This window comes from Streptomyces sp. A1136 (assembly GCF_004795055.1).
In the GTDB taxonomy this organism is placed as follows: Bacteria; Actinomycetota; Actinomycetes; order Streptomycetales; family Streptomycetaceae; genus Streptomyces.
Genome location: NZ_SSBJ01000018.1, coordinates 57,672 through 165,297, shown reverse-complemented (window position 1 = coordinate 165,297; position 107,626 = coordinate 57,672). Strand labels below are relative to the sequence as shown.

Here is a 107,626-nt window from a genome sequence, read left to right as displayed (position 1 = left end):
GAACTGATGACACATCAGAGAATTAGAGAGGGGAATTCAGCCCGCCTGGGAAACGAATACGAAGCCACCCCGGAAAAGAGAAAGAGGCCCTTCCGGGCCTCCCCCACACAACCAACACACCGTCAAAACACACCCACCACCGGCCACTTCCGGGCCGCCGGCTGGCCGGCTACCCCCAGTAGACCGGCAGCCCCTGGGCCCGCGCCTCCTCGGCCAGGGCGCGCAGCTCTTCCAGCCGCTCCTGGATGTACCCCGCCCTGCGCCCGCAGTCGACGAAGCGGCCTTCGGCCGTCGCCGGGCGCCCGGCATCCACCGGCACCAACGCCAGCGCCACCAGCACCCTCCCCAAGAAGTCGTCCGCCTCAGCATCACCCGCCAGCTCTTCGTACCCGAGCACGCCCAGCACACGGGCGGCGTTGGAGTTGGCCATGTTGACTTCCACGCCTACAGAGTCAGCAAAGAAGGTGACAGACATTCGGGGCTCCGTCTCTCGCAGATGCGGTTATCGGCGGGTGGTGCAGCCTGGGGGAACAGCGCTCCGACTGCTCCCCCAGGCGTTCCGTCAGAAGTCAGCGAGACTCGCCAACAGCGCAAGTACCTGGTCCTTGGTGAGCGGCAGGGTGTCCCCCTCACTGTTGGCTCCGCCGGTCAGCAGAACGGGACCGTGGTAGCTCTGGTAGGTCCGGCCGAAGCGCCCCGCGAAGAGCGTGGCCAACGGGTTGACCCGCTGGGTGTAAAGACCCTCGTCGTCCAGCCACATGTCAAGCTGGTCGGTCAGCGCCACCACGTCCACGTTGTCGCAGTGGATCAGGGAGTACATGGCGGTAAGTCGCTCTCCGGTGTCGGCGGGCAGGTCGACCGGGATGACCTCGGCCTCGGGGGTGACGAGCAGGGCGAACGTCGCGATCGTCATGACGACTCCATCTGTCGCAGTGTGAGTTTCCGGTGTCGGCCGGTTGCCACCCCGACCAACAAGACAACTATACCACAGACACATCACTTACGGCGATCCGGGGTGCTTCAGTTCCCGTCGCCTGCCCTCGGCACCCGTGACGGCCGGGCCTTGAACGGCCCGGCCGCCGTGCCGTGATCAGCTCTTGGCAGCCAGGCGGGCAGCCATGTCCTCGGCGCTCATGCGTCCCTTGATGTCGTCGTACGGAATGCGGTCGTCCCAGGAGTACGCCCGGGTGTTCCGGTCGATGACGGGCTGGATGTCCGGGCCGCCGGGAACGGTGAGCGAGGAGCCATTGACCCGGAGCACCTCGTACCAGCGGCCGCGCGAGCGGGCGTAGTCGCCCTTGACGAAGTCGGCGCGGGACCAGAGCTTGACCCCGTCGGCCTCCGCCTTCGCGATGATCTCCCGCCAGTGGGCCATCTCGTCAGCGGTCTCGGCGTGGCGGCGGGTGAGTTCCGCGACGTTCTCCGGCTTGCTGATGTCCCACGAGGAACCGAATGCGGGCTCCCCAGCCAGCAGCTTTTCCAGGCCCCGGAGGGTGGCCTCAAGCTCCTTGAGACGGCGCAGGGTGCGGCCCGGGTCCTTGCGGTGCTGCTCGTAGTGAGCAGCGGCGTCGGCCCGGCCCGCCCAGTGGTCCGCTCGGTTTCCCTCGTCAATGCCCTTGCGCATGTTGCTGTCGATCCGATCAAGGTCTCGCCGGTGCCGCTTCTCGGAGTGGTGGCCGACCAGGATCGGCTGTCCGAACGGGATGGCGGAGCCGATACGCCGGGCCTCGGCAAGCGCGGCCTTGGAGGCGTCGGCCGCCCGGTCGGCTCGGTCGCTGAACCGTGCGGCTCGGTCGGCCGCGCGCTCCTCCCGCTCGGCCTCGGCCTCACCGAAGGTGCGGGCGATGTCCTCGCGCACGGTGACGTGCACGGCGTGCCCCGCCTCGCGGAGTGCCTCGGCAAGCGCGTTGAGGGTGAAGCGGTCGGCGGCCTTGTCGCGGGAGTGCGGGAGGTACCAGCAGCCGAGGTTGCGGGACCAACGGAAGCGGCGGCCCCTGAGGATCTCGGCGGAACCGTCGCCGCGGGCGGTGCCTTCGGCGAGGCTGCCGCCCGCGCGGGTGTGGCGCAGGACGATCCCGGCGAAGTCCTCCGGGACGTCGTCGTCTTCCTCGACGTCCTCGGCCGGGGCCGGGGCGGCGGGGAGAACGGTGTCGGCGGGGAGTTCGGGCAGTTCGGCCGTGACCGTGATTCCTGCGGTGCGCAGGGCCTGGGCGGCGGTGTGCGCGGCGATCAGCGCGGCGCTGGACTGGTCGCCCCGGGTGCCCTTGACGTACCAGTGCGCGGCCTTGCGGCTCCAGTCGAAGCCGTGGGTACGGAGAACCGGGGCGGCGCCGTCGCCGAACGTCGTACCGGTCACGGTGACGCCCGCTTCGGCGGTGTAGCTGACAGTGATCCCGGCGGCGGGGTCGGCCTTGGCGGCGGCCTTTCGGCGAGGCTTGGCGGTCGTCTTGGCCGAGTCCTTCGCGGCGGCCTGGGCGGCCTTCCAGCGCTTGGGGGCCACGATCTCCCGTGCGATGAACTGGACCTGCTGCGGGGCCCAGGTGTCGGGGAGGTACTTTCCGCAGACGTAGGCCGTGTCGCGGATCGCGCCGGGTGCGTCCGGGTCGGCTCCGTCGAAGGCGGCGGACCAGAGGGCCTTCGCCTCGGTGAGGACGTCGTCAGAGAAGTCGCGGTGCGTGTTAATGCCGTCCACGATCGGCTTGCCCGTGACCTTCTTGCCGTCCACGGTGACGGTGACCTCGTTGTTCGTCTGGACGTAGCTGTCGGTGGACCCGTCCCAGTGAGCGCCGTGGAGGGGGGCCGCGATCCGGTCGACGGCCTCCGTGTCCGGGCCGTCGGTCCAGCTGACGGAGATCCAGGCGGACCCGGTGCCGGTGCCGGTGCGGACGGAGAACTTGGCCCCCGGGAACTCGGCCTTCAGCCGGCTGCGGAGCTCGGCGGACACGTACTTGGTCGCGACGTACTGGGTCATGGGGGCGTCTCCTTGAGAGCTGAGAATGTGGATCCGGTTTGTGGCCGACTGCCACCGTCGACCACGAGATAACTATAACTGCAACACCTCACTTTGTCTACTGCGCCACCTCTCGGGGCACCGCCCACAACGGCCGGCCGAGCGAGGCAAACGCCGGCCTCCTCCCTGTGTGCAGACGGCGCGGAGGCGGCCGGACAGGGCGGGGCGGACAGGGTTAGGCCGGAGAGGACCCGGGGCCGGGCAAAGCGCCCGCGCCCCGGGGCCCCCGATTCAGACCGTCAGACGGGGTGCGGCCACGTACTCCACACCCCACTCCGGCGGGATCAGCTCACCGGTTGCCGCATCCGTGCAGTAGGCGTTGAAGATCTCCGAGGCGCTGAGCGGCTTGGCGTAGAACTCCACCAGCTTCCAGCCCCTGACTTCGGAGGTCTGGTCGGCGAAGTTCGTGCGCATCACCGCGCCACCGCCCACCATGGCGGCGAGGGTGAGGATTTCCATCGCCTCAAGGGCGTCGTCCGGGTCCAAGTCGCTCGCCTCCCCGTCCTTGTGGAACGGCACGGAGACCGAGAGGGTGGCGCCGTTCGCGGATGCCGCGACAACGAGATGGTGACAGCCGTCCCCCACCGCGTTGACGAAGCCCATCAACAGCGCAGAGGCACGCCCGGCCTCATAGGGGGTCAGGGTCTGGGAGATTGCCATGCCGATTCCTCTCGGTCTGCTTCCGGTTTTCCGGTCGGCTGCCACCACCGACCAACGAGATAACTATACCTCATATTCATCATTCCCGGGAGGCTTCGTGGATCTTTCCCAGGGAAATTTCCGCACGCGGATAGCGCCGCATCCGCCGGTCAGTCCTCACCGGGCAGGGAGATCGTGATCACGGGCTCCCATTCGTCGCCGGGCCCGCACGTGGCGAGCAGCCAGGCCTGCTTGCTCTCGTGGCTCTCTCCGTCGCGCGGGACGCGGTAGAGCTCAACGGTGCAGGATCGCCCGCCGTCGGAGCGTCGGATGGCGTAGTGGGTCATCCGGAGGACGTCCCAGAGGCGTCCCGACTCGTCCTGGTGGGTTTGCCGGTTGTCCTCGTCCGTCCAGGCGACGCAGTCGGCCCACGCGGCCGCAGTGAGGGCCACGGGGACCCGGAACCCGGCCTCGCAGGCGATGTCGTCGCCGACGGCGACCAGGGCCCCGTCGGCGAGGGCGCTGGCGCGGCTGTACGCGTGGATGACCTCTCCGAAGAGGTCGGCCACGGAAACGGCCGGCTGCTCCGCCTCGGGGGTCCAGCGCATCGCGTCGGGGCCCAGGTTGTCCGGGTTGGCGGTGCCGTCGATGAGGGTCTTGTCGGTCATGGGCTGCCCTTTCATGAGCGGTGTTCTCGGCGGCGGCGGGGTGCCACTCCTCGCCGCCCTGGGTGGGGCGCAGCCGGGTGGCTGCGCCCCGAGGGGGGGGTCAGGTGTTGGCGGCGGACCGGGTGATGGACGCTCGGCGCACGTGGTGCACCACGCAGGCGTCCGGGTCCTCGGCGAAGGGGTCGGTGAGGTGGTAGCGGGTGTCGGCGCTCCCGAGGTGGTCCGCACGTCCGCAGTAGAAGCAGTCGCACGGCCGGGCCAGGTAGAAGCCGTGATGCTCGGGCTTGCTGCCGTGGTAGAGGACCAGGTCGCCGGGCTCGATGAGGTCGAGGGTGCGGAGCAGGGTGTCGGACATGGGTGTCTCCTCACGGCTGTGCGTGGATTCGGTTTGTGGTCGACTGCCACCGCCGACCAGCAAGACAACTATAACACACTTGGATCACTTTAGGGTCCTCATCAGCCCGCCCACCTGGGTGAATTGGCGGATGCCCGTCTTCCGCCGGCGGCGTGGGAGCCGCCGGCGCTTCTCCCTGTTGCCGGCGTGGCTGGAGCATGCCGCGGCCGGCGCGAAGGGTGCGGGAGGGAGTCCGCCACGGGCTGCCCGGTGCGCCTGCCGACCGGAACACGAGTGCGCCCCCACCGTGTGGCAGGGGCAAGGTGGGGGCGCAGGGTGGGAGGGCGTCTAGCCGGTCGTGACGCTGGCGCGTACGGCCGCGACGGCGTCGGCGGTGTCGGCGGCCAGGTCGGGGGTGTGGGAGTCGTACAGGACGGTGAACTCGGCGCCGTCCTCGTCGTAGCCGCAGGCGAGCCAACCGGCGTGATCGGTCAGCGGGTAGTCCACCTCGGCCTCGTGCCGGTCCTGGCCGGTGAGCAGGACCTCGCCGCCGTCGGGGGTGGGGACGGCGACCCAGGAGCAGCCGGAGCCCGGGTGGGCGCCCCTGGTGGCTTCGATACCCGCCTCGGCCAGGACCCGCTGGAGGTACTCCCCTGCGGTGTCCTCCTCGGCGTAACCGAAGTCACGGCAGAACGCATGGGCCAGGTCCGCGGCGGTGTCCGGGTCGGGGGCGTTGAACTCCTCGGCCCACCGGGTGAAGTCCTCCTCGCTGGTGGCCAGCAGCTCGATCTGGTCGGCGACGGTGCCCGCGACCACGGCCGCGATGAGCAGCTCCGTGCGGTCGACGTCGAGGGTCAGGCCGATGACGGTGTACGTCTGCGTCTCGGTGGCGGTCATGCGATCAGCCGGAAGTTCGCAGCGTCGACCGCCTGGGCGCCGAGGTCTCCGAGGAAGGCGGCGACGACGTAGGCGCCGTTGTCGCCTCCCCAGAGGGTCTCGGGGGTCTCGCCGTCCTCCTCGGCGCGCCACGGGAAGGTCTCCAGCACCGCGGCGGCCGCGTTCGTCTTGGCCTCCTCGAAATCCGCTCCCTCGGCGACGACCGCGAACGAATCGGCGAGATCCCAGACTTCGTACCAGTCTCCGATGATGGTGTAGGTGTATTTCACGGGTTTTCCTTTCGTCGAATTCGAGGGCCCCGGAATTCGGTTCCGGGGCCCGGGGTGACCTGCGTTTAGCGGCGCGGCCGGGGGACGTCCCGGTGACGGCTGAAGTAGCGGTCGACGAGCATGAGCGCCTGGTCCTCGGTGAGGCCGAGCAGGGCTCCGCCGCGCGTGGATCCGGTGAAGACGGCCACGCCGCAGACGGGGGTGGGGTTGGCCTGGTAGGCGTGGAGGAGCTGGCGCGCGGGGGCGTTGGCGGGGAGGCCGAGCGGGACGGCCAGCTCGTCGGTCCACATGATCAGCTGGGTGGTCAGGTCGATGGAACGGACCTGGTCGGTGCCGAGCGCGTCCTGCGGGTAGGTGTCGGCGTCCCAGTCGAGCAGGCGGAAGCCGCCGGTGGGCTCGACCCGCAGGGCGTAGCCGTTCTGGAGGAGGGTGGGCATAGGGGTCCCCTTTCCTGGGAGTTGGTTTTCGGTGCGGGTCGGCTGCCACCGCCAATCCACGACATAACTATACCTGGTACTCATCACTTTCGGAACGGTGCAGGCCACTATTTCCCCTGTTCAGCGGCATGCCCGAGGGGTGCCGGCGGAGCCCGCGGCCGTGCCGTCGGCCCGTCCTCTGCTCCAGGGCGCCGGCGTTCAAGCGCCGGCCGCGCGGGCCGGCGGCGGCCGCGGTGGAGGCTCCGCGGCCGGCCGAGGGCGCGCCGGCAGCGTCCACGGGCCTGGAGGGAACGCCCGGCCGCCGCCCACGGCCGGCGGGATACACCTGGGCGGCCGGGCACGGCTGCGCCCCGGCGCGGCTGGTGGGCCGCGCCGGGGCGCGAGGAGGTACGGGGGCTATGCGGTCAGAGTCCAGGGGCCGCTCAGTCGCGGCGGGCCCGGCTGGTCGGGGTTGAGGTCGACGACCACGTCACCGTCGTCTGTGTGGACGGTGAAGACCGTGGCCCAGGACGTGTGGTCGCGGTGGAGAGCCAGCGCCGCGAAGGCGGCGTGTACGGGCGTGTCGGCGTCGATCTCGATGTTCCAGCTGATGCTGTACTCCGGCATGCGCTTCGTGCCTTCCTGGGCGCCCTCAGCGCCCGTATGCGGTCGTGGGAGGTCTAGGCGGCGAGGGTGAGTTCGACGTCGTCCAGGCTGCGCTCGTTGATGGTGACGCCGCTGACGGGGTCAAGGTCGTCGAGCCAGAGCTCCTCGTTCTCGGAGAGGTAGCCGTGGAGGGCGCTCGGGTTGTTGGCGATGTACGCGGGGAGACGGACCTCGGAGGTGAACTCGTAGGTGACCTCCTCGGTCACGGTCAGGGCGAGGCACACGGTCACTTCCAGGTCGTGGCCCTCGGGCTCGGGCGCGTCGGCGTTGACCACGAGGCACAGCAGGGCCGACGTGTCCTCGTACGGGTCGGCCTGCGCCTGGGCAGCGTCGGGGAGCCGGCCGAACGATGCGCCGAGGCGGTCGAGGTGGCGGAGGACCTGGAGCAGGGCCTGAGGGTCGCGCGGGTCGGTCCGGCCCCAGGCCGCGCGCAGTTCGGGGTCGGTGAGCTCGGGGAGGGTGTCCACGTCGTCGAAGTCGAAGACGCACTGCGTGCCGCCGCCGGCGGTGCGAAGGCTGTCGAGGTGGAGTTCGCCGGAGCTGGGGTCGCGGCACAGCACCAGGTAGGCGGCGTGCGGGTCCATGTCGGCGAGGGTGGCGGTGAGGGTTCGGGTCAGGCCCTGGGCCTGGTCCTGGGCGGCTTCGAGGGCGTCCTGGCAGTCCTGAAGGGTGGTGTGCATCGTTCCTCCTAGGGGTGTGCGGGGGCCGGCGGTGCGGACCGTCCGTCGGCTGGGGAGCCCCTCCCCCGGCGCCGGGCCGGGGGAGGGGGCGGGTCAGGCGCGGAGAAGTTGGTTGCCGGTGCGCTGCCAGTACCCGGCGGGGGCGCGGTCCGCGCGGCACTCGTAGGTGCCGTAAGCGGTCACCTCGAACTCGTCGTCGCAGACCAGGACGCGGGCGTCCGGGATGAACTCCAGCGTCTTGCTGTCGGCGGGGAAATCCCTGAAGCCCTGGAAGCGGTGGGGGGTGTTCAGGAACCAGTAGACGTCGCCACGTTCCAGGTCGGTGTAGCGGACGCTGACGGTGTCGCCGGGGTGGAGCTTGCACCAGGTGCGGACGCCGAGGTCGGCGCAGATGTCCTTGACCCGGCCGTAGAGGACGTCGAAGGCGTCCGGGGCGATGCCCAGGGCGTGGTCGGTCTCGCCGCTCGGGCCGGTGAAGTGGACGGGGCCCCGGACGTCGAGGCCGTCGAAGCCGTAGCGGGCGGCGAGGTGCTGCGCCACGGTGTTGGGGGCGCCCTGGTCGCCGGGGTGGTAGTGCATGTCCGTTTCGGCGTCGAGCGGGACGGTGGTGTAGGCGCCGGGGCCGGAGAAGAGGCCGGTGAGCTCCCACTCGACGTGGGGGTCTCCGAAGGACCACGCAACGAGGTGGTCGGGGTGGAGCGTGCCGAAGCAGCTGAATTCGTGCGGGTGGGTGAAGTCCAGGGGCATGCGGTTCTCCAGGGTGTGTGGGTTTCCGGTCGTGGTCGACTGCCACCGTCGACCACAAGACAACTATAGCATTCACTCATCACGTCCGGGAGGTTCCCGGACCTGTTTTCACTGCTCAGAGCCCCCGCCTTCGCCGCTCCCGCTACGCAGAACTGGCCCCGCCCGTAAACGGGCGGGGCCAGTCGGTTGTCGGCTTTCAGGCCGTCGGCGCGGCCGCGGTGGTCAGCTGGCGGAGTACTTCGAGCGGCTGCTCGGCCCGCGCCAGCCGGGCAAGGCGGGCGCGCTGCTCCCCGATGCCTCGGCAGCCGGCGAGCGGCTGCAGGGTGTCCGGGCGCAGCTGCGTGACGGCCTGGACGTAGGCGCGGCCGCCGAGGGCGACGACCGGCCGCGGGCCGGGCAGGATGCCGAGCTGGGCTGCCTGGCCGGCGAGCAGCTCGGCGGTGACGGAGCCGGGCTGGCCCATGCGCAGGTCGTACGGGAAGAGCGGCTCGTCGAGGGTGACGAAGCCGTGCTGCGCGGATAGGACGACGACGTCGCCGGTGGCGCCGGCGAGGCGCTCGGCCGCCTGCCGGCACAGGAGGTGATAGCTGCCCCGGTAGAGGTCGCGGGCCGGCAGGGCTGTCCTGGTGGGCGCCTTGATGCCGCTGCACGGTACGACAATGACGGGCCCGAGCGGGGCTGGGGCGGTCGACCGGGGGGTCTCGCGTACGTCGAGGGCGGCGCCGGCGCTGCGGCTGCTGTTCACGGGAACGAGACCTTCGTGTTCGGCCGGCTGCCAGGGGTAGGGGTCGCCGACGCGGCGGCGGGCCCAGGCCATCGCGCGGCCGGTGGCGGGGTCGACGACGTCCCATCCCGCGGCGGCGTACGCGCGCAGGTTGTCGTCCGTGTGGTCGGGCGCCTGGACAGCCCGGAGGTCGATCCGGGCGACCGCCTGGGCCACGGCGTCGGCGAGGGTGGTGGCGCAGCGCACGACGGCTTCGCGGGGCACCGGGGCGGTGCGGGGCATCAGTTGGTCGACGTGCCACCGCCGGCCGGTGCGGAAGGCCTCCAGGTGCGCGGCGGCGTGGCGGAAGCGGTGGACCGTGCTGTAGGCGCCGGCCCGGTAGACGACACGGCGGCGGGGGCGGGGCAGCTGCTCGGAGGGGAGGGCGGTGGTTGACATGCGGGCACTCCTGGGGACGGGCGCGCGGTGGCGCTTCGAGGCCGGTGCGGCAGGCGGCGCCGGGGCGGGGCGGCGGCCGGTTTCGGGCCGCCGCCCTACCGGTGGGGTGGTTCAGCTGTTGGGCGGCAGGAACTGCCGGTCCGGCTCGACGCGCCAGGTCAGGGCCGGGAAGAGGCGGCGGACCTGCCGTTCAGCCCAGGGCCGGACGGTGTCCCAGGCCTGCTGTGTCGGCTCGTTGGCCCAGGTGTGCCAGCCCTCCGCGCAGTTGGCGATCTGCTCGCCGAGCGCGGCCATGAGGGTCTCGGTGGTGATCTCGTCGGGCAGTTCGGTGTTGTTCTCGGTGGTCATGGCGTAGGCCTCGTAGAGGCGCTCGGCGAGGGTCTCGCCGTCGAGGTTGTGCACGGAGGTGACCTGGAGGACGGTGCCACGGCCGTCCGGGTCGAGGACCAGGCAGGTGGAGGGCTGAGGTGCGTGTTGATGGCCATGGCTCAGGCCGCCAGCTCGAAGCGGCTGGGGCGTTCGCCGCCGCAGTTCGGGCAGGGGTCGGTCTCGTGGTAGTACCAGCTGCTGCACGCGCAGTCCCAGGTGGAGATGGACCACGTCCACTCCCAGCCGCCGATGCCGTAGAGGCCGTCCTCCTTCCGGGGGTTGATGACGGAGGTGACCTGGGCCGGACCCTCGTCTTCGAGGTACATCCAGCGGATATGGAGGACGACTGCTCGCGGGGCGCCGTTGCTGTCCGTGCCGCCGTCGATGACGTGGATGGTGTCGGAGCAGTCGTAGCCGTACTTGGCGGCGTCCTTGAGGGTCTCGGCGGAGAGCAGGCGGACGGTGTCGAGGGTGAAGAAGGGGGAGACGAAGCCGTTCCAGCGGTCGGCCGGGTTGACGACGGCGGGGTAGTCGGGGATTCCGTCGATCGTGACGCGGGTGGGGACGGAGCCGGTCTTCGGGGAGGACGGTCGGGTCATGACTCTCCTGGGTGTGAGTTCGGTTGGGTTGGTCGGCTGCCACCGCCGACCATGAGACAACTATACCAGATATTCATCACTTCCATGGCGGGTGCGGGCTCCCCATTGCCGAATTCCCGCAGCTCAGCGGCTCCCGGTGCGGCCGCCCGGAACGTCCGGGACGGCCTTGTCCGGCGGGGTGGTCCCGCCGCCGGCGGCGCAACCCTGTGGCGGCGCCACCCCGCGCGGGCTGACCTATGCGGCCAGCGCCAGCCGGTCCGCCGGGGCGCGCATGCTGCGCTGCTGCGGCACTTCCACCGGCATCGTGGTCTTGGCTCCCCGGTAGACCCGGCCGAGGTAGTCCTCGACCGGTCGGCGCCACGGGCGGCCGGTCAGGGCGCCCAGGACGACCGCGCCGACGGGCGGGCACACCACGTCCCCGATCCGCTGGAAGGCGCTCGTGCGCGAGTCCTTGCGGGCCGTCGACTCCGAGGCGCGCCAGGGGTAGGACGGCAGGAATCCGACCAGCTGTCCGGCCTCGGCCTCGGTCAGCCGGTAGCCGTCCGACTCGCGGTACCAGGTCCTGGCCTTGCCGGTGAGGCACCAGCCGGTCTTGTCCGCGGAGAAGGTGTTCCCGCCCTTGGGGCGGCCGTTCGTGTCCAGACCCCGCGTGCCGCGGGTGTTGACCCGCTCGCCGGGCGCCCAGCCGAGGGCTGCGGCCAGGGTCTGCTCGGCGAACGGCAGGCCGGACCGCACGGAGCCGGGGATGCGGCCGTAGCGCACCGCCATGAAGAAGACCCGGCGCCGGTGGGTGGCCACTCCGTAGTCGGCCGCGTCCAGCTCGGCCCACTGCTGCTGGGACCAGCCGGCCAGGGCCAGCTCGAAGCTGACCGCTTCCCGTACTTCTTCGGGGAGGTTCGCGGACTGCTCCATGGCGACCCAGCGCAGGGTCTCGCCGTGGAGCTGGAGGCCGAGCGCCCAGATGAGCACCTCGGCGACGAGTCCGGCTTCCGGGTCGGGCATGGCGGCCGCCATGGCGCGCACCTCGGCCCACGTCATCCCGGAGCGGTCGCGGTACCCGCCGTGTCCGGCTGCTTCCCCGGCGGCGCGCAGCATGGCGGCGAGGACCTGGAGGGACTGCGCGGTGAGTCCGGCGCGCTTGCCCGCGGTGGACCAGGCGGGGCAGGGCGGGGAGATGATGACGCCGACGGTCCAGCGCAGGGCGGGGTGTTCGGGGTCGAGCAGGGTGATGTCGATGACGATGCGGCGATGCCCGGCGCGCTCGGCGGTGGCGCAGGCGTCACCGGAGAGGTCGAGGCCGACGGCGTCGTAGCGGGCCCCGAGGGCTTCGAGCCCCTCGTCCCAGCCCCCGGGGCCGGCGCAGACGCCGACGACGCGCTCGCGGTCGCCCTCGCGGGGGCGCAGGAGCCAGCGGCCCGGCCAGGGCGCGGCCATCTCGTCGAGCTCGGCGAGGACGTCCGCGGGGATTTCGGCGCCGAGGTCGAGCGCGAGGTCGGCGAGGCAGACGGGGCAGGTGCGCTCCTCGAACCAGTCGATGCAGATGATGTGACTGTGCCAGTCGGTGAAGCCGCAGCGCGCGGTGGTGTCGTCGTGGTCGGGCAGGAGGTGCACGAGGCCTTCGGCCGCGGTACCGAGGGCGGTGACGCGGATGGGTTCGGCGACGCGCTCGGCGGTCTGAGCTTCCGTCATGAGCTGCTCCCCTCGGGTCGGCCGGTCCAGCGGCCGCGCGGTGTGCTGTCGGTCGCCGGTCGGGTGCCACTCCCGACCAGCGACACAACTATACTCACAACGCATCACTGTATGCCAGGAGGGGCGCGCACTCTTCTCTCGGGATCCGTCTCGGCGGTCAGGCGGCCAGGGCCAGGGCCAACCGGCGGAGGTAGTCGGCCGCGGCCTCCTCGCCGAGGTGGCGCCGCAGCGCGTCCCCGCGCGCCCACACCAGGGGGCCTTCCTCTGCCTCGACGCGGGCGGCCTCGGCGACGATCTCGGCGACGCTGAGCTTCTCCCGGAACTTGTGGCCGATGTGTTCCTCCAGGGCGACGTACCGGGTGGGCAGGTCCAGGCCCAGGGCCCAGCACAGCCGTACGGCGCGCACCAGGACGTCCCGGCCGGCGAGCACGCAGAAGACGCAGCTCAGGCGGGGGATGACCGCGTCGTAGACGGGGTGGTACTCCAGGGCGGCGTCGGCGATCTGCTGCCAGACGTCGGCCTCGGAGAGCTCCAGGATCGGGTGCCAGGTCAGGACCATGCGCTGGCCGGTGCTCGCGCGCATGTCGATGGCGAGCGGCAGCTTGCGGGCCCGGGCGGGGGATTCGGCGGCCCGGATGCCGAGGGCGGAGAGGATCAGAGCCTGTCCGTCCAGGCCGAGGGCGTCGGTGATCTGCTTGAACAGCGGGGCGATCTTGTCCCGCTTCAGGGTCGAGGTGCACAGCCGGCGGGCCGCGTCCGGCCACATCTTGCGCTTCTCGACGAGGCCGAGCAGGCCGCGGTCGGCCTGGACGACGATGAACTCGACGCCCCAGCGCTCGGCCTGGCGCTGGGCAAGCTCGCGGACGCCCGGCCATTCGGACTCCTCCCCCAGGTCCGCGTGAACCAGGACCACTTTGTCCAGGCAGCCGGACTCGGCGGCCAGGGTGACCACGCGCTGCCCGCAGACGAGCGAGTCCTTGCCGGCACTGGTCGAGACGACGATTTTGTCCGCGGCCAGGATGAGCTCGCGGGGCGTTTCGGCGAGCTCGCCCAGGAGGCTGGCCGCGACGCCGGACCGGCGCCGGCCACCGGTTCCCCGGCCGGGGGCGTGCGGGGCGTAGAGCGCTGCGAGGGCGCGGTTGGCCGCGCGGGCCGCGGTGAAGGTCCGGCGGACCTTGGCGCGGGCCGCCTGCTCGCGGCGGACGAGGCCGGCCTGCGAGGCCGCCAGCTCGTCGGCGCCGGCCTGCAGCTGCGGGTCGTTGGCCATGCGGGCGTGCGCGGCAGCAGCGGCCTTGGTCGCCCGGGTGCGGGCGCGGCCGGCGGCGGTGTACGCGGCGTCGGCCTGGTGGGCGCGCCGGATTGCCTCCAGCAGCCGGCGGCGGGTGCTCATGTCCATGGGTCTCCTCGCGGTTCGGGGTGGTGAGTTCGGCGCCGGGCGGCTGCCACTGCCGCCCGGCAGGGGTCGATTGGTCGGATCAAAAGCGCTTACGCATCTCCTCGGGCCCGCGCTCCTGCCAGTGGGCCAGCGTCGCCCGCTCACCAGACGGCTCAGCGTCATGCGAGCCGGTGATCGCTTCGTCTGCTGCATCACCTCGGTCGAGGTGGATGTAGGGCGCGCAGCCGTCAGCAACGTCGGAGGCGTTGGTCTCTTCAATGAAGAAGTGGCACTTGGCGCACTTCTCGTAGACGACCTCGTTCATCTCAATCTCCTTGCGGTGGTGATCAAACCCGTGGCCATCAGCGAGGCGGTACAGTCCGGGCGCTTGCAGGCGTGGACGGGGCGGCCTGGCGGCGACTCCGGCCGCGCCGAAGTGGCCCAGGGTCCGGCGTCCGGCCCGGAACGGGGCTGGACGCCGGGGGGGCGGGGCGGCGTGCGCTCCGCGAGGAACTACCGGGCTACGGTCGGCCGGTTGCAGGGCCGGGCGTTGTCCACGGCGACGGCAGCGGCGAGGCGGCCCCAGTTCAGGTGGAGCTTGAATGCGGCTTCCAGGTAGAGCGCCGCCGCCTCCGGCCGCTCACCGGCTCCCCTCAGGTGGCGCTCGTGAAGCAGCTGGAGAGCAGCGCGCAGGCTGCTCTCCTGGGCAGCGAGCTGGGCGCTGACGGGGTGCAGGAGCCGGGGCAGTTCGAGGGTGCCGAACACGGCGCTGGTGACGTACTGGCTGAGGGAGACGGGGAGCCCGGTCGCCTTGTTCTGGGCGATGACGTCTTCGGCGATGAAGAGGAGCAGGGAGGCGTCGAAGGGAATCGTGTTGGTGATGACGACACCGTCCAGGATCGGGGGGAGGTTCGTCTCGAAGACCAGCGCGACGTCGTCGAGGAGTTCAGCGACCGTGGTCAGCGCTTCCTCGGCCGGGTGGTTGAGCACGCTCCTCCGTCGGGCGATACCGGCGATGGCGCGGGCACGGGCAGCTGCGTGCAGGGCGTTGGGGAGCGGCGTGCGGATGATCATGTCTCTCCGAAGGGTCCGAGGATGTGTATCCGGTGCGGCCGACTGCCACCGTCAACCACAAGACAACTATACTCGCTGCTCATCACTTCGCAAGGGTTCACCGTTGCTTCCGGGCAGAAATCCGCAGACGACACCGGGGGTGCCGTGGGCGGCCCCCGGCAGCGCGCCGCCTGGGCGCGGCCCCCCGAACGCGTGGGCGGCGAGGGGAGGGAGAGCCGCCCGGCCCCTGTGGGGCCGGGCGGATGCCGTCAGCAGGCAACCTCGGGGTCCTCGGCCGCCGGCAGGGGCTCCCACTCCAGGGAGCGCGCGGTCTTGCGGGACCGGCCGTCAACGGCGACGGTCACGCCGTCCCGGTACGCCCGGGCGCCGGCCATCCGGACGTCCACCGCCTCGACGGTGCCGGTCTGACCGCTGGCCACGTGCCGGACCCGCTCGCCGACGGTGCGGAGCAGGTCCGCTTCCCGCAGGCGCCGCGCGCCGAGCCGGTGTCCCGCCTGCTGGACCAGGCAGCCGCCGCGGGTGGCCAGGGCGGCCGCGAAGGCCCCGTCGGAGTCGGGAGCCTCGACCCTCAGGAAGGAACGGCCCTCGGGCAGGCCGGTGTGGGTGATGGTCCAGGTGTCGGTGATCGAGCCCCGGGCCTGCTCGGCGGCGGCGCCCTGCGTGGCTGCTGTCTCCAGGGTGGGCACGTGCCAGACGAGCAGGGACGGGTGGTCGCCGGGTTCGACGAGCCAGCATTCGGTGCGCTCGAACAGCTCCTTCGCGACGCGCAGCGCGGCCAGGGGCGGCCGCCCGTCGGTGCCGGTGGTCAGCTTGCCGTCCTCGACCCAGCCGACGGTCAGGCGGCCGCTGGTGCCGTCCGGCCGGACCCAGTAGCCGGCGACCTCGCCGAGGTCGTCGGGGTTGGTGACGTCGGCGAGCGGCTGTCCGGACAGGGCGGTCACCGCGGCGGCGGCGGCTGGGTGTTCGGCGTCCTCGGGCATTACGCCCGTACCGGCGGCCGGGGCGGCCTCGGCCGGGCCGGCGGCGGGCGAGGGAACGTGTACGGCGTTCCAGGAGCCGGGGCCGTACTCGGTGAGCTTGACGAGGCCTGCGGCGTGCAGGCTCCGGACGGCGGTGAGGTTGTGCCCGTATCCGGCGCCGATCGCTCCGTCGCGCTTGACGACGGCGTACACCCGCCGCTGCGGTTCGGTCAGCGCGTCCTCGGCGCGCTTGCGGTTCTCCTGGGCGTTCAGGAACTCGGCGCGCCCCTGGGCGCCGGCCTCGGTCTGCCAGTCGCCCGAGACGACCAGGCCGGAGTTGTTGACGACGTCGAAGCCCCCGCCCGAGGCCGGGCGTACGGAGTACAGGGCGAGCGGCGCGCGCCCCTCGGCCGGGGCCGGCCGCGCGTCGGCGGGCGTCCGGGCGGGGGTCGTCTTGCGGGTGCGGACCGGCTTGGCCTGGACGGCGACTTCCTCGACCGCGACGTTCTTCCAGCCCGCGCGCTCGGCGGTCCGGGCCGCCTTGGCGACGTTGGCCGCGGACATCGACCAGGTGTGCACGATGCGGCCCTCGCCCTCACGGCGGTCGACGGTGACCGCGTGGGTGTAGTGGCGGGTCTCGCTGGTGCGGGTGCAGCCGGTGGAGGCGACGAAGGTGATTCGGGCCATGACGGGACTCCTTGGGTGTGGGGTGTGTTGTCGGTGCCGGTCGGCTGCCACGGCCGACCAGCGGGCTGGGCCGGGGGCGGTGGCGCCGCCCCCGGCATCGGGCCTACTGGCCCAGGCGGATCGCGCGGAGCCGCGAACCCGCCTTCCGGATCCGGTGCTCGACGGCGCCGTACCCAGCGAGGCTCCGGAGGTTGTAGTCCCGGAGCTGGACGTAGAGCCGGAGCAGGGTGCGCTCCGACATCTCCTCGACCGTGCTCACCACGATGGGCTCGTTGGCGAAGGCCATGCCGAGGGTCCTCGGCGCAAAGGAAGGCGCTCCGAGCGTGTAGAACCACACCTTGTACCCGCCCTTCGGCTCCTCCTCGTTCCAGAGGCCGAGGACGATGGCCCGGCGGACGCCGGTGTTCTTGCCCTCGTCGTAGCGGGGGGTGCGCACGACCGTGCCCGGCTCCAGAACGGTCTGGGTGGCGGAGGCGATGGCGACGGTCATGTGGACTCCTTTGGAGAGGGGTGGGGGAGGCGGGGGAATCCCCGCCGACAAGAAAACTATACCTATCACTCATCACCTTCGCAAGGGTGCCCGGCCCACGCCGCGCGGCTCGCCGTCAGAAGAGGACGTACTGCGCTCCGTCGTCAGCCGCACGACGGCCCCCACCCCGGCGGCCCCCCGGCGCGGCTTCACGTGGCGGTGCGGCAGCCTCCCCCGGTGCGCACCCGCCCTCGGCCACAACCGGGAGCTCCGCCGGGGGCGTGTCGCTTTTCGGGCACGCGCACCGGCACCACCAGACGCACGGCTCGCCGCCGGGCCGCAGGATCAGCTTGGCGACGCACCGGCCGCGCCCGTCTCGCACCCAGTCGGTGTTGTCGTCCACGTGCGGGCCACCTTCCTGCCGGTGGACGCACAGGTCGCAGCGGCCGGCCCAGCAGTTCCAGCAGGTGCCCCGCTCGCACGTGGCCCATCGGGCGAAACCGAAGGGGTACTTGCGCTCGATCTCCTGGAGGTAGGCGGGCCACACCTGCTCGCGCACCCAGGCGCCCTCGGTCTCGTCCATCGGCGACGGGTTGGGGACCGGGTCCACGATGCCCATGATCAGGGCGCCCTGGAAGTTCAGGTTGGAGATCCCCCGTACGATCTCGCGCTCCTCCGACGTGAGGATGCGCTGCGGACGGCGGATGACCGTGATGTGCCGCTCGGCCGCCCGCTGGCCGGCCGCGCTACGGGTCTCGTTCATGCGGATCCCTTCGATGCTGAGAGTTCGGCAGGTCCGCGCACGGCAGGGGACGGGTACCCGCCCCTGCCGTGCGCGCCGTAGGTCAGCGCTCGGTCCGGGCGTAGTTGTGGCGGTCGTCGGTGGCGGGGAAATCGACCACTTCGCGGACGCGCGCACAGATCCAGGTGTGGACCGGGCCAGGGGTCTCCTGCTCGCCAGCGAGCCAGAGGTGGATGTCCGGCTGGACCTCGAAGAGGCTGCCATCCTCGTCCTCGGCGTAGAACTCGGAGTTGCCGCCGAACCCGTACTCGTCGGCGATGTCCCACACGCAGACCAGGTACGGTCCGCCGGCGTCGTAGATCCGCCCGAAGACGTTGCGGATGTCGTCGGCGCCGTAGCCGTGCTCGAACGCCCCGTGCAACTCGGCGATCTCGGCCAGCGGGTCCTGCGTGGCCTGCTCGGCGGCGTCGGCCTCGGTGCGCGGCGCGGGGTCCTGGCCGTCCTGGTCCTCGTGCTCGCCGCCGTGCTGGGCGATCAGGTCGCGGAGCGCGTCGGTGGGCACGTCCAGGAACATGCCGCTTTCGTTGCCGAGGGTGCCGCCGGTCAGCCAGTCCTCCCAGGAGTCCTCGTTCTCCCAGGCCTCGGTGTCGGGAGCGGTGAGACCGGGGGAGAGAAGGACCTCCTCCGCGGCGGGGGCGCCGGGCTGCACCTTGAGGGTGATCGCGTGGCCGTCGGCGAGGCGGATTCGAGCGAAGCCGTGTCCGGTCCCCTCGGTCATGACGGCGTCGAGTCGGGAGGTGCTGAGGGTCTGCGTGCTCATGAAGTGCCTCCGAGTTGCGTGGTTCCGGGAGGTCGGCTGCCACCGCCGACCCGCGAGACAACTATACACACGATTTGTCACTTCGCAAGGAGTGTGGTCACGCGGTCAGGGCCACGTTCCCGGCGGCCTTCGCCCGGTGCAGCGGCGCCGGGCCGCCGGCCGACCGCCGACGCGGCGCCGGTTTGGGCAGATCGCGCAGCGGCCGGAAGACCGGCCTGGCGCCGGTGTGCTCCGTCCAGCGCTCCTCGAACCCCGGGCGCTGCTTGTCGGCGACGCCCGCGGGGGCCGCCACGATGAACGCTTCGGCGTGCGGCAGGCCTTCGGATTCGGGCAGGTAGTGGGCGCGCCGGATCCCGGAGGTCTCCCCGGCGACCAAGCGGGCGCGCTCGGGGTATCGCTCGGCGAACCGGGTGACGAATCCCTCGGCCCGCTCCCGGGGTGCCTCGTACACGGTGCGCACCGATCGCCAGGTCGGCCCTTTCTGCTGCGCGCCGCGGCACCGCTTGTCGTCGCCGAGGCAGTGCGGTTCGGCGTCCACCGGCGCCCCGTCCTGGTCGACAATCACGTGGACGCGACGGCAGCGAGGCTTGCGCTGCTGGGTGCACCACCACTTCGGCTCCGTGCAGTCCTTGCCATGCCAGCGCCGACAGTCCTTCGTGCGGCCCAGGCCGGTGATGCGGCGCACCTCGTACACCGCGTACGGGGTCTGCTCCAGGTCGGCCTGGAAGGCGTCCAGGACGGGCCGGTTGCGGCCGTCCTCGGCCAGGCGCTGATGGAGGGATCCGGAGGGTCCGTAGAGGGACATGCGCTCGTTCAGGGCGAGCGAGATGTACTCCATGCGCAGGACCCGCGCGGCTTCGGCCGGGTGGGCGCGCAGCCGCTCCTCGTAGAGGTCGCGGGAGGAGCAGACCCCGGTGAAGGGACACATGGTGCAGTGGCTCTTCAAGATCATTTCGCCGAGGTTGTCGAGGACGTACCGCTCGACGGCGGCCCTGGCCATGCCCGCGCGGATCAGGGGGTAGTCCGGCTCGCAGATGATCCGGCCGGCCGCGGTGTTGAGCTCGTCCTGGATGGCGGAGTCCTTCAGCGCGCGGCCGGTCTCGTCGGCGTGGTAGCCGATCACTCGGCGGAAGGTCTCGGTGCCGAACTCGTGGGCGGCCCAGGTATCCAGTACCCAGCCCTTAAAACGAATGCTGCAGCGTCGCTGGCCGGAGGCGAGCATCGGGACGGTGCCGGCGGTGCGCAGCTCGTCGGACAGGCGCCAGGGGCCGGCCGCGTGGATGCGGCGGGGCGCGCGGGAGTCGTCGAGGACCAGGACGCCGTCGGCGTCGCGCGGGCCGCCGCGGCAGACCTGGACCAGGCGGACCCGCCATGCGCGCAGGAGCGGCAGGACCAGGCGGTCGGCGAAGGACAGGGAATCGCTGAACTCGTCGCCCGTCACGGCGTGCACGATCACGAGGTCGGACATGTCCGGCTCCAGGCCGTGGGCGACGGGGTCGTTGAGGAACATGAGGATCTCGGCCGTCGAATCCGCACCTAGACCCCAGGTGAGGACGGTCGGGCGCTTACGTCGGACGGCGGGGCGTGCCAGCCGGGCGGCGTGGACGGCCGTCCGGGTACGGGCAGGCAGGGGCATGGGTCTCCTCGGGCGGGGTGCGTGTTCGGGGTGCGCGGCTGCCACTGCCGCGGGGGCGTCTCTGATGTGTCTCGTCGGCCGCGCGGCGCTCGTCGGCGCGGCGCTCCCGACGGTTCGCCGTAGTCAGGCTGGTCCCGCCCCGCGTCACCGGGGCGGGACACGGCCGGGGGTCAGTCCCCCAGGCCCATCCGCCAGGAGGCGCCGCAGACCGGGGCCCCTGGAAGGGCCTGACCGCAGGGAGGAGCCCGGGCCCGCGTGGGGCCCGGGCCGGAGGTGTCACCTACCGGGTGACGGCGCCAGCCGCGACCCACGCGGCGACGGGGCTCACGGGGTTGTGCTTGACGATGGAGCGGGCAAGGGCGAAGAAGTGGGGGTAGCCCTTCGGGGCGCGGGTGGCCAGCTCCAGGTTCCTGACCGCCGTGTCGTACTGAAACTGCAGGACCATGCGCAGGGTCTCGGAGCGGCTCATGTCTCGCCGGTAGGCGAGTACGTAGTGAGCCGCCTGGATGGCCTGTTCGCCGATGCCGGTCCAGACGCGGCCATTGAAGACGTGGTCCCCGGCGGTCCGGTCAGCGTCGGCGACGTCGAGGGGCCCGGTGTGGGTGATGGTGAAGTGCTTGGGCCAGGTGGAGCGGGGGCCGAAGGCCAGGGCCGCGTAGGTTCCGGCGGCGGCGTCCAGGGCCGCACAGACGGAGCGGACGGTGAAGCCCGGGAGCGTCCGGTCCTGCTCGGTGTCGGCCTTGAACACGTCCAGGCGCGTGGTCCCGCCGTAGTTGTAGACGTCCACGGTCGTGGCCTCGGGGTACAGGCGGCGGGCGATGTCGAGGACGGCGTACGCGGCGCGGGAGGTGTTCACGGACTCTCCTTGGGTGGTGCGGATTTCGGTGTGCGGCTGCCACTGTCGCCCCGGGACTCTCCGTCCCGACGAGAAAACAATAACCGCTTCTCATCACTTCCGCAACCCCCACCCCTTCCCCACTCTGACTGTTCGTCAGATTCCTGGGTCGAGGAGGACTGCGGCCGCCGGCACCGAGCCCGGCCGGAACCGGCGGCGGCGCCGCCGCCGGCCGGGAGGGTCAGCGGGGCGCCTTCTCCGCTTCCCGCTCAGTCGCTGCGCGACGAGCCTGGGCCGGAGAGACGGGCGACCAACCGGCGGACGTCGCGCGGCCCGGTGGCACGCTCCCCGGGCGCACTGCGCCCGTGCGGGTAGATGGTGGCGCGCAGGATCTTCCCGGAGCGAGTGCCCACCTCCATCCACCCCCAGGCGCCCTCGGGGCCGGGCGCGGCCAGGGTCACGTGATGGCGCCGGGTGGAGGGTCGCCACACGGGGAGGAGCCCGTGTTCCGTGGCCAGCGCCACGACCGTGCGCGTGTACGCGGTGAGGCCGCGCGGCGCGGCGGGGATGCCGATGCGCAGCGCTCCGCCGCGCATGGCGAGCACGACCCCGAACGGAAGGTGCGCGCGGATGTCGGCAGGGTCGCGGTACGGGAGGCGGTCGTGCATGGGGCAGCGGGTGCACAGCAGGATGTCGGCGCGGTCGCTGTCACCGGGCACGAGGAGGGCGACGGGATCCGCGCACTCAGGGCAAGGGGCGGTTCGCCAGTCGTAGGAGTCGGCATCGGGCACGTGGCCTCCAGGGTCGGGAGAGGGTGGATCGCCCCGGGCAGGGCGGGGCGGGCGTGGCATGTGGCGCAGCGGGAGAGCTGCCGGTGTCGGGGCCGGGCGGGCGGGGCGGTTCCGTCCGCCCGGCGCAGCCAGGGGCTAGAGGGGGATCCGGGGGGATTGCGCGTTCAGGCGCGCGGTGAAGCAGTCGGGGCAGAGATCGGCGCTTCCGGCGGTCTCGTTGCCGCACGGCTCGCCCCATCCGGGGCAGTCGGTCGTCTCAGGCTGTGCGTTGCTCATCCTCGGTTCCTTCAGCGAGCGGGTGGCCGGGGGCGGGTGCGGCCCCCGGCGGTGGGTGCGGTGACTGGGGCCCGCCCGGCGGGGCGGGCCCGCTCGCCTATGCGGCGAGCTTGAGCTTGGGCGCCGGGTAGTCGCGCTCCAGCTCCAGGTCGACCATCTGCTGCGCGGTGAAGACGAAGTGGGCGAGGGGGGTCACGTCCGCCGCGTTCTCCTCCGGGACGGCGAGGACGAAGCGGATGCGGTGGACGGTGTACGCCTTGATCTGCTCCAGGGTGAAGGTGCGCATCTCGCCCCGGGTGCGGCACATCGCGCGGACGATGATGCCGCCCTTGCTGGTGGTGAGGATGTTGTGGATCTCGATGGTGCGCACCGACTCGTCGCCCTTGCTGTCGACGTAGGTGATGGTCGTGGCGCGCTGGCCGTCCATGGCGCGGATCAGGTCGGTCAGGGTGCGGGTGGTGGTCTGACCGGCGGTGATCTTCATGGAGTTCGACACGGGTTTCTCCCTGGAGCTTGTGAGTTCGGGGGGTGTTGGCCGGGTGCCACTCCCGACCAACAAGACAACTATAACTCACACTCATCACTTCGGGGAAGCCGGAACGGCCTTTTTTTCGACCCGATTTCGCATTCACCCGTCCGGCCGCCACATCGCGACGCGCGGCAACTCAGCGCACGCTCCCGCTTGACGGAAGTGATGAGTAGGGATTATGGTTGTCTCAGTTGATCGGCGGTGGCAGCCGGTCAGCGACCGCGAAACACGCACCGCTACAAATCCACAGCGAGGAGCCCCGAGATGGCCCGTACCTTCCACGACCGCCCCGCGCACCTGCAGCTCCAGGAGCGGCCCTGGATCTCCCACCTGAAGGACGGGAGCAGGAAGCCTCACCAGCAGGCGGCACACAAGCGGGACCGCGCGGCGGTCCGGCTGGCGCTGCGCCTCGGCGTCGAGCCGCCGCTCCCCCAGCGCCGCTGCGTCGACTGGGAGATGCACTGAATCAGCTCCACGCCAAGCGGCCTCGCCTTCCCGGCGGGGCCGCTTCGGCATGTCCGGGCGCAGCCTTCGAGCGCGGGCGCACGCGGTGTCCGGGCCGGGGCCGCGCAGCGGGCGCCGCCGGATCCGGCGCGGGGAGCAGGGAGCGGGGCCGAGGTGCGGACCGGGCCGTGGGGACCGGTCCGAGCTGGCCTGGGCTGAGCTGGGCTGGACTGGGCTGGTGAAGGCCGGCCCGGCCCTGAGAAGAAGCAGGCCTCTTCCTCCGGCTATCGCGGAGAAAGAGGTGTCGTCGTGGCGAGGGGGCTTGCCCACGGGGCCTGACCAGGCACGATGCTCAAGATCGAAAAAGTGGGGGTCCCACTCCCGGTCACACCTCCGGTGCAACTCCTAGTGCACCTCTGCAAGCAACCCTCCAGCCCCCTTCCGGTGCAACTGTCGCGGGGCCGCGCCGGCATGGGCTTGCCCACCTCCGCAGAGCGCCGGAGAGGCCGTCTCCTGGCTACCGCTGACGGTGGTAGCGAAGGTCGTGGCGGCCGGGCTCGCCGGACATCACGTCGTAGCAGTCCGGACAGGAGAGGCCGAGCGAGGCGATCATCCAGCCCCCGATTGGGACAGGTTGCGGGGAGCGGCGCGGAGGTCCTGCTGCTGGGGTAGGTCGGGAGGTCCGCGGTCCAAGTGTGTCGCGACGGTCGTCCCGCAGTTCCCGCAGTGGTCGACGTCGGGCGGGCCACCAGCTTCGCGCCCGTCCAGGAGGGCGTGGCGGAGCCGGACATGCCGGTGTGGGTCGGCGACGTGCTCGCGGGACGGTACAAGATGGCGCTGAGGGATATGCGTGTGTCCACCGGGTTCCTCGGCAACCTCGATATGGGGTTCGGGGTACCGCAGGACGTGGCCGGCTGGGCGACGATCCTGCACGATCCGCACAGCGCCTGACCGTTCGCCGCCCCCGGGGGTTCCGCCGGATCAGGGCCCGGCTCATGTGTCCGCCGGATCCCTTCTCTTGGCTGTGGGCAAGCCTCTTGAGCTGGTGTTTTACAGACTGGGCAAGCCTGGCTGCCTCTTGGGCAAGCCTTGGGCGCACCGGCCTGGGCAAGCCTGTGGGTGCTGTGGGCGAGCCCGGTTCGGTGGGCTGGGCAAGCCGGTCGGCCCTGGGGGCGGGGCCTGCTGGGAGGGAGCGGGGGCCGGTGGGCATGCCGGCTCCGTGGCCTGGGCTGTCCTCGGCGGGGGCCGGTGGGCGCGACGGTGGGCTCAGGGGTCGGTGATGCCGAGCTCTTGGGCGGCGGGGCAGATCGAGCAGGTTTCGACCTGGGGCTGGCGGAGGGCGTCGAGTGCCTGCTCGCGGGTGGTGGGCCGCGTCCGGCCCGAGGCGAGGCGGCAGTCGGCGGTGTGGATGAGCATGCGCCCTCCCCTGCCGATGGGGTGCTCCAGCTTCCATTCGTTCAACGGGGTGACGGCCGGCCCGTTGCGGGCCGCTTCGGTGACGCGGTCCCGGCGTTCGATCTCGGCGATGCGGCCGCGTATCAGCTCCAGCAGCACCAGGCACCAGCGCTCCAGCGTCCGCAGTCGCTCGACGTCGGGCGGCAGGAGCCAGTCGAGGTCGCGTCCGGCGGGCATCGCCTACGCCTCCTTGTGGGGCTGGAGGTCTTCCGCGGGAATGCCAGCCCTCCGGGCCGCCGGCTCTGTGCGGCCCTGGGTGCGTCCGGGGCGCAGGCAGGGCAGGGTTCTGTAGATCACCTCAGTATCGTATCTCTGTTCGAATCCCCCATTCCGCTTTCCGGCGTGCTTGTTCGAATAAGTTTTCGATACGGTAGCTGTGGGAGGTGTCGCCGTGGACGACGAGCAGAGGGAACCGGCGGGCGCCGGCTCCCCCATCCTGCATCTGCGCTGCCCCATGGACGTGGACCCGGTGATCTACCGGCTGCTCCTCGGCCTGGTGGCGGACGTGACCCCCGTGGTCCAGGCGGTGCCGCCATCGGTGCTCGTGGCGGACGTGTCGGGGAGCATCCGCTTCTTCGACCGGGACCCGGCCGAACTCGGGCTGATGATCAGGACCCGGGCCATGGCGCTGTACGGGCTGCCGGTGGTAATCGGCGTCGGCCCGACCTGGTCGGTGGCCGCGATGGCCTCCCGGGACGCTCTGCGCTGCGGCCTGGTCGCCGTCGGGGCCGCGCCGGAGCAGGTGGCCGCATTCCTGCACCACCGGCCGGTCGGGGAGCTCTACGGCATCGGGCGTACCCAGGAGCAGCGCCTGGTCCAGTTCGGGGTGCACACGATCGGTCTGCTGGCGCAGCTGCCGGAGGCGACCGTGCAGCGGGTCCTCGGCGGGCGGGCGGGCCGGCAGCTGCGCGAGGTGGCCCGCGGCATCGACCGCCGGGTGGTGGTGCCGACGGAGCTTCCGCACAGCACGGCCGCGCAGCGGCGGTTCGCCCTCGACACCCTCTCCCCCGAGGCGGTCCGTGCCGCGCTGCTGTCGCTGGCGGTCGAGCTCGGCGACCGGCTGCGGACCCGGCGCCAGGCGGCGAGGACGATCACGATGACCATCACCCTGGCCGACCGGTCCCAGGTCCACCGCAGCCGCCAGCTGCCCGGCGGCCCGAGCGCGCACACCGAGGATCTCCGCGACATCGCGTACGAGATGTTCCGGGCACTGGGCTTCCAGCGGGCGCGGGTGCGCGGCATCGCGCTGCGCTGCGAGCAGCTGATCGACGCGGCCGCTGTCGCCGAGCAGCTGTCCTTCGACCAGGGCCGCGAGCGCAGACTGCGGGCGGAGAAGGCGATCGACTTGCTCAACGCCCGGTTCGGGTCCGGCACGGTGGGGCCGGCGGCCAGCTACCGGCAGGCTGGCTGACGCCTTCGGGGCGGGCGGCCGGAGGTCCGGCCGGGCTCCGCCCCGAGCAGTCGGTCAGCACCGGAAGTCGTCGAGGACCTTGCGCGTCGCGGTGTCCACCGGGCGGAGGGGGTGGGTGCTGCCGTCCTCGGCAGGCCCCAGACGCAGGGTCGTTCCGCGGCTGGTGGGGGTGACGAAGAGGACGCCGTCCTCGACGCGGGTCTGTACCGCGCCGCTGCGGTAGGAGCTGGCGGACAGGCATCCGTCGCCGAGCTCGCGCTCGAAGCGCTCGTACGGGTCGGCGAAGAAGTGCTCGGCCACCGGGCCTTGGCCCTGCCACACCACGATCGCGAGGAGTCCGGCGGCGATACCGGGTGCCGCGGCCTTGAAGCCGGGGGCCTGGATGAGCCGGGGCCCGGTCCGGTGGACGATCACGGTCCCCACGAGCACGATGGCCCCGGATGCCGCGAACAGCAGGGTGTAGTGGGAGAGGAGATCGGCCCGGTTGCCGACAGTCAGCGGAAGGGCCGCGCAGGCCAGCACCAGCAGGCCCAGACCGGTCAGGGTCACCGCCTGGAAGCCGCCCAGCTTGGCCGGCCACTCCGTGCGGGCCGGGACCAGATCGTCCTCGCGGCCGACCCACTGTCCCGCGCCGCGCAGTCGTCCGGCCAGCGGGCGGGCGCCGTCGAGGCGGGCCTCGACAAGCAGGTCCAGGACCGCGTCGCCGAAGGCGAGGGCGCGGCGGTGCACCGCGAACTCGTCGTCCTTCAGCCGGCTGGCCTCCTCGGCGCGGGCCGGCTGGATGCGCAGCCCGGTTCCGCTGGCGAAGTTGAGGTTCACCGGATGTCCGGGGTCGGGGAAGCCGGGCACGGTGGGGGCCGGGCGGCCGCGCCCGTCCAGGCGCACGCCGCCGTCGCGCTCGGGGAAGTACTTCTCGTACATCCTGGGGTGCCGGCGGTGACCGTGGAGGCTGGCCTGGAGCGCTTCGGCCTGCTCGATCACCGCGTCCAGCAACGGCGAGGCCGGGGCGCTGCGCATCTGGTCGACCACCGCGGCTCCCGGAATCGTCTGCCACAGGCCGCCGGTCCGCTCCAGGACCCGTTCCTTCCACAGGTCGCGGACGGACCGCGGCCATACCCGGGCAGCGGGCAGGCCCCGCGGGGGACGTCCGTCGGCGAGGTGTGCGCGCAGCAGTGCGAGGGCGCTGCGCACGTAGTCGGTCTCGGCGGCGTAGTGGACCGCGACCGCAGTGGTCCGCTTCCGTACGTCGGCCCCGGTCTCCTGCACCCGGTCGGCCGAGGCCTGGGCCGCGAGGCCCTGTGCGAGCAGCTCGGCGATTGCTCGTTCCCAGCTCCGGCTCATCTGCCATCCCCCTCCAGGTCGGCGTTCGTCGTTGAGGGTATCCGCCCCCGTGCCGGCCTCCCCGCGTACGGAGGATTCAAGGCCCGGGTGCTCTTCGCTGTGAGGTCGCGCGGGCACGGCTGCCACAGTCCTGCCCTGCGTCCGCCGGTTCTTCAGCTGGCGCCGAGCGGCTGACGCAGCACGACGTCGACCGCGGGCCCGCGGTTCTCCACGATCTGCAGGAGCTGGAGGAGGGCCGGGCTGTCGGTGTGCCGGCGGCGCAGCAGCTGCGGGACGGCGTAGAGCACGTACTGAGCGCGGGCGACCAGTTCGGGGGCCTGCTCGCGCGTCTCGATCTCCCGCAGGGCGCGGTGCAGCTGGCCCATCCACTCGGCGGTGCCGGCGTTGTCCGGGAGCGGGTTCTTGCCCATGGAGGGGCGGCCCGCGATGAGGTTCGTCAACGTGTCCATGTCTGCGTTCTCTCCTTCTGTCTCGGTTGTGCGGGGTCGGGCGCGGAGGGTGCGGTAGTGCGCCTGTCGGGGACTCCGATCAGTCGTCGTAGCCCGGTTCGACTTCGCCGTCGGGGCAGCACTCGTCAGCCTCGTCGACTTCGTCCCCGCACGAGTTGCAGAACCAGTAGACGGGTTCGGGTTCTTCTTCGTGTGGCGTGGCCATTCCTCAGCCCTCGCTGTTGGGCTCGTTCGTGCCGGCCTTGGGGCGCTTGGTGCCCTTGCGGCCGTCGCGCAGGGCGGCGAGGAGCTCCTCGGGCTCGGGCCTCAGGCCGCTGCCCAGGTAGCGGATCCCCTCGCCTTCGGGCGCGCTGTTGGTGTCCTTGCCGATGGGGTGCCGGCGGCTGGTCGAGGTGCGCCATCCGTAGCGGGAGTCCCATACCGCGGCGGCGGCCGGCTGGCCGGTGTCGAGCAGCACGGCGGCGGCCACGGCGCCTCCGTCGAGCTGGCGCATCTCCACCTGGGCCTGCTGGGCGATGCCGGCGGCGGCCAGGACGTCGGCGGTGTGCTGCAGGTAGGGCTGGGCGCCGCGGGCGCGGAGCTCCCGCTCGGCGAACGCGACGGCGGCGCGGTGGGTGATGGCGGGGTAGCCCAGCTGGAGAGCGGCGTCCTTCAGGTCGAGGCCGGGCTGCTGCTCGACGAGGTCGGCGATCCTGCGCCCGCGCAGGGTGGCCAGGCCGGACTGCGCGGTGGGGAACTTGGTGATGCCGAGGGTGTCGGAGACGGTCTCGACGGTCACGGCGGGATCGGCGTCCAGGAGCTCGGCGATCCGCGGCAGGATCTCGTCGCGGGGGATCATGTCGCCGCTGCCCTCGCGGCGGCCGCCGCCGGCGCCGCGGCCGGGCCGGCTGTCCTTGTACGCGAGGACCAGGCGGCGGGGCCAGTGCTCGGTGCCCTTGGGGCCGGCGGGCACGAGGACCATGCCGGCGGCCAGGGCCGGGTCCTTCTTGTACGTGTTCCAGGTGACGGGTTCGATGCCGAGCACCTGGGCGGCCTCGTGGCGGTCGAGGAGGTCCTCGTCGTCGTCGACCTGGGGCAGCTCGGGGATGGGCTCGCCGGCGTAGAAGGCATTGGTCTGCTCGGAGTCCCAGAGCTGGTTGCGGGCGTCGGGCGAGCTGATCGGCGCCGGGTGGCCTTCCGCGGCGTAGGGCTTCTGGTTTCGGAGCGTGGTGAGCTTCTTGCCGAGGGCGTCGGCAAGGTCGGACATGGTCTGGACGTACGGCAGGCGGCCGGCGCGGATCACGTGCTTCTCCTTCATCACGGGGCGGGGCGCTCGTCGCGCCCCGCCGGAGGGGGGTGTCAGTCGGTCGTGGGATCGGGCAGGCAGCCCGGGTTGCACGGCTTGCCGGCCTCGGCGCCGCATCCGTCGCAGGGGCGGGCGGCCGCTTCGATGAGCGGGCGGAGGTGAGCGAAGGCGCTGCCGGCGGTGGTGTGCGGGGTGAGGCGGCCGGCGGCGATGAGGTACAGGGCGTGGGGCGGGTTGCTGGTGGTGCGCACCCGGATGCCGGCGGTGTCGCCCGGGCCGGCGGCGAGGCCGGGGGCCGCGAGGACGCCCGCGGCGGAGACGGCGGTGACGCCGGCGTCGGCCAGGAGCTCGGCGAGGTGGGCGAGTTCGGCGTCGGCGGCCGCGGCGGTGGCCGGCCACGCGGATACGGCGGCCGCGGTCTGCGTCGCGCTGCCGGCGGGGTGGGTGATGGTGAGGGGCATGGGGCCTCCTGGGTGGGGTGTGTGTTCGGTGCCGCGGGCTGCCACCACCCGCGAACAAGACAACATTACCTAGCTTACATCATCGTTGGCAAGTGGACTGGATCCGCAACGCCGCCTCGTACGGATACACTCGGAAGCGAGATACGCCTCTCGGGTCTCCCGGAGTGTGTGTTTTCGGTTGGCCGGCGCCCTTGCCACCCGCCTCGGCGGAAGTGGGCGCCGGCCGCTTTCGTCTCCGCCGGCCGCAGAAAGCCCCGCGCGGCAGCCGGTCTCCGCACCTCTTCGCCTTCCGGGTTCCCATGGTGCGCGCCTGCGCTAGCCTCGTTGCAGCATCTACGACTTGGAGGCCGCGATGCGGATCGTCTTCGACCCGGCCGAGCAGGAGGCCCTACGGGCCGACGCGCGGGAGATGGCTGACGGCGACCCGCGGATCGCCTACGTCCTGGAGCGCCTGGCCGGTGAGGGTGTCGACCTGGACGCCGTCACCTCCTGGGAGGAACTGCGCGAAAAGCTCGGACAGACCCCGCTCGACGACTCCGCCCCCACCTCGCACGTCGCCTGATGGGCCGACACGCGCCCAGGCGCGCGCGGATCGTCTTCTACGACGTGGCGCAGGAGCAGATCGAGAAGATGACGGAGGCCGAGCGGCTCCGCCTCGACCCGGTACTGGTGGCCGTCTCGAAGGATCCGGAGATCGGCGTGCTGTCGAAGCACGGTGCGATCCGTGAGCACCGCGAAGGCGGCGTCCGGATCCTGTACGTGCCGACGGTCCTGGGCACGCTCGTCCTGGTCGCCTACGTCGAGACCGACTGACTCCGGGACTTCACCAGCTCGCCGGTCACGTCCACGCCGCGCAGGCCGACGTCGACGTGGTGGCCCTTCCACTTCGTGGCCTCGGCGATGACGTCCGCGCCGTACAAGGTGTCGGCGGAAAGGCCGGCGGCCGCGGCGAGCCGTTCGGCGTCGGCGACGGGGAGAAGGTGGCCTTCGCCGTCGCGGTGGATGCCGCGCTCGGCGCGGGCGAAGCGGGCGGCCAGCCTGTCGTTGCCGAGGTACTCGGCGGCCGTCATGCCATCGGCTGCGGCGCTCTCGCGAATGGCGTCGACGACGACGCGGGCGACGACCTTGCCGCGCGGGTCGAGGACCTTCTTGCGGCTGACGAGCTGCTCGTTGGTGCGGGGATCGCGGCCGTCCATCAGCGCCCGGGCGGCGTCCGGGTCGACGACCGCTCCGGCCACCAGGCCGAACTCCGCCAGGCCGCTGCCGATCCACCGCAGGTCGTTCGCGGCGGCGAGTCGGTACTCGACCTGGGAATCGACGCTCTGGTCGCAGCCGCAGTTCTCGGCGAGCCGGTACTCGACCTGCTCAGGCGCGCGGATCGGCGTCGCGTACCCCACCCCGGCCCGCCCCCTTTGCTGTAGTTCGTCCGCCGAGCGGACCATGATCACGTATCGGAGATACCTGGAGTGCTATTCAGTGATCCTTTCCCGTAGGGGACCAGAACCGTACCTCTGGATCACCGGTTGACCAAATGTCGTGCGCAGGGTGGATGTTGTCGGACGACAGCTGGATGTCAGTGGCTGGCGACATGAGGTGTCAGCGGTTCGCGACATGATCGGAGGCCCGAGACCGTGCCCCAGATCAGATCAAGATCGTTCACTCGGCATGAAGACCACCAGGCGCGCAGTCGCCGTTCTCGCCCTCGCCGCTCCGATCCTGGCCTTTGCCGGGGTCTCACACGCCGCCCCAGCTGACACGCCGCCGGTCAGCTTCAACCAGCTCCCGGGCAGCGATCTCCTAGGCGGCCTGCCGGTCGTGGGCGACATCGCCAAGGGTGGCCTGCCGACCGACGTCGTCACCGGTGCTGTACCCGGTGGACTGCCCGGTGGACTGCCCGGCATCGGCTGAGAGAGCTGCCGCTGCCACCAGACACGTCGCGGTCACTGACACTCTCGTGTCGTCCGACACCGAGGCGTGCACACGCTGTGCCCGGCCTCGGGACGGAATGGCCAATCAGACTGCAGGCCCTTGTCGCGTTGGGTACACGTACGCTTCACTGACCGTGAACGTGATCACGGGGGCGCGGGTGGTCGAGTGTGATGCCGCGCTGCTGTTGTCACCTAATAAGGAGGCACTGCATGGCGGTTTCGGTAAGCATCCCGACGATTCTCCGGACCTGCACGGGTGGGGAAAAGACGGTCACCGGGGAGGGTGCGACGCTGGGCGAATTGATCGACGACCTTGAGCGGCAGTACCCGGGGCTCAAGCAGCGGCTGGTGAAGGAGGGAGATCTTCATCGGTTCGTCGACGTGTACATCAATGATGAGCACGCCAAACGCGACCTGAACGGTCTGCAGACCGCCCTTAAGGACGGTGACGATGTGGCGCTCTTCCCTGCGGTCGCTGGCGGCTGACCGGCCCTCGGTTCAACAGACACGGCCCGGGCCCTGAGGCGGACAGGGTCTGTCTCCGGTGAGTGCGTGCAGGGTTGGCTCGCCGGAGGCCAAGCGTTTGGTGGGGTCTCCGCTTGCGTGGCCCGCCGCCTCTTGTTGCGACCACTGTGTATGGAGTTGCCTCCTGTGACGGGATCCACGACGCCGCACCCCCGCTCGTTCACTGCCCTGGGGCATGAGCTCGTCGCCGCCGCTCTTCTCGATGCCGCCTGGCAGGACGCTTTCGACGCGCTGCCCCGGCACCGGTTTCTCCCCGACCTTGTGTGGGCGCAGGAGCTGACGCTGGGTACGTCTGTGCCGATCGACCGTACCGAGGACCCTGAGAAGTGGATGGGGGCCTCGGAATGGGAGGTACAGCTCGTTACCCAGTGGGACGATGGCCGGCACACCGGTACCGCGCCCGGCACCCGGTGGACCAGCTCCATGTCCTCGCCCCTCGCTGTCGCGTCCATGCTCAGCCACCTGAAAATCGGTCCGGGCATGCGCGTGCTGGAGATCGGCACGGGTACGGGCTGGAGCAGTGCCCTGCTGGCGCACCGGCTGGGGGATGCGAACGTCACGACGATCGAGGTCGACCAGGCCGTGGCCGCTGCTGCCCGCGCCACGCTCGAAGCGGCCGGGCACTGGCCCCAGGTGATCTGCGCTGACGGCGCGCTCGGCCACCAGGCAGGCGCCCCCTATGACAGGGTTATCGCGACATGTGGGGTGCGCAGCCTTCCGTCGGCCTGGGTCGCGCAGACCCGGCCGGGCGGCTTCGTACTGGCCCCCTGGGGCACCCATTACACCGACGCCGACAACCTTCTTCGCCTGCAGGTGCAGCCGGACGGCACCGCACGCGGAACCTTCCTCGGACCGGTTCGCTTCATGAAGCTGCGCTCCCAGCGCCTGCACAGTCGCGGCCGCCCCCCGGTATCCGACCCGGGCGTCAGCTGTGGCACCACGGACCTGCCGCTTCCCGACCACGGGATCTGCGACCCCTTCACCTTCACCGCGAGCCTTCGGCTGTCGCACGTCACCTGCGATACACGAACGCAGGGCGACGTCACCACCTTGGACATCGCCAGCCTCAACGACAGCTCCTGGGCGCGTGCGGTGTACCGCGGAACCAGCAACATCGCAGTTCACCAGCATGGCCCGCGCCGTTTGTGGGACGAACTCGAAGCAGTCCACCACTGGTGGACTGCCCAGGGCGAGCCTTCCTGGGACCGCTATGGACTCACTTACACCCCTCAGGCACAGACCGTCTGGCTCGACCACCCCGACAACGCCTGGCCACTCCCCCGGTAAAGGGGATCTTTCATACACAGGCGAGCCGCAGATGGCGCCGCAGGAACCAGTCGATGCTTCCTGCGGTCAGGCGACTTGCGTGAGCGGGTGAGTTTGCGTCGACCTGGTGCGGGGCGAGGACGTCAAGGCGCGGAGTGGCGGTGTACGCCTCGGGTGGGAGGTGCCGCAGGACGAGCGCGCCGCCGGTGTCCGGGTGGGCGCGGGATTGGTCGAGGGCGGCGTCGAGCCGGTGGCGGGTCCAGGACAGGGCGGCGGCGAGGCCGTCGGCGGTGAGGGGGCCGTCCGCGTGCGCGAGGGCGGGGACGACGGTGAGCGCGTCGTGGTCGGGCCGGCCGGGCGTCGGTCGAGGACCTGACGGTGGCGGGGCAGGTCGAAGAGGTCGTCGGGCACCGGCCCCGTCCTGCCCATGCAGGACTTCCCCGTCTTCCTCACCCACTGCCGCGCGAAGCTGCCCGGCAACACCTTCACCGCCCTGAACACGGTTTGCGCGTGGTGGTTGGTCGGGGTCACCTGGTGCACAGGGAATGCCGTCAGCGAGGGCGCGGAGTCGTTCACGGCAAGCCGGCGACGGGCTATCTGGCAAGACTGACTGGCAGTGGGTAGGCGTCTCGGCCGGGACCGGCGACGATCCGGAGTACGGGCTGCGGCGCCTCCGCTGCCGTACGGGCGCGGTGTACTGGAGGGGACGTACCCGCTGGAGATTCCGGTGGCTCCCGGGCGAGCGGTACCGTCCCGGTAGACGAAGGGGACGCCATGAAGTGGAACGAGCACACCACCGGTCAGCGAATCAAGCTGCTGCGCGGAGCCGTCACTCAGGAAGAACTCGCCGAGAACGCGGGTCTGTCCATCGCCACGATCCGAAAAGCCGAGCAGGACCGGGGCCACGTCTCGCTGCCCACCCTCCTGCGGCTCGCGCACGCCCTGGGCGCCGACGTCTCCGTGATCGTGGGTCAGCAGGCCCCCCGCAGGGCGATGCTCGCGGACGACCGGACCACCTTGCGCGAGCTGTCGCGCACGGTCCACGACACCGCAGCGGGTATTGGCACCGACAGGGAACCCGTCGACTTCGCCGACGATCTTGCGGTGGGATGGGACGCCTACCGGGCCGGGCGTATCGGGGTGGCCGGGCAGTTCGCCGCATCCTGTGTCAGGGACGGGTCCCGAGCACCTGATCGCAGCAGAGCCCCGGACTTCATGTCCGGGGCTCTGCGCGTCGGGCCGGGACCGGTCCGAAGCTCTCTCGGACTCGGGTTACCGGTTGAGGTGGTCGAGGGCGCGCTGCAGAAGCGGCCGGTGCGCGGCGTAGAGGGTGCGGCCGGCTGCCGTAATCTCCCGTTCGAGCTGGTCGAGAGAGCCGAAGGGCCACCAGTTGGCGTCGAGGGCGTCATCGGCGGCGATGGCCGTCACGGTGGCGGGCAGCAGGTAGATCGCGCTGGTGGAGGCGACCCAGGCGTGGTCAGATGCTCGCCAGTCGTCGACCAGGTTCCGGCCGAGGATGACCGGCTGATGGCCGGCCAGGTCGACACCGGTCTCCTCGCGCAGCTCACGGACCAGGGCGGCCGGGGCGGTTTCGCCCGGGTCGACCATGCCTCCCGGGATGGCCTCCACCTGGATGTCGTCCCGCGTGATCAGGAGGACCCGGCGGTCTGTGCCGTTCCCCGCGACCACGATGGGGTCCGCGGCCGCGTTCTCGCCCCACCGGCCCAGGTTCCGGCCGGTACGGCCGGTGCGGCCCGCCGGGTGCAGGGGCCAGCCTCGCGCGTCCCGTTCGAAGGGCACCAGCGCGGCGGCCTGTCGGACGTCCCAGTCGGTCACGTCAGCCGGCGTCGGGGCTCCTTCGGCCCAGCCGGGTACGTGCTGGGCCAGGGCCTCGGGCAGCAGCTCGGCTGGCGTGACGTCCGTGGGCGTGTACTCCGGCCAGGGCACGTCCCAGCTGCGGAGTCCGGCGGGGACGGTTTCGGTGGTGGTGCGCTCAGGTGCGCCGTGGCCGAAGCGCCGGTGTGCGGCGTCCAGGATCTCGGCCAGCTGGCGCAGGGCGGGGGTCGTCGACTCACCGAGTTCGGCGAGCAGTTCGGCGATCTCCGGCTCGTCGATCTCGACGTGGATGCGGCGCTCACCGCTGCGCTGGTTGAGGTAGACGCGTTCCATCAGGGGTTCCTTCCGTGGTGACTGGTCGGTGCGGTGGGATCAGTTGTTGCCGGGGATGAGCGCGAGGGCGGCGGCGGCCGTGGCGGTCAGGGTGGTGCACACCGGCACGCCGTGGCGGCGGGCCACGTAGATCAGGTACCTGTTCCTCTCGGGGTTGGGGCAGTCGGGCGGGCAGCCCAGCACCGCCCGGCCCGTCGACACGTCCAGACCGAACTCCACGTTGGTGGTCATGGCCGGCATGGTCTTGAGGTCGCGGGGGATCCAGAAGAGGATCGCCGTCGCCGCGGCTCGGGCGTCGGTCTCCCAGTCGACTTGAGTCTCGTAGCGGTCGGCGCGCTGACCGTGCCGGGACTCGGGGCTCAGGACGGTCAGCGGCTGGGCGCCGGTCCACTGGGCGGCCAGGGCTTCGGCGGCGTCGGGCCGCCAGGACGGGACGGGTGCGCTCTTGTCCGGGGTGGGGCCGGCGAGGAAGACGGACGGGCCGGCGGGGATGGGCTCGCGGGCCATGACGAGGTTGATGCCGGTCACGAGGAGGCTCCGTTCTGCGCGGCGGCGCGGGCGGCGTGCTGCGGGGTCCAGGGCAGGGGCAGGTTGTCGCCGTCCTGGCGCGGCACGACGTGGACGTGCAGGTGGAAGACGGACTGGGTCGCTTCGGTGCCCTTCGAGGTGATGAGGTTGGCGGCGGAAAGCTCGGCCATCAGCTCGGCGGCCCGGCGGTACACCACGGCGGTGACCTCCGGGTCGGTGCCGGCGTCGGCGACGTGGACGCGCGGCAGGACCATGACGTGGCCGTCGGTCACTCCGCCGGTGCGGGGGCGGATGGCGAGGGCGTCGGGCCATTCCCGGACGATGACGGCCGGCGCCTGGCCGGCGGCGATGGAGCAGAAGACGCAGGTCTTCACGGTGGGCCTCTCCTGGTAGGTGGCGCTGGGGGTGACCTGGGCTCGTGCGGGGTGCTGGGTCAGATCCAGCGGAAGATGTCGCGGACCTGGCTGGCGGCGGCGCTGAGGTTGTCGGCGGGGAGGCTGTAGTCGATGTCGTACGGGTCGTCGGTCTCGTCCATCACGGCGTTGGAGGCGGCCGCCAGGACGTCGGCGAAGGCCTCGTGAACCTTGGCGTCCTGGAGGGCCTGGACGATGTCGTCCTGGTGGGCGCTGCCGCGGATGATGGCGTCGGCGAGCAGCCGGAGCGCGGCGGCTGCGGCCGGGGCGAGGTCGGCGAGGTCTCCCCCGTCGCTGGTAAGGCTGGTTCGGGCCGGGGTCTCGATGCCGGTGATCGTGGCGAGGTGCTTCGGGGCCTTGGTCACTTCGGTCACTTCGACTCCTCGGTGTGGTGGGCGGTGCTGAGCTGCGGGGTGCCGGGCGCGGCGGACGGAGCGTCGGGGTGGAAGGCCGGGGTGCCGCCCAGGAAGACGACGGCGCGGGCCTGTCCGAGCAGGGCGTGGAAGCGGTTGAGCAGCAGGCGGCCTTCGCGGGCGGTCTCGGCACTTCCCTGGTGGGTGTCGATGTCGCGGATCGCGTAGCTCAGCCAGTTGAAGTCGTTCTTCTGGATGGGGATCCGGACGCGGGCGGGGTCGGGCTGGGTGATGGAGGCGACGCTGGCGCTCTCGTACAGGCGGCCGATCAGCTCGGTGGTGTGGGTGCCGTTGCCGGAGTACGGGCGGGCGCGGCGGTTGCACTCGTCGGCGTGTAACAGGACGCGCTCGAAGGTCTTCATCTCGTCGAGGCTGATCCCGATGCACTGGACGGTCGGGGTCTTGGCCGGCTGCGGGGCGGCCGGGCGGTAGACGGTGCCGGACGGCTCGGGACGGTTCCGGCGGGCGAGCGTGGCTCCGGCCAGAGCGCCGATCAGCACGGCGATGGAGATGAGGGCCCACTGGTCCATGCGTTCTTCCTTCCTGACGTACGGGCCGGGGTGGCCCGACACCCCAAGAATGCCAACTCAAAGTTGGCGTGTCAACTCAGAGTTGGCCAACTCATTATTTGCATTACTGGTTGTGGCATGCCGACGCCCCCGGACCTGCGGCGATGCGGTCGGGGGCGTCGGGGGTTCAACTGGGGTGGCCACGGCGGTGATGCGCGTCCGGCCCGGCGTGCCGTACCTGGGCGACGGCCTGCCTCAGGAGTTCGGCGTCACGGCCGCGCCGATGATGTCGGCGTGGTCGAAGGCCATGTTCTCCGGCAGGTTCTTCACCGGCCACCAGCGGGCGGTGCGAGCGTCGCCCCCGGCAACGGGCATGGTGCCGTCGGGGACGATGACCATGTACGCGAAGGTCACGTACGCGCCGCGCGGGTCGCGGCCGGCCCGGTCCCAGACGCCGATCTGGTGGAAGCGGCCGACGGAGACCTGGACACCGGTCTCCTCGGCCAGTTCGCGGGCGGCGGTCACGAACGGCGCTTCCTTGCCGTCGACATGACCCCCCGGGAGGGCCCAGGCCCCTTCGAAGGGCGGCCGGCTGCGCTCGACGAGCAGAACATCTCCTTCGCGGGTCAGGGCCACCACGTCGGCGGTGTAGATGGGTTCGGTCTCGGTGTCGGTCATGTTGGCCTTTCCGTTGAGGTGGGCGGGCGCCTCCCGGCCGGGGCCGAGGGCGGCGCCCGGCCTGGAGGCGGCTTGCCTCCGGGCCGGGCGGCCGCCTGCGGCGGCATCTGGCGCTCGGGGTGCTGGAACTACCGGGCGCGGCCGAGGCCGGCCAGGATCCGGGCCAGGAGTCGGCGCAGCAGGGTGCGCCAGGTGTCCGGCCCGGGCGGAGTTACGGGCGCGGGGGCCAGCGGCTCCGAGGCAGGGTCGGGGGCGGGCAGGTCGTGGTGACGGATCTGCCGCATCGCGGCGGGCCAAGTCTCCGGCGGGAAGCCGACGGCGGTCAGTGTCTCGGTGAGGAACGCCCAGCCGGCGGCACGGTCTTCGGTCTCGGTGCTGGTGTAGGTGACGCCGGGCTGGAGGCCGATGGCCAGGTGCCAGCGCCCGGCGGTCAAGTCGCGTTCGGCGGCCCAGGTGCCGCCGTCCCAGCTCTGCAAGGTGCCGCCGCCGTGGGAGGATCCCGCCTCGTCGCGCAGCCAGTACGCGGCAAGCTGGTGGGTCCAGCTGCGGGCGGCGGCCGCGGAGGGGTGCTGGACCCAGGTGGAGGCGGCCGGGCTGAACCACTCCTCCCAGAGCACCGCGTACGCGGCGCCGTCGATGGTGTGGACGCTCAGGTGCTCGCCGCGGAAGCGGATGTCGTCCTCTGCCGGGGCGGCCTTGATGCGGGCGGTGAGTTCGGGCGCCTGGTGGAAGTGACCGTGTCGCAGGCCAGCCAGGTGGGGCCGGTCCCAGTCCTCGCACGCGGCGGGCAGGCTGTCTTCGTGGCCGGCCACGCTCACGACGCCCCCAGCGCGATGAGGGCCGCGCGGGCGCGCTCCAGGCGCAGGCCGGCGGAGTCCTGGACGTACGCGGCCGCTTCGTCGATGACCTCGGTGATGTCCTCTCCACCCTGGTCGTCGATCCGGACGCCGATGTCGGTCAGCAGGTCGGAGATCATCCCCAGCACGCTGCCGGACTGGTCACGGTCGTCGTAGAGGGCCTGGAGGACGGCGGCCTGGTCCTCGTGGTCGGCGGTGTCGCCGAGCGCGTTCTCGCGCAGCGCGTGCAGGCCGAGGCGGATGGCGGCGACGGCGGTGGCGATGTCGGCGCTCACCGGCGGGACGCCTTCACCGTGACGAGCAGAGCGGCCAGCGTCTCCCAGGAGTGGTGCCAGCTCTGATCGAGGCAGTACCGGCCGTTCATGCCGAAGTCGGCCAGGTTGAAGAAGTTCTTCTTGCCGGTGGCCTCGGCGAGCCGCTGGAGCAGGCCCTGGGGCACCCGGCGGTCGGCGGCGAAGTGTGTGGCGCCGGAGACCGCGAGGGCGGCGGCCAGGGCGGCCGGGTGCAGGCGGATCCCGAGGGCGCGGGTGCCGGCGACGAGGACCAGGCCCTGGGTGGCGGTGTACTGCAGGACGTGGTGGAGGCAGGCCCGGCGGCCGCCGTCCGTGCCGACGACGGTGACCGTGCCGTCCTCGTGCTCGTACTTCACCGGTGCGGCGTCGGTGGCGCCCTTGGCCTGGGAGTCGAAATCGGACTGGCCCCAGTGGTCGGCGTGATCTGCCGCGGCGCGCAGTAAGGCGTAGGCGGCGGCGAAGGTCGAGGCGCGGTGGTTCATGATGAGTGTTCTCCTCGGTTCTGCTCTGGACGGGGAGCCCCGGGGCGGCCGTACCTCTTGGCCGATGCTGCGGCCGTCCCCGGGACCTACGGCGCCGGCCTACTGGTCGGCGGTGTAGCGGTTGACCTGGTTGCGGACGTGCTCGCGGCTGAAGTCCAGGTGGTCGGCAACGGCTTTCTGGGTCAGGGTCTTGGCGTCCATCTCGGCCTTGACCGCGGCCCAGTAGGCGCGGTGGGCGGTCTCGATGGCCTTGTCGCGGGCCTCGGCGGCCTTGTCGAGGCGGGCCTTGGCTGCGGTGGACTCGGGGGTGTCGGGTCTGGTGGGGGTCATGGTGGTCAGCTCCGTGACGGTTGAGGGACGATGTAGCTGCCCCCTGCTCCGGTTGAGAGCGGGTTGGGCTGGCCCGGGGCGGGCGGTCTGGTTGGTAGCCGGGTGCCGCCCGCCCCGGGGGTCAGAGCGCCTTGGGCCGGGGCTTGCAGGCGTGCGCGAGGGCGACGTCGAGGAGGGGTCCGATACGGTCGGGGTAGTCGGTGATCTTCATCGAGAGCCCGCACTTGTGGCACTTGAACGTCGCGGTCTTCATCGGGGTGGTCAGGCGGGTGAGAGCCTGGCGGATCAGTTCGAGCATGGACGTCTCCTTCGGTCAGGCGGCGAGGGCGATGATCCCGGCGAGGACCAGCAGGGCGACGGCACCGGCGGTGATGTCGATGGCGAGCCGGAGCGCGCGGAACTTCCTGGCGGCGATCTTGGAGAGGACCACGATCCGCTCGGCGCTGCGGTCGGAGGCGATGTCGGCGGCGGCCTCCTGGGGCGTGCAGGTCGCCCAGTGGAGGTAGGAGCCGCTGACGTCGCCGCCGAGGCGGGGGCGGACGATCAGCAGGACCAGAAGCATCGCGGCGGCCAGGGCGGCCGAGCCGATCCCGGCGGCGACGGTGGCGGCGACCGGGAGGTGGTGGCCGGGGACCGTGGCGATCAGGACGGCGAGGGGGAGGCTGAGGACGGTCAGGAGCGCGGACGCCTTGGCGTCGGTCCTGCCCATCTCGGCGATCACCTCGGTGCGGGCCTGGGCCAGGCGCGCCTCGGTGGGGGCGGCCTGCGGTAACTGCTGGGTCAGCTCCATGGTTCGATGCCTCCGCTCGTCGGTGCGGGCCCTTGCCCACACCCCAAGAATGCCAAGTCCGAGTTGGCATGTCAACCCATACTTGGCCAACTGAAAGTTGCCGCATGTGGGCGCCGCCTGCCCGACAGGAGGGCAGGCGGCGCGAGGGCCTACGCGTCGGTGGGGTCGGCGTGCAGGTGGTCGTACGCCGAGCAGGCCCTCCTCCAGAGGTCGCTCGCGTACTCGGGCGGCTCCTGGGCGCACAGGCGGGCGTAGAGGTCGGGGAAGTTGCGGCCGGTGCCGTCGCCGGCGGGGTCGTTGTCCATGGCGTCGGCCAGCGCGTACGGGTCCCTCGGGACCTGCGGGTCGAGGTGGTCGAGGTCGGGGCGGAAGGTGCCGACGGTGATGACGGTGCCCTCCACGTGCGAGGTGTGGTGCAGCTGCCTGCGCAGGCCCGCAGCGATCTCCTCGGCGCGGCTCTCGTGTTCGTACGGGCCGATCCGTACCGGGTCCAGGCCGGGCCGGTCGAGGATGACGGCGTGGCCGACCGGCTCGGTGTAGCGGACAGGGCGGCCGATCAGGTGCGCGTAGGTCACCTCGGCGCGGGTGGAATCGCCGATGTAGCCACCGACGTTGACGACCAGGACTTCGTCGCAGGCCCGGATCTTCCAGCGGTGCAGCGCGTCGAGCGCGGTCTTGAGCTCTTCAGCGGCCGCGGGCTCCTCCCACAGCGGATGGGCCTTCTTCATGTCGCAGCCAGGGGCCAGGACGGCGTGGCCGGCGATCGTCTCGCGGAAGTTGGCCTCGGCGAGCTCGCGCCAGAAGCGGGTGGAGCCGCAGAGGGTGACGACCTTGGGGCGGCCGGTGGAGGTGTCGGACGGGTTGAGCAGCTGTTCGGTGGTGGAGGGGGCGGCGGCCGCGATGAGGGCGGCGGCCTGGAGGTCGCGGTTGTGGTGCTCGGTCATCGACAGGTCCTTCGTTCTCTCGGGATGGGCGGGTGTGGCCGGTGCCAAGCGAGCTCGGCACCGGGGGACGTGCCGGTGCTGTCGGTAAGCGCCTGGGCGTGACGCCAGGCCTTGGCCAGGCGCAGCACGGCCTGTTCGTACGTCGGGGAGTCGGTGGTCTCAGCGGCGTCGTTGGCCTCGGCGAGCGCCTGGATGAGGGCAACGGCCTCGGGGACCGCGAGGTTGTCGAGAACGGCGAGCTCGGCGCTGCGGAAGGGGTCGATGCAGAGCTGCCCGTACTCGTCCTTGATGCGGTCGTGGTCCCGTTGGATCGCCTGCCAGCGCACGGCGCTGGGTCTGGAATCCCGGGCCGGGCGGATCGGTCGGGGGCGGAGGAGGTCGGTGAGAATCGCCGTGAAGTGGGGCGCCTTGTAGGTGAAGACGATGCAAGCAACGACGCTTCCGACCCAGCGCAGGTTCAGCAGCAGCGTGTGCATCCACTGCTGACCGGCGTCCACCATCGTCATCGGCCGGTCGCGCGCAGCTCGTGCGCGTGGCACAGGACCGGAGCGGTGAAGATGCCGATCTTGTTCACCGTCCAGCGTCCGCCCGTGAGCTCGCCGGGTGGGACCTCGTCGACGATCCTCCCCTTCTTGCCCGCGGCCCTGGGGTTGTCCGCACAGGTGATGATCTCCACCTCGGCGCCGGCCTTGAACATCTGCTGCTCCTCGTGTGCTCGGAATAACGGGTGGTGTGTATGCACGTGGCGGGGTGTCGGTGCCGCGGGCCGGGGCGGCCACCCTCGTGGTGGCCGCCCCGGAGGGCGGATCAGCCGGACTGGCGAATCGGCATGATCAGGTAGCGCAGCGCGTTGGGGTCCGGGTTGGTGGGGGTGAGAAGAGCCGGCTTGACCGGGTTGACGATCTGGAGGCGGATGCGGTCCGTCTTGAGCGCCGTGACGCCGTCGAGGAGGTAGCCGGGGTTGAAGGCGATGGTGACGGGGGCGCCGGTGAGCAGGTCGGTGGTGGCGGTGACCTGGTCGCGGGCGGAGGCGTCGTCTGCGGTGCCGGCGCTCAGGGCCAGGGCTCCGGCGGTGAGGTGGAGCTTGACGGGGTGGCCGCGTTCTGCGACGAGTGCCATGCGCTTGACGGCGTTGGCGAGTTCGGTGGCGTCGAGGTCGGCGGTGGCGGTGAAGTCGGTGGGCCACAGACCCTTGTGGTCGGGGAGCTGGCCGTCCATGGCGCGCAGGGTGAGGGTGCGCGTGCGGCCGGCCAGGCCGAGGACGCCGTGGGAGGAGGGGAGGGTGAGGTGGACCTGGTCGTCGGTGGCGAGGATCTTGGCGGCTTCGGCGAGGGACTTGGCGGGGATGGTGGTCTGGGTGGTGGCGCCGGTGGCCGCGGCGGGGGTCCAGGGGATGGGGCGGAGCGCGAAGCGGTAGCGGTCGGTGGCGGCGAAGGTGATCGTGTCGTCGGTGATCTCGGCCTGGATGCCGGTCAGGATCGGGAGGGCGTCGTCGCGGCCGGCGGCGGCGGCGACCTGGTGGACGGCCTCGGCGAGCTCGGGCCCGGCCGCGGTGCCGCTGGCGGCCGCGGGCCGGGGCAGGGTGGGGTACTCCTCCAGCGGGAGGGTGTGCAGGGTGTAGCGGGTGGGGCCGGAGGTGAGCACCAGGCGGGCGCCGTCGAGTTCGATGTCGACCGGTTGGGTGCCCTTGACCGTGCGGGTGATGTCGGCGAGGAGCCGGCCGGAGACCAGGACGGTGCCGGGGTTGGTGACCTCGGCGTCCACGGTCGCCTGGGCGCTGGTCTCGTAGTCGAATGCGGCGACGGCCAGGGCGTTGGCAGTGGCCTCCAGCCGGATCGCGGCGAGGACGGGGACGGGGGGCCGGGCGGGCAGGGCCCGGGCGGCGTCGGTGACGGCGGCCGCGAGCGGGGCGAGGTCCGTACGGAGTTTCATCGTTGCTCCCTTCCGAGCGTGCGGACGCCTTCCGGCCGGGGCCGGGGGGCGCCCGGGTGTGCGGGTGAGGTCAGGGCCGTCCGTCCGGTACGGGGGGAGCCGTACTGGACGGACGGGTGAGCGGGGTGGTGGCCGTCAGGCCGTGGCGGCGTCGCGGCGCTCCCTGCGCAGGCGGCGGCGGTCGTTGAGGGTGGTGCCGGCCCAGATCGCGGATCCGGCGCGGGTCGGGTGGTCCAGGGCCCAGGCCAGGCACTGCTCGCGGACGGCCTCGGGGCACTTGCTGAGGCAGGCCAGTTGGCCGTTCACGCGCTGCTTCGGGGTCCCGGTCCAGTCCTCGGGGTCGGCCCCGGGTGCCCGGCACGGTTCGTCGCCGGTCAGCTGCGGCCAGGGGGCGAGGTCGGTGGTGGTCACTCTCCCACCCCCGTGATGCCGGCGGCCGGGATGGTGGCGGTGGGCAGCAGGTGTTCGAAGGGGGCCCAGTCCGCGAGCTCGAAGGACATCTCCAGGAGGTCGAAGGGGTATTCGACGCCCTGGGAGTGGTCGTTCTGGTTCGCCTTCTCCGGCGGGAGGTTGGAGTGGTCTCCGCCGTCGGTGTCGTCGGCGGCCTGGTCGAGGTCGATGTACGCGACGACGACGTGGGTGGCGGTGCGCTCCAGGATGTACAGGCTGCGGACCGGCATCTCGTCGGGGTCGATGTCGTGCCGGCGGATCCAGGTCTGGCGGGTGGCGGCGATGGCCCAGGCCTCGCTGGCATCGGCGGCGTCGGTGACCTTGGCGCAGGCCGTGGCGTACTCGGTGCCGGCTTCGACGAGTTCGTTGACGCGAGCCAGGATGTGGTCGCTGAGGGCCTGGGTGCCGATCAGCCAGGTCAGGGAGGCGAGGCCGGTCATGACGCCGCTCCTGTCGGGAGGAGGGTGCGCGCGATCTTGGTGGGGGCGAGGAGGTGGTGGAGCGCGGAGCCGTGGTGGTGGGAGGAGAAGCTGGCGGGGAGGCCGCAGCTCCAGCAGTCGGCCTCGTCGCCCTGCCAGGCGACGGCGCAGCGGCTGCACACGAAGGCGCGGTCGGCGAGCAGGGGGTTGGCCTTGGCGAGGGACTTCAGGAACCGGCCGGCGGTGCTCAGCGGGCGGGTGGTGGAGGTGTGGTGCTGCTTGCGGCGGACGGCGTGCATGATGGTGGTCTCTCTCTCGTCTTGGCGGGTGAGGGGCCCGGGGCGGCCGACGGTTTCTGAGGCCTTGACGGCCGTCCCGGGGCGGAGCTATCGGTCGATGCCCTTGTGTTCGGCCTGGTCCCAGCGGAGGTTCCAGCCGGGGCGCAGTCCGCGGGCGGACCAGTCGGTGCGGTGGGTGGCGGCGGGGACGTCCCGGCCGGCCAGGGCGTGGAGGAGGGCCGTCTCCCAGGCGCGCTGCGCGGCCTGGCGGGCCTCGCGGCCGCTCTCGGCGAGGCCGGTGAAGACGTGCACGCCGCGCTCGCTGGTGCCGACGCGCTCTATCGGGACGTCGACCTCCCACATGACCTGTTCCATCGTCAGCCCTCCACTGCCGGGTCGTAGTCGACGAGGACGGGCTGCACGGTGATCCGGATGCTGGTGAGGGACTCGTCGTCCGGGCCGGGGCCGAACGTCATCAGGTCTTCGGGGGCGTGCTCGTCGCCGTTGTCCGGCGCCCAAGAGGTGGTGACGCCCTCCGGGAGGGGGCAACGCTTCAGGCAGGCTTCGCCCTTGGCGCGGGCCGCCTCCCGGGTGGCGTAGGTGCCGAGGGAGGAGCCGTGGCGCGTGACGGTGTAGACGGCGAGAGTGGCCGGCCTCTCGTCGGTGATGCGGGTGATGCCGGGGAAGACGGCCTCGGCGGCGGCCAGGCGGGCCTCGATCTCCATGGAGGCGCCGAGCAGCTGGAGGATCTGGACGGTGAGCGGCAGCGTGCCGGCGGCGGCCCGGCGCCGGATGTCGGCGATCACGGTGGTGGGGTCGGGGTGCGGGATGGTGGTGGAGGTCATCAGGTTCTCCGTGTCGTGGTGGGCCGGGCTGTCCGGTCCTCGGCGGTGCCCGGGCCGGACCTGACCGGGCCGGGCACCGCGGGGGGCTGTCAGCTGCTGGCCGTGCTCGTCAGGCGCAGGGCCTCGTCCAGTACGGCCCAGAGGTTGGTGCTGGGCTCGAACGCGCGGGCCGCGATGGTGAGCTGGGCGGCGCGGGCGACCTCCTCGAAGGCGGCCTGGCTGATGAGGCTGCTGGGCCAGGCGCCGCGGAGTTCGAAGGGGGCCCAGGTTCGGCCGTAGCGGGTGTAGTCCATGCCGTTGACGCGGGTGACGACCAGGCCGCGCTGCTGGTAGTCGCCCGGGAACTGGACGAGCAGGAGGAGGCCGGCCCTCTCGGCGGATTCGGCGAGGCGGGTAAGGAGCTCGGGGTCGGCGACGAAGCCGGTGACCGCCGCGCGCTGCTCCCACAGGTTGCCGTTGTAGTCGGCGGCGTCGTGTCCGGGCTGGAAGGAGTCGGTGAGGAATCCGGCCCGGTTCGCGGTGGCCATCAGCGGGATGAGGGGTTGTGCCTCGTCGTCGGGGCCATAGTTCGGCTTGACGCCGGGGTGGGTGCGGATGTCACCTTCGAGCCAGCAGGCGGTCAGCTCGGCGAGTTCGGAGAAGGTGGTGGCGGCGCGCCAGCGGCGGCGGTCCGCGCGGTTCGTCCAGGGGAGTCGGATCGGCATGAGGGTTCTCCTGTCGGGTTCAGAGCTGGGCGGCCAGGTCCTCGGCGCCGTAGGCCTCGACCTCGCGCTGCTCGATCAGCAACTCGTAGGCGCTGAGGGTGTTGGGCTTCATGGCCTGCTGGCCCCAGACGTGCCGGAGGTACTTGAGGTGGAGCTCGCGGGCGGAGCGGTCGCCGAGCTGGTGGGCGTGGACGAGCTCGTGCACGAGGGTCTCGGCGACGTCGCGCTCGTGCCGCATGTTGGGGACCTGGAGGACGATCAGCACTCCGCTGCGGTCGATGGAGGTCTGGCCGTAGGCCCGGCGGGAGTGGCGGTCGGAGCGGCTGACGGCGTTGACCTGCGAGGGGTTGATGCCGGACAGAAGCTGGGCCTCCGCGGTGTTCACCAGGTGGTCCATCTGGCTGGTGTCGCCGTTGAGGACCAGGTGGACGGCCGGCAGGGAGCCGAACTTGTCGCGGACGAGTTTCTCTGCGTCGGGGGCGATGGCCTTGGCGTACTTGCTGATGCGGCCGCCTCCGAAGAGGAAGCGGACGGTGGAGATGCGCATGCGGGGCGCCTTCCAATTTGATTCGGGCAGGTCGGATGAAGGGGCCGGGGACGGAGGGACGGTGCCGGGCCGGACTCGGCGGGCCGTCCCTCTGCGCCGGGTGTTCAGTCGGGGAGGACCGGACCCTGCCAGTTGTTGTCCCAGGTGGGGTTGGTCCGTTCGGTGCCCTGGGCCACGGCCGCCTGCTGCGCGTGGACGGCGGCCATCTGTACCCACAGGGCGGCATCGGCCGACTGCCCGGGCTGGCGAGCGAGCAGGTCGCGGGCCGTCTGGAGGGCGTTCTCGGCCTCGCGGAAGTGGTGCTGGCTGTCCACGGCGGTTCCCCTATGGGTCGTTGAGAGGTGGAGGAATGGATGGCCCGGGAGATTCGGAGATGGATCCGCCCCCCGACAAGAAAACTATAACTAATATACATCACTACGTCTAGAGGGCGGGCTTCCTCTGCCACCGCCGTCAGTCCCCGGCGCGCTCGGCGAGGTCGGCGGCTCGCTGCAGGAGGTCGAGGACTGCGCCGACGGTCGGGACCGCGATGTTGTTGTGCACGGCGATGTCGAACTGGCGGCTCAGGGCCTGCGGGTCGCGGCTGGTGGCGGCGGGTGATCCGGTCGAACAGAGAGGGGCGAGCGGCGGCCTGGGCGACGGCGGTGGCCCGTTCGCTGCGCTCGACCTCGGCGAGGCCGGCGGCCACCAGGGCAGGGACGTCGAACCAGGCCGCGGGCACGGGCGGTGCGGCCTCGGGCGCGGGGGCCCGGGGTGATCCTCTTGAGCCAGGCTTCGACCTCGTCGGCCAGGAGGCGCGTGCTCTCGTCGGGAGCCTGGGTGCCGAAGGCGGCGGATGCTGCGGATGCGGGCTTGGCGAAGCCTTCCTGCCTGCTGCGGGACGGTGGGTTAGGAGCTCCGGGGGCGGCCGGCTGAGTGGTGGCGACCTGGCGGCCGGCCCCGGAGGCGGTGGATCAGGCGGTGTACTTCCGCACGTTCTTGTAGACGTAGTCGCGCTTGCGGCCCATGGCGTTGGCGACGTCCTGCTGGGCGCCGTGGTAGCTCTTGCTGAGCTCGCCCATCCGCTGCCAGAACTCCTTCTCGGCGGCGAGTACGGCGTGGTCGCGTGCGGTCTGGGCGATCTGGACGGCGGCCTTGATGTCTTCTGCGGTGCTGGGGTCGGTGTCGGGGCGGGGGGTCATTTGGACTCCTGCGGTCGTGAGGGACGATGGTTCCGGCCCTCCTGCTCCAGTTGGAGCGAGTTGGGAGACCCGGGGACGGCGGGCCGAGTTTGGCGACCTGGCCGCCGCCCCCGGGGCGCCTCTACCGAAGATCCGGGGCGGTTGAGGGTCCCAAGGCGGGCTATGAGCTTGCTGCCCGGAACCGCGACGCCAGTATGCATCCTCACCAAATGCGTTTCAATCGAATGCGTCTGGAATCCATGGGGCTCTACGTACCTATGCGTCGGCGCTGGTCAGGACCCCTTCGGGGCGAGAGTTGGCCAATGCCGGCGGTGGGCGGGCAAGTGGCCAGCTGCCACAGGGATCGCCTTGGGACGCACGCAGCGCGGCCGTCTGCCGGCGGTGACCGCAGACATGTCTGCGCTCGCGGCGGCCCGGGGCGCGCGGCCAGATCCCGGCAATGCTGCGGCAGGCCGTACCTGGCGAAGGAGGGAAGCCGAGGGGCCGCCTCAGACCGCAAACCCGGCTCCGATTTCCTGCACGCGGCCCGAGGTCGGTGGGCCGGGCAGTGACGCAATGTGCGGGCTGGCCACACCTTTGGTTCAGGAGGCCTGGCCGCCGGTCGTCTCCGGCCGGGGGCCCAGGGCTACCTTGGATGCCTTGCCTTCCTTGATGCGGTGGATTTGGCCCTTCTTCTCCAGCTTGTTGAGGACGTTCGCGAAGGTCGACTCCGCGACTCCGCAGGCGGCCTGCAGCTGGCCCCGCTCCACGTAGTCGATGTCCTCGGGGTCGATCTCGTCGCCCTCGTCGAGCATGTCGACGTACATGGGGTCGGACTCGTCACGGAGGGCGGCCAGCACCTTCTCCTCCGACGTCAGTTCCTTGGCCTTGGGGAGGTCGACGCCGGCGAACGACGTCCCGGCCTCGCCGGTGCCGCCTTCGCCGTCCTTCTCCTCGAAGCCGGGGATGGGGGTCATGGCGAGCTCCTCCATGCGCGCCTGGTCGCCCCACCAGGGCACGTCCACCGGGGCCATGATGTTCTCCGGGCGGATGTGGTCGGTGGCGTCCTCCAGGGTGTCGATCCGCATCATGCCCGCGCGCCCGCCCGGCGCGGCGACGTAGCCCAGGCCGAAGGTGCGGCGCGGGTCCGACTCCGCCAGCGTGGGGTCGTAGACCAGCGCGTCGTCCTCCTCCACCCACACCGGCGGGATCAGCGAGGGGTCGATCCCCTCGAAGCCGGGGGGAAGGTCGCCCAGGTTCACCTGGTCGCTGTCGGTGCGCAGGATGATCCAGGTTCCGCCGGCGATGAGGTTGGCGCGGATGGCCTGTTCGCCGCCCAGCTGGTCGAGGTTGACGGTCTGGTTGATCAGGACCCAGGGCATGCCCATGGAGCGGGTCAGGGAGGCGCCATCCTTGACGATCTTGATGGCCTCCTTGCGGTTCTCTGCTCCCGGGGCCAGCATCTGGGCGGCCTCGTCCAGGATCGTGGCGCAGTACGGCCTCATGTCGGAGGGCTCGAAGTTCTTCAGGTCCAAGCGGGCGGCCTCGTCGATCCGGTGCTGGAGGACCCACCAGGACAACCGCATGGCGCCCAGGGCGCCGTACTTTGTCAGGCCGCTGTAGGCGGCCATCTTCGGGATCGCGGGGTTGCTGGCGCCCTTGGGGTCGCCGTAGATCTGGGCCATCTTGTTGGCGTGGTAGGCCAGGCTGATCATCTGGCCCGTGCCTCCCTTGCCGGAGCCGGTGGTACCGGCGATCACGACGTGGAGGGCGCCCAGTTTCGGGTCGAACAGCTGGAGTTTCGCGGGGAAGCCGGAGACGATCTTCCCGATGTTGACCCAGCCGCCCGGGGTGGCCTTTAGGGAGTCCAGGCCCTGGAATTCGTGGCCGGCCTCTAGCGGGTTGTGGTCCATGACGCGGATGATCGCGCGCCTCGGGTCGCGCCGTCCCGGCTCGTAGGAGACGAGGTCGATGGAGCGGCGCAGCGCTCCGGCCAGCTCCCCGAGGTTGACGACCCGGGGGAGCGCGTCCAGGTCGTCGTCGGCCACGACGCGCGCGACCTGGCCGCCGGTGTTCTCGTCCTTGCCGACCTCTTCCAGGTGGGTCTTGGGCAGGATCCGCGCCCGGACTCGCTTCCAGGCGCCCTGGAGCGTGGAGGGGTCCAGCTCCGCGCGCTGGGTGTACCAGACGGTGATGAATGCCTCGCCGGAGTGCGCGCCGTACTTCATGGCGATGTCGTCGACCGAGCGGCCGAAGAGGCTGCTCACGGCCTCCCTCGACACGTTCACGGAGTCGCCCAGCGCGGCGGTGATCCGTCCCTCCCAGCGGTCCGCATAGATCACCACGTCGGAGAGGACCTGGTTCTTGTGCCGGCCGTTCTTCGGGTCGCTGATCACGCGCCCCCAGGCCGCGATCATCTTGTCGGCCAGGGACACCGGTGCCCCGGGACCGGTGTTGGCCGAGGCGGCCTGCCCGGTCGGCTGCGCATGCTCCACCACGATCTTCTGCCTGCCGAAGACGCGGCGCAGGCGCCAACCGGTGAAGACGACCGCGGCCCACCAGCCCAGCGACAGGATCCCGGGCACGGTGGTCGGCTCGAAAAGGCCGGCCATCAGCGCCTCGGACGCCTCGGCTCCGCCCAACTGGCCCAGGGCCAAGCCCATGCCGGTGGTGATCGTGGAGATCCCCATGGTGTCGCGGTGCGCTCGCGCGATGTCGATCCCGGGAAGCCGGTTCGCCCAGCGGCCCAGGCGGTTCATGTAGTTGGCACCGGCGAACGTCGCACCGGCCAGGAAGCCGGCCCCGACGTAGGCCGCCGCGTTCGGGTCCAGGAAGGGGGCCAGGATGCCCACCCCGACTGGGAGGACGATCTGGAGCGCCGCGGCGGCGCGCTCCGCAGGCTCCGCGTTCGGCACGGTCTTGGTGAGGGTGGACATCGGGGGCTACTCCTGTCTGGGTACTGGGGGCCGCAAAGGCGCGGCCGGCCCGAAGAAATGCAATCCCCGGGCCGGCCGCGCCGATGGTGGGTGGTGCTGGGTGCTGCTATTCCTGCTCGAACCAGTCGCGCGAGACCTTCTCCAGGCCGTCGACGTCGGAGCGGTCGAAGGCTTCCTGGAACCCAGCGTGGGTGGTGCGGGCCTGGTCGCCTGCCGCCTTCGCGGCCTTCGCGGTGTCGGCGGTCTTCGACGCGTAGGAAAGCGCGCCCTCCGACACCCCCCGGATGGTCTTCGACAGCTCCTGGCACTCCGCCAGTGAGTCGCGGTCCACGCTCTTGGCGCCCAGCGCGTCCGCGTCGGAGGCGGTGTCGTCGGCCAGTTCCTTGATGTCGTCCGCAGCCTTCTTGACGCCCTCCGCGTTGCGGGCCAGGGCCTTTTCCTTGTCCTGGGTCCTCTTGACGAGGGCCTTGTACGTCAGCTCCGCCATGATCTTCTGTCCCTCCTGGTGCTACGCGGCGGGCGCGTAGGAGCCCTTGTCGTTGTAGAAGCGGAGTTCGGCCGGCTTCGTCTCGTCGCTGTCGACCACGGCCTTGTACAGCGGCGCGTACCTCATCCCGATGTTGGTCAGGACGACCTTGCACATCTCCGCCGCCCGCTTCGCGCGCTTGTGGAGTTCGGCGGCCTCCGTCGCCTGGGCCTTCGCGGCGTCGGCCAGCTTCGTCAGCTTCGCGGCTAGCTTCTCCCCGCCTTCGACGGCCTTGGCCTGGTCGGCCAGGTCCTGGCAGTCCCTCGCCTCATCCTCCGCCGCGGCTTCGAGCGACTTGCACGCGTCGGCCACCTTGATCAGGTGGTTCTCCTTGGCCTCCAGCTTGCGTTCGTACTGCTTGAAGTTGCGGAGCTCCTTGCGGCTGATCGACCCGCGGGCACCGTCCGTGCCCAGGGTCAGCGTGTTCGCGTCGATCTCCTTGACCAGGAGGGGCTTCACATCGGTACTCACTCCGTCGTCTCCTTCGTCCGGCGGGGCGATGACGATCGTCTGGCCGCTGGGCCCGGTCACCGCCGTCCCCTGCTGCTTCGAGTCGTCCTGCTTCGGGTCCTGCTGCTTCGCCTTGTGGTCGGTGTGCGCCTTGTTCAGCCGCGCGTGCTCCTTGGCGTTCTCCTCCTTCTTGTCCTGGTAGCCGTCCTTGGCGCCCTGTGTGTACGCCTTCACGTGGTCGACCGCGTTGCGGACCGCGGAGCCGTCGCCGTGGCCGACCTCCCGCGAACGCTGGAGCGGGGTCCGGTTGTCGGTCCCGTTCGAGCTATGCCCGGCCGCACCGTTCTTGCCGGAGCCGCCGCTGCTCCCGGAGGAACCGGCCGAGCCGGAGCCGCCGCCGCTCCCGGATCCGCCGTTCTTGCCGGATCCGCCGCTGCTCCCGGAGGAGCCTCCCGAGCCCTGGCCGCCACCCTTCTTCAGGTCGACCTTCTCGCCCTTGCCCTTGTCGGCCTTGTCCTTCGAGCTGCCGGAATTACCGCCGGACGAGCCGCCCGACGTCGATCCGCCGCCGTTTCGGGAGGCACCGGCTTTTCCGTCGTTGCCAGCCTTTCCGCCGGATCCGGCGTTTCCCGAGGAGCCGTCCTTCCCTTTGCCCCCGGAGTCCTTCGGTCCCTTGGGGCTCGTGTCCTTCGACGAACCGCCGCCACCGTTTCCGCTGGTGCCGCGCCCGCCGCCGGATCCGCCGCTCCCATTCGAGCCGGACGAGCCGCGCCCACCGCCACCGGTGGCACCGCTTCCACGACCACCGGTGGCACCGCTTCCGCCGCCTCCGGTACCCGTGGGGCCGTTCCCGGTGGAATTACGGCCCGAATTGCCGCCACTACTTCCGCGGGAATTACGACCCCCTTCACCGGCCCCTCCGGAGCCGTTTCGGGTGGGAAGTCCCGGTGATTTCATGACCGTGGTGGTCCGGGCTTCTTTTACCTGGTGCGCGCTGGCCCTGGCTTTCTCCAGGTCCAGGCGCTTGTTCGCTGTCCCGCCGCCCTTTGCCCAGCGGGTCGCGCCCGCCCGGATCAGGGTTTTGAAAACGCCTTCCTTGTGCTGGGCTCCGGCCGCGTCGGATCCGGCCCCGGTCAGGTCCTGCGGGGCCTTGAACTGCTCGCTGGTGACGCCCGGGGAGGAGCGGTCCACCACTCCGTCGGGGTCCGCCTTCGTGGCCGGGTCGTCACCGTCCGGCCTGGCCCCGGCGCCGGTCGCGGTGACCGGTCGGGCGGGCTCCACCGCGGCCATCAGGGCGGCCATGATGCCGGTGTCCGCGGCGGGGGCCGGCGCGGCGGGGGCGGCCGGCGCAGCGGGCGGAGCGGGGGGTCCCTCGGGGACCGGGGGCGCCGTATCGGTCGCCATGATTTCCTCACTCTCCGTGATCGCGGTGGTTCCTTACTCCTTACCTCCCAGCGGAGAGCGGCCGATCAGCCGGGCCATGGGGGTCCGATTGCGGCGCTCTCCGCCAGGGGGGAGGGAGTAATTAATCACCGTGTGTGACTATGCGTCGGCCTTCTTGCCCTTGCGTGCGAACACCGCGACGGCCAGGCCGCCGCCGGCGACGAGACCCAGCAGGGCGGGGGAGTTGATCCCGCCGCCCCCCGCGTTGCTGGTGTCCTGGGTGCTGCTGGCTGCCTGCATGCCGGACCCGTCGGTGGTCTCGTACTGCTGCTTGCAGTCCGCCACGACGGCACTTCTCGGGGGCACGTACCCCTGGCCGGTCAGGGCGGAGGAGTCCTTCACGCACTTGTCGACGGCCGCCTGGATCTTCTCGGCGGAGGCGGTGGCCGCCTTCTTGTCGCTGGTCGCCTGCTCGTTGCGGATCCTCATTTCCTCCAGCTCCAGCTTCTTCATCTGGATCTGGAGGGCGGCGGCCTCCTTCTCGTCCTTCGCAACGGCCGCCGAATGGGCCTGGAACCAGATGGTTCCGCCGCCGACGATCGCCACCCCGGCCACCGCGATGGCGACCTTTCCCCGGCGGGTCAGACCGGCCTTCTTGTGCACAACCGGGGTCCCGTACGGCCCTTCGCCGGCGTACGGGGAAGCGTCCGGCACGCTGTTCCCGAAGGTCATTCCGGCCGCCATTCCGGCCTGAATTCCTTCGAATACCCTCTCTTCGTCCGGTGTCATTTCAATCTCCGTTCTTACGCGCCAGGTCAGAGGCCGCTGAGATCATGGCCTCCACACCCCGGAAAGTGTTGGTGGAAAGGTCGTTCCACTCCCAGAACCGCATGTTCACGCCCTGCCGGGCCAGCTGGGATTGGAGGTAATTCACGGCCTTTCCCCGGTCGATCGCGGTCACGTGCCCGGTGGATTCCAGAAAGGTCTGGGCACCCCTGATGCACATCCGTCCGGTGGGGGAGAAATCGAAGGACTGGCACCAGCCGTAGCGGGTGAGGACTTCGATTACCTGGGCCAGGTGGGACGAGGGTTTCAAGGGGCGCGGCTCCTGCCAGAGCCCCAGGTCAGCCATCGCGGACCGGATCCCCTTGGGGATCAGTCGCTGGCCCCAGGTCGGGGGGTCGGGCGCCCAGATCTCCAGGGCCGGCGGGATCACCGCGGGGGGTGCCAGCGCGGGCGCCGGCGGGGTCGTCGTACGGGGGAAGCGCCCGGTCGTCGTGGGCATGCTGTGCTCCTTTCTTGCGTGAGTCGACAAGGCGAGGCCCCCCGCTGATCACGCTCCAGCGGGGGGCCTTCGTGCGCCTGAACCGCGTCGCGGATCTCCAGCCGCTCGGGCGGCGCCCGACTCGGTGCAGAGGAGAGGGATGCGGTCGTGGCGCGGGACGGGTGGTGCTCGGTTGTGCCTGGCCCGCTGTATCCACGCACGGGGCGCTGTGCGGGCGAGCGGCCTGCCGGCCGTGGCCGCCCCCGGTCCGCTCACGCTCCGGGGAGCGTGAGCGGACCGGGGGCGACATGAGCGGCAGGGACGGTAAGCGCCAGTAGGCGCTCAGGCAGGACGGTGAGCGCCGGTGGGCGCTCAGGCGTTGACCGGGACGCTCGCCCCGGCGCTCACGCTCGCGCTCGCCGGGGCGCTCGGGGTGCCCTCTTCGACCTGCTCACGCAGGCGCTGGGCGGTAGGGCGGGAGACGGGCTCGTCGGACAGACCGGCCTGGGTGAGCGCGTCGCGGATCTCCGTCCACTGCGGACGGCGCCCGAGCTCGGTGTAGAGGAGCCGGATCCTTTCGTGGCGGCGCTCGGTAAGCGCGCCCTGCTCGCTGCGCGTACGGGCGCTCTCCGCTCGGTGAGCGTCGTCGGCCTCCCCCGGGCGCTCACCGGGGTGAGCGCCCGCAGTGAGCGCCGGGCGCTCGCGCTCGCCCTCCCCGTTTCCGGAGGTGAGCGTGCTCACCTCCGGGTGAGCGCCGCTCGGTTCCGGGTGAGCGTCGGCGCTCACGTCCGCGCGCTCAACGGTGTGAGCGTCCTCAGGGATGAGCGTGTCGGCGAGCGCGGCGGGCGCCGATCCGAGCTTGAGCGCCATCCGCTGCTCCAGTGGAGCCTTCCACCGCCACAGCAGACCGAACTCCTCCCGTAGCCGCGCTCGCAGCCAGGTCTCCTGCTGGAGGCGGGTGAGCGCCTCGTCGTAGGAGTGGATCTCCCACAGGATCATCCGGCGGCGAAGCCGGGCAGTGGGGATCGGGGCGAGCAGCCAGCGCGAGCGCCGGACCGTGTCCATGCGGACCGTGCCGGTGACCACGCCGATCTTCGTGGCGTAGACGTGGGAGGCGATCTCGGAGAACACCACCCAGAGCAGGGTGAGGGCTGCGTGCCCGATGCGGCCCGACGCGGAGTCCGAGGCGTTCCAGTTCAGGTACACGGTGACCGCCGTGAGCACCCTGGGCACCCAGCGGATCCAGCGCAGTTCCATCCCCATCCGGATCAGAATCAGGTTGGCGCCGGTGAACGCGGGGATCGCGACGTCGATGCCGACCGGGAGCAGCCACGGCCACTCCCAGCCCCACGCGGCGGCCTTGGCCTCCAGGGCGGTGTAAGAGGAGAGCAGGCCGAGGGTGGAGACGACCGCGGCCGCCAGGACGATCCCGACGACCAGGAGCAGCTCCTGCCCGGACAGCGGCGGGACACCGCCGGTGGGCCGGGCCTCGTCGCGGATCCTGCGCCGGGTGGCGCGGGACTCGGCCCGGATCTCCCGGCGGCGGGCCCGCCGCACGGTGCGCTGCGTGGCCGCTTCGAGGCTCCGCCCGGCCTCGGCCAGGGTCTGCTCGGCAGCAGCCTGGACTGCCGTGGCCTTCGCCGCCGCTTCCCGGGCCGTCTTCGCGTTCGTCTCAGCCTGCTCCCGCAGCCGGGCGACGTCCGTATCGGTGGCGGCCCGCAGTTCCTCAGCGGAGGAACGGGCGTCGGCCAGGGCGCGTTCGGCGTCGGCGCGAAGGCCGGCCGCCGCCCTCTCGGCTCCGGCTCGCACCTGCGCGGCCAGTTCGTCCGCGCTCGTACGCGTCCGCTCCGCGTCGGCGCGGGCACGCTCCAGGAGCTCCTCGGCGTCCTTGGCCGCCCGCGTACGGGTGTCGGCGGCCGTGCGCTCGGCTGCGGCGAGGAGCTCGGCGCGCCGGTCCTTCGCGTCGGCGAGGACCTGCGCGGCCTCCCGGCCAGCCTCCGTACGGACCCGCTCACCGTCGGCAGCCGCCTTGGTGAGAGTGTCCTGGGCCTGGCGGCGCGCATCGGCCAGCACCTCCTCCGCCTTCCTGGCCGCCGCCGTGGTGAGAGTCTCGGCCTCGCCGCGCGCGTCGGCCAGCAGCAGCACGGCCGCCGACTCGGCGTCGGTACGGACCTGGTCGGCGTCGGTCTCGGCGTCCCGGCGGATCCGGTCAGCGGCCGTCGCTGCGGCGGCCAGGACCTCGTCAGTCTTGCCGCTGGCCTCGTTGGTGAGAACCTCGGCCTCCTCCCGGGCGTCGGCGAGCAGCTGCTCCGCCGCGGTCTCGGCGTCCGTGCGGGCCCGGTCGGCGGCCGTGATGGCGTCGGCCAGGATGCGGGACTGCTCGGCGGTGGCCTCCTCGGTGAGGGTGGCCGCCTCCGCGCGGGCGCCCTTCAGGAGTTCGGCGGCGCTGGCCTCGCCCACGGCGACGATCCGGGCGGCGTCAGCAGTGGCCTGGTCGCGGATGTCGGCGACGCTGTCGGCGGCGTCGGCCAGGACCGGGTCGGCTTCCTCTAACACCACAGGCACGTTCTCCTCAGCGGCCTGGGCGGGGATGGAAGCTGCAGCGGCGGGCGTCTTAGGGGCGCGTCCGGCGCCACGGGGCTTGGCAGCGGCGGGGTTACGCCTGCGCCGGGCGGTGGTGTTGGCCACGGGGTGTCCTCTCTTACTCCGGCGCCTTCGTGAGGAAGGGCACCGCGGGGCAGCGTCGGTCGGTAGGGTCAGGACCAGGTCCTCCGAGGCCCCGGCTCTAATGCCGAGGACTCGGAGGACCGCCTTGCTGCGGCGCTGGGGGGTCAGTCGACGGCGGGCAGCTCCGGGCGGCGGCTGGCCGTGTGGTGCTGCTGGGTGAGCCAGGCAATCGCGTCGGCCGGCGGCAGCAGCCGCATGTACTCGCCCTGCGCGTCGTTGATCACGCCGCCCTTCACGGGCAGCAGGGTGTAACGGATTCCGCCGAAGATGTAGGTGTTGGTCCGGCTGACTTGGGCGGTCGGTATGTGCACGTGGCCCTACCCCTTCTCGGGCTGCGGAGCCGGTTGCGGCGGAGGTTGCGTTCCGCAGGTACAGGGCTCGTGCCTGACTGACTGGTACGGCTTGCCGTCAGCGCCGATGCAGTTGACTGTCACGAGCCTCGGCGGGTGGCCGCAGCCGCTCACCGGACCGTGCCCGCCGTGCTCGGTGGCGGGGCCGGGACGGCGGCGGCCGGGCAGCGGCAGGTCCAGAAGCCGCAGAGGCCGCAGGCGTCGTCGGCCGCGCGGACCGGCAGGTTGAAGAACAGCAGCGGGGGCCGGACGTAGTTGGGGGCCATCTCGGCGAGGGTGCGCCGGGCCCGGCGCCCTGCGGGGATCCGGGCGTCGTCCCGTTCGGCCATCGTGAGCAGCAGGGTGCCGAGCTGGTGGAGGGAGTCGGTCTCGTCCCGTTCGTATCCGCGGGAGTCGTCCTCGCGGCGGATGTCGTCGATCTTTCCGGCGCGGGGGGTCAGGGTGGCGGTCATGCCGCGACCTCCCATCCGGTACGGGCGCGACGGGCGGTGCGCACCACAGCCAGCTTGGCGGCGAGCTCGGCGATCCGCTCGTTCTGCTGACTCAGGAGCTCGGCTTGGTGCGGCATGCCGCCGCTCCTGGTCGGCATCCTGCGGGCCTCGCTGCCCAGTTCTACGGCGAGGGTCGCGAGCTCGCTCCACTCCTGGTCGCTGGCCTCGTCGGCGGTGATTGCCGCCTTGAGGCGCTGGGCCTGGAGGACGCGGAGGGTGGCGAGCTCGCTGCCGCTGCGGCCGCCGCGGACCAGGTCGTCGATGCGGTCGTTGCCGTCGCCGTCGCGCAGGGCCAGCTCCTCGCACGCCGAACGGACAGGGCAGCCGTGGCAGAAGCGGATCGCCTCGGCGCGCTGCGCCTGCCAGGTGGATGCCGGCTCGCCGTCGGCCCGGAAGAAGAGGTCGGGGTCGGCCTGTACGCACTTGGCGCCGGCGTCGATCGCGGCCTGGAGTACCGGACGCCGCATCCGGCGGGCCTGAGTGGATGTCATCCTGTGCATGTGCGTTTCCCTTTCCGGAGGGGATTGCAAAGACGAACCCCCGGGCTTAGGCCCCCGGGGGTTCGTCGCTGTGTGACTGCTGTACGAGCAGCCACGGCCCCGGCCGCCCCGTCGTGCGGGGCGGCCGGGGCCGTGATTGATCGTGCGGAGGTTCAGCAGGCGGGGCGCTCGGGGTGGAGCGTGGCCATCGGGGCCGTCCGGCCGTCCAGCGGGGCATCACCGGCGGGCCGCCGCCCGCGGGCCTTGTCGATGGCGGCGACCCGGGGCAGTACCGCGTTCCAGTCGGCTACGCGTCCGGCCGGCGTGCGCTCAGCACGAGCCCGGAGGGTCTGGTCTGTCTGGGGGCTGAATGCCTTCGGCAGCACGGTGGTTGGGCGCCGGGCGGCGGTCTCGGCGCCGCCATCCTGGAGGCGCTGCTGCCATTTCTCGTACGTGACGTCGACGGTGACCAGGCGGTTGCTGCCCTGGCAGCGGACGGCCGTGTCCTTGCCCGCACGGCCGGTATCGTGCGGGACCAGTTTCTGCCGGCGGCCCTGGATGCCGTTGATCGGCACCCAGGTCTTGCAGTCGGGGCAGATCAGCGACGCACAGGCAGGGTGCAGGTCGTACTGGTGGGGGCGGAGGGTGGAAATGGCGAGAGCCGGGCGGCCGTTGATGTTCCGGGAGCGGATCCGGCTCTTCCGGGGGCGGGCCGTGTGCCCGATGGTGGCAGCAGACATCTTGACTCCTCGTGGGTGGAGGGGCAGAGGGAGCGTGTTGCGGTGCTCTCTCCGCCCTCCAGGCCGCTCGGCAGAAGGCCGGCTTCCCGGAGGACGGACAGCGCATCAGCGCTTTGTTACGTGCGCAGTCGTCGTGCTTTCGGCCCGGGGGAGTTTGATGAAGCTCTCGACCCCGACCGTCCAAACTGGTCGGACGACGTACTGCGGTCCTGCAAAAGGTCGGCGTTGAGGGGATCTACGCGCTGGTGCCCGCGAGGGGCGCAACGCCTGCCGCGGGGGTGTCAATGCGCCACATCGTCACCCGGGCCTGGACCTTCAAGGGCAGGCCGCGCGGGGTGCTGGTGCTCAAGCGGCCTGCACATCCCCGCGCCGTCAAGACGGCCGCGGGCACCGACTTGCCCGTCCGGACGGAGGACACGAGCGCGACGGGGACCGGGAAAGGGATGGAGCCGTAGCGGTGCGGGCGGGAGTCGGCGGGGACCGGGCCGAAGACGCGGTCGGTCTCCTTCGCCTCAGGCTCGCCCGCCAGCCGGCGGATCAGCTCGGCGACGTGGGCGGCGGTCTTCGGGGCGTGCTCGGCGATGCCGAGGATCACGTCGGCCTGGAACTCCAGGCGCTTCGCCTGCTGTTCGGCCGGCTCGTTCAGCGGGGCCAGCCAGTCAACCGGCCTCACGCCGGTCAGCAGCTGCAGCTGGCGCAGGACCTCGACCTGTTCCAGCCCCTGCGGGTGGGTCGTGCGGCTGCGGGCTGCGAAGATGGTGTTCACGGGTCGTTCTCCTCAGATGTGGACGGCCTGTGCGCGGCTCTCCGGGTCTCTGCCAAGACCACCCGGAGGGCCGTTTTTGGCATGGCGGTGCCGTCGTTGAATGCACGGGTAGCCAAACCATGGGTAGCCCTTCCGGTACCCCGGGTTAGAGCTATCGGTAATGATGAGACCACCCCGACATGCCGCGCGTCAAGACTGACGCGCCATTAGAGATAGCTATATAGTGATGGCGTTGGATGCTTAGAAAGGCGGCCTGAATGCCCGTTTCGTACCGCGAGATCGCTGCTGCGCTCCGGCAGCAGATCTCTGATGGGCGGTATCAGCCGGGAGACAAGCTGCCCATGCTGACCGAGCTTCAGGAGCAGTACGGGGCTGGCTACCAGACCGTCCGCAGCGCGATCCAGCTGCTGGAGCAGGAAGGGCTGGTCGTCGCTGTCCGGCGGAGAGGGACGATCGTGCGTGAGCGTCCGGAGAAACGTCGAATCACGAGGTCACGGCAGGTGTACCGGGACGAGATCGGGTACTACTTCGATCCCGCCGCCCAGAACTGGGTCGCGCTGGAAACGCCCACTGTGAGGTGGGGAGTGGTCCCCGTGGACCTCGCCGCCACCATGGGGCTCAGTGTCGGCTCGGAGGTCCTCATCCGAGACCGGATCATGGGCGACCCTGACACCCGGGCCGCGATGCAGCTCGCGACCAGCTACCTGCCAGCCGACCTCGCCCGAGGTACGCAGCTCGCCGAGAGCGACACGGGCCCGGGCGGCATCTACGACCGGCTCGAAGAGATGGGGCACGCCCCGCTCGCCTGGAAGGAAGCGGTGTCCGCCCGGATGCCGTCCCCGGAGGAGGCAGAGTCGCTTGGCCTCCCGGCCGACGTCGGCGTTCCGCTGCTGCGCGTCATCCGCGTCACCCGGTCCTCGACCGGCCAGGTGGTAGAGATCAACGACACCCGGATGTCGGCCGAGCTCTTCGAGATCGGCTACGACATCGAACGCGACGGCAGCGCCCAGGCCGGCGCAGAGTCCGCACCGGTCTAGACCCTAAGGAGAGCCAAGATGAGCCGTTCACCGTAGAAAAAAAGAGGACGGCCGCCCTGGTTGCACAGGACGGCCGTCAAGCGACTCCCCAGCCGGCAAGCATCCGGAGTCGTGGTTCAGCGCGGTGACCGCGCTGGGTGCCTGGACCATCAGGCCCATCGGTCACCTACCCAACAGCATAGACAACGACTCCCGGGCAAGCCCAGACAGGCTTGCCCAGTGGCCTGAGTCACACAGTTGATCAGCTGATCCACGGCTCCCTGAAACAAGGGACCGTATGTGTCACACCTGAACAAGGCCGCCGCGGCGGCTGCACCCCGCCCAACCCACCGGCCTCCCAGCCCGCCCGCGCCCGCTGCGGCGCGCTCTGGCTTGCCCGGTGCCGGCCTGCCCACGCGGCGCGGGAATGGGCAAGCCCGTGACCTGGGCCTTCCGAGCAGCGGGCAAGCCTTCGGGCAAGCCCACATGTGGAGAGTTCACGGCACAACATCCACTAGGAGGTGTGCCGTGCACGTACCTGTGCACCCCGGATCCGGAGCGATCCGTCCCACCGCCCTCATCCCGGGAGGAGCGGTATGCGCCACGATCTGATCCCCCGGGTCGTCAGCGCGGCCGCCATCGACTGGATCAAGTTCGACGCCCTGCTCGCACGCGACGGCAGTGTCGAGCCTGTCGACAAGGCGCTCTACGCGGCCATCGCCTCCTTCGCCGACCAGGGCACCCGCGAGACCGACGACGCCCCGGACGCCGACGACATCCCCACCCGCAAGGTGCTCGCCCGGTGCATCGGGCGGTCGGTCGACACCGTGGACCGGTCGACGAAGCGCCTGGAGGACAAGGGGCTGCTTGAGGTCGAGCGGCGCCCGGACCCCAACAACCCGCGGGTGAACATCCCCAGCCTGTACCGGCTGCTCGACCACGAGCGGTGGGACGAGCGCGCCGCCGCCCGGGCCCAGAAGCGGCAGGCCGAGCGGGAGGCGAAGGCTGCCCGAAGGGCGAAGCAGCAGGCCAGCAGCCCTAAGGAGGGTGGCCGCATGGATGCGGCTACCCCTGACGAGGGGGTGGCCGCACTGGTGCGGCCAGGGGGGCCGCATGGACGCGGCCAGGGTGGCCGCACCAGTGCGGCGGTTCCTTCTTCTCTTAAAGAATCTCTCTCTCAAGAGGGGGGTGCGCTTGTTGCGGCACCCGTTGAGGGTGGTGCTGCCGTGACGGAGAGAGAGACCTCGGCTGCGCCGGAAAACCGCGGGGCGGTTCCCGCTCAGCGGACGGCGGACGACGAGGCAGACCAGGTCGTCGCCGCCTACCGGAAGGTGCTCCGCCGGCCGATCACCAGCAAGGCCCTCGGTACGATCCGCTCCGCGGCCGCCGACCTGCTGGCTGACGGCTTCCCCGCCTGGTGGCTGTGCGACCGGGTGCGGGAGATGGCTCCGCGCGGATGGACCGACCTGCACAAGCACGCCGATCGCTCCACCGCTCCGACCGAGCAGAGCGCCGCTGCTGCCGAGTGGTGCGGCGACTGCGGCCAGCACGACCGCAAGCGCTTCAACGACCAGTACGAATACGTGGACTGCTGGACTTGCAGCCCGATCGCCCTCGCCGGAGTAGCCCAGTGAAGGAACTCGAACTCCCCGAGCAGCGGGGCGGCCTCGATGGCGCCGCCCCGCCGCACGACCTCAACGCCGAGATGGCGGTCCTCGGCGCGATGCTGATGTCCAAGGAGGCCATTGCCGAGGCCGTCGAAGTCCTGAAGCCGGAACACTTCTACAAGCCGGCGCATGCGACGATCTTCGAGGCCACGGTCGGGATGTACCTTCGAGGCGAGACTGCCGACCCAATCACGCTCTCTGCCCTGCTCACGCAGCGGGGCGAGAGCGCCCGGGTCGGAGGCAGTGCCTACCTCTTCACCCTGACCGGCTTCATGTTCGGAGTCGGCTCCGTCAGGTTCTATGCAGAGATCGTCCGCGAGACGTGGTCGGTGCGGCAGGTCATCATCGCCACCCGCACCACATTGAACACAGCACTGCGCGGCGAAGGCACGGCCAGTGAGCTAGTAGCCGCGCAGCAGCAGGCTCTGCTCGCCGCAATCGACGAAGATGAAGACGACAGCCTGGGCCTGCTAGGCCCGGCGCTGGAGGACTTTCACGACGACTACGAGGAGCGGGCCGCCAACGCCGGCAAGCTCAGCGGAGTCAGCACCGGGTTCGCTGACCTCGATTCCCTCACGGGTGGCTTTCAGCCTGGACAGCTCATCGTCGTTGCGGGCCGCCCGGCGATGGGCAAGTCGACGTTGGCCATGGACTTCGTGCGGGCCTGCTCCTTGCGGGACAGACAGCCTGCAGTGTTCTTTTCCCTGGAGATGGGCCGCCGGGAGATCACCCGGCGCGTGATCTCGGCCCAGGCTCGGGTTCCGCTGCACCACATTAACCACGCGATCCTGCCGGACGAGCTGCGGGCCAAGGTCGACCGGACGACAGCGGAGCTGATGGACGCTCCGATGTGGATCGACGACTCAGCCGGGCTGAACCTGGTCACCATCACAGCCAAGGCCCGAAAGCTCCACGAGCGCCACGGGCTGAAACTCGGGGTCATCGACTACCTGCAGTTGATGCAGTCCGGCGCCGGGCGGCGACCGGAAAGTCGGCAGCAGGAAGTCGCCGACATCTCCCGGGGCCTCAAACTGCTCGGCAAGGAACTGGGGATTCCCATCATCGCCCTCTCCCAGCTCAACCGAGGCCCCGAGAACCGTACGGACAAGAAGCCGGTCGTCTCCGACTTGCGGGAGTCCGGTGCCATCGAACAGGACGCGGACATGGTGATCCTGCTGCACCGCGAGGACGCCTACGAGAAGGAATCGCCACGCGCGGGCGAAGCCGACCTCATCGTTGCCAAACACCGCAACGGCCCAACCGCCACCATCACGACCGCGTTCCAGGGCCACTATTCGCGCTTCGTTGACATGGCCAGCACCTGAGGAGGTCCAGATGGACAACAAGGAATACTCGACCGGCCTCAGCGAGCTGCGGGCCGTACGCGACGAACTCAAGCCCCTGGAGCGCGAGCTGTCCCAGCTCCAAGCCAAGGTCGGCAAGCTACGCGACCGCCGGGCCGAGAAGATCCGCGAGCTCGGCGGGTACGCGAAGGCCACCTCGGACCGGATCGCGACGGCCGCCGGCCTCGGTGTGATCGACATCGTGGCCCTGGTGCCCTCTCTGGCCCCTCAGGGCGCCCCTGGGGCGTCCGGAGAGCCTCCCGCAACCGAAACCGTCGCCGGTGATCAGCTGGCCGCTCAGGCGCCCGCAGAGCCGATCAAGGAAACGACCGCGGCGCCGAGGCCGGACGAGCCCCAGACCATCGAGCCGTCCGGAACCGTCGCTCGTCTCGGCCCCGCGCCCGCCGTCGGCATCTCCGTGCCAGAGGTGCTCGCCGAACCCGAGCAGGCCGAGGCCGCTCCGGCTCCCGCTGCTGCAGGGGTTGGAGAGGCCGAGCGCGTCCTTCCCTCGATTCCCGAAGGCGCCGAGGGCGACCGGTGGTTCCACGCAGAGCCCGGCCTCGCGTCGAAGCGGCCGAACTTCCGGCAGGCAGTGCGGCAGATGGCCTTTCTCGACACCGGCACTGGCGTGCTGGTGTGGCAGGGCGGCACGGTCCGCCTCGACCTCGGCCAGGCGACGGTGTCGGAGATCCTGACCGCCGTCTACGCCGTCCCCAGCACTGACTCCATCGAGCGGATCTACGTCACCGCGGGCGACCCGTGGCACCAGGGCGCCGAGCGGCACGAGTTCCTGAAGGACGCCGTCGCCGCCTGGCTGAACGGCCCGCTCCCGGAGGGCTGGACGGTGGAGTCCTCGCGCGGCAAGGACCGGCAGGCCGGCCACCTGGTCCACCCCCGCAACCCGGTGGGCCGCTGGCAGCACGGTGACCAGCACACCGAGATCCGCAGCGTGGGTGAGTGGTTCGACCCCGAGGGCGCCGACCCGGCGACCGTCCGCGCGGCGTTCGTCGAGTTGTGGAAGGCACTGCGGCCGCACTTCGAGGACGTGGTCCTCATGGGCTCGCCGTCGCAGACCGGTCGGGACCTGTGGTCGCGGACCATTCCGACGAAGGCCGGCGCGAAGTGGGCGGACGGCTTTCCCGTGATGTCCCAGGAGATCCGTGGCCTGCTCCACGCCACCGCCGGCCAGGGCCGTACTGAGCTGATCACGCCGCCGCGTGTGCCGGAGCGGGTGCCCGGCTGGTACGAGGTCGACCGCACCTTCGCGTACGCCAAGCACACCTGGGCGTCCGGTGTCGGCGTGCCGCAGCGGATCACTGCCGCCCGCTTCGCGGCCATGAGCGAGAAGGAGCAGAGCAACGCCCTGTTCGCGCCGTCGCACTGGCAGGTGCGGGTCACGGTCCCGAAGGACTGGACCCACGTCGGCCTGCTCCCGGCCCCGGCGCCCGGGGAGCGGGCCTGGCACTACCCGTACGAGGGCGGCCGGACCTTCACCACCTGGGCGGGCGGCGCCGAGGTCAACCTGGCGCTGCGCAACCCGGTCGCGCCGTGGCGGATCGAGATTCTCGACGGCCTGCTGTGGGAGTCCGGCGACCCGCTCAAGAGCTGGAGCACCAAGCTGCGCGAGGCCTGGCAGGCTCTGCGCGCGACCGCCGAGATCCACGGCGACGAGCAGCAGAGGCAGGCATGCCGCCTGGCCTCCCGTGCGGTGCGCAGCATCCTGCTGTACGGGATCGGTACGTTCGCACAGCGCCCCCGGATCACGACCGGCTCCCTGGAGCTGGGCGTCGGCGGCGCGGTACCCGACCTGCCGGACGGTGCTCGGCTGACGGGCATCACGGACACGCACGTAACCTGGGAGCGCAACCAGGGGTTCGCGCGGGACCAGTACGCCCACCCGGAGTGGGCGGCCGGGGTGTGGTCGGCGGCCCGGGCCGCGCTGCTGTCGGTGAGCACCAGCTCGAAGGACCCCGCGACCGGGAAGCCGTTGAAGGCCGGTGCGCTGCACCTCCCACCCGGGAGCATCCTGGCGTTCCGCACCGACGCCATCTACACCTCGGCCTCGGTCGCGGCGGATTGGCCGTACGGCGGTGAGCCGGGCGACTACCTGCTCAAGGGCCGCATGCCCTGGGAGCAGACCACCCCGCGCACCGACGAGGAGTTCTACTACCTGCAAGGGCTGGGCCGTCAGGCCTACGAATCGGAGGGCATGTGAGCAGCGCCGACGTGGTCTGGGGCGGGCAGTGGGAGCACCCGGCCTGTGGAGCCTCGGGAGAGGCCATGTGGGAGGACGAGACGACCGTCGACTCCGGGCACGACTGCGGCCGGGAGGGAGCGGTGGTGTGGAGCGCGGAGTGGCGCTGCCACGGCTGCAGCGACGAGGGCGACGACCAGTTCGAGGACGACAGCCCGGCGTACGCCGACCACGAGTGTGCCGCCGAGGCCGAGGAGGCGGCCGCGTGACGCCGCGCAGGAGGAGGCCGGCAGGCGGCCGGGGCGCGCAGCGCAACGAGGCCGCCCGGCTCACGTCGGAGCTGGAGCGGGCCGGGTTCAGCCGGAAGCAGGTCGGCGAGATCCTTGGCCGCAACCCGTCGCTCGTCAGCCAGTTCTTCACAAAGAACAAGGGCGCTTCGATGGTCGAGGCCCTGCGGGCCGTGGTCCAGGAGGTGCAAGCCGGCGGCCCGCGGGACATCGCGAGCCTGAAAGCTTTGGCCGCCGGACACGTTCAACCGCGGCTCAACAGGGAGGGCTACAAGGCCCGGGTACGCGGCAAGACCCGGGTGCGGGCCGAGCGAACGGTCAAGGACACCAAGGGCAAGCCGGTCATTGGTCCCGACGGCAAGCCGGTCAAGGCCTGGTCCTCGTCCCTGGCCAAGGCAGGCAAGCAGCACATCGCCTCCGGCGCGAGCCGGCTGCGGCCGGTGGTGGACGACGCCGCCGCCAACGGCGGGAAGATCGCCTTCACCGTCCGCGCCCGCAAGGGCGCCTTCAAGCACGACGCTGGCCGCCGGGCCGACTCCCCCGGTGTCCGCCGCTACGTGGTCCAACGGCGCGACGGAACCGAGGAGCGCGCCTACGCCGACAACCGCGGCGGCCCGGGATCTGGTGAGGAGGGTTTCGACGGCGCCGAGTTCAAGGCCCTCGTCGACGCGGCCGGTGGCGACGTCGCGGCCGCCGTGCAGAAGTGGCTCGTCGACACGGACAAGATCGAGCCTGGTACACCGATCGTCGGGCTGGAAATCCGTGGCTGGAAGCCGCAGGACTAGACGGGCTTCTCGCCCCCGGAGCGTCTGCTCCGGGGGCGAGGCCTTTAGCCGGCCGGATCGTTTTTCAGCTGGAACAACTTCTGGGCGTATTTCTGCGGGTCGGCGACCGCCGGCTGGAACGTCGCCAGCTCCCCGTCCCAGAAGTCCAGGTGCTCCTGCGGAAGAGCCAGCCGGTGCAGCTCGCCCTCGACCTTGCGGATCCAGCCAAGTTCCTCCAGGAGCATGAGTGCGACGTCCACGGCGTAGACATCCATGCCAGCCGCGTCTGCGATGGCCCAGTCGTCCACCTCGACGTACAGGTCCTCGTGGCGGCATTGCGAGGTGACGAGCAGCTCGTAGAGGCAGGCTCGTGCCAGTTCGGGGAGATCCGATCGCCGGAGCGCAGCGAGGCACTCGGCGTACCTCTCGGATTCCTCGGGCCGAACGGTCCGCCGAGCGATGGGACCCGCAGACTGCGCGCGCAGCAGTTGCGTGTACTTCACGCCTGTGGCCTTCTGGGTTGCGCGGGCGCGCCGTGCGGCTGTGCTCTGGTGCTTGGGCATCGTTTCTCCCGGCGCCGGCCTTCCCACGCTGAACGCCGACTTGAGAACGCCAGGTCGGATCGCGGGCCTCGGAAGACCTTGGCCGTTCACCGACCGGCGGCGTGGTCACCAGGTCTGTGGCGGTGGGCGGTGCGCGTCCAGCCGCGAGGACTGTACCGCGGTGGCGTGTTCGTGCTGGGTATGGCACGCACCAAGGGGGGCCACCACCCCAACCCATCCAAATGCATTCACTTGAAATGCATTCAAGGAGGATGCATACTCGTGTGGCGGGGCAACGGCACCTCACAGACCACGGGGTCGGCGTATGACCTGACCGGAGGTCCAACTCCGCATCCTCGTACCAGGCGTGCTTGGACCGCTCGCCGTGTGGGTCGGCATCCTCCCCTGCACCTGCGACGTCGTCCGGCTCTCCCGGAACACCCGCACCTGACCCACCGCGCCCGCGAGCCGCGACGAACGGAGCAGTAAATGACCGACTTCCCGCCCTCCGCCGACACCGCCTACATCAACGCCCCCCATGTCCAGGAGGAGACCGAGGAGCTCCTGCGCCTGCGACGTGCGGGCCGGATCAGCGACCGGGACTGGCTGCTGCGCCACGCGGCCCTAACCGACCGGCAGGCCCGGGGCGCCGATCCCGCAGACAGCAAGGTGCAGACCGCACTCCAGCGGAGCGTCGACAAGCTCATCGCCTTCGACACCGCGAACGCCACGACGGCCGGCCCCCTCGCCGCCGACGACCCCGCCTGGGCGGCCGACCCCCGCGGCTACATCCGCCAGGAGTACGCGCTCTGGGCCGCCAGGAATACGCGGCCGTGACCGCCGGAAGCATCCCGACCATCCGGTGCGACTACACCGGCGAGACCGGGGCCGGCGACGGCGATGCCGAATGCGACCGCGAATGGTTCGCACCGGTCCCGATGCCCCACCACCGGGCCCTCCGCGCCTGGCTGCGCGCACGCGGATGGCGCAGGCTGCGCGACGGCCGCGACCTCTGCCCCGACCACGCCCACCGCTCCTCCCACCCGACCGCCTCCCGGCCCCAGGGCCCGGAACCCGAGAGCAAGGCGAGCCCATGACCGAGACCCGCACCGCTCCCCCACCGCTGCGACCCCACCAGAGCGAGGCCCTGGCCCGCACGATCGAGGAACTCACCCCCCGCTCCCCCGCCGAGCCCCCGGCCACCGGCCTGCGCACTCAGGTCATCATGGCCACGGGCAGCGGCAAGACCCTCGTCGCCGTACGCGCCGCCGAGCAGGTCGGCGGGGACCGCGTCCTGGTCCTGGTCCCCTCCCTGGACCTCCTCGACCAGACGGCCCGTGCCTGGCGGGACGGCGGCCGCACCGGCGCCTTCGTCGGCGTCTCCTCCCTCGACGACCACGAAACCGGGTTCCCGCACACCACCGACCCGCACGCCCTCGTACAGCTCACCGCCCACGACCGCCGTGTCACCGTCTTCGCGACGTACGCCTCCCTCGGCAACGGAATCCTGGAGGCCGCGCACGAATCGGGCCTGCCCTCCTGGGGGTTGATCGTGGTGGACGAGGCGCACCGCACCAGCGGACGAGCGGGCAAGCCCTGGGCCGTGGTCCACGACAACACCCGGATCCCGGCCGCCGCGCGCCTCTACATGACCGCCACCCCCCGCATCTGGGCCGCCGGCGACGGTGACGAAGAGGACGGCGAGCTCGTCGCGTCCATGACTGACGACCCCGACGGCCTCTTCGGCCGCGTCGCCTACCACCTGCCGCTGGAGACCGCGATCGAACGGGGCATCGTCGCGCCGTACCAGGTCGTGGTCGTGGATGTGCAGGACCACCAGCTCAACGCCGCGATGCTGGCCGCCGACGAAAGCTCCGACGCGGTGCGCGGCCTGCGGCTCGGCGCGCTCCAGGCGGCCACCCTCAAAGCCGCCGAGGAAGAGGGCCTGCGCCGCGTGCTCTCCTTCCACCAGCGGGTCTCCGAGGCGGAGGCCTTCGCCGCCGGCCTACCCGACAAGGCCCGCGAACTCCACCGCCAGGGAGGCGGAACGGCCCTCTCCGAGGACGCTGCCGTGTGGGCGCAGTGGCTGCACGGCGAGCACAAGCCGGCCCACCGGCGCCGTGTCCTGACCCAGTTCGCAGCCGGCCTGACCAACAGCGGGCAGGACGCGCGGCTCTCGCTCATCGCCAGCGTGAAGGTCCTCGGCGAAGGCGTCGACACCCGGGAATGCGACGGTGTCGTCTTCTGCGACGTCCGCGGCTCAATGCCGGACCTGGTCCAGGCGGTCGGCCGCGCGCTGCGCATGCACCCCGGCGAAGGAAAGATCGCCACCCTCGTCGTGCCGGCCTTCCTCGCCACCGGCGAGACCCCCGAGACCATGCTCACCTCCCCCGCGTACGCGGGCCTGGCCAAACTCCTCGCCGCGCTGCGCGCCCACGACACCCGCATCGAACAGCTGACCAACCCGGGCGCATCGACCCCCGCAGACACCGGCAACCCCGGCCCCGTGCCCGCCGTCAAGGGCGGTACCCGGGACGACGAACAGCCCACGGTGAGCGTGCCCGCCCGCGAGCTCCTACGGTTCTCACAGCCGCGCGACGCGAACCAGCTGGCCAGCTTCGTGCAGCTGCGGGTCCTCAACCCGGAGCGGGTCCAGTGGCGCCGGGGTATCCAGGCCGCCCAGCGCTATCTCGCCGAGCACGACGACCTCCGCGTCCAGTACGGCTTCCGGACACCCGACAACTGGTCCCCCGCCGGCTTCCCGCTCGGCGTCTGGATCGCCGACTGCCGCCGCCACTACAAGGCCGGCAATCTCGATGGCGACCGGATCGTGCAGCTGGAGAAGCTCGGCATCCTCTGGAGCATCTTCGACGCCCGCTTCGACGAGGGCCTGGCCGCGGCCACCGCCTGGGCCGCCGAATCCAGCGTCGGCCTGGCCGCCCCCGTGGACGCAGCCTTCGACGGCTACCCGGTCGGACGGTGGTTGAAGAACCAGCGCGCGGCCGCCCGCAGGGCGCAGGCCCCGCTGTCCCCGGAGCGCCGTGCCGCCCTCGCCGAGATCGACCCCGGCTGGTGCCCGGAGTGGAGCATCGACTGGCAGCGGGCCTTCCGTCTCGCTCAGCGTCACGTGAACGCTGGCGGTGCGCTCCCGGCCGGTCCCGAAGTCCTCATCGAGGACGGCGAGGATCTCGGCCGGTGGACCGCCGCGCAGCGCCAGGCATTCGGGAAGCTGACGGGGGAGCAGCAGGAGCTGCTCGCCGAGCTCGGCATCACGCCGGATCCCGCGCCCGCCAAGCGGACCCGGGAGGAGCTGTGGGCGCACAACCTGCGGGCCGCTGCACAGTACCGGGCCCGAGTCGGCAACCTCGACGTACCGCGCAGCCACGCCGAGGAGGTCGACGGTGAAGCCGTGCGGCTCGGGGCGTGGATCAGCCAGCAGCGGGTCAAGGCCGGGAAGTTGTCGGTCCAGCGGGTCGAGGAGCTGTCGGCCCTGGGCATGCGCTGGTCGTAGAGGAGAGCAGCGCCCGGTCGTCACGCCTGGGCGTTGAGAGTGGGCGGCCTCTCTGATCCGAAAGACCGCCCGCTCTCGGCGTGCTCTCCATTGGGGAGCTTGCGGCATAGCGCACGCCGCCGAAGGTCTCAATCTGACTATTCGGGCAGATGTTCAGAAAAGCGACGCCCAGAATGGGCCCTACAGCAGACGAACTTGGCGTGCCCGGTATGGATCGACCTGCGATCACCTGCTAGGCCCGCAGGCGGTCTCTGGTGGCCTTTTCGGTCATCGAGCCGCCCTCCCATTACTGGGAATGAGGGACTTGGACAACTCGGGTGCTCAGAGTCCGCGTCCTCAGAGACTCCCCTTGGCCCCGACTCACCGAGAGGATCGGTGGTGTGAGCCCACTGGGGCCGGGGCCCTGTCAGACCCGGCCCCTACCCTGCCCGCATGGAGCGCGAGATCAACATTTCTGGGGAACCGGTGGCGACCAAGATCTGCCGCGAGTGCAAGAAGCCCTACAAGCCGCTTAGGAACGGGATGTGCCAACCCTGCTACAGGCGGGCGGCGAAGTACGGATCTGCGATCTATGTCCGTGACGAGGTCGAGGACATCACCGTTGCGTGGGTTCAGGAGAAGTGCGCAGAGATTGGGGACTGCCTGGTGTGGAGCGGAACGGTCGGCAAGGAGGGGCGGCCACAGACGAGCGACCGACGGTCGTATCGAGAGGAGGGCACGACCCGCCAGATCGCGCTCCACCGCTGGATGTACGAGGAGGCGACCGGGGAGACCTTGCGAAAGGGTCAGCAGGTTCGCCAGACCTGTGGGAACAAGCGGTGCTTAACCCCCGGTCATCTTGAGGTCTCTGTACCCCGGCAGGGTAGAGCGCCGCTGGGTGACGCGGGCAGGTACACGGGGAAGCGGAAGCGGGAAGATCACTTGGAGCGCTGTGCGAACGGGCACGATCGCACGGACGATAACACCTACCGCGATCCACACGGTCGTCTTGCCTGCCGGGAGTGTGCCTCTTATGCCCGGGCCGCCCAGCAGGGCAAGGGTTCGGACGAACACCAGTGGAGGCCTCGGAAGAGCTGGGAAGAGACGCCGGAGTGTTCCAACGGACATGTGTTCGCTGAAGTCGGCTGGTACGAGAACGGGGAGACTCGTGTCTGTCGGCGGTGCTTCGCGGAGAAGGAGCGCAAGCGGTGGCTCCGGGTGAACTACGGCATGACCTTGGAGGACTTCGAGGCATTGATGGTGACCCAGGATCTGGCGTGCGCGATCTGTTCGCGCCCCTTTGATCCGGAGACACTGTCTCCATGCGTCGACCACTCGCACGTGAGCGGTCGAGTCAGGGGGTTGCTGTGCCATCAGTGCAACCTGGGCATCGGGCATTTCGCTGAGGAGAAGACCCGGATTCTTTCGGCTGCGCGCTACCTGGAGAACGCTGAGCAACAGGAGCCGGAGCTGTGCCTGGTGGAGGATGAGGATCGAGGCGATCTATCCGGCGGCGCGGGTGCGACACCGGAAGCTACGCGCTGATGTCCTAGAGATCCGGGTCTGCTGAGTGTCGTACATGGCCAGACGGGCCAATGGGGCGTTCGGTTACAGCGAAGCGGCCGTGGTGACAGGGCTGCCCGTGGCAAAGGCGGCCACGTGCACCACGGACGCGCCTTCGGTGGGCAAGCCTCCACCCTCGTCCCTTAGGGGACGGGGCAAGCCTTCGGGCAAGCCGCCCTGAGGAAGGTGGGTGAAGATTCCCACCATCCGGTGGGGCGCGGCCGCTCACGCGCCAGCCCTAGGCAGGCCGGTGGGCGCCACGACCTGCTTCTGGAAGGCTCGTCCATGCCCGGACGTCGAAACCCGACCCGCACCCTCGCCCGGCAACGGCCGCGTCGAGGACGCCGACCTGTGCACCGTCGCAGAGGTGGGGCTGCCATCGATACCGCCCGCCTCCTGGCGGCCGCCGCGTTCGTGTCCGTCCTTGTCCCGCAGGCCCGGCAGTGGCTTCGGCTTCACGGCGCCGAGATCGGCGCCGTCGCCGTCGCGGTCCTGGCCACGGGAGCGCTGACGCTGCTACTCGTGAAGGCCGCGTGGCTCGGCATCTCCGCGTGGACCGCCCAGCGCCGGCGACCGGAGGGCTGGGACATCCGCTTCCTGGACGGTCTGCATCACAGCCAGTTCGAGGAAGCAGTGCGGGACCTGATGCGCCGCGATGGGGCCCACGACGCCGTCCGGGTGGGCGGCGCTGGCGACAACGGCGCCGACGTCAAGGGGACCGACCCGGCAGGCCGCCGCTGGGTCATCCAGTGCAAGCACCGCCGCGACGGGGCTTTCGGGGCGGCGGTCGGCACGCCGGACCTTCACGTCCTCAACGGGACCGGCCGCCCCGTTCACGGCGGCGACGTGGTCGTCCTCGTCACCAACGGCCGTTTCACCGGCCCAGCACGGGAGTTCGCACGGAGCCAGCAGCTGCACCTGGTCGACCGAGCCCTCCTGGCCGTGTGGGCCAGCGGCTCAACCCCCCTGTGGGAGCTCCTCCGCCATCTACCGGCTCCGCGGCGCCGCAGGCCGACTCCCGTTCATCGGACGCGGCAGTGACGTGCTCGGGGTGGGGCGGCGGGAGTCGTTGACCGCGGTCAGCACATTGCCGGGTGCTCGCTCGGGATGTGATGCCCAACGAGCGGTGCTGACCAGAGTTCACGAGGACTGGCCAGTGTCGCCGACACTCGGCGCCCTGGGTGCAACCACATCGCAGGGATAGTTAGTAAGGTAGGCACATGGTCACCCAAACCCCCTCCGGAGACAGGGAGAAGGTTGTCTCCAAGCTGCCGGCAGCCGTCCGGCAAGAGCTGAAAGTTCGAGCGGCGGAACACGGCATCGACATTCAGGACGCTGTGGCACAAGCCATCGAGCGGTGGATGACGGCAGACGTTACCCGGCAACCGGTCCCTGCCCCCGGGGCAGTTCCTTTCGCTACATGGTTGCCGGAGGGCGTGTGGGGCTCCCTGCGAACCTTCTGCGCCGAACAGAAGCTGCCTCTGGTCCAAGGACTCGTCCAGTCCGTGCAGCTGTGGCTGACGGACAACCCGTCCCCGCGCCACCGTCCGGTCACCGGTATCCCCCAGCGCAAAGTGATCTGTAACCAGAAAGGCGGAGTCGGTAAAACCGCCGTTGCTGCGGGCATTGCCCAGGCCTACGCAGAGGCCGGCCTCCGCGTACTCCTCGTCGACTACGACCCTCAGGGCCACCTGACGGACCAGCTGGGCATGCCGACGATACTGCCCAGCAAGGAGCGGGACACCCTGGCCAGGCACATGTGCGGCGAAGCCGACAGCCCCATCCAGGAGTTGCTGGTGGAGGTAAGTGACCCCCGTTTTGGGGGCCGCCTCCATCTGCTGCCGGCCTGCCAGGACGCCTTCCTGCTAGACACGCGACTCGCCCTGTCCAAGCTGCGGACGAAGGAATCCGCACTGGAAAAGGCACTGCGCCCCCTGGAAGAAGACCACGACGTCATCGTCGTCGACTGCCCGCCCGCCCTGGGCACAGCCATGGACGCGGCCCTGTACTACGCACGCCGCCGCGAGGGCGAGTCCACTGGTGTGTCCGGCGTCGTGATTCCCGTTCAGGCAGAAGACTCATCCGCGACCGCCTTCGCCATGCTCAACGAGCAGATCCAGGCGATGGCGGAGGACTTCGCCATGGAGATCGAGTACCTCGGCCTCGTCGTCAACCTGTACGAGTCCCGGCGCGGTTTCGTGGCTACCTCTTCGCTGGACAACTGGGAGCAGCTGGAAGAGCCGCGGCTCCTGGCAGTCGTGGGTGACCTCAAGGAGCAGCGGGAGGCGGTCCGGCAGAAGATGCCCCTCCTGGTGTATGCCCCCGACAGTGAGCAAGCACAGATGATGCGGACGATCGCCCGGAGGATCTCGTGAGCAAGCGTGACACGTTGGGTGCCTCCGCCAGCTTTGTTCGGGCGGCCGGCAGCCGGAGTACTCGGCGTCAGATCGAGGATGACGCCTTCGGCGGAGGGGTGCCCACCAGGCTGCCTCTGAACGAGATCAGCTCCAACCCCGACAACCCTCGGGAAACACTTGGAGATCTGAGCGGCCTGGTCGCCAGCCTTGCCGAGGTTGGGCAGATCCAGGCGCTCACGGTAGCGAGGATGGACGCCTTCCTCCGTGACCGGCCGAGCCGGGAGCAAGACGTCGACCCCGAAGCCAGCTACGTCGTGATCGACGGCCACCGCAGGCTGGAAGCAGCTCGCGAGGCTGGTCTGGAATCAGTCTCTGTCCACGTCAACGATGCTCTCGCCACCACCGACCGGGCACTCCTGGAAGCGGCCTGGGTCGCCAACTTCCACCGGGAAGGACTGACAGACCTGGAGGAGGCTCACGCTCTTCAAAAGCTGGTTGAGCTACACGGTTCGCAGAGCGCGGTCGGCAGGCGCATCGGAGTGAGCCAGTCATACATCTCGCAACGGCTCTCACTTTTGGCTCTCACGGAAGAGCTGCAGGCCGACTTGCAAGCCGGCGTCCGAACCGTCGCTCAGGTTCGAAGTCTGTCGAGCCTGCCTCCGGAGAAGCAACGCGAGGCGGCCGACGCCCGCGCCCAGCAGGAGGAGGAGCGCAAGCGCAAGCGCGCGGAGTCCCCTCGGCGCAGCCCTAGTCAGCCTGAACCCCGAGCTACACCTCCTGCCAAGACCTCTGGCCCTCTGGGGGACGGGCACGAAGACCGGGCATCAACTTCCAATCCGCCAGGGCCCACCCCGGATCCGGTGGTGGTGCCCGAACCACGGGCTCCACAGGCAGAAGGCTCGGCCGAGGAAATCGACTGGGCAAGCCCGGAATCCGTGGCAGCTGCGGTAACGAGCAGACTCGACGCACACGGGGTGAAGCGAGTCGCCGAACTGCTGCTGGACACCCTCTGAGGTTAAGCAGCCAAGCCCATGTGTACCGGATCTTGGCAGTCTCGGGCCCGGACCCATTACGGCGTAATAGGTCGGTGCCCGAGACCACGCTGCTGGAGACCAGGCGCTGCCTCCTATTACGCCGTAATAGGAGGCAGCCGAGTGTGGTCTGGTGAGACTGTGATCTAGAAACCCGGATCTGGTTCGACGAAGGAGACGAACGAACGCGATGCAGCTGACTCGTACGCACCGGATACTCATCGGCGTCGTAGTAGCCGGAGCTGTGGTCATCGCGGGGATCGGTTTCGCCGGTTCGTACGCTGCGGTCCGCGCGCTCGCCGTCAAGAAGGGCTTCGGCGACTTCTCCCTGGTGTTCCCGATCGGCATCGACGCCGGCATCTGCGTGCTCCTGGCGCTCGACCTCCTGCTGACCTGGATCCGGATCCCGTTCCCCCTCCTGCGCCAGACCGCGTGGCTGCTGACCGCGGCGACGATCGCCTTCAACGGTGCCGCCGCCTGGCCCGATCCGCTCGGCGTCGGCATGCATGCCGTCATCCCGGTTCTCTTCGTCGTCACCGTCGAGGCGGCCCGGCATGCCGTGGGCCGGATCGCGGACATCACGGCCGACCGGCACATGGAGGGTGTCCGCATCACCCGCTGGCTGCTGTCTCCGGTGCCCACGTTCAAGCTGTGGCGCCGGATGAAGCTGTGGGAGCTGCGGTCGTACGAGCAGGCCGTCGGTATGGAGCAGGATCGCCTCATCTACCAGGCGCGGCTGCAGGCCCGGTACGGGCGGGCGTGGCGCCGCAAGGCCCCGGTGGAGGCCCTGATGCCGCTGCGCCTGGCCCGCATCGGCGTGCCGCTCGCGCAGACCGCCTCAGCAGGACTGACCGCAGCCGGCCTGAGCCCGGTCCTGCGCTCCCGCCCCGAGCCCGCATCCGTACCCGAGCCTGTGGCTGGGCCGGAGCTGGCCCCATCGGCCGATGTGCCTGAACTGCTCCCGGTCGCAGAGCACCTTGCCGAGGACGTCGCTCCGCGAGAAGTGGAATCGTCGGCCGAGCCCGCTGCTGCAAATCCCGACGCCCGGGACGGGATTCCCGAGCCCATCCTCGTCGACCTGGCTCAGGCTGCTGCGCAGGACTTCATGGCCCTATACGGCCAGATCCCGTCCGCGGAGCAGTTCGCGGCGTACCTCGCGCGGGACCACGGCCTAACCGACCAGGACACCGGCGGCCTTCTGCCCGACGCCCTGCTGGAGCCGGTACTCGCCGAGCTCCGAGCGGCCGAACCCGAAGCGGCCATGCACAAGGCCTCCGTACCGGCGGTCGAGGAGCCGGTGACCGACGTGCCGACTGCCCCGGAACCGGCGCCGGTGTACGCGGAGCAGCTGCCCGGCGCGGGGGAGCCGCACCCCTTCTTCGGGGAACAGAGCGCCCTCCGCAGCCTGTCGGAACCGCCGGTCGAGCCAGCGCGACTGCCCGCCGGAGCGGTACCCGCGCCGACAGCGTCCGCGACGGATGCCGGCCCGACCGTACCCGCGGGCCGTTCCTTCGAGCAGCCCGTCCTCGCGGCCCCGACTGGTGCGGACAGTCAGCACTGGGTGGCTGAGGTGACCGCGTCCGGTGAGACGACCGCGCGGGTGCCGCAGCAGCAGACCGACGAGGAGCAGGTCGAGACGGACCCGATCCAGCGCGAGATCGAGCAAGTGGCCTCCTGGCTCGCCGAGGCCGAGGACACCGGCAAGCGGCTGTCCGGAGCCGAGGTCGCCCGGCGGCTGGGTGTCTCACCGAAGACCGGCCAGCGCCGCGTGCTCGATGCGCAGAAGTACCTGGAGGAGCAGCGTCGGCAGCAGGGCCGGGCGCACCTCCGCTCCGTCGGCAGCAGTTGACCGGCGTTCCGGTTAGGGCTTGGTGGCCGGTCGCCGGCCACCGTCACCGACCGGCCAGGGCAGCCGTCCGGCCGTGACCGATCGGCTCGTGACCGATCCCGGGACCGGGCCCGTGACCGATGGCCGGACCCGCCCGCTGCCGGGCCCGTGACCGAAGACCGGACCCACCCGTGACCGATGCCGGGCCCGTGACCGATGACCGATCCGGGCCCCATCGGTCACCGGTCATGACCGGTCCGCGGCCATCGGTCACCCATCCGCCACGCCCTCGCCCCCGCCTCCTGGGCAAGCCTTGGCGCCGAAGTCCCGAGGCTTGCCCACCCCCAGGGAGGCTTGCCCAGAGTTGCATGGACCGGTCACGAGGAGGCTTGCCCAACCCCCCACCAGGCTTGCCCAATCGGTCACGGGAGGCTTGCCCAGCTAGAGGGCAAGCCTCCCATCTGCGCTTTTAGGGCCGTGGGCAAGCCTTCGGGCAAGCCGGTCTGAGGAGTGTGTACGGCACGAGATCCGAAAGGAGACGTGCCGTGCACGACGCTTCGCACCCCGCCGCCGGCGGCGGGTACTTCGACCGGCTGGACGCCGACTGGGCCGCGCTGTGCGCGGACCCCGCCGTGCGCCAGGCGGTGACCGACTGGATGACCGATGGCCACCTGACCGACGACATCGCCGCCGTGACCGATTCCTGGTCCGACTCCCTGACGCCCGAGCAACTCCTCACCGCGCTCCGCCCGACGGCCGACGGCGTGACCGATCAACTGACCGACGCCGTCCTGCGGGCCCTCCTCCAGCGCGCCGCCGGCCGTGACCGATCGGCCGTCCTCGCCGGCCGCGTCATCGTCCAGGCGATGCTCCCCGCCGTCTTCCGCATCACCCGCGGCCAGGTCCGCGCGACCGGCGGCCGCACCCGTGACGCCGTCGGGCACGTGACCGTTGCCGCCCTCTACGAAGTAGCCCGCGCCGGCCGCATCCACCTCCGCCCCGGACGGCCCGCCGCCAACCTGACGCTCGACACCCTGCGGCGAGTCCTGTCCGAGCTCGCCGCCGAGCAGGGCCCGGCGGGGGAGGACCTCGCGGCCGCCGAGCAGATCGCCGACCGGGCGCCAGGCCCGTACGAGATCGCCCGCGCCCGCACCGTTCGCACGGCTGCCGCGGAAGCTGGCCTCCACACCGGTCCGGCCGACGAAGCCGAGACCGCCCCGGCTCGGGTGGAACTCCTGGAGCTCCTCCTGGATGCGATGCGCGACGGCGCTCTGTCGACCGTTGACGCGCAGGCGCTGGCCTGGCACCACATCAGCGGTGGCATCCCGGACGCCGAGGCCGCCGCCCGCGCCGGGACCACTGCCGGCGCGTGGCAGCGCCGGCGTTCGCGGGCCCTGGCCCGCCTCACAGCATCCCTCCAGCCCGAGGCCGCGGCATGAACCGGACCACCGCCCCGGCTACCGTCCGCTCCCCCCTTTGGAGATGCGTCTTGACCACACCCGCCGCCGCGACGTCGCTGGACGCGGACGAGGAGCGCGTCACCCGCGCCCAGCGTCTGCTCGTCCACCTCGGCGCCGCCCTCGTCGCCCGTCCCTTCGATACCAGCACCCACGAGAAGCTCCGCGCCTTCCTCGACGAGGAGGCCGAGCCCGTCCTCGCCTCGCTCGCCGCGCTGAGTCGCCGACCCGAAGCGGAACTCCGCAGCCGGATCGCCGAGCTGGCCGGCCACACCCTGCGCTCAGCCGGAGGCACGGCATGAGCCCCATCCTCACCGGCCGCCGCAAGCCAGCCACACCGGCCGACCCACAGACGCCGGCTGTCCAGGAGACCGCGGCCGGATGGGTCGGCGGATGGTCAACCGGCGCACAGGCCAACTCCGCGGCGCTGCTGCGCTGGATCGTCTGGGGTCTGATCGCCCTCGGCCCCCTGCTGGGCGCGCTCGCCTACCTCTCGGTGCCCACGACGTCCGCGGCCCCGGCGCCGAAGACTGCACCGCCCGCACCGACTGCGAGCGGCGGCCAGGGCGCGGCCGGCTTCGCCACCCTCTTCGTTGCCGCCTACCTGTCCGCTGGCCGCAGCGACGAGTCCAAGCTCGCCGCCTACTACCCGCCGGCCGCCAGCATGCAGCTCGACGGAGTCTCCGGCCAGCACCGGGGCGAGCAGCTGACCGTCGTCCGGCTGCGCCAGACCGACACCTCCGTCTGGGCGGTCACGATCGCAGCCCGCGTCACCGGCGCGCAGCCGTCGCCGGCGCCGTCCACACAACCGGGCGCCTCCCCGTCTCAGTCGGCTGACGCGGTGCGCTACTTCCAGGTGCCCGTGGCCACGGCGCCCGGCGCCGGGGGAGCGACCGCGTACACCGCGCTCGCGCTGCCAGCCGAGGTCGCCGCTCCCGAGCGGGCCAAGACCCCTGAGCTGGTCTACGGCGCGATGCGCCCGGCGCTGCCGACCGACCCGCGGACCCAGGCCGTCACCAGCTTCCTGACCGCCTATCTCACCCGTGCCGGCGCTGAGCTCGACCGCTACCTCGCCCCCGGGACCCGCCTTTCCGCGCCGTCCCCGGCCCCGTACTCGGGCATCGCGGTGGACCAGCTTGCCGTCGAGGGTGAAACCGGCGGCGAACCTGTCGTCTCCGTTCCCGGTGATGGCGCCACCCTGCGCCTGCTCGTCACGCTGCGCGCCACCGGCCGCGACGGGGTGCGGCTCCCCCTCGCCTACGCCCTCACCCTCAAGGCGCGAGCCGGCCGCTGGGAGATCGCCGGCCTCGATGGCGCGCCGGCCGTCGCCGCATCGCATCCGACCTCGACCGCTCCCGGCTCTCCGAGCCCGGCGGCGTCCACCCCCACCTCTTAGAAGGAGCACCGCCGTGCCTCACACCATCACCCTGGCCGCCGGCTGGATCCAGACCGGCACCGGAATCGGCACCGACCTCAAGGGCCTGATCTTCGACGTGGCGATCCCGGTCTTGTGCGGCATGTTCGTCCTGGTCGTCGGCTGGAAGACGAAGGCCCCCGGCCCGACGATCATGGCCGTCATCTTCGCGGCGATCGTCTGGGGCCTGTCCGCCAACATGGCCGCCCTCAAGAACAAGACCAACGAGGACATCGTCCAGTACCAGAGCGGCCCCAACGCCGCACGGAGTGACCAGTGAGCGACGCCGCTGTGGGCGGCGGCGAGTCGGACTTCGAGCTGATCGGTCGCTGCTACACCAAGGCCCGGCGCGCACCACTGGTCCATGGGGTGATCCGGGACGTCAACGGCGGCCGCGGGATCCGGCTGCCCGGCGGCCCCTACACCCTCACCCAGCTGGCCGGGATCGTCTCCACCGTCGTGGCCCTGATCCTGACCCGCCCGGTGTGGGGCGGACACGGCTGGCTCGACGTCGCAGCCCTCCTCGTCCTGCCCGCCGTGGTGGCGTTCGTGCTGCGCCACCTCCACATCGACGGCCGCAACCCCGCGGCCGCCCTGCTGAGCATCGCCCTGATGCTGGCCGCGCCCCGGCGCGGCCAGCTCCGCGGCCGCACCTACCGGCCGGCCCGCCCCACCCGCGGCGACACCCGCATCCACCTGCCCGCCGACGAACAGGCCGCCGAAGCAACTGCCCGGGCGATCACCGAGACCCCCGCCCCGGAGCGCCGGCCGCCCCCGGCCCGGCCCCAGCCCGCGGCACCCGCCGCCGCATCACCGGCACCCAAGGGGTCTTCGGCGCCCGCCGCGCCGGTGGCCTCGGGCGTGCAGGCCCTGCTCGCCCGACGCGCCCCCACCACTCGTACCTGATTGGAGAACTGACGATGCGCCTGCCGATCCGGCACGTCCAGCAGAACCTCATCTTCACCACCCACGGCACCGTCTGGGCCGTCTGGCGCGTCGCCGCGACCAACTACTCCCACGCCCCGGCCGCCGTGAAGAAGCGCCGTCTCAAGGCCCTGGAGGGCCTGTTCAAGGCGATGACCGGCGAGCCAATGCTCATGAGCCTGTGCCCGCAGATCGACCCAACCGCCGTGGTCCGCGCCATGGTCGACGACATCGACCTGCAGCGCGCGCCCCGCTACGAGAGCCTCGGGCACGCGGTCCTGGACCAGCTGGAAACCATGGAGCTGACGGGCCGCACCGACTGGCTCGCGCTCCCCCTGCCCCCGCTGTCGCAGAAGGACGCGGTGATGTCCGCGTTCCGGGCGGCGCGGGCGGAAGTCTCCCTGCAGCTCGGGCTGATGCCTGCGGTCGTCACCGACGCGGAGGTGCGCCGGCGCCTGGAGCAGGCCCAGCGGATCCAGGCCCAGTGGCCGACCGGCGTCTCGATGCGCCCTGCCTCCGAGGCGGAGATCCTGTGGATCTACGGCCACTCCGCGCGCCGCGGGCTCGCCGAACCCTTCCTCCCGGACGGCACCGAGACCCCGGTCCGCGGCCGCGGCCGGAACATCGCGGCGCTGGGGGAGATCCTCATCGGCGAGGGCGGAGCCGACTTCAACACCGGCCCCACGCTGCCGGCCAACCCGTTCACACGGCGCTTCCTCCAGGTCTCCAGCGAGTGGGGCGACTCCTACCAAGCGCTCCTGGCGTTGAGCGAGATGCCCGAGGCGTTCGCCCTCCCGGGCGCGGCCTACCTTCAGCAGCTCGACGACCTGGCCTACCCCGTCGACTGGACCGCGCGTCTGGTCATCGTCCCCGGCTCGAAGGCCGAGCCGAAGGTCCGCAAGCGCGCCCGTCACCTCAAGGCGCAGGCCGCCGAGTACGAGGGCGACCCGGCCGGCCCGCCCGCGGCCGTCGCCCGTAACCAGGCCGACAACGAGGAGTACCACGAGAGGTTGACGGCGAACCGGCGCGAGGTCGAGATCCGCGCCATGGTCACCCTCGCCGTGTGGGGCAACAGCCCCGACGACGCCATGGACCGCGCCGCAGCCCTCGCCTCCGATTTCGGCTCCACCGACTACACCTTCTCCCGTCCCGCCGGCGAACAGGCCAGCCTGTGGCAGGCGATGCTGCCCGGCTGCCGCACTCCCCGTGTCATGGCCGGCTACGCGCAGATCCTCCTCGCGCGGGACTTCGCGATGGCCATGCCGTGGTGCGGCTCCCAGCTCGGCGACGAGCGCGGCGGCCTCTACGGCCTCCAGGTCGCCTCCGGCGGCGCCCGCCCCGTCCTGATCGACCCTGCCCGCGGCCCCCGCGAGAACGCGAGCGCGTCGATGGCGTGGCTCGGCGAGCTCGGCGCCGGCAAGTCCGTCGGCATGAAGAGCGCCGTCTACAACGTCCTGGCCCGAGGCCACCAGCTCGGCCGGCCCGGCAGCCGCGGCCGCGCCGTCATCGTCGACCGCACCACAGACCAGGAATGGGCCCGGTTCGCGAAGGCCTGCCCTGGCACCACCCAGCTGATCCGCATCGACCACACCGCCGAGGTCTCCCTTGACCCGCTGCGCCTTTACAGGGAGAGCAGCCCTGAGGTCGCGGCCCGCTTCACCGAGTCCTTCCTTACCCTGCTGCTCGGGGTGCGGCCGATGGACCTCGAAGGCGTCGCCCTGTCCGAGGCGGTCCAGGCGGTTCTGGCCCGGCCTGAGCCGTCGATGCGCGCCCTGATGGAGGAGCTCACCGCACGCGGCGCCGGGGACGCGGCCGCTCACGGCCTGGCCCGCAAGCTCGCCTCGGTCGCCCGAAAGGACCTGGCGAGGGTCGTCTTCGACGAGACGCTGCCGGTCGTCGACACCCACCGCGCGGACTCCGTCGTCTTCCTGGTGTCCTCGCTCGCCCTGCCGAAGAAGTCAGAGCTCGCGAGCGAGCACCGGATCCAGCGCCTGGAGTTCGAGAAGGTCCTGGGCCGGGCGCTGATGTACCTGATTGCCGCGGTCTCCCGTGAGACTGCGATGCGCTCGCGGGACGAGTTCGCGGTCACGGTCTTCGACGAGTGCTGGTGGCTCACCTCCAGCGACGAGGGCCTGGAGCTGCTGCTGGAGCTGCTGCGCGACGGCCGCAAGCGCAACGCAGCCGCGTACGTCGGCAGCCACGACGCCGACGACATCGGCTCGGCCGACAGCGAGAAGGGCGCGATCGTCCGCGGCCTCATCCCGCACCGGTTCGTCTTCCGGCAGACCAGCCGCACGCTGGCCGCGCGCAGTCTCGACTTCCTCGGAGTGGACGCCACCGACACCGACCTGCTCGACCTGGTCACCGGTGGCCTCTCACCGCTGGGCCTGCCTGAGAACCAGCGCCGGGCCCGCGCGGGGGAGTGCCTCTACCGGGACCTGGCCGGCCGCATCGGCCTCATGCGGGTCCTTATCCCCATGGACCGTGCGATCGAGCGCGTCATCCACACCACCCCGACCACCGAGCAGGCAGCAGCATGAGGACCTGCCACTCCCTGTGGGCCCGGCTGCGCCTGCTCGGCGCAATCCGGCTCCGCAGCGCTCTCGTGCTCGCGGCGCTCGCCGCCACCGCCTTCACCATGCTCACCTCACTGCCGGCTCTCGCCGAGCCGAGCCCGTCCGCGTCCCCAACTCCCACCAGCCCGCCCCCGGTCAGCCCACTCACCCCGGCAACACCCGGTACGCGTACGCCCACCCCCGAAGAGCTCGCGGAAATCGAGAAGATGCTCGGCGAGCTCAACATGCGGCTCTCCGACGCCATGCAGGAGGCTGCCCTCAAGGCCGAGGAGGAGAGGCTACGCAAGCTGCTGCCCGACGAGGGCGGTGTCCTCGCTGTCTTCAACGTCACCGACTCGGGGAACCTGCCGATCTCGGCCTACACCGTCAAGTCCGACACTGGCGGCCTGACCGACTGGGACCTCGGCATCGAGAATCTGATCACGGAACTCTGTTTCATGATCACCAAGTGGGTCATCGCGTTCTGCTGCTGGCTCATCGCCTGGGCACTCAGCTTCGGCCTCGCCAAGCTCCTCCTGGCACCCATCCTGTCCGTCGCCAACAGCCTGCACGTTCAAGTCATCATTCAGATGGGGCTGCCCGGCCTGTTCCTGTCGGTGTGCGCACTGCTCACCGTCATCCGGATCTTCTTCGGGGACCGGGCCAAGGGGGTGGGCGACGCGGCGCTGTCCATCCTGATCGCCGCGCTCACCGCCACCTTGCTCTCCTCGCCCCCGCAGATGCTGCTGGGGGAACAGGACGGTGCCATCGCTGCCGCCCGCGGTTTGGCCCTCGAAGTTGCCGACATCATCCTCGACGCCAATCCCGGCGAGAAGGAGAAGCTCCCCGATGACGAGGACTCGGCCAGCAGCCGCGCGCTCTCCCGCCCCCTGACGAACGCCCTGACCGATTCCTTCATCGTGAAGCCCGCCATGCTGCTCCAATACGGCCGGGTCTTCGAGGGCGACTGCGCGAAGAAGTACTCCGGCACGAAGATCTCGCAGCTCGCATTCGATCGGGCGGTGACCCAGCAGACGGATCGGCTGAAGAAGCTCAACAGCTACCGGTACTACTTCGACCCGTCCAACGCCGCCATCGCCGACTGGACGATGCCCCTCGCCAAGCAGTGGGCACTCGATCACTTCGGCAACCCGCCCATGGACGCCTTCGAGAAGGAGTGCGTCACGGGTGACGTGAACGCCGCCAAGCGGGCTTCGATGGATAAGGTCGGCGGCGCGATCTTCCTCCTCGTCGCCGCCCTGATCGTCGCGGTGCTGATCACCGGTCTCGCCGGCAGCTTCCTCGTCGCGCAGTGCCGGATTGCCTGGGACGCCGTACGAGGCGAACCCGCCCTCGTGGCCGGCCTGATGCCCGGCGCCGGCCGCGCCTACCTGTGGGACTGGGCGGCATCGGTCCTGCACTCACTCGGCCAGCTCCTCGCCTCCATCGTCGGCCTCGCCGTCCTCATCCTGATCATCCAGGCCGTCCTCGACCCCGTACAGCAGGACTGGGGCAATGAACTGACCCTGCGCTTCCTCGCGGTGGACATCGTGTGCATCGGCGCGATCAAGAAGCGCAAAGCCCTCACCGTCCGGTCGAAGCAGGTCGCGGCGAACTTCCGCGCCAAGATGTCCTCCGCCCGGATCGGCGGGACCAACGGCAGCGCCTTCACCCCGTCCTCCACCCCGGTGGCGAGGAACCAGAGCGTCGCCCGCAAGGTCACCAGTGCAGCCGCCCGGACCGCGATGGTGGGCGCAGTCCTCGCCTCGGGCAATCCGATGGCCGCCCTCGGCTACGCCACATCGTCCAGCGTGAGCACGGTCGCCCTGATGAACCGGATTCAGTCGGCCAGTAGGGGCCGCGGCACCCGGCCGGCCCGGCCCGCAGGCCACCAACCCCAACCCCAACCTGGCAACGCCAGCAACCCGGGCCCGACACCCCCCGTACCGCCGCAGCGCGACCAGCCGCCGAACCCGTCGGCGCAACCGCCCGGCGCATCCGCTAGTCCGGGGCCCCAACTGCCGGGAGACCCGGCGCAGAACCCGGCCAACAGCAGCAGCCGGGCGACCGCTACGCCGAAGCAGGCCAGCCCGCCGGCTGCGCCCACGGCAGAGCGGCGGCACCGGCCACGTCACCCGGTGCCGGTTCAGCGGGCCGCCTCATCACGCCAGCAGCAGCTCCGGCAGCGCCTGGACCGCGGCGCCTCGGGCCAGCCCGTCACACGTCGCGTCACCGCCGCGCCCCAGTCCCGGCCAAGTGACACCTCTCTCAGCCGTAACGAGCAGTGGGAGCTGAACCGCCGTCGCCGCCAGCAGGGCCGTTCATGAAGAAGTCAATTAAGCGGTGGCTGGCTGGCGTCGCCGGGCTGCTCGGCCTCGCGTTGGTCCTGCTCGCCGCGATCGCCGCCCACGTCGCCGGCCTTGGCCAGAGCGAGGCCGAGGCCGCGGCGGCCTCGGCACGCTGCCCCGGTGCCAGCCAGGCCGGCCTCGACCCGAACACCGCCGACATCGCCCGCAAGGTCACGGCGATGCTGGCCGGCAGCGGCGACGTCAGCGTTCCCGGGCTATCCGATCCCAAGGAACAGATTCCCAACGCCAAGGTCATCGTCGCGACCGGCATCCAGAAGCGGGTGCCTGCCCGCGGACAGGTCATCGCACTCGCCACCGCCCTCCAGGAGTCCACATTGATCAACCTCGACCACGGTGACCGTGACTCCCTCGGCCTGTTCCAGCAGCGACCCTCTCAGGGGTGGGGAACCCGAGAGCAGATCATGGATCCCGTCTACTCGTCCGGCAAGTTTTACGACGGGCTGGTGAAGATAAAGGACTGGGAGCAGATGCCCGTCACGGTAGCCGCGCAGAAAGTCCAGGCCAGCGCCTTCCCCGATGCGTACGCCAAGCACGAGCCCCTCGCGACCGCCCTCCAGCAGGCCATCGCCCCCACGCTCGGCGCAGCGCCCGCCGGTCCCATGCCGGTACAGGCCGGGCTCGGCGGGGCAGGCTGTGCCAGCCCGGCCGGCAACGTGGACTTCGGCCAGATCCCACCCGGCACCGTGCCGGAGGGCTACCAGATCCCCGCCACCGCACCGATGCAGGTGCAGACCGCGATCCGCTGGGCCCTCGGCCAACTCGGCACCCCCTATCAATGGGGCGGCAGCTGCACCAACCCCCACGGCAGCAACCCTGCCGAGCGATGCGACTGCTCCTCACTGACACAGCGCGCGTACGGCGTGGCCGGCAAGGAGATCACCCGCACCACCTACACCCAGATCAACGACGGGCGCGCTGTGCCCACGAACGCGATCCAGCCGGGCGACCTGCTCTTCGCCGTCGGCTCTGCCTCCGCCCCAGAACACGTGGCCCTCTCGATCGGCTACGGATACGTCGTCCACGCACCAAAGCCAGGGCGTGTCGTGGAAGTCACCAAGCAGGCCAACCTCGGCCCGATTCTGGTCGTTCGGCGCATCGTCGGCTGATTCCCAACACTCAGATGACATGTCATAACAGCTTGCTACTGTCCAGGCGAAGATCAACGCAGCCCCGGGGAGGGCAAGAAGATGCGCACGGCACACGCAATGACCGCAGCAACTCTGCTGGCGTTACTGGCCACAGGCTGCTCCAGTGGTGCTGACACCGCGGGGAACAAGCCGCCAGGATGGTTCGGTGACACCAAAACCACCGCGCCGCTCACGAAGTTGAGCGTGCCGCCCTCCTTTGATGCCACGCAGGGATGGGACGAGGTGCTCTCGTGGGTACCGCAGTCCGTGATGACGCTGCCAGTGACGGTGGTACCTCGGTCTCAGACCGTCGCGTTCATGCAAGCGTCGTCCGCCGGCTATACCGTCTCCGCTCGCGAGAGCAACGGCAAGCTGGCCTGGCGGTCTGCTCCCTGGTCGGCACCGACCCCGGTAGCCGAAGCCCAGACAGCCTCCAGCGGGCCGGCAGAGATCCCGGACTTGACGGGCGTGGAGATCGATGGCCGTGGATACGTGGTGGCCTACGCCCACGGCGTGCGTGGCAAGGATCAGCTGCACGAGGGCGCCGAGATTGTGCGCCTCGCGATTTTCCCGGCGGACGCGAAGGGGGAATCGGTCAAGCCCCTGCGGGAAGTCGACGTGCCTGTGTCGGCCGACCCTGGCGAGATCCACGTCCAGGCAATGGGCGGTCGGCTGCTCGTTGCCTGGGGGGAAAGTGGGTTCTTTCCGAACCGGGGAGCGACCGTGGACATGACCACCGGAGAAGTGGCGGTCCAGCAGGATGCCGACCGGCTACTTACCCAGTGCAGGACCGCCCCTATGTGCAATACCAGCCGCGTCGTCGCCGCCACGCCGGACGGCCCTCTCGTCGCGATGGGCGGAGGAGGCTTCGGCATCCCCGGACGCTACTTCAGCGACACCCTGACCCCCACGGGCATCAACCCCAAGTCAGGCTTTCTGGGCTTTTGGAACGGCACCGTCTACGGCGTCTCGGCCGGATACGCCCTCATCAGCTGGCAAGCGGCGTCGGCCGGAGACACCCCCGTGTGGTCAGTCCACGACCTGCACACCGGAGCGCCTCAGGCCCGACTGGTCTGCGGCCAGGAGATCGCCAAAAGCGACAAACCCAGCCGCGACTACCCGGTGGTCTCTTCTCCCCGCGGCCAGTACCTGGCCGCGGGGTCCGTGGCCTTCGACCTCAAGAACAAGCGGGGCATCTGCTGGCAGGGTGATGGCAACCGCAAGACGATCTTGGTGGCTTCGATCCAGGACAACGGCACCGCGTACGGGGGAGTGCCCGACGCCTCGGAGGGCGGCACAAACGTGGTCGCCCAACTGGACTTGAGCACCCCCAGCGGCAATGCGAAACCCCTTGAGGCCGGGACGGAGGTCCCCTACGCCCACTCCGCAGACGGGGCGGGCGTGTTCCTCACCCTCAACAGTGACAAGCATGTCCTCGTGGCCGTACGCAAGCCAGCCCGCCCCTGAATGGCTCCGCCGGACCTCAGCTGCCTGGCCACCACCCGATGTGCCCGTTCTCCACCACCTCGGCGTCGTGAATGAACGCCCAGGAGGTCGGCAGGTAGGCGTCGTCACGACCGCGGATGACCCTTGCCTCCGGCCGCTGGGCCGGAGGATCGTTGAGATAGGCATCGATCACCGCGTTCGGGATGCCCCTGCCGAGACGACGCCTGCGCTCGTAGGCGGGCAACTCGTTCAGATTGCACGAACGACACAGAAGCCCACGGACGCAGCAGCGGTTACTGGAGCCCTTCATGCCGCAGCAGTGGTGATCGTGATCGATCTGCCAGGGTCGCCGTCTGACATGAGGGATGCCCCCGTCGCAGGGCTCCTCATTGTCACCGCAGAGGGCGCATCGAAAGTCCTGCGCGCGCCAGATGGCGTTGTAGCGGGCGATGGTGAGCCCGTACATCGCGATGCTCCGACGCAGCCGATAGCACGGCTGGCACTCACGGCCGCGGCGAAGACGGGCTGCCCATTCACCACAGCGGTCGCAGAAGTCACCGTCACCTTCGAGTTCGATCCGCGTCATGGCCTTCACGATGTCGTCCGGCGAAAGCATGGCGGAAGCCTAGAGCCCGCTACTGACAGCCGACAGCGGTTTCCTTTTCAGCGAAGGTAGACGACGGCGGTGCGCTTACCAGGCCGACTATGTTCGTTGGCAAGGGCCTTGGGACGGGCAGGCTGACACCGCAGTAACCAGAGACGAGCTGGCACCCGGCCGTGAAGATCAAGATCCACGGGGAGTGCTAGGCAGAAACCGGTCCGGCGTTGACACCTGAGATGCGGCCAGCAGAGTCGAAGGAGACCACCGCGGCGCCCCCGCTGGGCAGAGACGCGGTGATCTGGTCGGCGGCCTCCTGCACTGGGACGCCGTGCAGGGCGAACCAGCCGTTGACGACCAGCCGCGGTGAGCGTGCGAAAAGCTGTGCGCCAGTGAGCAGATGGCGCGGCATAGCGACCGGGTCTAGCCGCGCGGGCTGGAGTTGCGGATCTTGCGGCACGAAGTAGACCCGGGTCTGCGGACCGGCCTCCTGGCCGATGTAGCCGGGCGCGCCGAGTACTGCCATGCCGAGGAAGGCCAGCGCCTCGGCGGCACGGCGCGGATCAGCGAATCGGGCTAGCGCCACGCCCTCCTGCTGCAACTCCACGATGCCGTGACGGCGGCCGAACTCGGGTATTCGCGCGCTGGCTGCAGCCACTTTGCTGCCGCGCAGCCCCGGGTTGGCCCAACCCCACAGCCAGGTCTGCTCGGCCAGGTCGTAGCTGCCCAGCAGCCCGACTCGAAGGCTTCGGCCGCCGGACTCGTAGCGGCACTGGTCCAGATCTGCCGTCCACGGCCCAGACGGGAAGGCCCGGTCGATCATTTCCAGCTGTTGTACGCCCCAGGCCGCGTGGTACTCGGCGGCGTGCAGGAAGGCGTCGGAGAAGGCCGTGGTCATCGGGGCAGCTTAGCCCCAGCCGTCTGACGGCCCTCAGCGGCCTCAACCCTGATCAGCACAGCGAGGCATTCACAGTGATCACGATGTAGGGCTGCCAGTACTAGGCGTGCTCGGGGACTCAGAGTCATGTCACCTCGTGTCGCGCCTGGGCTACCTGGCTGCCTCGGCCGGAAGCCTGCTTACGGTCACGCTGAGAAGGATGCGTGTGTGGAGCGTCCGGCGGGGGGTGCTCGGCGGCAGCCTCGCGGGCGCCTCTGGCGTGTTCGCTGTCAAAAACGTCCGATTGAGTGCCAACGGACAAGCGGCTCGATGCCGACCGCACCCTGACGCAAAGAAAAGGCAAAGCATCCGGGTGTGCTGTCTGGACTAACCGCCGATTCCTACTTGGTCCAGGTGAAGGGCTTCTTCTTCCCGACCTGGAGGCATCGTGCAGCACATCGCCCCGCCCTGTGCGACTCAGGGCTGGCCGACATGAACATCCCCAGTGTGCAGGTCGATGAACTCCGCGCCCAGCTCCAGGCCGTCCTGAGCGCCGCCGCGCCGTACCTCGTCGCCCTCGGCGTCATCGGGGCGGCGGTGTGGGTGTGGTGGACGATCCGGCGCGCGGCGCTCGTCCGGGAGGCGCTCGCCGACCGAGTCCAGGCCGAGGTCATCCCGACCGCCACTTTCGACCCCGGCGAAGGGGAAGTCGGACGCTGGGCCCGCCAGCTCAGCCGCGTCCACCACGCTGCCGACGGCGTCCCGGCCCGCGGCTCCGCGGTGCGCCTGCGCTACACCGCCGAGGCAGGGAAGATGCGCTGCTACATCGAGGGCCCGGCGGCCGCAGCCGCCGTCCTGAACATGCCCGGCTTCGCCGAGGTCGAAGTCCGCACCCAGCACGGCCAGGCCGACATCCACCCCGTCCACTTCACCGGCCCGGGAGGAACTCCGTGACCGCCGTCATCTCCCTCGGCAAGCCGGCACAGGCAGCCGCCCCGGCGAGCGCCCGCCGGTACGTGCAGCGCACCGAACTCGCCCTGGGCCTGCCCGACTACAAGGCCCTTGCCTCCCTCGGCCTGAGCCCCGACCCGCTCCAGCAGTTGGCCGCGGCCATGGCCTCCGTGCGCACCGAGGACGGGGAGAAGGCCGAGGCGGTCTTCGACCTGGTCCCGGTCTCCGAGCGGCGCCTGGTCCGCCGACGCCGGCGCCTGATGGCCCGGGCCGCCCGACGGGGCCCGTCCGCGTACGGCGAGCGCCTCACTGTAGGCCTCGGCGGAGGCGGTTTCTGGGGTTCGGCGACCTCCGCCTGGTCCGGCGGTGCCGGCGCTTCCAACCGATCCGATCGGATCCCGCGGCAGACCGACCTGCGCGACGGCGTCGGCAAGCTCGAACCGAGCGCGGGCGCGGTGTTCGCCGTGCAGATCCTGCTGCGCACCGAGGCCGCTCACCCGCAGCTGGCTCTGGCCCGGATGCACCAGCTGATCGCCGCTCTGTCGATGACCTCGGGGGAGAACTACCTCAAGGCCCATCGGCCGCGGAAGTGGGCGATCGGCCGGTTCGAGCGCCGGTTCGCCACTGGGGAGTTCGCACCTCGTCGCCGGCAGTGGCTGACTGTGCCCGAGCTTGCGGGCTGGCTGAAGCCGCCCACGGTGAAGTGCACCGCCTCCAGCGTGGTCCGCTCCGGTGGCCTGGTCCCGCCGGCCCCCGCCGACCTTCCCGTCTACACCGGGCAGCACGACCTGATTCCGCTCGGCGCCGTGGTCTATCCCGACGGCCGCGAGCGGATCGCTGGCGCCCGCGTCCAGGACCTCCTCTTCGGCCTCCAGCTCGGCAAGTCCGGCCACGGCAAGACTGAAGAAGCCCTCGTGCAGTGCATCGCGATGGCCCACTCGGGCTACGGCTGCTGGTTCCTCGACCCGCACGGCGAGGGCTGGGCCCGGGCCAAGCCCTACCTCGCGCACCCGGAGATTCTCGACCGGCTCTGGGAGATCAACCTCGCCAAGGCCGACCCGGACCAGCCCGTCGTCTCCTGGAACCCCCTGTCGATGGAGGGTCGCACCCTTTCCGACGTCCAGGACATCGTCCGCTCCGTCACCGAGGGCATCGCCGCGGCGCAGGACTGGGGCGACAACGCGCCCCGCGCCCGGACCATCCTCGCCCGCGCCTCCCAGGCGCTGGCCCTGCTAAACCTCAAGGCCGTCCAGGCCGGGCACCCCGAGGCGCAGTGCACCCTCTTCCAGCTGCGCACCTGGCTCACCGACGAGGACTGGCGCGAGAGGCTCCTGCGCAAGCTCCCGGACCGCGTCCGCGCGTACTGGGAGACCACGTTCCCCAAGCTGGGCCCCGACGCGGTGCCGACCGTCACCTACGCAATCGACCGCCTCGACACCAGCCAGAGCCTCCAGGGCTTCTTCGGCAGCCCCCGCTCCGCGTACGACGTCCGCCACGCCATGGACACCGGCAAGGTCGTCTTCGTCTGCCCGTCCGGCAGCGAAAGCGACGCCCTGGTCAGCTGCCTACTGATCCACGACCTGCACCGCGCCGGCCTCTCCCGGCAGGACACCCCGCGCGAGCAGCGGAAGACCTTCTGGGCCTGGGGTGACGAGCTCACCGCGCTCGACAGCAGCAGCAAGGGCTTCCTCGCCGCCATCGCCGAGCAGCTGCGCAAGTACGAGGTCCGCTTCATCGGCATGACACAGATGGCACTCCGGCTCTCCGCCATCACCCGCCAGGCCCTCCTGCAAAACCAGAGCTGGCTGAGCACCTGCGCCGCGGACTACGACGAGGCGGCCTTCGTCGCCAAGAGGTGGAACGGCCACATCAGCCCGGAGACCATCACCGAACTCCCGAAGTACCACTACGTGATGTCCGTCAACCTCAACGGCGCCCGAACCACGCCCTTCCGGGTCCGCGGCCTGCCCGTGGACGAGATCTTCGCGCACTACGACAACCCGGCCGGCATCCCCGCCCTCGACCAAGCGATCGACACCAACCTCAACCGCCGCCCCCTCGGTGACATCCTCGCCGACCTGGAAGAGCTCGACCCCGTCGTCCTCGCCCACCACACCGGCCGGCGCCCCGGCGGCCCGAGCGCTGGCGACCCCACCAGCGTCATCGACTAGAAGAAGGGGAGCACCCCATGCCATACCCGCACTCCGCCCCCACCGGGCTGGGCCAGGTCGCCCAGCAGGCCGCCCAGGTCCTCTACCAGCACCGTCTCGTCTCCACGATGCAGCTTCACCGGCTCATCACCCCGCACCACACCCGCTCCGAGTTCCTGCGCCGCCAGCTTCATACCCTGCGCCAGGCCGGCTTCGCCGAGGCCGTGGGCCGACGCAGCGCCGGCCAGACGCAACTGCTGTGGTGGCTGACGGAGAAGGGGGCACAGTCCGTCGAGGCCGTGGGCCTGCTCCAGCCACGCGCGTACCGGATGAGCCAGGAGGCCGCGCTCGGCCCGCTCCAGGAGCACACCCTCGCGGTCGTCGAGACCGGAGCGGCGTTCGTCGAGCACGCGAGCAGCCTCGGCCATGAGTGCGGTCCCCTGGACTGGTCGCCCGAGATCGCCCACTACTACCGTGACGAAGCCCGACCCGGGGAGGAGCTGTGCCTCGTCCCGGACGCCGTCCTCAACTACGTCCACACCCAGGGCAAGCAGCGCACCCTGCTCACGTTCTTCGTGGAGGTCGACCGCACCCAGATGACGATCGCCCGCCTCGCGCAGAAACTGCACGCGTACGCCGCCTACCACGAGTACGCGCCTCAGCCCCAGACGGCCAAGGGAACCCGCGGGCCCCGGCGCCAGGCCGCGATGCCGGCCTGGCGTTACCGGTACCCGGCTTTCCCCCGGCTCCTGCTCGTGCTGACGGGAGCCTCCGAGGACCGCCTCGCTCGCCGGATCGCTGACCTGCGCAGTCTCGCCATCAGCGACCCCGCGCTCGCCTCTACTGCGCTGCGGGCCGGCATCACCACTCTCGACCAACTCCGCACCCGCGGCCCTTTCCAACCGGTCTTCACACCAGTCCTCGGCTCGGCCGAACCCGTAGATGCTTGGCTCCGTAGTGGGCTCGCCAACGTGGCCTGAGTCAGATAGACGCGGCCACCGGCCGTTTGCTGGCAGACCGGTTGCGAAAAGACTGAGTCTGAGTACCCCGCAAGCGCCGTCACGTACAACAAAGTTGCTACGCACAACGAGCGGTGAATCTTGTAATCGGCAGAGTGCGGACCGTGAATCCCAGGGGCCAGCCCCTGGACCCCGCCAGCGCCTGGCCGCGCTGGACCGGCCTTGGCATGGGGGGCTGCTCGCCCCCCAGACCCCCTCGCCAGGCGCTTGGGCGCCCTGGACCCGCGCCCCCTCGCCCCCTGCCCCGGCTCCCTGACGGTCGCCGGTGCACCCCTCGGGCGCTGGGCGCCCTCACTGGGGACGAGGGCCGCAAAAGGGGTGGCTGATGATCGAGCCAACTGAGGTGGGGCAAGCCATTGCCGGTATACGACAGCAGGTGGAAGGCCGTACAGGAGCGTTGGTTGAGGTATGTGGAGGAGCGGAGAGAGTGAAGTGTGGCTTCGGAGCCGGTCGAGGACTGGACTGAGGCTGAGCGGGCCCTCACCGTGGCCCTCTTTAGTAAGAGAGCGGCAAGTTTGTAGGCCTCTGACCTGCTGCTTCTTGGTGGAACGCGAGCCTGGCGGACACACTTGCGGGTCGAATGTGTTAAGCCAGCCATGACACTTGACCTCAAAACTTAACCTGCCGGAAAGTTTGGGGAGTCGGCCAGTGATGTGAAGAACACGCAGGTCACGCGTACGCGCGGACCTCAATAGCCCTCGGCCGGAGGGCAAGAAGGAGCGGACCGAAGCCAGCATGTGTGTTCCGCAGACTTGCGAAACTTAACCTGTCGGAAAGTTTCAGCCCTAACTCATATCAAAAATTTCCCTTATGGAAAGTTCCGCGATTGGCTGTCAGCGCCCTCACGAAAACCCCTGCGTCCCAGCCCTGAAACTTAACTTCACGGAAAGTTTTGACCAGGTGCGGCGGCCCGTAACTTTCCTTGACGGAAAGTTACGGGCCGCTGGCGCTAGGCACGACAAGCAACTTGCATGGACGACGCGCCGTCAAAACTTAAGCTGACGGAAACTTTTGGGATAGGCTCCCCCCTGCCTGAACAGCGGAGGAGGCTCAGTGACGCCTGAACCGCCGGCGCGAGCACAGCGCCGGCCCAACCACACGACACCGCCCGATGCGCCCAAGAACGGCGATGACGTTCTCGATGACATCGTCAGCTTGTTGGCCGGCCACATCGGGCAGCCGACGAACGTCGCCCCACCATCGGCTCGGCGAAGCACATCCCGTGGGGGACCACGGGTCCAGATCAGCATCGACTACAGCGGCAACGATCCTCGCAGCATCCACAACATGGCTGGCGAGGATGGCTACAGCATTACCTCCAACTGGTTCGCCCAGTGGATGGCCAAGCTGCTCGTGGCCGGAGTCCTCTCCCGATCCCAGGCCGCAGTCTTTCTGTACGTCGCCGGTGGCCAGAAGAAGGGCACCGGGATCACCTCGTACACCCAGCAACAGATCACCGACGGCCTCAACGGGTTGCTGGACGACGTACCTGGCGCGAAGAAAATCACACGCCCGACCGTCAATAAGGCTGTCAAGACCCTCATGGAGTGGGGCTGGCTCGAAAGTGCTGGATACGGCCGCATCCGACTGAACGTCACCCTCTGGTTCACTGGCAACAGTGGCGAACAGAAGAACGTCCTAGAGGAGATCGCTTCCGACCACGGGAACGAGCCCGAAGCTTTCCCTCACAAGGTCGGCCCCAAGTGTCTGCCCGGCCAGCAGATGCTCGACTTTGAGGAGCCTCCAGCCAGGGGAGCGGCAGGATGACCAGCGCCCACATACCTCGACGACACGACCAAGGAGACCCCAACTGATGCCCAAACCAGTGATGTCCCCCCTCGTGACCGAACGGATCTGGGCGCTTCCGATCGGGGCAGCCGCGGTGAAGTTCCTGTCCTACCTCGTCTTCCGGAGCGACACAGGCACGGGCAATCTCCCGTCCCAACAGGCGATGTCAGCCGAGTACAAGGTCAGCCCTGCGGCCGTGAGCAAGCTCCTGGACCCTCTGTTTGAGCTGAACGTGGTGCTGCGCACTCCGAGCGAGCGCAGCCAGCGCGCCAACAGCTACAGCTTGCATCCCCTCGCCGCCCGATACGAGAGCGCTGAAGCTATGGACCACGCCTTCGCGCAGGCACTAGAAGACATGAGAGCAGGCACTCTCCCGCCACTGAAACTGCCTGAGTACCAGACGGTGCCGCCCACGCAGGGAACCCCCAAGCTGCGAAGCGTGGCCTAGCCGAGGCAATGAAGGAGGCCCCCACCTCAAGGTGGGGGCCTCCTTCTGCCTGAACAGCAGTCGTCGCCAGCATACGTGGGCCGGTGCGCTCCGTACAGCGGGGCCTGAGCCGACATCGGCGGCTGTCCCCCCAGCCGCTACCGCTCGGCTCGTTCCGATCCTGCGAGCCCGTGGATGGCTTCCGGTTCGGGCGAAGGATGGCGCAGCTGTTGAGTGCATTCGAGTGGGTGAGACTTCGGCATTTGACGCAGAAGTTGCGCCAGCTCGCCCATCAGACTGAATGCCGAGAAGGGTCAACAAGGAGGGTGAAACCTTGGCCTCTGGGGGCAGCCCGGCCGCTTGTGACGGCTGGGGTTCACGCGCGTGAAAACAGGGCCTCTACGGTCTACACCGGGCGCGGCTGCATATTCACCGGTCAGCGCGTCGCATCCATGTAACCGCGGCGGTGAGTCCGGATGAGTCAACTGCGACGGCGCTTAACGAGCACCGTGGTGCCGATGCCGAGGCCCGCAGCGACGACGGCGCCGAGTGCCGGCCACTGCCAGGGGAAGTTTCGGGATTCCGCATCCGCGGATGCCGCCGGGTGCGGCGCCGCAGCTGTTTGTCCAGCGCTGGGGGTGGGCGCCTTGACGGGGGCGGGGGCCAGGGGGTCAGTGTCAGGCGCACCCGGGTCTCCCTGGCGATCGAGTAGCACCACGCGGGGGCGGGCGACTCCGTAGCCGACATAGTCGTTGCGCTTGGCGCCGTCGCGGGGGCCGCCGGCGGTCTGGATGAGGACCCGGGCCACCTGGTTTGCGGTCCAGTTGGGGTGAGCCGACCAGACGAGCGCGGCCGAGGCGGAGGCCAGAGCGGAGGCGTACGAGGTGCCTCCGTCCCCCACGCACCATCCCTTGTTGTCGGTGCAGCGGATCGGGACTTTGCCGCCGGGGGCGGACAAGTCCGTGTCGGGCCCGTGCGAGCTGAGCGCCAGGACGCCACCATCGTCGTCGACGGCACCTACGCCGATGACTCCCGGAATCATGGTGAGCATGCTGCCATTGTTGTTGCTGTCCCCATCATTGCCCATGGCTGCGAAGACGAGTGCCCCCTTGCTCTGGGCGTACTGGACAGCCGATTTGACCACTTCGTAGGCGAGGTCATCGCCCCAGCTCAAATTGATGATCTTGGCTCCGTTGTCGGCCGCGTACCGGATCCCCTTGGCACCTTCGTGGCCTGCGGCAAACTCCTGCAGCGTGCCGAGGCTGGTGCGGACGGGCATGACCTTGGCGCCGGGAGCCAGACCCTTGGGGGCTCCTCCTGTGCCGTCGCCGACGATGGCTGCGGTCATGGTCGTCCCGTGCCCGTCGAGATCGTCGTGCGCCGGGTATTTCTTGTCCGGCTGCTCCATCGGCGGTGACATGACCGACACGCCTGGAAGGACGGACTCGCCCGGCACGCCCGGGACTTCTCTGAAGCCGCTGTCGACGACGGCCACGGTGATGCCGGTTCCGTCTGCGACCTTCCACATCTCTGGGGCTTTCATCTTCGTGAGGTAGCGCTGCGGGTCGGTATCGGCGGCCGCCGGTATCACGGTGCCTGCGCTGACCGTCCACGCTGCGACGATCACGGCTGCCGCCCTCCGCCACGACGAGTGTCGACGTATGGTGCCCTGCATTTCCGCCCCTTTGTGTCCGTGCGCTGAAATCTCGCGCGGACCCACCTCATCACACCGTCCATCCGGCGCTGCACCTGACCTTCCGTACTCCGGCGCAATCCACGCTGCGGCACATCCCTGGGGAACCGGGCGGGGGGTATCGAAGGGTCCCGACGGCAACAGCTCGTCCCACAGCGGCCGTACGGCTCGTGACCGGGGGGGAGTAGTTGCGGTACAGCCCTCCCTCATCGACGACCCCGGCCCTTCTCCGCACGCCCTCTCCGCGCTCGGCGATGCCGAGAAGGCCTACCGAGTCACCATCTCCTGGTGGTGGCAGCAGCCGGGCCCGGTGGGTTTCACTCAACCGGTCGTGCACACCGACGCAGATCGCGGCGTTCACCTCACCGTGCAGCGCCGAGGCCATCGCATCCAGTGTCGAGACGGCTGACAGCTTCAACCCGGCCTCCACCAGCTGCTCTAGCGCGATGTCGATCAGGTCCGTCAGATCGTTCGTCGCCTCCTTCGGCATGGATCGTCTCTGCGGCCACCGCGCGGACACCGGCCGCGTCGTGCTTCGCGCCAGCTTGCGGACCCGGGCGCGGTGCTGCTCAGCCGACCACTGCGAGGCGTACACCGGCAGGGTCCCCGTCGGCAGCTCCACCGCCCGCCGCACGAAATCCGGCCCCCACGTTCGGGGTCTCCGTCAGCTTCGAAAAACACCCCATTAGCCGGTACGACTTCTAAGGGGCGGGGGCTTGCTGGATGACAGCGCGACGGGCCTGGGGTATCCGTCGACGGTTGCGCTGATTTTAAGCCATACCGAATAGGAATTGAGCCAAGTTTGTTCCGAGGTTGAAGTGAAGATGAATCGACATTGCTGGTTGCCGAGACGCCGGTTGTTGTGGCCTCACACGTCGGACTGAATTCCGAGAAGGTCCCGCCAGGGTGTGGAAACGCCCGGTTTGCACCGTCCGCGTGGCCGTGAACTGCACTAATGGCTTTCGATGTTGGCCGTCTCTGCGTAACGTATGGGAACAGTCCGGCCGCCTTTGGAGGTCGTGGTTCACGCCGCTGAAAACGGGGCCGTAAAGGTCTGTACCGGACGGGCGGCTTTCTGGTCTACGGGGAGGCAGTAGTACCCATGGCACGACTCGATCAGCCTGGCCGGAACAGTAGCCGGGCAGTCCCTGCATTCCTTGCTCTCTGCGCAGTCCTCACTGCAGGCTGCACCTCGTCGAGCGGGACGGCGGACCAGAAGAGTCAATCCCCGGCTCCAGCGGTCTCTGCTACGCCCAGCAAGTCGGCTTCGATGGACCCAGCCGAGGCCGCCAAGGCCGAAGCCATCTCTGCGTATCAGTCCTACTGGACCGAGCTTCCGAAGGCTTACGCGGTCCCCGCTATCGAGGGCACCGAACTGCAGCGTTACACCGCGGCGGAGGCGCTCGCGAAGGCACAAGCCGGTGTAGCCAACCTGAAGACGCTCGGTCAGGTCATGACCGGAGCTCCGGTGCTCACCAATCCGACGGTCACGGCTGCCGAGCTCGACAAGAAGACTCCCAACGTGACCATCTCCGCTTGCCTCGACGTCTTGCCGTGGAAGGTCATCCAGAAAGACACCGGCAAGCCGGCGCCGCTGCCCTCCACCAGGGCAACCAAGTATGTGGTCATCGCTCTGGTCGAGCGCTGGGAGGACGGCTGGAAGGTCCTCAAGAGCACTCCTCACGGGGATCAGCCGTGCTAGCGCGCAGAAGCCTGATTCCCGCGCTCGCCCTGGCTGCGTCCCTGTCCACGTCGGTAGCTATGGCTAATCCGGGGGATCCGCCGTGCCCGGACGAGTACGTCTGCACCGGCGTTGAGTTGCCCGAAGACCCGGGCGGGAGCCGCCCGGGAGGCGGGGGTGGCGGTACTGGCGGAGGCGGTGATACCGGGGGAGGGAACAGTCGCTACAGCTGCACCTACACCCTGGCGGACCCCCAGCCGTCAGACGACAGCGCTTTATGGGGGTCTGGCGGTCATCAGCCTGGTGTTTCGATGTACATCGAAGACTGCCTGGACAACGAGACCGGCCTGCGCGACGTGAAGAACGTCTTCACCGCAGCGCCGCCCGGCGGCGGAGGTCCGGTGATCGACCCCGCCGTTGTGGCGCGGCAGGCCGTCGACAAGATGCGGCTGCGCGGGGCCGCTATCGGCATCACGCCGAAGCCGGGCGGCAAGGGTGTAGTCGGCATGCCCGTCTACATGTGGACCGAGACTGGCCCCGAAACGTACGGCCCGAACGTGGCCTCTGCATCAGTTGGCCCGGTGTCGGTCACGGCCACTGCTCGGGTGTCGAAGATCGTGTGGGACATGGGTGACGGTCACACCGTCACCTGCACGACCGCCGGCACGCCCTACAAGCCGGAGTACGGCAAGACGCCGTCCCCGGACTGCGGGCACCGCTACGACAAGCCGTCCTCCACCACAGGTTCCGGCACGTACCACGTCACTGCGACGTCCACCTGGTCCATCGACTGGCAGGTCACCGGCGGTGCCCAGGGCGGTCAGCTGACCGAGATCCGCACCAGCGCCGTGGACATCAACGTCGCCGAGGTCCAGGTCCTCAACTAGTACGCGCACGGCTGCACATCCCCGAGAGGCAGAACCCCGAATGGAATCCCCCGCCGCCCCGCCGGTGCCGCGTCCAGCCGGCCCCCGCACCGAACTCCCCATCACCACCGCGGCCCCCGTGAAGAAGCAACGCCGGTACGCCGCGGCCGCCCTGAGCACCGTGCTGGCCGTCGCGGCCGCCCTGGGCGCGGCCGCCGCCGTGTCCGCCGTCGGTGACCGTACGAAGGTCCTGGCCATCGCGAATGACGTCCCGGCCGGGCAGCCGCTCACGGACGCGGATGTCGTCGTCGCGGAGGTCTCCGCCGACAAGGCCCTGGCCCCGATGCCAGCCACCGACCGTGCCAGCGTCGTGGGCAAGCGTCCCGCCGTCGACCTGCGTAAGGGCGGCTTGCTCGTGGCAGGTCAGCTCCAGCCCGGCACCGGCCTGGGTGACGACAAGCAGCAGGTCGGTGTCCAGGTCAAGCGCGGCCAGGCCCCGGCCGGCTCCCTGGTGCCCGGCGACAAGGTTCTCGCGGTCACCGTGCCTGGCCAGGGCGAGCAGCCCACCGGCAAGGACGGCGCCGAGGCCCCGCCCACCTCCGTAAAGGCGGTCGTCGTCTCGGTCAGCCGGCCCGACGCCTCCGGCGCTGTCGTCGTCAACCTCGCGGTGGCACCCTCGGACGGGCCGCTGCTGGCCACCCGCGCTTCGTCGGGCCGCGTGGCCCTGGTTCGCGACGTGCGGAGCGGGTCGTGACCGTCACCGCGCTGGTGAGCGCGAAGTCCTGCGGTGTCACCACAAGCGCCCTCGCGATGACACTGTCCTCCACGCGTCCCTCGCTGCTGGCCGAGTGCGACCCGGCCGGCGGCACCCTGCGCGCCGGCTTCTTCCAGGCCCAGATCACGGCCGGGACCGGCCTCTACCACCTTGCAGTCGCCGAGCGCGCCGGCGAGGACGCACTCGCGCAGGCCTTCGCGAGCCACCTTGTCGGTATCGACTCCTCCGGCCACCGCCAAGTCCTGCCCGGCTTGACCGACCCCGCTCAAGCCCCGGCCCTCGCCCGGACCTGGCCCGCCCTGGCCCAGGTCATGCGGGTGCTGTCCGACGAGGGCGGCTTCGACGTCGTCATTGATGCTGGCCGCCTGGCGCTGGAGTCCGGCCGCCTCCACTCCACCCTCACGCCCGCACCGCTCCTCCACGGCGCGGACCTGGTCCTGCTCGTCGTACGCGCCACCGACCAGGCCCTCGCCCTGGCCCGACACATGACCGAGCCGCTGCGCAACGAGCTCACCGACCGCGGCACCGGCGCCGACGCCCTGGGCGTCCTCCTCATCGAGGACGGCCCCCGCCGCCCCCACGAGGTCTCCGAGGCGCTGCGCCTGCCGGTGATGGCCGCCCTGCCCTGGGAGCCGGACACCGCCGCCTACCTGGCCGGCACCGCCGGTGCCCCACGGAGGCTGAAGAAGTCCGCGCTTCTCAGCTCGGCCCGGACCGCGCTCGGCCACCTCCAGGCGGCCGCCTCCCGCCGGGCGCTGCACCAGCAGTACCCGACCGCTCAGCTGAGACCGGCCATTCAGCCGTCCTCGGTCGCCCAGCCATCACCGGCTCCTGCTGCACTGGCTGCACCGGCCGCTCCACAGGTCGCCGGGGTGCTCCAGCGCCTGGGCCAGGGACGGGTGGACCCCCGTGTCTGATACGCAGCAGCGCCCTGACGGGCCGACCGCGCACGGCCCCGCTGACATCGCCGGACTCCTCACCGGCCGCATCGGCACGACTCGAATCCCCCAGCCCGCGGCCGCACCCGTGTCGGCGCCTGCTCTGCCGGCTCCCGCCCGCCCGGCGGCGGCCGCCAGCCCGGGTACCGTCCCGAAGCTGGCGGGGCTGCCCGGGCAGCTGCCGGTGGGCTGGGAGGTGATCGAGGCGCTCCAGGCTGAGGTGTCCGCCGAGCTGTCCGCGCACGATCCCAGCCGCCTGCTGGAAGAGGACGATCGCCGGGCCCAGGCCCGCTCGATGGTGACGAAGGCTGTCGCGAGCTGGGCCTCTAAGTACTCACAAGGTGCTCCGGGGCTCACGGCGGCCGAGGAACACGCCGTCGGTGCGGCCGTGTTCGACGCGATGTTCCGCGGCGGCCGTCTCCAGGGCCTCCTGGATGAGCAGGGCGTCGAGGACGTGATGGTCGACGGGGTCCGTGCGCACATCGAGTACTACGACCGGCCCCGCCGCACCATCGAGCGGGTCGCCGACTCGCACGAGGAGCTGATCACCTGGGTGAACCGGATGGCGGGCCTGTCCGGGCACGGAGAGCGCGCCCTGACGCAGGCCACCCCGAACGTGGGGTTCCGCATGCCCGACGGATCCCGTGTCACTGCGAGCCTGCTCACCACCCGCCCCTCGGTGGTCATCCGAAAGCACCGCATCCGTCAGCACGGCATCGACGAACTCGTCCGCTGGGGTTCGCTCAATCCGCTGCTGAGGGCGTTTTTGTTGGCCTGTGTCCAGGCGAAGCTGAACATCCTGGTCGTGGGCGACATGGGCGCAGGGAAGACGTCCCTGCTACGGGCGCTGGGACGGGAGATCCCGCCGGGGGAGCGGATCGCCACCCTGGAGTCCGACCGCGAGCTCTACCTGGATGAGCCCGGGCCGCCGGACAAGCCGGGCCCTCTCACATTCGCGTTCGAGGCTCGCCAGTCCAACGGCGAGGTCCGCGGCGGCCATGCCAGTGGCGAGGTGTCCATCGGCGACATGTTTCCTACGGCCCTGCGCTACAACGTGCACCGGGTGATCGTCGGCGAGGTCCGTTCCACCGAAGTGCTGCCCATGCTCCAGGCGATGTCCGCGGGCGGTTCCGGCTCGATGTGCACCCTGCACGTCCGCCGTCCGCACGCGATCATCTCCCGCCTGGTGCAGCTGTGCACCGAGGCCGGCATGCAGACGGAGGCCGCCAACCACTTGATCGCTTCGGCGATCGACGTGGTCGTATACCTCACCTACCTCGACGAAACGGCGATCGGCGGTCGCAAGCACCGCTTCGTCTCCCACATCTACGAGGTCCACGACGTCGTTGGCGAAGGCGGCCGCCCCACCACCAGCGAACTCTTCGCCCCCCACGGCGACGAACCGCGCGCCGTGTACCGCAACATGCCCTCCTTCATAGACGTCCTGGAGCGCACCGGCACCTTCGACCGCCGCTGGCTGACCCAAAACCCCGAGGGTGCCTGGGGCCCGGCCCTGGAGCTGGTGAAGCCGCGATGAACGACCTGACCAGGAGGCCCTGTGAGCCGCGGAGCCGCCTACGCCGCCGCCACTCTCACAGGAGTGGCCATGGTCCTCGCCGGCCCACTCGTGTGATGGATTCACAGCTGATGACCGAACAGAAGATCCAGGAGGCGCGGTGAACTCATCGCAGCTCGCCCTTGTAGCCGCGCTGTGCGCCCTCGTCATGGTCCTCGCCGGTCTGATCGCCGTACGCGAGTGGCGCGGCCGCGTCGTGGACCCGGCGAAGCCCGCCTCCCGCCGCGCCAGCCGCCTCCGCGCGGCGAAGGCCAGCCTGCCCGATGCCTGGCAGCGCCGCTGGCGCGCCCTGGTCACCACCGCCGGCACCACTGTCCTTGCTGTGTGGGCCTGGACCGGCTGGCCCGTCCACGGCGTCCTGGCCGGCGCCGCGGTCCTCGGCTTCCCCTTCCTCCTCAACCCCGGCGTCGCCGCCGAGCAACGCATCGAACGCCTGGAGGCGATAGGGCAGTGGCTCAACGGCCTGGCCGGCATCCACACCGCGGGCATCAGCCTCGTGCAGACCATCCGCGCCAGCGCCCGCAACGCGCCCGCACCCATCGCCGCCAACGTCCGAGCCCTCGATGAGCGGCTGCGCTCCGGCATGGACTCCAAGCAGGCGTTCGCGCTGTTCGCGGACGAGCTCGGCGACGGCGTCGTCGACCACGTGGCGCTGCTGTTCCAGTCGCACGCGGCGAACATGGGCCCCGGCCTGTCCACCGCGCTGGAGGCGCTCGCGGTGACGATCCACCAGCAGGCTGCCGACGCCCGCGACATCGAGTCCGACCGCGCCAAGATCCGCAAATCCTCGCGGATCGTCTCGATCGTGATCTGCATCGTCTTCGTCGGCTGCATGCTCAATGAAGCCTGGTCCGCCTGGTACCAGAGCCCCATGGGCCAGATCGCCCTCGCGATCCTCGGCGGGCTCTTCGCCTGGACGCTGTCCTGGCTGCGCCGGGCCGCCGCGACCAAGCCGGACCCGCGCCTGCTCAACCCCCTGCCTCAGACCGAGCCGGCCGTAACGGGAGCCGTCCGATGATCCCCATGGAAGCGGTCCTGCCCGCCGCGGCCGCCGGAGCACTGACCGGCGTGGCCATCCGTGCCCTGCTGCCGGCCCGGCCTGACGTCGTCTCGGTCATGGACCGGCTCGACGCCGACCACATCGCCCGCCAGCCCCGCATCACCGCCACCGGCACCGGGTCCCTGCCCGAGAAGGTCGGCACCCGCCTCCTCAGCGCGTTCGGCGAGCGCATCACCCTGCCTGTCCGCGACCTCAATCTGCTGCGCATCAGCCCGGCCGAGCACCTGGGCAAGAGGTTCCTCTTCGCGCTCTACGGGCTGGTCCTGCCCCAGCTGGCCGGCGCGCTCCTGTCCATGCTGGGCGTGAGCCTTCCGTTCGTGATGCCCGCCGCAGCAGGCCTCGGGCTGGCAGTCCTGTTCTGGCTGTGGCCCGGCCAGGAAGTCCGCAAGGAGGCCGCGGCCGCGCGGCTCGTCGTACGGCACGCCGCCGCGTCCTACCTCGACCGCGTCGCCCTCGCACGCATCGCCAACTCCGGTGCCGCCCAGGCTCTGACCGACACGGCCGACGTCGGCGATGGATGGATTTTTGAACGGATGCGGCAGGCGTTCTACGAAGCCGACCTCGCCGGCGTCACCGTCTGGGATGCCCTCAAGCAGCTCGGCGAGGAACTCGACATCCCCGAACTCACCCGACCCGCCGACACCCTCGCCCTCGCGGGCGACGGCGCCGCCGTCTACACCACCCTCCAGGCCCAGGCCCGCCAGCTGCGCGTCGCGATCCTCTCCGATGCCAAAGCCCAAGCCAACGAGGCCTCGACCTCCATGGTGCTGCCGGTCACCTTTGCCGTGCTGCTCATGTTGGTCTTTGTCGTCCTGCCGCCCGTTGTGTCCATGTTCAACGGCTGAACCCAAGGGAGAACACTATGTACATCCGAGCCCTGACCACCTTCCTCGCTGCCCGTGTGGAGCGTCTGAAGAACGGCCCGCGCGACGCTGGCCAGACCTCGGCCGAGCTCGCCGTCATCGCCGGCGTCGTCATCGCCATCGCGATCGCGGTCGTCGCCGCGATTAAGACGTTCACCGACGCCAAGATCCCGCTCATCAGCGGCTGAACCACCTATCAGGAGGAAGGAAGCGGCGTGAAAGACCAGGTCATCAACCGGTGGCGGCGCCTACGCGCACGTCTGCGGGACGAGGGCGACCGGGGCTCGGGCAGCGTGGAGCTGGCCGTGCTCGCCGTCATCGTGTTGTTCCTGGTCTTCGCCGCGATCCAGACAGGCATGTTCTTCTACGCCCGCTCCGTCGCCCGCTCCGCCGCCACCCAAGGAGTCGAAGCCGGACGCCAGCTCGGCGCCGGCCCCGGCGACGGCGTCGCCCAGGCCCAGAACCTCCTCGCGAAGTACGGCAGCGTCCGCGGCGCGTCCGTGTCGGCCGACGGCAGCGGACCGGAACAGATCCGCATCACCGTCCGCGGCACCGTCGCCACCCTCGTCCCCGGCCTCGAACTGGACGTCGTCCAGAGCGCCGAGGCACCGGTCGAGCGCTGGGTGGAGGCCCGGTGAAGCGGGCCTGGCGCATCAACTGGCACGAGGACCGGGGAAGCTACTCCGTCGAGACCGTCATCCTCGCCCCCGCCATCATCGCCCTCATGCTCCTGATGATCGCTTTCGGACGCGTCACGGACGCTTCCGGCGCCGTGGAAGGCGCCGCCCGCGCGGCCGCCCGCGCCGCCTCCCTGGAACGGGAAGCCGGCGCCGCGCAGGCCTCCGGGGCCGCCGCCGCGACCCGCAGCCTGGGCGGCGAGGGCATCCACTGTGCCTCCTCCAGCGTCTCCGTCGACACCTCCGGGTACGGCCTCGACCTGGGCCAGGAGGCCACCGTCCGCGTGACGGTCGCCTGCACTGCGCCGCTCGGTGAGATCGGACTGCCAGGGCTCCCTGGATCCCGCACACTCCGGGCATCGTGGACCAGCCCGATTGACTCCTACCGAGGCCGCCAGTGATTACCGCCCTCAGCCGCCGCATCGCCCGCCTGCGGGACCGGATCCGCAGCCACGGCGGGGACCGGGGATCGCTGTCTCCGTTCTACGCGCTGAGCGCGGTGGGCATCATCATGATCATGGGGCTGCTGGTCGACGGCGGCGGAGCCCTCAACGCCA

Annotated in this window: 123 protein-coding genes and 1 pseudogene (1 of these 124 running past the window's edge); 48 read left to right on the top strand and 76 right to left on the bottom strand. The window is 70.6% G+C overall.

The features are described from left to right. Positions 1-169: 169 nt before the first annotated feature. The 28 genes from E6R62_RS19475 to E6R62_RS19345 form a co-directional block, all read right to left on the bottom strand. Entirely contained in the window at positions 170-442 is a 273-nt protein-coding gene (locus tag E6R62_RS19475; RefSeq protein ID WP_206308776.1) for a hypothetical protein, read from the bottom strand. Between the two features lie 120 nt (positions 443-562). Continuing rightward, entirely contained in the window at positions 563-913 is a 351-nt protein-coding gene (locus tag E6R62_RS19470; RefSeq protein WP_136214747.1) for a DUF3846 domain-containing protein, read from the bottom strand. Between the two features lie 177 nt (positions 914-1,090). After that, complete coding sequence (locus E6R62_RS19465; RefSeq protein ID WP_136214746.1) at positions 1,091-2,971, bottom strand: DUF3560 domain-containing protein; 1,881 nt, start codon at positions 2,969-2,971, stop codon at positions 1,091-1,093. Positions 2,972-3,241: 270 nt separating this feature from the next. Continuing rightward, positions 3,242-3,670 carry a hypothetical protein gene (locus tag E6R62_RS19460; protein ID WP_136214745.1) on the bottom strand — a complete coding sequence of 143 codons (429 nt, stop codon included), beginning with the start codon at positions 3,668-3,670 and terminating at the stop codon, positions 3,242-3,244. Positions 3,671-3,819: 149 nt separating this feature from the next. Further along, positions 3,820-4,317, bottom strand: a complete 498-nt coding sequence (locus tag E6R62_RS19455; RefSeq protein WP_240801765.1) for a DUF6573 family protein — start codon at positions 4,315-4,317, stop codon at positions 3,820-3,822. A 100-nt stretch (positions 4,318-4,417) separates the two neighbouring features. Next, the gene (locus E6R62_RS19450) at positions 4,418-4,672 is read right to left on the bottom strand and encodes a hypothetical protein (RefSeq protein ID WP_136214744.1); all 255 of its coding nucleotides are present in this window, start codon (positions 4,670-4,672) and stop codon (positions 4,418-4,420) included. Positions 4,673-4,999: 327 nt separating this feature from the next. Beyond that, complete coding sequence (locus tag E6R62_RS40285; protein ID WP_206308775.1) at positions 5,000-5,548, bottom strand: hypothetical protein; 549 nt, start codon at positions 5,546-5,548, stop codon at positions 5,000-5,002. Beyond that, a complete protein-coding gene (locus tag E6R62_RS19440; RefSeq protein ID WP_136214743.1) occupies positions 5,545-5,817 on the bottom strand; it encodes a hypothetical protein in 273 nt (90 codons plus the stop codon). The genes E6R62_RS40285 and E6R62_RS19440 overlap by 4 nt, the downstream gene beginning before the upstream one ends. Positions 5,818-5,882: 65 nt before the next feature. Next, the gene (locus E6R62_RS19435; RefSeq protein ID WP_136214742.1) at positions 5,883-6,254 is read right to left on the bottom strand and encodes a DUF3846 domain-containing protein; all 372 of its coding nucleotides are present in this window, start codon (positions 6,252-6,254) and stop codon (positions 5,883-5,885) included. A 396-nt stretch (positions 6,255-6,650) separates the two neighbouring features. After that, the gene (locus E6R62_RS19430; RefSeq protein ID WP_136214741.1) at positions 6,651-6,860 is read right to left on the bottom strand and encodes a hypothetical protein; all 210 of its coding nucleotides are present in this window, start codon (positions 6,858-6,860) and stop codon (positions 6,651-6,653) included. A 53-nt stretch (positions 6,861-6,913) separates the two neighbouring features. Continuing rightward, positions 6,914-7,579 carry a hypothetical protein gene (locus E6R62_RS19425; protein ID WP_136214740.1) on the bottom strand — a complete coding sequence of 222 codons (666 nt, stop codon included), beginning with the start codon at positions 7,577-7,579 and terminating at the stop codon, positions 6,914-6,916. A 93-nt stretch (positions 7,580-7,672) separates the two neighbouring features. Further along, complete coding sequence (locus E6R62_RS19420) at positions 7,673-8,326, bottom strand: hypothetical protein (RefSeq protein ID WP_136214739.1); 654 nt, start codon at positions 8,324-8,326, stop codon at positions 7,673-7,675. Positions 8,327-8,522: 196 nt separating this feature from the next. Further along, on the bottom strand, positions 8,523-9,488 hold the full coding sequence (locus E6R62_RS19415; RefSeq protein ID WP_136214738.1) for a DUF6884 domain-containing protein: 966 nt from the start codon (positions 9,486-9,488) through the stop codon (positions 8,523-8,525). 111 nt (positions 9,489-9,599) lie between these two features. Further along, on the bottom strand, positions 9,600-9,890 hold the full coding sequence (locus tag E6R62_RS19410) for a hypothetical protein (protein WP_136214737.1): 291 nt from the start codon (positions 9,888-9,890) through the stop codon (positions 9,600-9,602). Between the two features lie 86 nt (positions 9,891-9,976). After that, on the bottom strand, positions 9,977-10,456 hold the full coding sequence (locus E6R62_RS19405; RefSeq protein ID WP_136214736.1) for a hypothetical protein: 480 nt from the start codon (positions 10,454-10,456) through the stop codon (positions 9,977-9,979). A gap of 234 nt (positions 10,457-10,690) precedes the next feature. Next, positions 10,691-12,145: a DNA cytosine methyltransferase gene (locus E6R62_RS19400; protein ID WP_168714106.1), complete on the bottom strand. Its 1,455-nt coding sequence runs from the start codon at positions 12,143-12,145 to the stop codon at positions 10,691-10,693. 157 nt (positions 12,146-12,302) lie between these two features. Next, on the bottom strand, positions 12,303-13,535 hold the full coding sequence (locus E6R62_RS19395) for a phosphoadenosine phosphosulfate reductase family protein (RefSeq protein WP_136214734.1): 1,233 nt from the start codon (positions 13,533-13,535) through the stop codon (positions 12,303-12,305). An 85-nt stretch (positions 13,536-13,620) separates the two neighbouring features. Continuing rightward, positions 13,621-13,845, bottom strand: coding sequence for a hypothetical protein (locus E6R62_RS19390; RefSeq protein ID WP_136214733.1), 225 nt, complete (start codon positions 13,843-13,845; stop codon positions 13,621-13,623). A 188-nt stretch (positions 13,846-14,033) separates the two neighbouring features. After that, a complete protein-coding gene (locus tag E6R62_RS19385; RefSeq protein ID WP_136214732.1) occupies positions 14,034-14,594 on the bottom strand; it encodes a hypothetical protein in 561 nt (186 codons plus the stop codon). Between the two features lie 248 nt (positions 14,595-14,842). Further along, positions 14,843-16,240, bottom strand: a complete 1,398-nt coding sequence (locus E6R62_RS19380; RefSeq protein ID WP_136214731.1) for a hypothetical protein — start codon at positions 16,238-16,240, stop codon at positions 14,843-14,845. Positions 16,241-16,343: 103 nt separating this feature from the next. Further along, positions 16,344-16,730 carry a DUF6409 family protein gene (locus E6R62_RS19375; protein ID WP_136214730.1) on the bottom strand — a complete coding sequence of 129 codons (387 nt, stop codon included), beginning with the start codon at positions 16,728-16,730 and terminating at the stop codon, positions 16,344-16,346. 115 nt (positions 16,731-16,845) lie between these two features. Next, positions 16,846-17,472 (bottom strand): DUF6248 family natural product biosynthesis protein, encoded by a 627-nt coding sequence (locus E6R62_RS19370; RefSeq protein ID WP_136214729.1) that lies wholly within the window; start codon positions 17,470-17,472, stop codon positions 16,846-16,848. A gap of 82 nt (positions 17,473-17,554) precedes the next feature. Next, entirely contained in the window at positions 17,555-18,271 is a 717-nt protein-coding gene (locus E6R62_RS19365; RefSeq protein ID WP_136214728.1) for a hypothetical protein, read from the bottom strand. Positions 18,272-18,368: 97 nt separating this feature from the next. Then, positions 18,369-19,907, bottom strand: a complete 1,539-nt coding sequence (locus E6R62_RS19360) for a hypothetical protein (RefSeq protein WP_136214727.1) — start codon at positions 19,905-19,907, stop codon at positions 18,369-18,371. A gap of 280 nt (positions 19,908-20,187) precedes the next feature. Continuing rightward, the gene (locus E6R62_RS19355; RefSeq protein WP_136214726.1) at positions 20,188-20,763 is read right to left on the bottom strand and encodes a hypothetical protein; all 576 of its coding nucleotides are present in this window, start codon (positions 20,761-20,763) and stop codon (positions 20,188-20,190) included. A gap of 248 nt (positions 20,764-21,011) precedes the next feature. Continuing rightward, entirely contained in the window at positions 21,012-21,533 is a 522-nt protein-coding gene (locus tag E6R62_RS19350; RefSeq protein WP_136214725.1) for a hypothetical protein, read from the bottom strand. A 135-nt stretch (positions 21,534-21,668) separates the two neighbouring features. After that, the gene (locus E6R62_RS39615; protein WP_168714105.1) at positions 21,669-21,809 is read right to left on the bottom strand and encodes a hypothetical protein; all 141 of its coding nucleotides are present in this window, start codon (positions 21,807-21,809) and stop codon (positions 21,669-21,671) included. A gap of 97 nt (positions 21,810-21,906) precedes the next feature. Next, positions 21,907-22,305, bottom strand: a complete 399-nt coding sequence (locus tag E6R62_RS19345) for a WYL domain-containing protein (protein ID WP_136214724.1) — start codon at positions 22,303-22,305, stop codon at positions 21,907-21,909. A gap of 297 nt (positions 22,306-22,602) precedes the next feature. Between E6R62_RS19345 and E6R62_RS19340 the strand changes: the two genes are divergently transcribed. Then, positions 22,603-22,803 carry a hypothetical protein gene (locus E6R62_RS19340; protein WP_073919197.1) on the top strand — a complete coding sequence of 67 codons (201 nt, stop codon included), beginning with the start codon at positions 22,603-22,605 and terminating at the stop codon, positions 22,801-22,803. Positions 22,804-23,508: 705 nt separating this feature from the next. Further along, positions 23,509-23,733: a hypothetical protein gene (locus E6R62_RS19335; protein WP_136214723.1), complete on the top strand. Its 225-nt coding sequence runs from the start codon at positions 23,509-23,511 to the stop codon at positions 23,731-23,733. Positions 23,734-24,048: 315 nt separating this feature from the next. Here the strand turns inward: E6R62_RS19335 and E6R62_RS19330 are convergent, their stop codons facing one another. After that, entirely contained in the window at positions 24,049-24,414 is a 366-nt protein-coding gene (locus tag E6R62_RS19330; protein WP_136214722.1) for a DUF6233 domain-containing protein, read from the bottom strand. A 214-nt stretch (positions 24,415-24,628) separates the two neighbouring features. Between E6R62_RS19330 and E6R62_RS19325 the strand changes: the two genes are divergently transcribed. Next, entirely contained in the window at positions 24,629-25,648 is a 1,020-nt protein-coding gene (locus E6R62_RS19325) for a hypothetical protein (RefSeq protein ID WP_136214721.1), read from the top strand. A 54-nt stretch (positions 25,649-25,702) separates the two neighbouring features. On the opposite strand, the gene E6R62_RS19320 is transcribed toward E6R62_RS19325, so the two are convergent. The 5 genes from E6R62_RS19320 to E6R62_RS19305 form a co-directional block, all read right to left on the bottom strand. Then, positions 25,703-26,989: a hypothetical protein gene (locus tag E6R62_RS19320; protein ID WP_136214720.1), complete on the bottom strand. Its 1,287-nt coding sequence runs from the start codon at positions 26,987-26,989 to the stop codon at positions 25,703-25,705. 152 nt (positions 26,990-27,141) lie between these two features. After that, the gene (locus E6R62_RS19315) at positions 27,142-27,438 is read right to left on the bottom strand and encodes a hypothetical protein (RefSeq protein WP_136214719.1); all 297 of its coding nucleotides are present in this window, start codon (positions 27,436-27,438) and stop codon (positions 27,142-27,144) included. Between the two features lie 79 nt (positions 27,439-27,517). Then, the gene (locus E6R62_RS41775; protein WP_276615615.1) at positions 27,518-27,643 is read right to left on the bottom strand and encodes a hypothetical protein; all 126 of its coding nucleotides are present in this window, start codon (positions 27,641-27,643) and stop codon (positions 27,518-27,520) included. Positions 27,644-27,646: 3 nt separating this feature from the next. Then, complete coding sequence (locus E6R62_RS19310) at positions 27,647-28,720, bottom strand: DUF6292 family protein (protein ID WP_136214718.1); 1,074 nt, start codon at positions 28,718-28,720, stop codon at positions 27,647-27,649. A gap of 56 nt (positions 28,721-28,776) precedes the next feature. Then, a complete protein-coding gene (locus E6R62_RS19305) occupies positions 28,777-29,184 on the bottom strand; it encodes a hypothetical protein (RefSeq protein ID WP_136214717.1) in 408 nt (135 codons plus the stop codon). 340 nt (positions 29,185-29,524) lie between these two features. Here E6R62_RS19305 and E6R62_RS19300 point away from each other — a divergent pair, with 340 nt between their 5' ends. Together E6R62_RS19300 and E6R62_RS19295 are read left to right on the top strand one after the other, a co-directional pair. After that, positions 29,525-29,746, top strand: a complete 222-nt coding sequence (locus E6R62_RS19300; protein ID WP_136214716.1) for a hypothetical protein — start codon at positions 29,525-29,527, stop codon at positions 29,744-29,746. Continuing rightward, on the top strand, positions 29,746-29,997 hold the full coding sequence (locus tag E6R62_RS19295) for a hypothetical protein (protein ID WP_136214715.1): 252 nt from the start codon (positions 29,746-29,748) through the stop codon (positions 29,995-29,997). The genes E6R62_RS19300 and E6R62_RS19295 overlap by 1 nt, the downstream gene beginning before the upstream one ends. Here E6R62_RS19295 and E6R62_RS19290 read toward each other — a convergent pair. Next, the gene (locus E6R62_RS19290) at positions 29,979-30,626 is read right to left on the bottom strand and encodes a relaxase domain-containing protein (RefSeq protein WP_240801767.1); all 648 of its coding nucleotides are present in this window, start codon (positions 30,624-30,626) and stop codon (positions 29,979-29,981) included. The genes E6R62_RS19295 and E6R62_RS19290 overlap by 19 nt on opposite strands. Before the next feature lie 223 nt (positions 30,627-30,849). Here E6R62_RS19290 and E6R62_RS19285 point away from each other — a divergent pair, with 223 nt between their 5' ends. The 3 genes from E6R62_RS19285 (at position 30,850) to E6R62_RS19275 (ending at position 32,924) form a co-directional block, all read left to right on the top strand. Beyond that, entirely contained in the window at positions 30,850-31,092 is a 243-nt protein-coding gene (locus E6R62_RS19285; protein ID WP_136214713.1) for a hypothetical protein, read from the top strand. A gap of 230 nt (positions 31,093-31,322) precedes the next feature. Continuing rightward, complete coding sequence (locus E6R62_RS19280) at positions 31,323-31,598, top strand: ubiquitin-like small modifier protein 1 (RefSeq protein WP_136214712.1); 276 nt, start codon at positions 31,323-31,325, stop codon at positions 31,596-31,598. Between the two features lie 165 nt (positions 31,599-31,763). Next, entirely contained in the window at positions 31,764-32,924 is a 1,161-nt protein-coding gene (locus E6R62_RS19275; protein WP_240801764.1) for a methyltransferase domain-containing protein, read from the top strand. Between the two features lie 10 nt (positions 32,925-32,934). Here the strand turns inward: E6R62_RS19275 and E6R62_RS19270 are convergent, their stop codons facing one another. Then, entirely contained in the window at positions 32,935-33,360 is a 426-nt protein-coding gene (locus tag E6R62_RS19270; RefSeq protein ID WP_136214710.1) for a hypothetical protein, read from the bottom strand. Positions 33,361-33,677: 317 nt separating this feature from the next. Between E6R62_RS19270 and E6R62_RS40945 the strand changes: the two are divergent. Continuing rightward, positions 33,678-33,848 (top strand): annotated as a pseudogene (locus E6R62_RS40945) (helix-turn-helix domain-containing protein); the annotation flags it as partial. A 327-nt stretch (positions 33,849-34,175) separates the two neighbouring features. Here the strand turns inward: E6R62_RS40945 and E6R62_RS19260 are convergent. The 36 genes from E6R62_RS19260 to E6R62_RS19095 all read right to left on the bottom strand — a co-directional run bounded on the left by E6R62_RS19260 (position 34,176) and on the right by E6R62_RS19095 (position 59,756). Further along, on the bottom strand, positions 34,176-35,072 hold the full coding sequence (locus E6R62_RS19260) for an NUDIX domain-containing protein (protein ID WP_136214709.1): 897 nt from the start codon (positions 35,070-35,072) through the stop codon (positions 34,176-34,178). Positions 35,073-35,111: 39 nt separating this feature from the next. After that, complete coding sequence (locus E6R62_RS19255) at positions 35,112-35,600, bottom strand: nucleoside 2-deoxyribosyltransferase domain-containing protein (RefSeq protein WP_136214708.1); 489 nt, start codon at positions 35,598-35,600, stop codon at positions 35,112-35,114. Beyond that, positions 35,597-35,974, bottom strand: coding sequence for an HIT family protein (locus tag E6R62_RS19250; RefSeq protein WP_206308774.1), 378 nt, complete (start codon positions 35,972-35,974; stop codon positions 35,597-35,599). The genes E6R62_RS19255 and E6R62_RS19250 overlap by 4 nt, the downstream gene beginning before the upstream one ends. 59 nt (positions 35,975-36,033) lie before the next feature. Then, positions 36,034-36,387 (bottom strand): hypothetical protein, encoded by a 354-nt coding sequence (locus tag E6R62_RS19245; protein WP_136214707.1) that lies wholly within the window; start codon positions 36,385-36,387, stop codon positions 36,034-36,036. After that, a complete protein-coding gene (locus E6R62_RS19240; RefSeq protein ID WP_240801763.1) occupies positions 36,384-36,956 on the bottom strand; it encodes a hypothetical protein in 573 nt (190 codons plus the stop codon). The genes E6R62_RS19245 and E6R62_RS19240 overlap by 4 nt, the downstream gene beginning before the upstream one ends. 234 nt (positions 36,957-37,190) lie before the next feature. Further along, positions 37,191-37,613 carry an NUDIX hydrolase gene (locus E6R62_RS19235; RefSeq protein WP_136214706.1) on the bottom strand — a complete coding sequence of 141 codons (423 nt, stop codon included), beginning with the start codon at positions 37,611-37,613 and terminating at the stop codon, positions 37,191-37,193. Positions 37,614-37,741: 128 nt separating this feature from the next. After that, complete coding sequence (locus tag E6R62_RS19230; RefSeq protein ID WP_136214705.1) at positions 37,742-38,425, bottom strand: hypothetical protein; 684 nt, start codon at positions 38,423-38,425, stop codon at positions 37,742-37,744. Between the two features lie 2 nt (positions 38,426-38,427). Next, positions 38,428-38,745: a hypothetical protein gene (locus tag E6R62_RS19225; RefSeq protein WP_136214704.1), complete on the bottom strand. Its 318-nt coding sequence runs from the start codon at positions 38,743-38,745 to the stop codon at positions 38,428-38,430. After that, positions 38,742-39,245: a hypothetical protein gene (locus tag E6R62_RS19220; RefSeq protein WP_136214703.1), complete on the bottom strand. Its 504-nt coding sequence runs from the start codon at positions 39,243-39,245 to the stop codon at positions 38,742-38,744. Before E6R62_RS19220 ends, E6R62_RS19225 begins: the two co-directional genes overlap by 4 nt. Positions 39,246-39,344: 99 nt before the next feature. Then, positions 39,345-39,575 (bottom strand): hypothetical protein, encoded by a 231-nt coding sequence (locus tag E6R62_RS19215; RefSeq protein WP_136214702.1) that lies wholly within the window; start codon positions 39,573-39,575, stop codon positions 39,345-39,347. A 121-nt stretch (positions 39,576-39,696) separates the two neighbouring features. After that, positions 39,697-39,873 (bottom strand): hypothetical protein, encoded by a 177-nt coding sequence (locus E6R62_RS39610; RefSeq protein ID WP_168714104.1) that lies wholly within the window; start codon positions 39,871-39,873, stop codon positions 39,697-39,699. 15 nt (positions 39,874-39,888) lie between these two features. After that, on the bottom strand, positions 39,889-40,365 hold the full coding sequence (locus E6R62_RS19210; RefSeq protein WP_136214701.1) for a Pycsar system effector family protein: 477 nt from the start codon (positions 40,363-40,365) through the stop codon (positions 39,889-39,891). A gap of 149 nt (positions 40,366-40,514) precedes the next feature. Next, positions 40,515-41,309 carry a hypothetical protein gene (locus E6R62_RS42045; RefSeq protein WP_206308773.1) on the bottom strand — a complete coding sequence of 265 codons (795 nt, stop codon included), beginning with the start codon at positions 41,307-41,309 and terminating at the stop codon, positions 40,515-40,517. Further along, positions 41,306-41,815, bottom strand: coding sequence for a hypothetical protein (locus E6R62_RS19200; protein WP_136214700.1), 510 nt, complete (start codon positions 41,813-41,815; stop codon positions 41,306-41,308). The genes E6R62_RS42045 and E6R62_RS19200 overlap by 4 nt, the downstream gene beginning before the upstream one ends. Beyond that, positions 41,812-42,006 carry a hypothetical protein gene (locus E6R62_RS19195; protein ID WP_136214699.1) on the bottom strand — a complete coding sequence of 65 codons (195 nt, stop codon included), beginning with the start codon at positions 42,004-42,006 and terminating at the stop codon, positions 41,812-41,814. Before E6R62_RS19195 ends, E6R62_RS19200 begins: the two co-directional genes overlap by 4 nt. A gap of 110 nt (positions 42,007-42,116) precedes the next feature. Beyond that, the gene (gene dnaN / locus E6R62_RS19190; protein ID WP_136214698.1) at positions 42,117-43,241 is read right to left on the bottom strand and encodes a DNA polymerase III subunit beta; all 1,125 of its coding nucleotides are present in this window, start codon (positions 43,239-43,241) and stop codon (positions 42,117-42,119) included. Positions 43,242-43,376: 135 nt separating this feature from the next. Then, positions 43,377-43,652, bottom strand: a complete 276-nt coding sequence (locus E6R62_RS39605) for a WhiB family transcriptional regulator (RefSeq protein ID WP_168714103.1) — start codon at positions 43,650-43,652, stop codon at positions 43,377-43,379. Continuing rightward, complete coding sequence (locus E6R62_RS39600; protein ID WP_168714102.1) at positions 43,649-44,131, bottom strand: hypothetical protein; 483 nt, start codon at positions 44,129-44,131, stop codon at positions 43,649-43,651. Before E6R62_RS39600 ends, E6R62_RS39605 begins: the two co-directional genes overlap by 4 nt. Continuing rightward, the gene (locus tag E6R62_RS19180; protein WP_136214696.1) at positions 44,128-44,409 is read right to left on the bottom strand and encodes a hypothetical protein; all 282 of its coding nucleotides are present in this window, start codon (positions 44,407-44,409) and stop codon (positions 44,128-44,130) included. Before E6R62_RS19180 ends, E6R62_RS39600 begins: the two co-directional genes overlap by 4 nt. 87 nt (positions 44,410-44,496) lie before the next feature. Continuing rightward, positions 44,497-44,763 carry a hypothetical protein gene (locus tag E6R62_RS19175; RefSeq protein ID WP_136214695.1) on the bottom strand — a complete coding sequence of 89 codons (267 nt, stop codon included), beginning with the start codon at positions 44,761-44,763 and terminating at the stop codon, positions 44,497-44,499. Between the two features lie 2 nt (positions 44,764-44,765). Then, the gene (locus tag E6R62_RS19170) at positions 44,766-45,233 is read right to left on the bottom strand and encodes a hypothetical protein (RefSeq protein WP_136214694.1); all 468 of its coding nucleotides are present in this window, start codon (positions 45,231-45,233) and stop codon (positions 44,766-44,768) included. Positions 45,234-45,322: 89 nt separating this feature from the next. After that, positions 45,323-45,937, bottom strand: coding sequence for a hypothetical protein (locus E6R62_RS19165; protein ID WP_136214693.1), 615 nt, complete (start codon positions 45,935-45,937; stop codon positions 45,323-45,325). A 19-nt stretch (positions 45,938-45,956) separates the two neighbouring features. Continuing rightward, the gene (locus tag E6R62_RS19160; protein ID WP_136214692.1) at positions 45,957-46,484 is read right to left on the bottom strand and encodes a hypothetical protein; all 528 of its coding nucleotides are present in this window, start codon (positions 46,482-46,484) and stop codon (positions 45,957-45,959) included. 104 nt (positions 46,485-46,588) lie between these two features. Then, positions 46,589-46,798, bottom strand: a complete 210-nt coding sequence (locus tag E6R62_RS19155) for a hypothetical protein (RefSeq protein ID WP_136214691.1) — start codon at positions 46,796-46,798, stop codon at positions 46,589-46,591. Between the two features lie 639 nt (positions 46,799-47,437). After that, positions 47,438-47,665: a hypothetical protein gene (locus E6R62_RS19150; RefSeq protein WP_136214690.1), complete on the bottom strand. Its 228-nt coding sequence runs from the start codon at positions 47,663-47,665 to the stop codon at positions 47,438-47,440. 581 nt (positions 47,666-48,246) lie between these two features. Beyond that, on the bottom strand, positions 48,247-50,580 hold the full coding sequence (locus tag E6R62_RS19145) for a hypothetical protein (RefSeq protein ID WP_136214689.1): 2,334 nt from the start codon (positions 50,578-50,580) through the stop codon (positions 48,247-48,249). 106 nt (positions 50,581-50,686) lie between these two features. Then, a complete protein-coding gene (locus E6R62_RS19140) occupies positions 50,687-51,067 on the bottom strand; it encodes a hypothetical protein (protein ID WP_136214688.1) in 381 nt (126 codons plus the stop codon). Between the two features lie 21 nt (positions 51,068-51,088). Further along, on the bottom strand, positions 51,089-52,960 hold the full coding sequence (locus tag E6R62_RS40935) for a hypothetical protein (protein WP_240801768.1): 1,872 nt from the start codon (positions 52,958-52,960) through the stop codon (positions 51,089-51,091). 138 nt (positions 52,961-53,098) lie between these two features. Beyond that, positions 53,099-53,683, bottom strand: coding sequence for a hypothetical protein (locus tag E6R62_RS19130; protein WP_136214687.1), 585 nt, complete (start codon positions 53,681-53,683; stop codon positions 53,099-53,101). 46 nt (positions 53,684-53,729) lie between these two features. Continuing rightward, positions 53,730-54,224, bottom strand: a complete 495-nt coding sequence (locus E6R62_RS19125) for a hypothetical protein (RefSeq protein ID WP_240801762.1) — start codon at positions 54,222-54,224, stop codon at positions 53,730-53,732. Positions 54,225-54,575: 351 nt separating this feature from the next. Further along, positions 54,576-56,762, bottom strand: a complete 2,187-nt coding sequence (locus E6R62_RS19120) for a DUF2637 domain-containing protein (RefSeq protein ID WP_240801761.1) — start codon at positions 56,760-56,762, stop codon at positions 54,576-54,578. A gap of 272 nt (positions 56,763-57,034) precedes the next feature. Further along, positions 57,035-57,241, bottom strand: a complete 207-nt coding sequence (locus E6R62_RS19115) for a hypothetical protein (RefSeq protein ID WP_136214685.1) — start codon at positions 57,239-57,241, stop codon at positions 57,035-57,037. Between the two features lie 149 nt (positions 57,242-57,390). Beyond that, a complete protein-coding gene (locus E6R62_RS40275; protein ID WP_206308772.1) occupies positions 57,391-57,732 on the bottom strand; it encodes a hypothetical protein in 342 nt (113 codons plus the stop codon). Then, positions 57,729-58,262 (bottom strand): WhiB family transcriptional regulator, encoded by a 534-nt coding sequence (locus tag E6R62_RS19105; RefSeq protein WP_240801760.1) that lies wholly within the window; start codon positions 58,260-58,262, stop codon positions 57,729-57,731. Before E6R62_RS19105 ends, E6R62_RS40275 begins: the two co-directional genes overlap by 4 nt. 161 nt (positions 58,263-58,423) lie before the next feature. After that, a complete protein-coding gene (locus tag E6R62_RS19100; RefSeq protein ID WP_136214683.1) occupies positions 58,424-58,990 on the bottom strand; it encodes a hypothetical protein in 567 nt (188 codons plus the stop codon). A gap of 235 nt (positions 58,991-59,225) precedes the next feature. After that, the gene (locus E6R62_RS19095) at positions 59,226-59,756 is read right to left on the bottom strand and encodes a hypothetical protein (protein ID WP_136214682.1); all 531 of its coding nucleotides are present in this window, start codon (positions 59,754-59,756) and stop codon (positions 59,226-59,228) included. 257 nt (positions 59,757-60,013) lie between these two features. Here E6R62_RS19095 and E6R62_RS19090 point away from each other — a divergent pair, with 257 nt between their 5' ends. The 6 genes from E6R62_RS19090 to E6R62_RS19070 all read left to right on the top strand — a co-directional run bounded on the left by E6R62_RS19090 (position 60,014) and on the right by E6R62_RS19070 (position 67,048). Continuing rightward, on the top strand, positions 60,014-60,793 hold the full coding sequence (locus tag E6R62_RS19090; protein ID WP_136214681.1) for a GntR family transcriptional regulator: 780 nt from the start codon (positions 60,014-60,016) through the stop codon (positions 60,791-60,793). Positions 60,794-61,368: 575 nt separating this feature from the next. Continuing rightward, positions 61,369-62,406 carry a helix-turn-helix domain-containing protein gene (locus E6R62_RS39595; protein ID WP_168714101.1) on the top strand — a complete coding sequence of 346 codons (1,038 nt, stop codon included), beginning with the start codon at positions 61,369-61,371 and terminating at the stop codon, positions 62,404-62,406. Further along, complete coding sequence (dnaB, locus tag E6R62_RS19085; RefSeq protein WP_168714100.1) at positions 62,403-63,764, top strand: replicative DNA helicase; 1,362 nt, start codon at positions 62,403-62,405, stop codon at positions 63,762-63,764. Before E6R62_RS39595 ends, dnaB begins: the two co-directional genes overlap by 4 nt. Before the next feature lie 10 nt (positions 63,765-63,774). Further along, a complete protein-coding gene (locus E6R62_RS19080; protein ID WP_136214679.1) occupies positions 63,775-65,997 on the top strand; it encodes a Mucin-19 in 2,223 nt (740 codons plus the stop codon). Beyond that, positions 65,994-66,245: a hypothetical protein gene (locus E6R62_RS19075; protein WP_136214678.1), complete on the top strand. Its 252-nt coding sequence runs from the start codon at positions 65,994-65,996 to the stop codon at positions 66,243-66,245. The genes E6R62_RS19080 and E6R62_RS19075 overlap by 4 nt, the downstream gene beginning before the upstream one ends. After that, on the top strand, positions 66,242-67,048 hold the full coding sequence (locus E6R62_RS19070) for a hypothetical protein (RefSeq protein WP_136214677.1): 807 nt from the start codon (positions 66,242-66,244) through the stop codon (positions 67,046-67,048). The genes E6R62_RS19075 and E6R62_RS19070 overlap by 4 nt, the downstream gene beginning before the upstream one ends. 44 nt (positions 67,049-67,092) lie before the next feature. Here the strand turns inward: E6R62_RS19070 and E6R62_RS19065 are convergent, their stop codons facing one another. Continuing rightward, positions 67,093-67,590, bottom strand: coding sequence for a hypothetical protein (locus E6R62_RS19065; RefSeq protein ID WP_136214676.1), 498 nt, complete (start codon positions 67,588-67,590; stop codon positions 67,093-67,095). A gap of 468 nt (positions 67,591-68,058) precedes the next feature. On the opposite strand from E6R62_RS19065, the gene E6R62_RS19060 reads away from it, so the two are divergent. The 17 genes from E6R62_RS19060 (at position 68,059) to E6R62_RS18980 (ending at position 89,151) form a co-directional block, all read left to right on the top strand. Continuing rightward, on the top strand, positions 68,059-68,406 hold the full coding sequence (locus E6R62_RS19060) for a hypothetical protein (protein WP_136214675.1): 348 nt from the start codon (positions 68,059-68,061) through the stop codon (positions 68,404-68,406). Further along, entirely contained in the window at positions 68,403-68,666 is a 264-nt protein-coding gene (locus E6R62_RS19055) for a hypothetical protein (protein WP_136214674.1), read from the top strand. The genes E6R62_RS19060 and E6R62_RS19055 overlap by 4 nt, the downstream gene beginning before the upstream one ends. Then, the gene (locus E6R62_RS19050; RefSeq protein WP_136214673.1) at positions 68,663-71,080 is read left to right on the top strand and encodes a DEAD/DEAH box helicase; all 2,418 of its coding nucleotides are present in this window, start codon (positions 68,663-68,665) and stop codon (positions 71,078-71,080) included. Before E6R62_RS19055 ends, E6R62_RS19050 begins: the two co-directional genes overlap by 4 nt. 432 nt (positions 71,081-71,512) lie before the next feature. Then, positions 71,513-72,604: an endonuclease domain-containing protein gene (locus tag E6R62_RS19045; RefSeq protein WP_136214672.1), complete on the top strand. Its 1,092-nt coding sequence runs from the start codon at positions 71,513-71,515 to the stop codon at positions 72,602-72,604. A 369-nt stretch (positions 72,605-72,973) separates the two neighbouring features. Then, the gene (locus E6R62_RS19040) at positions 72,974-73,663 is read left to right on the top strand and encodes a restriction endonuclease (protein WP_240801759.1); all 690 of its coding nucleotides are present in this window, start codon (positions 72,974-72,976) and stop codon (positions 73,661-73,663) included. Positions 73,664-73,842: 179 nt separating this feature from the next. Next, positions 73,843-74,997, top strand: a complete 1,155-nt coding sequence (locus tag E6R62_RS19035) for a ParA family protein (protein ID WP_136214670.1) — start codon at positions 73,843-73,845, stop codon at positions 74,995-74,997. Then, positions 74,994-75,992, top strand: a complete 999-nt coding sequence (locus E6R62_RS19030) for a ParB/RepB/Spo0J family partition protein (protein ID WP_136214669.1) — start codon at positions 74,994-74,996, stop codon at positions 75,990-75,992. The genes E6R62_RS19035 and E6R62_RS19030 overlap by 4 nt, the downstream gene beginning before the upstream one ends. Positions 75,993-76,200: 208 nt before the next feature. After that, on the top strand, positions 76,201-77,859 hold the full coding sequence (locus tag E6R62_RS19025; protein ID WP_136214668.1) for a DUF2637 domain-containing protein: 1,659 nt from the start codon (positions 76,201-76,203) through the stop codon (positions 77,857-77,859). A 524-nt stretch (positions 77,860-78,383) separates the two neighbouring features. Beyond that, positions 78,384-79,277, top strand: coding sequence for a hypothetical protein (locus E6R62_RS19020; RefSeq protein WP_240801758.1), 894 nt, complete (start codon positions 78,384-78,386; stop codon positions 79,275-79,277). A 50-nt stretch (positions 79,278-79,327) separates the two neighbouring features. Beyond that, positions 79,328-79,597 carry a hypothetical protein gene (locus tag E6R62_RS19015; protein WP_136214666.1) on the top strand — a complete coding sequence of 90 codons (270 nt, stop codon included), beginning with the start codon at positions 79,328-79,330 and terminating at the stop codon, positions 79,595-79,597. Beyond that, complete coding sequence (locus E6R62_RS19010; RefSeq protein ID WP_136214665.1) at positions 79,594-80,691, top strand: conjugal transfer protein; 1,098 nt, start codon at positions 79,594-79,596, stop codon at positions 80,689-80,691. The genes E6R62_RS19015 and E6R62_RS19010 overlap by 4 nt, the downstream gene beginning before the upstream one ends. Before the next feature lie 13 nt (positions 80,692-80,704). Further along, positions 80,705-80,989, top strand: coding sequence for a hypothetical protein (locus E6R62_RS19005; RefSeq protein WP_136214664.1), 285 nt, complete (start codon positions 80,705-80,707; stop codon positions 80,987-80,989). Then, complete coding sequence (locus E6R62_RS19000; protein WP_240801757.1) at positions 80,986-81,615, top strand: hypothetical protein; 630 nt, start codon at positions 80,986-80,988, stop codon at positions 81,613-81,615. Before E6R62_RS19005 ends, E6R62_RS19000 begins: the two co-directional genes overlap by 4 nt. A gap of 14 nt (positions 81,616-81,629) precedes the next feature. Beyond that, positions 81,630-84,173 (top strand): ATP-binding protein, encoded by a 2,544-nt coding sequence (locus tag E6R62_RS18995; protein WP_136214663.1) that lies wholly within the window; start codon positions 81,630-81,632, stop codon positions 84,171-84,173. Beyond that, positions 84,170-86,515, top strand: a complete 2,346-nt coding sequence (locus tag E6R62_RS39590; RefSeq protein ID WP_168714099.1) for a hypothetical protein — start codon at positions 84,170-84,172, stop codon at positions 86,513-86,515. The genes E6R62_RS18995 and E6R62_RS39590 overlap by 4 nt, the downstream gene beginning before the upstream one ends. Next, positions 86,512-87,663, top strand: a complete 1,152-nt coding sequence (locus tag E6R62_RS18985; protein WP_136214662.1) for a C40 family peptidase — start codon at positions 86,512-86,514, stop codon at positions 87,661-87,663. The genes E6R62_RS39590 and E6R62_RS18985 overlap by 4 nt, the downstream gene beginning before the upstream one ends. 99 nt (positions 87,664-87,762) lie before the next feature. Further along, positions 87,763-89,151 (top strand): hypothetical protein, encoded by a 1,389-nt coding sequence (locus E6R62_RS18980; protein ID WP_136214661.1) that lies wholly within the window; start codon positions 87,763-87,765, stop codon positions 89,149-89,151. Positions 89,152-89,167: 16 nt separating this feature from the next. Here the strand turns inward: E6R62_RS18980 and E6R62_RS18975 are convergent, their stop codons facing one another. Next, positions 89,168-89,746: an endonuclease domain-containing protein gene (locus E6R62_RS18975; protein ID WP_136214660.1), complete on the bottom strand. Its 579-nt coding sequence runs from the start codon at positions 89,744-89,746 to the stop codon at positions 89,168-89,170. A gap of 187 nt (positions 89,747-89,933) precedes the next feature. Continuing rightward, positions 89,934-90,626 (bottom strand): DUF6882 domain-containing protein, encoded by a 693-nt coding sequence (locus E6R62_RS18970; RefSeq protein ID WP_136214659.1) that lies wholly within the window; start codon positions 90,624-90,626, stop codon positions 89,934-89,936. 471 nt (positions 90,627-91,097) lie between these two features. On the opposite strand from E6R62_RS18970, the gene E6R62_RS18965 reads away from it, so the two are divergent. The 5 genes from E6R62_RS18965 to E6R62_RS18945 all read left to right on the top strand — a co-directional run bounded on the left by E6R62_RS18965 (position 91,098) and on the right by E6R62_RS18945 (position 96,961). Beyond that, positions 91,098-91,559 (top strand): hypothetical protein, encoded by a 462-nt coding sequence (locus tag E6R62_RS18965; protein ID WP_136214658.1) that lies wholly within the window; start codon positions 91,098-91,100, stop codon positions 91,557-91,559. Next, complete coding sequence (locus E6R62_RS18960; protein ID WP_136214657.1) at positions 91,556-93,727, top strand: ATP/GTP-binding protein; 2,172 nt, start codon at positions 91,556-91,558, stop codon at positions 93,725-93,727. Before E6R62_RS18965 ends, E6R62_RS18960 begins: the two co-directional genes overlap by 4 nt. A 17-nt stretch (positions 93,728-93,744) precedes the next feature. Beyond that, positions 93,745-94,686 carry a replication-relaxation family protein gene (locus tag E6R62_RS18955; protein ID WP_136214656.1) on the top strand — a complete coding sequence of 314 codons (942 nt, stop codon included), beginning with the start codon at positions 93,745-93,747 and terminating at the stop codon, positions 94,684-94,686. 1,092 nt (positions 94,687-95,778) lie between these two features. Next, positions 95,779-96,492: a hypothetical protein gene (locus tag E6R62_RS18950; RefSeq protein ID WP_136214655.1), complete on the top strand. Its 714-nt coding sequence runs from the start codon at positions 95,779-95,781 to the stop codon at positions 96,490-96,492. 46 nt (positions 96,493-96,538) lie between these two features. Beyond that, positions 96,539-96,961 (top strand): hypothetical protein, encoded by a 423-nt coding sequence (locus tag E6R62_RS18945; RefSeq protein ID WP_136214654.1) that lies wholly within the window; start codon positions 96,539-96,541, stop codon positions 96,959-96,961. 460 nt (positions 96,962-97,421) lie between these two features. Here the strand turns inward: E6R62_RS18945 and E6R62_RS18940 are convergent, their stop codons facing one another. Next, positions 97,422-98,567 (bottom strand): S8 family serine peptidase, encoded by a 1,146-nt coding sequence (locus E6R62_RS18940; protein ID WP_168714098.1) that lies wholly within the window; start codon positions 98,565-98,567, stop codon positions 97,422-97,424. Between the two features lie 1,336 nt (positions 98,568-99,903). Between E6R62_RS18940 and E6R62_RS18935 the strand changes: the two genes are divergently transcribed. From E6R62_RS18935 to E6R62_RS18885, 11 genes are all read left to right on the top strand, one after another. After that, positions 99,904-100,335: a secreted protein/lipoprotein gene (locus tag E6R62_RS18935; protein WP_136214652.1), complete on the top strand. Its 432-nt coding sequence runs from the start codon at positions 99,904-99,906 to the stop codon at positions 100,333-100,335. 290 nt (positions 100,336-100,625) lie between these two features. Then, a complete protein-coding gene (locus E6R62_RS18930; protein ID WP_240801756.1) occupies positions 100,626-101,201 on the top strand; it encodes an ATP/GTP-binding protein in 576 nt (191 codons plus the stop codon). 118 nt (positions 101,202-101,319) lie between these two features. Continuing rightward, complete coding sequence (locus E6R62_RS18925; protein WP_240801755.1) at positions 101,320-101,934, top strand: SAF domain-containing protein; 615 nt, start codon at positions 101,320-101,322, stop codon at positions 101,932-101,934. Next, positions 101,931-102,872: a hypothetical protein gene (locus E6R62_RS18920; RefSeq protein ID WP_136214650.1), complete on the top strand. Its 942-nt coding sequence runs from the start codon at positions 101,931-101,933 to the stop codon at positions 102,870-102,872. Before E6R62_RS18925 ends, E6R62_RS18920 begins: the two co-directional genes overlap by 4 nt. Next, a complete protein-coding gene (locus E6R62_RS18915) occupies positions 102,865-104,430 on the top strand; it encodes a CpaF family protein (protein WP_136214649.1) in 1,566 nt (521 codons plus the stop codon). The genes E6R62_RS18920 and E6R62_RS18915 overlap by 8 nt, the downstream gene beginning before the upstream one ends. Before the next feature lie 139 nt (positions 104,431-104,569). Continuing rightward, positions 104,570-105,487 carry a type II secretion system F family protein gene (locus tag E6R62_RS18910; RefSeq protein ID WP_136214648.1) on the top strand — a complete coding sequence of 306 codons (918 nt, stop codon included), beginning with the start codon at positions 104,570-104,572 and terminating at the stop codon, positions 105,485-105,487. Further along, on the top strand, positions 105,484-106,374 hold the full coding sequence (locus tag E6R62_RS18905; RefSeq protein WP_136214647.1) for a type II secretion system F family protein: 891 nt from the start codon (positions 105,484-105,486) through the stop codon (positions 106,372-106,374). The genes E6R62_RS18910 and E6R62_RS18905 overlap by 4 nt, the downstream gene beginning before the upstream one ends. Before the next feature lie 17 nt (positions 106,375-106,391). After that, positions 106,392-106,580 carry a hypothetical protein gene (locus tag E6R62_RS18900; RefSeq protein WP_136214646.1) on the top strand — a complete coding sequence of 63 codons (189 nt, stop codon included), beginning with the start codon at positions 106,392-106,394 and terminating at the stop codon, positions 106,578-106,580. A 27-nt stretch (positions 106,581-106,607) separates the two neighbouring features. Further along, a complete protein-coding gene (locus E6R62_RS18895; RefSeq protein WP_136214645.1) occupies positions 106,608-107,030 on the top strand; it encodes a TadE family protein in 423 nt (140 codons plus the stop codon). Continuing rightward, entirely contained in the window at positions 107,027-107,470 is a 444-nt protein-coding gene (locus tag E6R62_RS18890; protein ID WP_136214644.1) for a TadE family protein, read from the top strand. Before E6R62_RS18895 ends, E6R62_RS18890 begins: the two co-directional genes overlap by 4 nt. Then, on the top strand, positions 107,467-107,626 hold the 5' end (the start) of the coding sequence (locus E6R62_RS18885) for a TadE/TadG family type IV pilus assembly protein (protein ID WP_240801754.1). 299 nt of this gene lie beyond the right edge of the window; the window shows 160 of its 459 coding nt (coding positions 1-160); the start codon lies at positions 107,467-107,469; its stop codon lies beyond the right edge, outside the window. Before E6R62_RS18890 ends, E6R62_RS18885 begins: the two co-directional genes overlap by 4 nt.

What these genes read in the sequence shown, in the direction of transcription:
- E6R62_RS19315 (WP_136214719.1), bottom strand. Translation starts at nt 27,438, where the DNA reads ATGGACACGTTGACGAACCTCATCGCGGGCCGCCCCTCCATGGGCAAG.
- E6R62_RS19455 (WP_240801765.1), bottom strand. Translation starts at nt 4,317, where the DNA reads ATGACCGACAAGACCCTCATCGACGGCACCGCCAACCCGGACAACCTG.
- E6R62_RS18985 (WP_136214662.1), top strand. Translation starts at nt 86,512, where the DNA reads ATGAAGAAGTCAATTAAGCGGTGGCTGGCTGGCGTCGCCGGGCTGCTC.
- E6R62_RS19400 (WP_168714106.1), bottom strand. Translation starts at nt 12,145, where the DNA reads ATGACGGAAGCTCAGACCGCCGAGCGCGTCGCCGAACCCATCCGCGTC.
- E6R62_RS18900 (WP_136214646.1), top strand. Translation starts at nt 106,392, where the DNA reads ATGTACATCCGAGCCCTGACCACCTTCCTCGCTGCCCGTGTGGAGCGT.
- E6R62_RS19370 (WP_136214729.1), bottom strand. Translation starts at nt 17,472, where the DNA reads ATGAACGAGACCCGTAGCGCGGCCGGCCAGCGGGCGGCCGAGCGGCAC.
- E6R62_RS19175 (WP_136214695.1), bottom strand. Translation starts at nt 44,763, where the DNA reads ATGGAACAGGTCATGTGGGAGGTCGACGTCCCGATAGAGCGCGTCGGC.
- E6R62_RS18945 (WP_136214654.1), top strand. Translation starts at nt 96,539, where the DNA reads ATGCCCAAACCAGTGATGTCCCCCCTCGTGACCGAACGGATCTGGGCG.
- E6R62_RS18975 (WP_136214660.1), bottom strand. Translation starts at nt 89,746, where the DNA reads ATGCTTTCGCCGGACGACATCGTGAAGGCCATGACGCGGATCGAACTC.
- E6R62_RS18935 (WP_136214652.1), top strand. Translation starts at nt 99,904, where the DNA reads ATGGACCCAGCCGAGGCCGCCAAGGCCGAAGCCATCTCTGCGTATCAG.
- E6R62_RS19080 (WP_136214679.1), top strand. Translation starts at nt 63,775, where the DNA reads ATGGACAACAAGGAATACTCGACCGGCCTCAGCGAGCTGCGGGCCGTA.
- E6R62_RS39595 (WP_168714101.1), top strand. Translation starts at nt 61,369, where the DNA reads ATGCGCCACGATCTGATCCCCCGGGTCGTCAGCGCGGCCGCCATCGAC.
- E6R62_RS19320 (WP_136214720.1), bottom strand. Translation starts at nt 26,989, where the DNA reads ATGAGCCGGAGCTGGGAACGAGCAATCGCCGAGCTGCTCGCACAGGGC.
- E6R62_RS19375 (WP_136214730.1), bottom strand. Translation starts at nt 16,730, where the DNA reads ATGACCGTCGCCATCGCCTCCGCCACCCAGACCGTTCTGGAGCCGGGC.
- E6R62_RS19340 (WP_073919197.1), top strand. Translation starts at nt 22,603, where the DNA reads ATGGCCCGTACCTTCCACGACCGCCCCGCGCACCTGCAGCTCCAGGAG.
- E6R62_RS19240 (WP_240801763.1), bottom strand. Translation starts at nt 36,956, where the DNA reads ATGGACCAGTGGGCCCTCATCTCCATCGCCGTGCTGATCGGCGCTCTG.
- E6R62_RS19130 (WP_136214687.1), bottom strand. Translation starts at nt 53,683, where the DNA reads ATGGCGGCCGGAATGACCTTCGGGAACAGCGTGCCGGACGCTTCCCCG.
- E6R62_RS39615 (WP_168714105.1), bottom strand. Translation starts at nt 21,809, where the DNA reads ATGAGCAACGCACAGCCTGAGACGACCGACTGCCCCGGATGGGGCGAG.
- E6R62_RS18955 (WP_136214656.1), top strand. Translation starts at nt 93,745, where the DNA reads ATGCCATACCCGCACTCCGCCCCCACCGGGCTGGGCCAGGTCGCCCAG.
- E6R62_RS19125 (WP_240801762.1), bottom strand. Translation starts at nt 54,224, where the DNA reads ATGCCCACGACGACCGGGCGCTTCCCCCGTACGACGACCCCGCCGGCG.
- E6R62_RS40275 (WP_206308772.1), bottom strand. Translation starts at nt 57,732, where the DNA reads ATGACCGCCACCCTGACCCCCCGCGCCGGAAAGATCGACGACATCCGC.
- E6R62_RS19165 (WP_136214693.1), bottom strand. Translation starts at nt 45,937, where the DNA reads ATGCCGATCCGACTCCCCTGGACGAACCGCGCGGACCGCCGCCGCTGG.
- E6R62_RS19045 (WP_136214672.1), top strand. Translation starts at nt 71,513, where the DNA reads ATGGAGCGCGAGATCAACATTTCTGGGGAACCGGTGGCGACCAAGATC.
- E6R62_RS18980 (WP_136214661.1), top strand. Translation starts at nt 87,763, where the DNA reads ATGACCGCAGCAACTCTGCTGGCGTTACTGGCCACAGGCTGCTCCAGT.
- E6R62_RS19385 (WP_136214732.1), bottom strand. Translation starts at nt 14,594, where the DNA reads ATGATCATCCGCACGCCGCTCCCCAACGCCCTGCACGCAGCTGCCCGT.
- E6R62_RS41775 (WP_276615615.1), bottom strand. Translation starts at nt 27,643, where the DNA reads ATGGCCACGCCACACGAAGAAGAACCCGAACCCGTCTACTGGTTCTGC.
- E6R62_RS19150 (WP_136214690.1), bottom strand. Translation starts at nt 47,665, where the DNA reads ATGACCCCCCGCCCCGACACCGACCCCAGCACCGCAGAAGACATCAAG.
- E6R62_RS19430 (WP_136214741.1), bottom strand. Translation starts at nt 6,860, where the DNA reads ATGCCGGAGTACAGCATCAGCTGGAACATCGAGATCGACGCCGACACG.
- E6R62_RS19305 (WP_136214717.1), bottom strand. Translation starts at nt 29,184, where the DNA reads ATGCCCCTCACCATCACCCACCCCGCCGGCAGCGCGACGCAGACCGCG.
- E6R62_RS18930 (WP_240801756.1), top strand. Translation starts at nt 100,626, where the DNA reads ATGTACATCGAAGACTGCCTGGACAACGAGACCGGCCTGCGCGACGTG.
- E6R62_RS18970 (WP_136214659.1), bottom strand. Translation starts at nt 90,626, where the DNA reads ATGACCACGGCCTTCTCCGACGCCTTCCTGCACGCCGCCGAGTACCAC.
- E6R62_RS19425 (WP_136214740.1), bottom strand. Translation starts at nt 7,579, where the DNA reads ATGCACACCACCCTTCAGGACTGCCAGGACGCCCTCGAAGCCGCCCAG.
- E6R62_RS19290 (WP_240801767.1), bottom strand. Translation starts at nt 30,626, where the DNA reads ATGGTCCGCTCGGCGGACGAACTACAGCAAAGGGGGCGGGCCGGGGTG.
- E6R62_RS19420 (WP_136214739.1), bottom strand. Translation starts at nt 8,326, where the DNA reads ATGCCCCTGGACTTCACCCACCCGCACGAATTCAGCTGCTTCGGCACG.
- E6R62_RS19060 (WP_136214675.1), top strand. Translation starts at nt 68,059, where the DNA reads ATGACCGACTTCCCGCCCTCCGCCGACACCGCCTACATCAACGCCCCC.
- E6R62_RS19260 (WP_136214709.1), bottom strand. Translation starts at nt 35,072, where the DNA reads ATGGAACGCGTCTACCTCAACCAGCGCAGCGGTGAGCGCCGCATCCAC.
- E6R62_RS19465 (WP_136214746.1), bottom strand. Translation starts at nt 2,971, where the DNA reads ATGACCCAGTACGTCGCGACCAAGTACGTGTCCGCCGAGCTCCGCAGC.
- E6R62_RS19380 (WP_136214731.1), bottom strand. Translation starts at nt 16,240, where the DNA reads ATGGCCCGAATCACCTTCGTCGCCTCCACCGGCTGCACCCGCACCAGC.
- E6R62_RS19360 (WP_136214727.1), bottom strand. Translation starts at nt 19,907, where the DNA reads ATGCCCCTGCCTGCCCGTACCCGGACGGCCGTCCACGCCGCCCGGCTG.
- E6R62_RS19180 (WP_136214696.1), bottom strand. Translation starts at nt 44,409, where the DNA reads ATGCACGCCGTCCGCCGCAAGCAGCACCACACCTCCACCACCCGCCCG.
- E6R62_RS19450 (WP_136214744.1), bottom strand. Translation starts at nt 4,672, where the DNA reads ATGTCCGACACCCTGCTCCGCACCCTCGACCTCATCGAGCCCGGCGAC.
- E6R62_RS19395 (WP_136214734.1), bottom strand. Translation starts at nt 13,535, where the DNA reads ATGAGCACCCGCCGCCGGCTGCTGGAGGCAATCCGGCGCGCCCACCAG.
- E6R62_RS19050 (WP_136214673.1), top strand. Translation starts at nt 68,663, where the DNA reads ATGACCGAGACCCGCACCGCTCCCCCACCGCTGCGACCCCACCAGAGC.
- E6R62_RS19160 (WP_136214692.1), bottom strand. Translation starts at nt 46,484, where the DNA reads ATGCGCATCTCCACCGTCCGCTTCCTCTTCGGAGGCGGCCGCATCAGC.
- E6R62_RS19010 (WP_136214665.1), top strand. Translation starts at nt 79,594, where the DNA reads ATGAGCCCCATCCTCACCGGCCGCCGCAAGCCAGCCACACCGGCCGAC.
- E6R62_RS19215 (WP_136214702.1), bottom strand. Translation starts at nt 39,575, where the DNA reads ATGACCCCCACCAGACCCGACACCCCCGAGTCCACCGCAGCCAAGGCC.
- E6R62_RS19145 (WP_136214689.1), bottom strand. Translation starts at nt 50,580, where the DNA reads ATGTCCACCCTCACCAAGACCGTGCCGAACGCGGAGCCTGCGGAGCGC.
- E6R62_RS19285 (WP_136214713.1), top strand. Translation starts at nt 30,850, where the DNA reads ATGAAGACCACCAGGCGCGCAGTCGCCGTTCTCGCCCTCGCCGCTCCG.
- E6R62_RS42045 (WP_206308773.1), bottom strand. Translation starts at nt 41,309, where the DNA reads ATGACCGAGCACCACAACCGCGACCTCCAGGCCGCCGCCCTCATCGCG.
- E6R62_RS19200 (WP_136214700.1), bottom strand. Translation starts at nt 41,815, where the DNA reads ATGACGATGGTGGACGCCGGTCAGCAGTGGATGCACACGCTGCTGCTG.
- E6R62_RS19210 (WP_136214701.1), bottom strand. Translation starts at nt 40,365, where the DNA reads ATGGAGCTGACCCAGCAGTTACCGCAGGCCGCCCCCACCGAGGCGCGC.
- E6R62_RS39590 (WP_168714099.1), top strand. Translation starts at nt 84,170, where the DNA reads ATGAGGACCTGCCACTCCCTGTGGGCCCGGCTGCGCCTGCTCGGCGCA.
- E6R62_RS40285 (WP_206308775.1), bottom strand. Translation starts at nt 5,548, where the DNA reads ATGACCGCCACCGAGACGCAGACGTACACCGTCATCGGCCTGACCCTC.
- E6R62_RS19295 (WP_136214715.1), top strand. Translation starts at nt 29,746, where the DNA reads ATGGGCCGACACGCGCCCAGGCGCGCGCGGATCGTCTTCTACGACGTG.
- E6R62_RS19105 (WP_240801760.1), bottom strand. Translation starts at nt 58,262, where the DNA reads ATGACATCCACTCAGGCCCGCCGGATGCGGCGTCCGGTACTCCAGGCC.
- E6R62_RS19140 (WP_136214688.1), bottom strand. Translation starts at nt 51,067, where the DNA reads ATGGCGGAGCTGACGTACAAGGCCCTCGTCAAGAGGACCCAGGACAAG.
- E6R62_RS39600 (WP_168714102.1), bottom strand. Translation starts at nt 44,131, where the DNA reads ATGACCGGCCTCGCCTCCCTGACCTGGCTGATCGGCACCCAGGCCCTC.
- E6R62_RS19090 (WP_136214681.1), top strand. Translation starts at nt 60,014, where the DNA reads ATGCCCGTTTCGTACCGCGAGATCGCTGCTGCGCTCCGGCAGCAGATC.
- E6R62_RS18965 (WP_136214658.1), top strand. Translation starts at nt 91,098, where the DNA reads ATGAACATCCCCAGTGTGCAGGTCGATGAACTCCGCGCCCAGCTCCAG.
- E6R62_RS19100 (WP_136214683.1), bottom strand. Translation starts at nt 58,990, where the DNA reads ATGTCTGCTGCCACCATCGGGCACACGGCCCGCCCCCGGAAGAGCCGG.
- E6R62_RS19460 (WP_136214745.1), bottom strand. Translation starts at nt 3,670, where the DNA reads ATGGCAATCTCCCAGACCCTGACCCCCTATGAGGCCGGGCGTGCCTCT.
- E6R62_RS19280 (WP_136214712.1), top strand. Translation starts at nt 31,323, where the DNA reads ATGGCGGTTTCGGTAAGCATCCCGACGATTCTCCGGACCTGCACGGGT.
- E6R62_RS18905 (WP_136214647.1), top strand. Translation starts at nt 105,484, where the DNA reads ATGATCCCCATGGAAGCGGTCCTGCCCGCCGCGGCCGCCGGAGCACTG.
- E6R62_RS40935 (WP_240801768.1), bottom strand. Translation starts at nt 52,960, where the DNA reads ATGGCGACCGATACGGCGCCCCCGGTCCCCGAGGGACCCCCCGCTCCG.
- E6R62_RS19390 (WP_136214733.1), bottom strand. Translation starts at nt 13,845, where the DNA reads ATGAACGAGGTCGTCTACGAGAAGTGCGCCAAGTGCCACTTCTTCATT.
- E6R62_RS19415 (WP_136214738.1), bottom strand. Translation starts at nt 9,488, where the DNA reads ATGTCAACCACCGCCCTCCCCTCCGAGCAGCTGCCCCGCCCCCGCCGC.
- E6R62_RS19195 (WP_136214699.1), bottom strand. Translation starts at nt 42,006, where the DNA reads ATGTTCAAGGCCGGCGCCGAGGTGGAGATCATCACCTGTGCGGACAAC.
- E6R62_RS19220 (WP_136214703.1), bottom strand. Translation starts at nt 39,245, where the DNA reads ATGAACCACCGCGCCTCGACCTTCGCCGCCGCCTACGCCTTACTGCGC.
- dnaN (WP_136214698.1), bottom strand. Translation starts at nt 43,241, where the DNA reads ATGAAACTCCGTACGGACCTCGCCCCGCTCGCGGCCGCCGTCACCGAC.
- E6R62_RS19065 (WP_136214676.1), bottom strand. Translation starts at nt 67,590, where the DNA reads ATGCCCAAGCACCAGAGCACAGCCGCACGGCGCGCCCGCGCAACCCAG.
- E6R62_RS19470 (WP_136214747.1), bottom strand. Translation starts at nt 913, where the DNA reads ATGACGATCGCGACGTTCGCCCTGCTCGTCACCCCCGAGGCCGAGGTC.
- E6R62_RS19025 (WP_136214668.1), top strand. Translation starts at nt 76,201, where the DNA reads ATGCAGCTGACTCGTACGCACCGGATACTCATCGGCGTCGTAGTAGCC.
- E6R62_RS19365 (WP_136214728.1), bottom strand. Translation starts at nt 18,271, where the DNA reads ATGAGCACGCAGACCCTCAGCACCTCCCGACTCGACGCCGTCATGACC.
- E6R62_RS19170 (WP_136214694.1), bottom strand. Translation starts at nt 45,233, where the DNA reads ATGACCTCCACCACCATCCCGCACCCCGACCCCACCACCGTGATCGCC.
- E6R62_RS19235 (WP_136214706.1), bottom strand. Translation starts at nt 37,613, where the DNA reads ATGACCGACACCGAGACCGAACCCATCTACACCGCCGACGTGGTGGCC.
- E6R62_RS19330 (WP_136214722.1), bottom strand. Translation starts at nt 24,414, where the DNA reads ATGCCCGCCGGACGCGACCTCGACTGGCTCCTGCCGCCCGACGTCGAG.
- E6R62_RS39610 (WP_168714104.1), bottom strand. Translation starts at nt 39,873, where the DNA reads ATGCTCGAACTGATCCGCCAGGCTCTCACCCGCCTGACCACCCCGATG.
- E6R62_RS19435 (WP_136214742.1), bottom strand. Translation starts at nt 6,254, where the DNA reads ATGCCCACCCTCCTCCAGAACGGCTACGCCCTGCGGGTCGAGCCCACC.
- E6R62_RS19035 (WP_136214670.1), top strand. Translation starts at nt 73,843, where the DNA reads ATGGTCACCCAAACCCCCTCCGGAGACAGGGAGAAGGTTGTCTCCAAG.
- E6R62_RS18995 (WP_136214663.1), top strand. Translation starts at nt 81,630, where the DNA reads ATGCGCCTGCCGATCCGGCACGTCCAGCAGAACCTCATCTTCACCACC.
- E6R62_RS19405 (WP_136214736.1), bottom strand. Translation starts at nt 10,456, where the DNA reads ATGACCCGACCGTCCTCCCCGAAGACCGGCTCCGTCCCCACCCGCGTC.